Source organism: Hydrogenophaga atypica (genome assembly GCF_042665215.1).
Taxonomy (GTDB): domain Bacteria; phylum Pseudomonadota; class Gammaproteobacteria; order Burkholderiales; family Burkholderiaceae_C; genus Hydrogenophaga; species Hydrogenophaga defluvii_A.
Map to the genome: position 1 here is coordinate 1 of NZ_JBHTCA010000018.1, position 83042 is coordinate 83042.

Below are 83042 nucleotides of genomic sequence, written 5' to 3' on the forward strand. Positions count from 1 at the left end.
ATCGCGTGCTGGCAGCCAAGCCGCTTCGGGCTGCGCCCTTCGCAGCTTGGCTGCCAGCACCATCACATCACGTCAAAGCGGACAATCTACTTGCTACAAAACCGGACAGTTCTATTTGCTGCTGACACATACAGGTAACCGAGCACAGACCCCGCGTAGTGACTTGGCCCACCGTGGTGGGTCCAACCGCTCAGCCCCAACCCACAATTCCCAGTCTTAGAGCAAAGGCCTCACCTCGCGCGCCGCATCGTGCAGCAGGGGCAGCCAATGCCCTGCAATGGCTGCGGGGCTCAGGCGGGCGGCTGTGGTCACCACGTTGAGCGCTGCCACGGTCTGGCCCTGTTGATTGCGCAGCGGCACAGCCACAGCATGCACACCCATTTCGTGCTCTTCATGGGCTACACAATGGTCTTGCGCGCGCACCTGTGTGAGCAAAGCCCGAAAGGCCTTTGCATCGGTCAGCGTGTGTGGCGTCACACGGTACAAGCTGTGCTGTTTGAGCCATGCCGCCAATGCGCTCCGATCCATTGCCGCCAAGAGCACGCGCCCTGTGGATGTGGCGTGTGCGGGCAGGCGCGCACCCAAATGCAGCCCGTAGGCCAACACGCGCGGTGTGTTGACCTGGCGCGGCGGCGCACCCAGAGAACTGCCATAAAAGTCGGTGTCCTGAAGCGCCACACTGCGCGCCACGATGACCACCTCGCTGCCGTCCAGCACCACGGCTGAAAACGAGCCGCTGGTTTGTGCGGCCAGGCGGTTCAGCGTGGGCTGCAATGCGCGCGGCAACCGGGCAGACGCCAGGTAGCTGCCAGAAAACCGCAACACCTTGGGCGACAACCAGTAGTAGGAGCCGTCGGTTTCCAGGTAGCCGAGGTGCGCGAGCGTGAGCAAATGACGCCGGGCGGCCGCACGCGTGATGCCGGCACGCTGGGCGGCCAAGGTCGCGTTCAGGCGCTGGCGCTCGGTGTCAAAACTCTCCAGCACAGCCAGCCCCTTGGCCATGCCCTCTATGAAATCCGCTTTGGCGATGCCCATGGCGTACTTTCAGTCATTTGCGCGATCATCGCACATCACTTCTGCACAGCGCGCAATTCTGGACGCACTTGCCACACAACGTGGTGCATTGTTTCTACAGTCAGCTGCATCCCTTTCCTGTCAGGAGACATTGCATGCGAACCCAGGTTGCCATCATTGGCGCAGGCCCTTCGGGTCTTTTGCTCGGCCAGTTGCTGCACAAGGCCGGCATCGACGCTGTCATCATCGAACGCCAGAGTCCCGAGTACGTCCTCAGCCGCATCCGCGCAGGCGTGCTGGAGCAGGTCACGGTGGATGTGCTGGATGAAGTCGGCGTGGGTCAACGCATGCACCGCGAAGGCTTGGTGCACGGTGGCTTCGATCTGCTGTTCAAGGGCGAGCGCCACCGCATCGACATGAACCGGCTCACCGGTGGCAAAAACGTGATGGTCTATGGGCAGACCGAGGTCACCCACGACCTGATGGATGCCCGCTCAGCGGCAGGCTTGACCACTGTGTACGAAGCCAGCAACGTGGCGGTGCACGATTTCGACGCCGACCATCCACGGGTGACCTATGAGAAGGATGGCCAACAGCACGAACTGACATGCGATTTCATCGCTGGCTGTGACGGTTTCCATGGCGTGTGCCGCGCCAGCGTGCCACGCGGCGCCATCCGGGAGTTCGAGAAGGTCTACCCATTTGGCTGGCTGGGCATTCTCAGCGACACACCGCCGGTGCACCACGAACTGATCTACGTCAACAGCCCGCGCGGCTTTGCACTGTGCTCACAACGCAGCCACACACGCAGCCGCTACTACCTGCAGGTGCCGCTGACCGACAAGGTGGAAGACTGGAGCGACGAGGCCTTCTGGCAAGAATTGCGGCTGCGCCTGGACCCGGCTGCCCGCGAACACCTGGTGACAGGCCCCAGCATCGAAAAAAGTGTGGCGCCGCTGCGCAGTTTTGTCACCGAGCCGCTGCGTTTTGGGCGCATGTTTCTGGCGGGCGATGCCGGGCACATCGTCCCACCCACGGGTGCCAAAGGCCTGAACCTGGCGGCCACCGACGTGAAGTACCTCTCGCAAGCCTTCATCGAGTTCTATGCCGACCGGTCCGACGCCGGCATTGACAGCTATTCCGAGCGTTGCCTCAAACGCATCTGGCGTGCCGAACGGTTTTCGTGGTGGTTCACCAGCCTCATGCACCGCTTTCCAGGCGAAGGCGAGATTGCACAAAAATTTCAGGAGGCGGAACTGGATTACCTGATCCACAGTGAGGCAGGCGCGCGCACCATCGCCGAAAACTACGTGGGTCTGCCGCTCGATTTCGGGCGCTGATCAGGCCGGCCCCTGTCGCGTGGGCGCAAGGCCCGCGCACGGCGCATGCGGTAGATTCCTGCACAAACCAGGAGACATGCCGCATGACCCCCACCCCACCTGCACGCCCAGCCGCCAGCCCCAAACCCTTGCGCGGCCAGCGCGTGCTGAGCTTGGCGCTCAACCTGCCCGGCCCGGCCGCGCTGATGCGCTTGCACAGCATGGGCGCGCGCTGCACCAAACTGGAAGGGCCGGGTGGCGACCCGATGGCCCACTACAAGCCAGGCGCCTATGCCGACATGCACGCCGGCGTGAAACAGGTCAAGGCCGACCTCAAGACAGAAGCAGGCCAGAAAAAACTGCATGCGCTGCTGGCCCAGACCGACGTGTTGTTGACCTCTTTCCGCCCCTCCGCGCTGAACAAGCTCGGCCTGGGCTGGAAAACCCTGCACAAGGCCTACCCCGAGCTCAACCTGATTGCCATTGTGGGTGCGCCCGGCGCCCGCGCCGAAGAGCCGGGCCACGATCTGACCTACATGGCCGACAACGGCCTGGTCACCGGCCTGGACCTGCCCCCCAGCCTGTTTGCCGACATGGGCGGCGCGCTGATGGCCAGCGAGGCCACCCTGCAAGCGGTGTTGTTGCGCCAGGCCAAGGGCACCGGGGTGATGTTTGAGGTGGCGTTGAGCGAAGCCGCCCGCTGGCTCGCCCTGCCCCGCCATTGGGGCCTCACCTTACCGGAAGGCTCGGTGGGGGGCGCGCACGCGGGCTACCGCATCTACCCCTGCAAAGACGGCCGTGTGGCCGTCGCCGCACTGGAGCCGCACTTTGCGGCCGCCTTGTGCGAAGCCGCCCAGGTGCCCATCAAAGACCTGCGCACCCTGTTTCTGCCCGCCACCCACGCGGCCATCGCCGCTTTTCTGGCTGGGCAAACGCGCAAGCAACTCGACAAGTTGGCCGTGGCGCGGGACATCCCCCTGCACACCCTGCCCCGCTGAGCCGGGCGTGGCGCCGCGCGTTCAACGCTGGGACGCCAGCGCACGCTGGCGGTTGGCCAACACGGTATCGCGAACCGCTTGCGCCAGGCGCCCGCTGGTTTCGGAGCCAGAAAAACGTGCCTCGACCGCGTCCAGCGATTCGTCAAGTGGTGCGGCGGGATGCAGACGCGCGTCGTACAGGGCAATGGCTTCGCGCGCTTCCTGCACCGTCAGGCCGGTTTCATCGGCAATGCGCCCCATCGTGGCCCAGTACTCAATCTGACCGGCCACCGAACGGCGTTGCGGTTGGGCCGCCTCGCGAGCCTGTTGGACCAGGGAGGCAGGCAGCTTTACAGATGCAAACGGGCTGGACGTTGCAGACATGGACGGGCTCCTTTGTGGCGCACTTTGCGCCATATTGGCGCCAAACACAAATCCCGGGGCGTCAACTACCCACCAGGCTGTCCCGGCTCAATTGCCTGAAGTCGCTGGGCGACAGCCCGGTGTGCTCGCGGAACACGCGGCTGAAATGCGCGCTGTGGCTGAACCCCCAAGACAAGGCGATGTCGGTGAGGGTGCGCTGGGCCTGGGCGGGGTCTTTGAGGTCGCGCATGCAGCCGTGCAGGCGCCGGCGCAGGATGTAGTGGGCCAGGGTGTCGTCCTCGTCGCTGAAGGCCTTGTGCAGGTGGCGCTTGCTGCAGTTCAGGCCTTGGGCGATGCGGTCGATGGACAAATCCGGATCGCGCAGGCGCTGGCCCACAAAGTCGCGAATGCGGTCGCGAAAGGCCTCCATCTGGGTGGTGGCGTTCTCGCGCCCCGCCAGTTCCAGCAGGGACAGCCGCACCAGTTCCACAATCATCTCGCCCGCGCCACGGGCCGAGGCCTCGCTCATGCTGGGCAACTCCTGGTAGGTGTTGCGCATGGTCTCCAGCGCCACGCGGGCAATGCCCTGGGTGCCGCCCACGTGGCGGGCCATCAGTGGGTCCAGGCGCAGCCCGCGTTCGAGCAAATGCTCTTTGGGCAGCATCACGATCAGGTGCTCGACGCGCTCGGGGTTGGCGATTTCGTAGCTGCCGGTGGTGTCGTAAATGGCCCAGCCGCCGGGGCGCACAAAGGCCTGGCGGCCATCCTGTTCCACCGCAGCACTGCCCAGCCAGGGTGCCACAATTTTGAGGTAGCTGGTGTCGCTGGCGCGGGCCAGTTGCTGGCTGCGCAGCACCCGGTGGCGGTTGGCCTCCAGTTTGGTCATCACCACGTCGCCGGCCCGCGAGGACGCCATGTGGCCGTCGAAATCGGTGTCGCCGTACAGGTCGGACTCCAAGCCACCAAAGTGCGACCAGATCCAGTCGCGCCACACCGCGGCACGCTCCTTGGGCGCAGCGATGTCGGTGCTCATGGTCTGGATGTCACTCATCGGAGGCCTCGCGCGTGGGTCGGAACAGTTGACATTGATTATCAAACTGGGCGTCGTCCGACGCAGGGCAACGGCTTGAGGGAAAACCCGGACCGGCGTGCACATTTGGTCAAACAGGAAGTGCGCGCTGAATCAAGCCACCGTCAAAGGCCGGGCCTACGATGCGCCCACCAGCCCCGCCTGACAACAGAAGGAGACAGACCATGGCACAAGCCACACGCCGATTGATCATCAAAAGTGCCGCGACGACCGTGGGCGCCCTGTCCGTGGCACCCCATCTGCTGGCCCAGTCCGCGCCGGTTCGCATCGGCTATTCCATGTCGCGCACCGGCCCCTGGACGGGCGGCGCCCAGACCAGCCAGGAGCCGAACTACCTCCTGTGGGCGGAACAGCAAAACGCGGCGGGTGGCCTGGACGTGAAAGGCCAGCGCCGCCGCATCGAGCTGATCAGCAGCGACGACCGCAGCGACGTGGAAACCGTGGTCCGCACCTATGAAAAACTCATGGGCAGCGACAAGGTGGACCTGGTGCTGCCGCCCTGGGGCAGCAACGCCAACTTCGCGGTGGCCCCGCTGGCCAACCGTTTCCAGTACCCCTTCCTCGCGCCCACCGCGCTGTCGCGCAAGCTGGCCGAGATGAAGCTGCCCTACTTCTTCCTGCTGCTGCAGCAGCCCAAGCCCATGTGCGAGGCGCTGGTCGACATGCTCAAGGCCAGCGGCGCCAAGACCCTGGCCTGCATCTACGTGGACGACCTCTTCGGCCTGGAGAACTACGCGGCTCTCAAGGTGGCGCTGCAGGGCAGCGGCATCACCATGGTGGAAGACAAGAGCTACCCCGGCGGCGTGAAAGACCTCTCGCCCGTGCTGCGCTCCATGAAGGACAAGAACCCCGACGCGTTCGTGGGCTTCACTTACCCGCCCGATACCATTCTGGCCAGCCGCCAGGCCAAGGAAGTGGGCTTCAACCCAAAGTTCTTCTACGCCTCGGTGGGCACCGCCTTTCCGCTCTACAAGAACGTCATCACCGCCGCTGGCGCCGAAGGCGTGCTGGGCATGGGCTCATGGAACAGCAAAACCAGCCCCGGCGCCAAGGCCTACTTCGACGCGCACGTGGCCAGCCAGAAGAAGGAACCCGACCGCTGGGCCAGCGGCGCCGCCTGGGCCGGCCTGGAGATCCTCACCAACGCCGTCAAATCCGTCGGCCTGGACCGCAAGGCCATCCGCGACCACGTGGCCGGCAACACCCACAAGACCATCATCGGCGACATCAAGTTTGCCGGCAGCGAAAACGTGGGCACCCCGGGCACCGTGGGCCAGTGGCAGAACGGCGAGTTCGAGGTGGTGTGGCCCAAGGCCCGTGCAACGGCCGCGCTCAACCCCAACAAACCGGCCTGGAAGTGACTTAGCCCACCTCCGCGCCGCGCCTGCGGCGCGTCACCCCCTCAAGGGGGCCGCGCGAGCGGACCGGCAAAGCCGGCTCCGCCGTGCTCCCGGTTTTGACCTCTCGCTCCTCCATGTCCTTCTCTGCCTGGCTTGAACTCATCGCCTCGGGTCTCATCACCGGGGGCATCTACGCGCTGGTCGCGCTGGGGCTCAACCTCCAGTACGGGCTGATGCGCATCCTCAACATCGCACACGGCGAGTTCCTGATGGTGGGCGCTTTCCTCACCTGGATGGTGCAGACCTCGTTCGGTCTGTCGCCACTGTGGATGATCCCGGTCTCGTTTGTGCTGCTGATGGGCCTGGGCATCGCCATTCACTGGCTGTGTTTTCGCCGCCTCACCGCCACCTCGCCCAACCTGGATGTGTTCGAGGCGCGGGGCCTGATGGTCGCCTTTGGCCTCATGTTCCTGGTGCAGAACGTCATCTCCTACGTGTGGGGTGGCGACCTGCGCGGCTACGACTTCCTGACACAGCCGCTGCAGATTCCGCTGCCTGGCGGCGAGGCGCAGTTTGCGGTCAACAAACTGCTGGTGTTCGCGCTGGCCCTGCTGTTTGCCGGCGCGCTCATCGTGCTGCTGCGCCAGACGCTGCTGGGCAAGGGCGTGCGTGCGCTGATGCAGTCGCCCATCGGCGCGCAGCTGGTCGGCATTGACACCAAACGCCTGCACCCGCTCATGTTCGGCATCGGCCTGGGGCTGTCGGGCGTGGCGGGCTGCCTGCTGTCCATGGCCTACACCATCAGCCCCTCCATGGGCGAGCCCTACACCGTCACCGCCCTCATCGTCATCACGCTCGGCGGCTTTGGCAGCATGGGCGGTGCGCTGGCGGGCGGCCTGCTGCTGGGTGTCATCGAAGCCATGGGCATGCACTTCACCAACCCCTCGCTCAAGGCCTTGCTGAGCTACGTCGTCTTCATTGGCGTGTTGCTGCTGCGTCCCGAAGGGCTGTTCACGCGGAAATCCAGAAAAGCATGACCTCCAGACAGTTGTTGATCCGCGACCTGCTGGTCCTGTTCGGTCTCACCGGCTGGGCCGTGGCCCTGCCCGGCTTTGCCAGCGAGTTTGCCGTGTCCATGGCACTCACCTGCCTGATGTACATCGCCCTGTCGTCCAGCTGGGCGCTGTTCTGTGGCACGACGCGCTACCTCTCACTGGCCACCTCGGCCTTCTTTGGCCTGGGGGCCTACACCAGCGCCATCCTGCTGGAGTCCATGCCGTGGCCTCAGGTGATTGCCCTGGGGGCCTTGGTGGCGGCGGTGGTTGCTGTGGTCATGGGTGCGGCGGTGCTGCACCTGCGCGGCACCTATTTCGCCGTGCTCACCTTCGGCATGACGGAGCTGATCCGCCACGCCGTCAGCTATTTCGAAAAGTCGGTCACCGGCACCGTGGGCCGGGTGCTCATGGTGGTGCCCGAGCGCGAAACCATCTACTTCACCGTGCTGCTGCTGGCCGTCATCGCCGTGGCGCTGTCCATCTGGATACGGCGCACCCGCTTCGGCCTGGCGCTGCAAGGCATTGGTGCCGACGAGCAACGCGCACAGACCTTGGGCGTGAACACCCGCATGGTCAAGGTGGCCGGCTTCGCGCTCACGGCCGCCATTGCCGGCGCGGTGGGCGCGGCCATGAGCGTGCGCTGGACCTACATCGACCCGCACACCGTGTTCAACCCCTTCATCGGCTTCCAGACCGTGCTGATCGCGCTCATCGGCGGCGCCATGACGCTGTGGGGCCCGCTGATTGCCGCCATCGTCTTCAGCGTGTTGGCCGAAACCCTGCGCCTGCAGGTGCCGCAGCTCTACATGATGTCGCTGGGCCTGCTGCTCATCCTCTCGGTGCTGTACCTGCCGGGTGGCCTGGCGTCGCTGCGAGCCGACACCTTCAGGGGCTGGAAAAACGACAGCAAAGCCTGGTGGACGGACATCAGGGACGAGCTCAGCGGCGAGAAACAGCGCCGCAAAGACCGCGAGAAACAACGCCGGGAGCAGCGCCATGTTTATTGAAAAGCCCCCGCGCTCCGCCGCTGCGCGGGTCGCTGCCCCCCAAGGGGGCGCGGACGGGCTTGGGGCGGCCCGGCGCCCGTCCCTGCCGCAACCCCTGCTGGAGGCGCAAGAAGTGACGGTGCGCTTCGGCGGCCTGACCGCCGTGGACGCCGTGAGCGCCACCTTCATGCCAGGCGAGCTGGTCGGCATCATCGGCCCCAACGGTGCTGGCAAGACGACCTTCTTCAACGCCATTTCGGGTGTGACCCAACCCACCAGCGGCCGGCTGGCCGTTCTGGGCCAGCAGCTCGCCGGCCAAGGCCCGCACCGCTTTGCGCGCAACGGCCTGGCCCGCACTTTCCAGACGCCCCGCACGTTTGCCGACATGAGCGTGCGCGACAACATCGCGTTTGGCCTCAAGTTCGCCGGCAAGCGCCCGCGCAAGTACGTCTTCTGGGGTGAGGAAACGGGCGTGCCCTGGGTGCTGCGCACAGCCGACAGCATCCTCGGTCTCATTGGCCTGAATGCGCAGGCCGATGTGCCCGCCGCCGCCATCACCCCCAGCCAGCAGCGCCTGCTGGAGATTGGCATGGCACTGGCCACACGCCCGCGCATGCTCCTGCTCGACGAGGTGGCGGCCGGCCTGACCGAAAACGAGGTCGAGGAAATGGCCCGCCTCATCCGCCGTCTGCGCGACGAACTGGACCTGACCGTGGTGTGGATCGAACACGCCGTGACCACGCTGCTGCGCCACGTGGAGCGCGTCATCGTGCTGCACCAGGGCAAAAAGATTGCCGACGGCACACCGCGCGAGGTGGTGCGCAACCCCGAAGTGATCGAGGCGTACCTGGGCGACGAAATGAACGACGAGACCAGCAAAACCGAAGGGGCCGAAGCATGATGTGGCACCGCCCCCAAGCTTTCACCCTCGGCGGAGGCGAGCAGGCGCACCTCAAGGTGGACAAACTGAGCGCCGGCTACGGCCCCTTTCTGGTGCTGCGCGACATCACGCTGGACATCCGCCCAGGCCTGACGGTGGTGCTGGGCCCCAACGGCGCCGGCAAAACCACGCTGCTCAAGGCCTTGAATGGCCTCATCCCGCGTGGCGGCAATGTGGAGCTGAACGGCGAAGAGCTGCCCGAAAAAACCCACGAAATCGTGCAGGCCGGGGTGGCCCTGGTGCCCGAGGGGCGGCAGCTGTTTCCGCAGCTCACCGTGGTCGAAAACTTGGAACTGGGCGCCTGGCTGGTGCCCAAGGCACAACGCCCCCAGCGCATGGAGCAGGCCTTCAACGACTTTCCCAAACTGCGCGAACGCGCCACCCAACTGGCCGGCACCATGAGCGGTGGCGAACAGCAGATGGTGGCCGTGGCCCGCGCCATGATGTGCGCGCCCCGCCTGCTCATGCTGGATGAACCCTCGCTGGGCCTGGCGCCCAAGATGGTGGACGAGCTGCTGGGCATGGCCCGCCGCATTGCCGACGCCGGCACGACCGTGCTGATGGTGGAGCAAAACGTGAAAAAAGCGCTGGCCGTGGCCGACCGTGGCTACGTGCTGGAGCGCGGCAGCCTGGTGGCCAGCGGCCCCGCCAAGTTGCTGGCGCGCTCCACCGTCATCCGCGAAGCCTACCTGGGCGCCGACAAAGACACCGCCACCGGCACCACCAGCGCCGCCGACGCCGTGGCCCGGCGCAAAAAAGCCGTGGCCACCGCCTGAGCCTTCATTTCAAGCACACGCAAGGAGTAACCCATGTCCGATATGTCCATGCTCATCAATGGCCTCAAGGTGACGGCCGAAAAAGGCGCCACGTTTGAACGCCGCAACCCGCTGGATGGCAGCGTGGCCACCCGTGCACCCGCCGCATCGCCGGCCGACGCCGTGATGGCGGTGGAAGCCGCCGCCGAAGCCTTCAAGACCTGGAGCGAAACCGGCCCCGGCGAACGCCGCGCCCTGCTGCTCAAGGCGGCCGACGCGCTGGAGGCCAAAACACCCAAGTTCATCGAAGCCGTGGCCGCCGAAACCGGCGCCACCGGCATGTGGGCCGGCTTCAACGTCTTTCTGGCGGCCGGCATGATCCGCGAGGCCGCCGCCCTCACCACCCAGATCAACGGCGAGGTCATCCCGTCCGACGTGCCCGGCAGCCTGGCCATGGGCGTGCGCCAGCCGGCCGGTGTGGTGCTGGGCATCGCGCCGTGGAATGCGCCCGTCATTCTGGGTGTGCGTGCCATCTGCGTGCCCCTGGCCTGCGGCAACACCGTCATCTTCAAGGGCAGCGAAAACTGCCCCCGCACCCACCAGCTCATCGTCGAAGCGTTTGAAGACGCCGGTTTCCCCGCCGGGGTGGTGAACTACATCACCAACGCCCCGGCCGATGCCGGTGCCGTGGTCGAAGCTATCGTGGCCCACCCCGCCGTGCGCCGCGTCAACTTCACGGGTTCCACCAAGGTCGGCAAGATCATCGCCATGACCTGCGCCAAGTACCTCAAGCCCGTGGTGCTGGAGCTGGGCGGCAAGGCACCCCTGGTGGTGCTGGACGACGCCGACATCGAAGACGCCGTCAACGGCGCCGCCTTTGGCTGTTTTGCCAACAGCGGCCAGATCTGCATGAGCACCGAGCGCCTCATCGTGGACCAGAAAATTGCCGACGAATTTGTGAAGAAATTCACCGACAAGGCCAAAAACCTGCCCCTGGGCGACCCGCGCAAACCCGAACCCGTGGTGCTCGGCTCCGTCATCGGCCAGGGCACCGTGGACCACTGCAACGCGCTGATTGACGACGCGCTGACCAAAGGCGCCAAGCTGGTGTGCGGCGAAAAAGCCACCAGCACCCTCATGCCCGCCACCGTGCTGGACCACGTGACACCCGCCATGCGCATCTACCACGAAGAAACCTTCGGCCCCGTCAAGTGCATCGTGCGCGTGAAGAACACCGAAGAAGCCATCGCCTGCGCCAACGACAACGAGTACGGCCTCAGCGCCGCCGTGTTCGGCAAAGACATCGCCCGCGCATTCAATGTGGCCCGCAAAATCGACAGCGGCATCTGCCACGTCAACGGCCCCACCGTGCATGACGAGGCGCAAATGCCGTTTGGTGGCGTCAAGGGTTCGGGCATCGGCCGGTTTGGCGGCAAGGCCGGCATTGCCGAATTCACCGAACTGCGCTGGATCACGGTGCAGACGACGCCTAGGCACTACCCGTTCTGAGGTTTTGACTGCGGCTACCGGCCCCAGTCATTGCCAGCCGGAGCGAACTGCATGAACCAAGTGTCAAAAGCGTAGTTGGGTACGCCGGCTTCGGCGACGGCCTTGAACATTTCGGCCGACTTGTGGACCGTGCAGCCAGGTCCCGCAGATCCACAGTTCATCTTGGCGGCCGCTACCATCTCCCCGGTGGTGCCCCAAACCCCTGCCATGCTTAAACTGGTGTGGTTGACTTTCCTATCCGTTGGATTCGCCTGAGCCCCTTTTTGCAACAGCCCTGCATGCCTCCCACTTTCACGCCGTCCGCAAAGCTGCTGCAACTGCTACCCGAGGCGGTGGTGCAAACCGATGCGCTGTGGGAGATCACTTACCTGAATCCGGCGTGGACCACGCTCACCGGCCATTCGGTGGAAGCAGCGCTCGGCAGGTCTCTGCTTGAATTTGTGCATCCCGACGACATTGGCACCATGCGCTCGGGCATGCCGGTGTTCCGGTTGCGATTTGCCGACGCGGACTATCGCTGGGTGCGTCTGAAACTCCACCCGGAGACGGATGCGGCGTTGCGGGTGATCAGCCGCCAGGGTGTCCTGATCGAAATCACCGAGGTCACCGAGCAGGTGCTGGTGGAGATTCGCCAGCGCTTTTTGCGCTTGCTGGAAACCATTGATGGCGTCGTTTGGGAAGCTGAAATCGGCGTGGGCAATACTTTCCTGAGCCCGCAGGTCGAACGGTTGTTCGGTTACTCCGTGGAGGAGTGGCGGTCTGACCCGGGCTTTTGGCGGGCGCATGTGCATCCCGATGATCTGGCACAGGCCCTGCTTATCGATGATGCCGCCTACAACGCCACGCACAGCTATGCCTACGAGATGAGCTATCGGCTGATTGCAAAGTCCGGCAAGGTCGTGTGGGTGCGCGATCTGTGCCGCGCAGTGGTCGAGCCCGGGCGGCCGAACCGCATGATCGGCCTGATGATCGACGTCACCCAGCAGAAGAACACCGAACTCGAGTTGTTGCGCTCCGAAAACCGCTATTCGCTGGCGACGCGCGGATCCAATGACGGCATCTGGTACTGGGACTTGCGAACGGACGCCCTGCATGTTTCCGGGCGCTTTCACCAGATCGTCGGGCTGGGCAGCGGCGATCATGTGCACGACGGTGGCTGGAGCTTTCTGGAGCAGCTCATCGATCCCGAAGATCGCGTGCGCGTGCAGGCGGCCTACCGCAGGCACTTGTCGGGGAACAGCCCGAACTTTTCGGTGGATTTCCGCGCGTTCCACGCCGCTGGACGGCTGGTGTGGGTCAATTGGCGCGGGCTCGCCGAGTTTGAAGACGGCGTTGCGGTGCGCATGGCGGGCTCGTTGAGCGATCTGGCTGACCGTGGCAGTTCCTACGATGCGCTGACCAGTTTGCCCGGCCGGCCGTTGTTCCGCGATCGCCTCGCGAATCTCATGGCGCTCCACCAGAACGAAGCTGCGAACTGTGATGGCGTGCCATCACGCGATGGAGCCACCATGTTCGCGGTGCTGCTGCTGGATCTCAACGGGTTCAAGGCCGTCAATGACAACTACGGGCACCATGTGGGCGACCGGCTGTTGCAGCAGGTGGCGCGGCGGCTCGAATCCTGCGTGCGGGCGGTTGATCTGGTCGCCCGCATGAGTGGCGACGAGTTCAATGTGCTGTTGGAGTCCATTGATCCCGCTGAAGCCAGCAACCGCGCCCAACAGATCGCCTCCGCCCTCGCAGCGCCTTATGTGGTCGGCGAACACACCGTGATCAGTGGCGCGAGTATTGGACTGGTCAGCAGTGCATCCAGGCTGGCGACGGTGGACGACTACCTGCGTGCCGCAGACACCGCCATGTACCAGGCCAAAAGCCAGTCATTGGGCGTGTGCGTGTTTCAACCTACCTGTCGCTCCAGCGCCTGAATGTCAGTTCATGGTGCCGAGAGCGATCCGACGGCGCCTATCTGACGACCGACAGCAACAGCTAAGGCTTGTGTGACACCTGCCCAGCCGCACAGGCGGTCGAGCACCCGTACTGCTAAGGTATCGGCCATCCATCGCCCGCCCCACCCACGAAAGCCCCGCACCATGTCCCGCCTCTTCCCATCCCTCGTCCTCCTTCTCGCCGCCACCGCCGCCTGCTCCGCCAACACGGAGGAAATCGGCGCGGTGGACACGGTGTTCAAGCTCATCGGCCCGGACCACAAAATTGTGGTGGAGGCCTACGACGACCCGAGCGTACAGGGCGTCACCTGTTACATCTCGCGCGCCAAAACCGGTGGCGTGAAGGGGGCGCTGGGGTTGGCGGAGGACAAGTCGGAGGCGTCCATCGCCTGTCGTCAGGTGGGGCCCATCACGGTGCCCAAGCCCATCAAGGCGCAAGAGGAAATTTTCAGCGAGCGCACCAGCCTCATCTTCAAACGGCTGCGCATCGTGCGCATGGTGGACGCCAAGCGCCACGCGCTGGTGTACCTGACCTATTCCGACCGCGTGATCGAGGGTTCGCCGCAGAACTCGGTGACCGCCGTGGCGGTGGACCGGGCGACGCTGATTCCATTGCGCTGAGACAATCGGGCGATGGAAAACCTCGATCTGTACGTTTTGCGCACGCTGCGCGACTGGCGCCTGGCCGGCCAGCGCGCCATGCTGGTCACCGTGGTGCGCACCTGGGGCTCGTCGCCCCGCCCGGTGGGTTCCATCATGGCCTTGTCGGAGCAGGGGGCGGTGGTGGGTTCGGTGTCGGGCGGTTGTATTGAAGACGACCTGATCCACCGCTACACCCGCGCCTACCAAAGCGATGCGGCCGCCCGCGATGCCGAACCCCATGCCATTCCGGCCGGCGCGCCGCAGCAGGTGAAGTACGGCATCAGCGCCGACGAGGCCCACCGTTTTGGCCTGCCCTGCGGCGGCACGCTGGAGCTGTTGCTGGAATTTGACCCCGACGGCGGCACGTTACAGGCCATGGTGGCGCAACTGGAAGCCGGCGCGATGGTGCGCCGCACGGTGCGGCTGGCCGATGGCCAGTGCACGCTCGAAGCAGCCCAGGCGGGCGATGGCCTGCTGCTGGACGGCCAACAGCTGAGCAACACGTTTGGCCCCGAGTTCCGCATGCTGTTGATTGGTGCGGGCCAGCTCACCGAGTACCTGGCCACCATGGCGCTGTTCAGCGGCTTTTCGGTGACGGTGTGCGACCCACGCGAGGAGTACCGGGGCGCCTGGTCGGTGCCACGCGCCACGGTGTTGTCCGACATGCCCGACGACGTGGTCAAGGCCTTCCGGCCCGACCGGCGCAGCTGTGTGGTGGCCCTCACCCACGACCCCAAACTCGACGACCTGGCCTTGCTTGAAGCGCTGGAGACCGATGCCTTCTACATCGGCGCCATCGGTTCGCGGCGCAACAACGAAGCGCGGCACGAGCGCATGAAGCAACACTTCGATGTCAGCGACGAGACGCTGGCGCGCCTGCGTGGCCCCATCGGCATCTACATCGGCAGCAAAACGCCGCCCGAGATCGCGGTCAGTGTGATGGCCGAGATTCTGGCCGTCAAAAACGGGGTGCCCCTGCCACGCGACATGGCCGTGGCGGCGGCCAAATCGCGGCTGGACGACGCCACACCCGCGCTCACCGCGCCGGTGTGCGGCGTGCGCTGAGGCGCCGCCGGCCTTTTCGTTCAGCGCGGCAGCCGCAACTGGCTGCCACCTTCCAGGCGGAAGGCGGCCAGCACCTCGCTCAGGCGGCTGGTCTGCTCCATCATGCTGCTGGCGGCGGCGGCACTTTCTTCCACCAGCGCGGCGTTTTGCTGGGTCATCTGGTCAAGCTGGTTGATGGCGCTGTTGATCTGCTCGATGCCGTCGCTTTGTTCGGTGGTGGCGGCGCGGATCTCGCCAATGATGTCGCTCACCCGCTGCACGCTGCCCACAATTTCGGCCATGGTGCTGCCGGCCTGCTGCACCAGCTCGCTGCCGGCCTGCACCTTGGACACGCTGTTGCTGATGAGGTCTTTGATCTCGCGCGCGGCCTGCGCGCTGCGCTGGGCCAGGCTGCGCACTTCGCCGGCCACCACCGCAAAGCCGCGCCCTTGTTCGCCGGCGCGGGCGGCCTCCACTGCGGCGTTCAGGGCCAGGATGTTGGTCTGGAAGGCAATGCCGTCGATGACGCTGATGATGTCGGCAATGCGGCGGCTGCTCTGGTTGATCTCGTCCATGGTGGTGACCACATCGCCCTCCACCTGCCCCCCTTTGTGCGCCACGGCGGCGGCGCTGCTGGCCAGCTGGTTGGCCTGTTGTGCGGCGTCGGCACTTTGGCGCACGGTGGCGGTGAGTTCTTCCATGCTGCTGGCGGTTTCTTCCAGGCTGCTGGCGGCCGACTCGGTGCGGGCGCTCAGGTCGTGGTTGCCGCTGGCAATCTCGCTGCTGGCCGTGCCCAGGCCAGCCGACGCCTCGCGGATTTGCATCAGGCTGCCCACCCAGTGCTGGCGCACAGATTCAAGCGCTGACAGCACCCGGCCCACCTCGTCCTGGGTGCGCGGCACCAAGGGCTGCGTCAAATCGTTGCGGGCCAGATTTTCGGCGGCGGCCAGCGCTTGCTGCAGCGGCTGCGACACCATGCGGCGGATGGCAAACGCCACCAGGAACCCGGCACTCACCAAGCCGAGAAACACCACGCCCAGCAGCGTGAACACGCCTCGGCGTGCCAGCGCGGTGCTGTCGCTGTCGCGCTCGGCTTTGACGATGACCCAGTTCCAACGCGGGAAATAGGCCCATGAGAGGTTCACGTCGTTGTGGGGCAGGCCGACGGCCGGCAAGGTTTCGCTCTGGATTGAACCCTTTTTTTCGCCGGCCTTCACGGCCTCGCGCAGCTGGGCAAGCACCTTGTCTTCTGCGTCCAGCCGGGGCGCATTCGGCTGGCCAAACACCTGGCCGCTGTTCAGGTCCACCGCAAACATGCGGTTGTGTTCGCGCGCGAACAAGGCCATGGTGGCGCCGAGCGACGCGAACTGTGCGCTCATGTCGTGGCCAATGAAAAGAATGCCGATGGTGCGCCCGTTGGTCACCACCGGCTCGTATTTGGTCATGTAGTTTTTGCCAAACAACACCGCGCGCCCCACATAGGGCTTGCCTTCCAGCATCAGCGGGTAGGCGGGGTGTTTGCGGTCCAGCGTGGTGCCCACGGCTCGGCTGCCATCTTCCTTTTTGAGGCTGGTCGTCACACGCCGGAAGTCGTCGCCATCGCGCATGAACACCGTGGCAACGCCCCCGGTCTGGCGCTGGAACTGGTCCACCGCACTTTCGTTGCCGGCCATGTCCACGCCGCCCCACAGCAGCCGGGGTTTGTCACCGCCCTCTTCCAGGCTGAACATCACGGCGGGCAGCTGGTCGGCCAGAAGCGGGTAGGACTGCGTGGCCGACACCCTGCCGGCCTCGTCCACTTGCTCCATCATCGACGCCACCGCCGCGGTGCTGTCGCGCATTTCGCCCAAGGCACGTTCGCGCGAACTGATGAAGGTGAGCCAGCCCAGCAAAGCCACGGTGGCCAACAACAGCGTGGCCACACCGGCCAACAAAAGCAGCAAACGGGTGGACAGGCTGTTGCGCCATGTGCCTTTCCCGGCAGAAAAATTGATGGACATGCGGTCTCCTCGGTTCTTGTTGCCGGTGACGCTCCCGGCACATCGTGAACGAATGTATAGCAGATGCGCCATGCCGCTTTTGCCACGGCGTCGGCACGGTGACACGGCGGCTCAACGCGGCGTGCCCACCGACCTCAAACGCCGGCGTCGCTGGCTTGGCGTGGCGCCAGGCCGTGCACCCATTCGCGCCAGATGCCCACCAGCAGCGCCATCAGCACCGGCCCCACGAACAGGCCCACAAGGCCCATGGTGGTGACCCCGCCCACCAGGCCAAAAAAGGTGGGCAGAAAAGGCAGCTTGACCGGCCCGCCCACGAGGCGGGGGCGCAAGGTCTTGTCCACAATGAACAGCTCGATAGCGCCCCAGGCGAACAAGGCCAGCCCAGCCACGGCTTGCGCCGAACCCACGAGGTAGAGTGACACCAGGGTGAACGCCAGCGGTGCGCCACCGGGCACCATGGCCATGAAGCCGGTGATGACTCCCAGCAGCACGGGCGAAGGCACACCCGCCACCCAGTAAGCCACGCCCAACACCACGCCCTCGCCCACCGCAATCAGGCCCATGCCGGTGACGGTGGCGCTGACGGTGGCCGGCACCACCCGCGAAAAACGCTGCCAGCGCCCGGGCAGCAGGTGGTCGCCCACGCGGTCGAGTTGAGCGCCCAGGCGGATGCCGTCTTTGTAGACAAAAAACAGGGTGATCAGCATGAACAGCACCATCAGCAACAGCGAGGCGATGTCGCCACCGGCCGCCAGCAGCGTGCGAGAAATGTTGCCCACATGCTGCCCGCTGAGGAGCTGCACCCATTCGCCCAGCGCATGGGGTGCGCTCAGGTGTGCTTGCCAGTAGGCCGCCAGGGTGTCGCCCACCCAGGGCAGCGCGGCTATCCAGGCCGGCGCGGGGGCGCCCATGCGGTTGGCCTCCATCAGCCAGCGCACAAACACCGTGGCCTCGCGCACGGCAAAGTGCAGGGCCAGGCCCATGGGCACCACCAGCACCGCCAGCACCACCACCAGGGCCAGGCTGGCGGCCACCGTGGTGTTGCCTTTGCAGGCGCGCACCAAGCGGGCGTACAGCGGCCAACTGGCAAAACCGATGATCAGCGCGGCCAACACCGGCACCACAAAACCACGGAAGAAATAGACGCCGGCCAGCAGCAGCAACAACAGCAGGGCGCGGGCAGCGAAGGAGGCTTGCACAACAGGGGGCATGTGGGAATTCTGACACGCCACTGTGTCATCATTCACCGCACAGCCGTGGCTCGGCCACGGTGCTCGCCCTCAGCCTGGGCGTGGGCACCACCGTGCCCGATGAGGGTGGCTCGGCCAGCGCCTTTATACAGGCGGTCGATCAGCGGCTGTATGCGGCCAAGCAGAAGGGCCGCAACCGCGTGGAAACCGTGGGCTGACGCCAAGCCGTTGCACGCCTGCCCCCACCCGAGATCGCGGGGCAGCCCATCCGCTATCCTCCTTCAATGCATTCCCCTGCCCCCTCTATCGCCCGTGCCGCCGCCTGGATGGTCGGCTGGCTGACCCTGATGGTGGTGATCGCCGTCGCCGGGCGCGAGGCCACGCGCGAACTCTCGGTGTTCCAGATCATGCTGATGCGCTCGGTCATCGGCATGGCCATGCTCTGGCCGCTGGTGCACGCGGCGGGCGGGCTTGCCGCCGTCAAAACCATGCGGCTGCGTCAGCACACCGTGCGCAACGCGGTGCACTACGCCGCGCAGTACGGCTGGTTCGTGGCGCTGACGATGATCCCGCTGGCGCATGTGGTGTCCATCGAATTCACCATGCCCATCTGGTCGGCGGCACTGGCGGTCGCTTTTCTGGGCGAGCGCATGAGCGGCCTGAAATGGGTGGCTGTGCTGCTGGGGCTGGTGGGTGTGGCGGTCATCGTGCGCCCGGGTGGGGGCGAGGTGAGCCTCGGGCAGATGATTGCGCTGGCGGCGGCACTGGGTTTTGCGGTGTCGGTGGTGTTGGTGAAATCGCTCACCCGCACCGACGCTGCGGTGACCATCAGCTTCTGGATGCTGGTGGTGCAAAGCGCCATCGGACTTGTGCCCGCGTTGTGGGTGTGGCAATGGCCCTCGGCGCAGGTCTGGGGTTGGGTGGTGGTGATCGCGTTCTGCGGCACCTATTCGCACTACTGTTTTGCGCGCGCCATGCAACACGCCGACGCCACCGTTGTGGTGCCCATGGACTTTTTGCGCGTGCCCTTGACCGCGCTGGTGGGCTGGCTGATGTACGCGGAAGGGTTGGACCTGTTCACGGTGCTGGGCATTGCACTCATCCTGGCGGCCAATCTGCTGAACCTGGTGCGGTTGCCAGCGGGTGGGTGGCGGGTTGGGCGGAGGGTTTGAAGGGTTGATGCGTGTTGCCTGGGGGCGTCGTCTCGTGCTTGCGGGTGTGGCGGCAATGCGAAGGCGGCTGTCGGTATCGGGGCCTTGCTGGCGGTCAGCGACCTGACGGAAAGAACTGCTGCCGGCCAATACAAACCATCGGGACATTCCCTCAGGTGACCGCTTGAGGCTGGTTGCTGCCGGGAAGAGGAAGAGTTCAGACGGCGGCAGTGCACGCGAAGCAGACACGGTAGCGGACTCGCGACGTTGGTGGCCGTGGTTCGCGCCGTGACACGAGCAGGGCCGCCACGTTTGTTCAACTCTTTCAGCGGCATGTTGATCAACGCGCGGGTTGACCACACCTTTGATTGCTGGCGGTGCGTTGGCGATGAGGGTAGGTTCCTGGTAGCCGCGTATCTCCTGCACGGTCAGGATGGGGATGCCGTATTCCTCGTTGCCGAGCCGGAAGCTGAGGTATTCACCGGACTGCGCTTCTGACAATGCGGTGAGGTCTGACATGCAAAACTCCTTGAAGGTGGGTGAAGAGAATTAGCTGCCAGCTTTCAAGGCCTGTGGCTTGGGAAAGCAGTTGGGCTCGTCAATGCGGTCACTGAGTACGAACCCCGAATCACGCACCAGTCTGAAAGACTACTGCCATTGGCTGGATGCGCGTCGCGGACTTGCCTTCGCCGGTCACACCAGATGTCTATTCGGCAAACGCCGCGATGAGTGCGCCCATGTGAGGTGAGGCCCTGGCGCTGCGGCGGTAGGCCAGCACCACGTCGCTGGCCTGCAGTTGTTTTGGTGTCGGCAGCGTCTTCAAGCCCAGCGATGCAGCGTGTTTGTGGGCCGCAGAGGCCGGTGCGATGGTCAGCAGGTCGGCGCAGTCGGCGATCAGGTTCAGGTTGCTGTAAAAGGACATCGACGTGATCACGGGCACAGGTGGCGTGAGACCGGCACCCACAAACAGGTGGTCAAACACCTGCCGCGTGAAAGCCGATGGCTGCGGCAAGACCCAGGCCTGATCGACCAATTGGGTGAGCGGCAGTCGTTTCAGGTTGGCCAAGGGGTGGCGAACGCCGGCCACAAACACCAACCTGTCGCTGCCCACGCGCTGTAGATCGACGCCGGTGGGCAACTGCGAGAGTTCGTCGCGCATGGGCACACGGCCCACCACCGCGTCCAGCTGACCGTCGTCCAGGCGCTGCCACAGGCGCGCCAACGTGTCTTCATGCAGCGTCACGTGGATGTCCGGGCGCGCCGCGCGCAGCCGCGTCAGCGCTTTGGGCACCAGGCCATACATGGTCAGCGGCAACACACCGAGCCGCAGCAAGGCCACGTCGGGTGTCAGCGCAGCGCGCTGAGCCGCCAACAGCTCCTGGCGCGCCACCCGCATGCGTTGCAGTGCGGCCGCTCCGGCCGGGGTCAGGCCGCCACCTCGTTGGCCACGCTCGCCGCGCTGGACCAGTGCAACACCGAAAGCCCGCTCCAGGCTGCGCAACGCCTGGGTCACCGCTGGCTGCGTCACATGCAACTGCTGCGCGACCACACGCAAGGAAGCGCTGGCGGCGATGTGCTCCAGCATCAACAGATCGCGCAGACGCAGTTGCTCGATGCGGGGGGAAAGAACATCCATATAAAGACTTATCACTAAGTAGAAAAATGTGAATTTCGCTTATTTACCACAAGTCCTAGACTGGCCACATTCCCACCGCCCAGACAGGAGACAACACATGCAACGCCGCCACATCCTTCGCGCCGGAGCCTTCGGCCTGGCCCTCACATCCCCCTTGTCGCTGTTGGCGCAAGCGCCGTTTCCGACGCGCCCGGTCAAGCTGGTGGTGCCCTTTGCCGCCGGGGGCGGGCCTGACGTGCTGGCCCGTCGCGTGGCCGGGCGCCTGGGCCAGGCGCTGGGGCAGAGTGTGGTGGTGGAGAACATCGTCGGCGCTGGTGGCATCCTGGCCGCGCAGTCGGTGGCGCGCGCACCGGCAGACGGCTACGTGGTGATGCTGGGCGCCTCCACCCACATCACACAAAAGGCCATGCAGCCCAGCGTGCGTTTTGACCCGATCAAGGATTTCACCCACATCGGGCGCACGCTGACCAGCCCTCAGTTGCTGGTGGTGGCGGCCGATTCCCCCTACAAGACCCTGCAGGACCTGGTGGACGCGGCGCGCAAGGCGCCGGGCACGCTCAACTACGCATCGGGCGGCGTGGGCAGCGCGGCCCACCTGAGCGGCGCCGCACTGGGCCACGCGCTCGGCCTGGATGTGGTGCATGTGCCCTACAAGGGCTCGGTCGAGATCGTGCCCAGCATCATGCAAGGTGCCACCCATTTTGGCTTTCCGGTGGTGTCCACGGCCGTTGGGCTGTTGCAGCAGGGCAAGGTGCGGGCGTTGGCCACCACAGGCAGTGCCCGCCTGGCGGCCTTGCCCCAGGTGCCCACATTGAAGGAAGTCACTGGCAAAGACGAACTGATGCTCGATGCCTGGAGTGGCATCTGGGCGCCCGCAGGGCTGCCGGCTGCGGTGGCAGATGTGTGGTTCAAGGCGCTGCAGCAGGTCTATGCCGACCCCACGGTGCGCGCCGAACACGAGGCCGCAGGCACCTTGGTTGCACTGTCGTCGAGTCCGGCCGAGTTCACCCGTTTCATCGAAGCGGAAACGGTCAAATACCAGCAACTGGTCAAAGCCACTGGCTTGAGCAATCAGTAAAAAGGCGGCACCACATGTTCTTGCCACAGGCGCTTGCGGGTGTGCGGGTGATCGACTTCAGCCATGTGATTGCTGGGCCATTCGCCAGCTTTCATCTGGCCCAGATGGGCGCCGACGTGGTCAAGGTGGAAAAGCCCGGCGCTGGCGACGTGATGCGCCACGGCAGTGAGACGGCGGCACGGTCTTTCACCGCCTTCAACGCCGGCAAACAATTTCGCGACATCGACATCGCCACCGATGCGGGACGCGACGAGGTGCGGGCCTTGGTGCGCGACGCCGACATCCTGCTAGACAACTACCGCCCTGGCGTCCTGGCACGCCACGGGCTGGGCCACGAGGCCATGCGGGCACTCAACCCGCGGCTGATCTATTGCGCCATTTCCGGCTACGGCTACAGCAGCGACGCCCACCGCGAGCGCGGTGCCTACGACCACGTGGTGCAGGCGGCCACCGGCATGGCCATGATGGCCGGGGCCACCAACGACCCACCCATCAAGACCGGCTTTCCGGTCATTGACGCGGCCACCGGCATCATCGGTGCGCTGGCCATGGTGAGTGCGCTGCGCGAGCGCGACCGCGAAGGAGGCTCGGGCCGTGGCTGTTTTCTGGACATCAGCATGTGGGGCGCTTCGCTGCAACTGATGTACCCGTTTGCCTGCGAAGCCCTGAGCACGGGGCAGAACCCACCACGGGTGGGCAACCAGGCCTACTCGGGCAGCCCGGCGTCCGACATGTTTGCCTGCGCCGATGGCTGGATCGCGATCGGCGCCAACACACCGGCGCAGATTGGCAAGTTGGTGGCCGCGTTGGGCACGGACGCGCCTGCCTTGCAGTCGCTGCTGAGCGACACCGGCGGCGGGTTTGCGCGGTCGAGCAACCCGCAACAGTTCAAAAGCCTGTTGGGCGAGGCGCTGCGCAACCGCTGTGGCGCCGATCTGGAGCAGGTGCTCAACCAAGCTGGTGTGCCGGCGGCGAGAGTGCGCACGCTGGCGGAGTTTGCCCAAGAGGCGGTGCACAGTGGCCTGCTGCAACCGCAGACCTTGGGTGGAGACGAACTGGCCGCCGTACAAACACCGGGGCTGGGTTGGCAGGTACAGGTTTGAGACGCAACCACCCATCTCTCTTGTGGGCCACCGGATCGGTGTTGCTGGTCCTGATGGCCGTGTGGGCCATGCCTCGCTTCAACCTGTTCACCGAAGGCAGTGGCGAGCTGCTGGTGCTGCACCTGATCATCGAACTGTTTTCGGTGTTCGTGGCCTTGCTGGTGGTGGTGATGGCGTGGAACGTGTTCACGGACGAGAACCGCAGCACCTCGCGCACGCTGATTTTCGGCTTTTCAGTCGTGGCCGGCCTGGACTTGATGCATGCGGTGAGCTACCCCGGCATGCCCGATCTGCTTACGCCTTCGAGCACACCCAAGGCCATCTTCTTCTGGTTTCTGGCACGGGCCTTTGATCTCCTGACCTTTTGGCTGCTGGCCTTGGGCGTGCGCCTCCCGGGCCAGCGCTGGCATGCGCTGGCGGTTGCAGTCGGTGTACTGGCCGTGGTGTTTGCCTGGGGCACCTGGTGCCTCGATTGGTTCCCCACCACCTACGTGCCCGGTGAAGGTGCCACCACACTCAACGGCCAAATCGACCTGCTGCTGTTGGCGGGCTATTGGGCGGCGGCTTGGGTTTTTGTGCGTTCAACGCACAGCCTGCGCAACCGCTACCTGGCGTGGGCATGTTTTCTGATGGGGCTGGCGCAACTTTTGCTCAATGGTTTTGCCGATACCGGAGACGTGCTGCTGTTTTTCGGCCATGTCTTAAAAATCGCGGCATTTGCACTGATATTCAAGGGGACCTTCTGGTTGGGGCTGCGTGCACCCTACAACTTGTTGCAGCAATCCGAACAACAGCTGCGCAGCAAACAGACCGAGCTGGACACCCTGCTCTCGCGCATTCCGGCGGGACTGGCCCGCATCGATGTCGCGGGGCGCTATGTCTACGTCAACCAGCGGTTGGCACAGCGGCTGGGGCAGCCGGTCGAGCACATCGTTGGTCGCCCCTTTGGTGAGGTGATCCGGCCCGAACGCAACGCCACGGTCGGCCAGCACCTCAGCTTGGCCCTGTCCGGTCAGCCCACAGGGTATGAGGGGCAGACCTACCTGGTGAATGGCGAGCCCAACCACGCAACGGTCTGGATGGCGCCGGAGCACGATTCCGCTGGCCAGGTGGTGGGCGTCATCGCCGTGGTGCTGGACGTGACGGAGCAACGCCGCCTGCAACAAGACTTGGCCCATTCGATGCACGAGATCGCCGAGTTGAAAGCTGCCCTGGACGCCCATGCCATCGTGGCCATCACCAACGCGCAAGGCATCATCACCAGCGTCAACGACAAGTTCTGCGAAATCTCCCAGTACCGCCGAGACGAGGTATTGGGCCAGTCGCACCGCATCATCAATTCGGGGCACCACAGCGAAGCTTTTTTTCGGGACCTGTGGCAAACCATCTCCAGCGGCAATGTGTGGACAGGCGAAATCTGCAACCGCGCCAAGAACGGCTCGCTGTATTGGGTACACACGACCATCGTGCCGTTTGTGGGCAAAGACGGCCTGGCGGAGCAGTACATCGCCATCCGTGCGGACATCACCAAGCGCAAGCAGGCTGAGCAGGATGCGCAACGCATGGCGCTGCATGACGCGCTGACCGATCTGCCCAACCGCCGTTTGATGGCCGAACGTGTGTCGCAGGCCATTGCCCATGCTGTGCGCGACAAACATGTCAGCGCCCTGCTGCTGCTGGACCTGGACCATTTCAAAGAAGTCAACGACACCTTGGGGCACGCCCAGGGGGACGAGTTGTTGCGTGCCGTGGCGAACCGTTTGCGCGCTTCGGTTCGACAGACCGATACCGTGGCGCGCCTGGGTGGCGACGAGTTTGTGGTGCTGCTCACCGACATTGCGCCCGACATGGCAGCGGCCACGGCGGCGGCCAGCGATTGGGCTGAAAAAATGCGAGCCCAACTGGCGCGCCCCTACGAACTGCACGGCGAGCCCGTCATTGCCACGCCCAGCGTGGGTGTGGTGCTGTTTGGCAGCGCAACAGACGATCCGGAGGAAATGCTCAAACAGGCCGACATGGCCTTGTACAAGGCCAAGGCCGGCGGTCGCAACCAGGTGTGCTTCTTCGATCCGTCGCTGCAAGCGGAGGTCAACAGCCGCACCAGCCTGCTGCGCGATTTGCGCGCGGCGGTGGAGCTGGACCAATTGCGCCTGCTGTACCAACCGGTGGTTGATCGCGCACGCCGGGTGCTGGGGGTGGAGGCCCTGGTGCGCTGGCAACATCCAGAACGGGGGCTGGTGTCGCCTGCGGCCTTCATTCCGCTGGCTGAGCAGAGCGGCATCATTCTCCAGATCGGCGAGTGGGTGCTGGACACCGCCTGTGCGCAGTTGAGCGCCTGGGCAGACGACCCGGTGCGCAAGGCATGGACCATCGCGGTCAATGTCTGCGCTCGCCAGTTCAACGAAGCCACGTTTGTGGCCACGGTCGAGGCCGCGCTGGCCCGCGCCGGCGCCAACCCCGCACACCTGCGGCTGGAAATCACAGAAAGCATGTTGCAGTCCGACCTGGACAGCACCATCACCAAGATGCGGCAGCTCAACGACCGAGGGGTGCGCTTTTCGCTCGACGACTTCGGCACAGGCTATTCCTCGTTGAGCTACCTCAAGCTGCTGCCGTTGGACCAGTTCAAGATCGACAAGTCCTTTGTCGACGACATCCTGAACAACCGCAAAGACCTCGCCGTTGCCAAAACCATTCTGGGGCTGGCCTCCAACCTGGGCCTGGGGGTGGTGGCTGAAGGCGTGGAGAGCGCCGCGCAGTACGAGTTGCTGGCGACCTACGGCTGCGAAGCGTTTCAGGGCTATCTGTTCTGCAAACCCGTGCCGGTGGAGGCGCTGCCTCGCCAAAGCTCCATCTGACACATGGCGTCGGCGCCAGCCGAACAGCCGCAGCACCTAGCCGATCCACCGGAACCCGCTCTTTTGAGGTCCCCCACCATGCGCATCAACCTGCCCGTCACCCCCACCGAATACCCGTTTCCCAAGGGCAAAACGCTGGTGTCCACCACCGACACCCAGGGCCGGATTTTGTACTGCAATCCGATGTTCATCGAGGTCAGCGGTTTCACCAAGGAGGAACTGCTTGGCCAGCCGCACAACCTGATTCGCCACCCCGACATGCCGGAAGAGGCCTTTCGCGACATGTGGACGACGATCTCGGCGGGGCTACCTTGGTCCGCTCCGGTGAAAAACCGGCGCAAGAACGGCGACCACTATTGGGTCATGGCCAACGCCACGCCTTTGATGGAAAACGGGCGGCCGGTGGGCTACATGTCGGTGCGCACCGAGGCCACACGGGAGCAGATTCAACAGGCCGAGGCTTTGTACGCCACCATGCGTGCCGAGAAACAGGCCGGCAAACCGGTTCACCGACTGAAAGGCGGACGCCTTGTCAAAGCCACCCTGGGCGGACGATTGTCTGAAGGATTGCGCCTGGGGTTGGCTGCCAAGTTCTTGCTCGCGTTGTTGGTCATGTCGGTGGGCGGGCCATTGCTTGAGGCCGCCCTGCCGACCGCCATGCCTCTGAGAGGCATGGCCCTGATTGCGCTGGACGTGCTGTTGCTGATGGGTGTCTGGCGCTATCTGGTGGGCTCCGTGCTGCGGCCCCTGAACGAGCTGGTGGGCACGGCCAACCGCATGGCGGCGGGCGATCTGACCCAATCGCAGGAGGTCACCCGAAGCGACCAGCTCGGCGCCCTGCAAAAGGCGCTAGGGCAACTCAATGTGAACCTGCAATCCATTGTGCGAGACGCACGCGACCAAAGCCTGGAGATGCAGCAGGCCACGCAGGAAATTGTGGCAGGCAACATGGATTTGTCACAGCGCACGGAATCGCAGGCCAGCAGCCTGGAGCAGACGGCTGCATCCATGGAGGAGATCACCAGCACCGTGCGCAACACGGCCGACTCTGCGGGCCAAGCCGAGCGGCTGGCTCAAGATGCCAGCAGGGTGGCCGAACGCAGCCGCGATGTGGTCAATGGCGTGGGCGTGACCATGCGCGACATCCAGGCCTCGTCAGCCCGAATCAGCGACATCACGCAGGTCATCGACAGCATCGCGTTTCAGACCAACATCCTGGCACTCAACGCGGCGGTGGAAGCAGCGCGCGCGGGCGAGCAGGGCCGGGGTTTTGCGGTGGTTGCGTCTGAAGTACGCTCGCTGGCGCAGCGTACCTCTACGGCAGCCAAGGAGATCAAGCACCTCATCGATGCATCGGTGCAGAAGGTAGCCGAGGGACACCAACGCACGGAAAGTGCACAAAAGACAATGCAGGACGTAGTGGCAGGTGTGCAGGGTGTTTCCACGCTGGTGAGCGAGATCAGCAACGCCTCGCGCGAGCAGCTCAACGGCATAGCGCAGATCAATTCGGCCGTGGGTCAACTCGACAGCATCACACAGCAAAACGCAGCTCTGGTTGAGCAGGTGGCGGCATCGGCGCAGTCACTCGATTGCCTGGCTCGAAACACGACTGACACAGTCAGCGTGTTCCGCATCGACAACGCTCCCAGCGTTCGACACGACGCGGTGAGTCTGCGGCGCAGTCACAAGGTGGCTAACCCAGATATGCCACTTTTAGAGCGCGAATGAATGCAGAGCGCTTCTCACGAAGCTCATTCGACAGCAAGTCTAACCAGCGCCTCGCGCTCTGGCGGCGAAGATCACAGCTGACATAGCCGCTCTCACGAGCAAAACAACAGGGCTCAACTCTCGAAAATCAAGCGGACTGGACAGCCGTCGGGTCGCGTCTGACGTTTGGGATGTACTACCTTTCAGACTGGCCATATCGCCGAACTGACTTTGGAAGTCAGTGACCGGTAGGTCGCCTACAACGTGAATACGTCTTTGACAGCCGAAGGGCAGGAAACGCTGCACAACCGACGGTGGACCTGAAACACTGAACGGCTTGAGTGTCTGAAGCGGCCACTGCAGTTTGCTGCAGCTACCAATCGCTCCCGGCCTGAGTGGGGTTGGCCAAGAAGTCGTCTCAGACCGTGCCTCATACCCTCTGGCCGCTGGTGGCAACGCCGTGGGCAAGGCAGCCGAAATGCAGGCTACCGCGCCTTTGGCTTGCCCTTCACGCCCGCCCTGGGTGGCAAGCCTGTGTGCTGCGTCAGCAGGCGCCCCTTCACAGGCGCAGGCGCGGCCGCTTTCCCGCTGGGCGTGGAGTTCTTGCGTCGTGCGCTCTGGTAGCCGCCGTCGGTGAGCGGCTGAAAGGTGGGGATGAGGTGGTGTTTGCCGTTGCCGATGAGGTCGGCGCGGCCCATGGCCTTGAGGGCTTCGCGCAGCACGGGCCAGTTGTTGGAGTCGTGGTAACGCAGGAAGGCCTTGTGCAGGCGACGGCGTTTTTCGCCGCGCACGATGTCCACACGCTCGGCCCGGTCGTCGCGGTGAATGCCCTTGAGCGGGTTGAGGTCGGTGTGGTACATGGCCGTGGCGGTGGCCATGGGGCTGGGATAGAAGGTTTGTACCTGGTCGGCGCGGAAACCGTTTTTCTTGAGCCAGATGGCGAGGTTCATCATGTCCTCGTCGCTGGTGCCGGGGTGGGCGGCGATGAAGTACGGGATGAGGAACTGCTTCTTGCCAGCCTCTTCGGTGTACTTCTCGAACATCTGCTTGAACTTGTCGTAGCTGCCGATGCCGGGCTTCATCATCTTGGAAAGCGGCCCACTTTCGGTGTGCTCGGGCGCGATCTTGAGGTAGCCGCCCACGTGGTGTTGCACCAGTTCTTTCACGTACTCGGGGCTCTTGACCGCCAGGTCGTAGCGCAGGCCAGAGCCGATCAGGATTTTCTTGATGCCCTTGAGCGCACGCGCACGGCGGTAGATCTTGATGAGCGGATCGTGGTTGGTGGTGAGGTTCTGGCAAATGCCGGGGTAGACACAGCTGGGCTTGCGGCAGGCGGCCTCGATGTCGGGGCTTTTGCAACCCAGGCGGTACATGTTGGCGGTGGGGCCGCCCAGGTCGGAGATGGTGCCGGTGAAGCCCTTGACCTTGTCGCGGATGTCCTCGACCTCTTTGATGATGGATTCTTCGCTGCGGCTCTGGATGATGCGGCCTTCGTGCTCGGTGATGGAGCAGAAGGTACAGCCGCCAAAACAGCCGCGCATGATGTTCACGCTGAAGCGGATCATCTCCCAGGCGGGGATTTTGGTCGCGCCGTCGTGGCCGCCGTGCTCGTCGGCGTAGGCGGGGTGCGGGCTGCGAGCGTAAGGCAGGTCGAAGACGTGGTCCATCTCGGCCGTGGTCAGCGGGATGGGCGGCGGGTTGATCCACACGTCGCGTGCGGTGGTGCCTTCGCCGTGGGCCTGTACCAACGCGCGGGCGTTGCCGGGGTTGGCTTCCACGTGCAGCACGCGGTTGGCGTGGGCGTAGAGCACCTTGTCGCTTTTCACCTGCTCGTAGCTGGGCAGGCGGATGACGGTGCGCTCGCGCGGGGTTTTGTGGCGAGGCTGGAAGACCAGGGGCTGGATGGCGGGGTTGGGCTGGCTCGCGGCATCGCCCTCCTCTTTCACACAGGTCTGACCCTTGGCCTGCGCCTGCTCGGCGGTGGTCTGGTAGGGGTTGATGTGTTCGTCCACGCGGCCGGGCTGGTCCACCTCGGAGGAATCGATCTCGAACCAGCCTTCAGGCGTTGACTGGCGCACAAAGGCGGTGCCGCGCACGTCGGTGATGTTGTCCACCGGCTCGCGTGCGGCCAGGCGGTGCGCCACCTCCACCAAGGCGCGCTCGGCGTTGCCGTAGAGCAGCAGATCGCATTTGCTGTCCACCACAATGGAGCGGCGCACCTTGTCGCTCCAGTAGTCGTAATGGGCAATGCGGCGCAGGCTGCCTTCGATGCCACCCAGAATGATGGGCACGTCTTTGTGGGCCTCGCGGCAGCGCTGGCTGTAGACGATGGCGGCGCGGTCAGGGCGTTTGCCACCCACGTCGCCGGGAGTGTAGGCGTCGTCGCTGCGGATCTTGCGGTCGGCCGTGTAGCGGTTGATCATGGAATCCATGTTCCCCGCCGTCACGCCCCAGAACAGGTTGGGCTTGCCCAGCGCCTTGAAGGGTTCAGCGCTTTGCCAGTCGGGCTGGGCAATGATGCCGACGCGAAAACCCTGCGCCTCCAGCACCCGGCCCACCACCGCCATGCCGAAGCTCGGGTGGTCCACGTAGGCGTCGCCCGTCACCAAAATGATGTCGCACGAATCCCAGCCCAGGCGCTCCATCTCGGCGCGGCTCATGGGCAGGAAAGGCGCGTTGCCAAAGCGTTTGGCCCAGTACGGGCGGTAGCTGGTGATGGGCTTGGCGGCGCGCGCGAAAAAGGAAACGTCGACGGGGGCGTTCATGTAAGACCTGGGGGATAACCCGCAATTTTAAGTGGGCCGGGTGTTTTTGCGGGCACTGTCACCTGTTGGCCTGCCACAGAACAAGGGCATGCCTATGATTTTGGAACAACGATCAGGAGACACCATGCCCGATTTCAAGACCCTCACCATCACCAAAGACCAGCGTAACCCGCGCATTGCCCGTCTGCTGCTCAACCGCCCCGAGCGGCTGAACGCCATCACCGACGACACGCCGCGCGACATCCGCGCCGCCGTGGAGTGGGCCAACGCCGATGACGAGGTGCATGTGATCGTGGTGAGCGGCGCAGGCAAGGGTTTTTGTGGCGGCTACGACCTGGCCGACACCGCCCAGAGCCACATCGAGCACCCCTGCCAGCAGGAGAAAACCCCCTGGGACCCGATGGTCGACTACGCCTACATGAAGCGCAACACGGAGGACTTCATGAGCCTGTGGCGCAGCCCCAAGCCCACCATTGCGCAGGTGCATGGTGCGGCCGTGGCTGGCGGCAGCGACATCGCCCTGTGCTGCGATCTGCTGGTGATGGCCGAGGACGCGCGCATTGGCTACATGCCCACCCGCGTGTGGGGCTGCCCCACCACCGCCATGTGGAGCTTTCGCCTGGGGCCGGCGCGGGCCAAGCAACTTATGTTTACCGGCGACGTGCTCAGTGGCCGCCAAGCCGCCGAATGGGGCCTGGCCAACCTGGCCGTGCCAGCCGAGCAGCTGGACGCCGAGACCTTCAAGCTGGCCGAGCGCATCGCCGGCGTGCCACGTGGCCACCTGGCCATGCACAAGATGGTGCTCAACCAGACCATGCTGACCGCTGGCCTGGAGCAGACGCAGATGATGGCGACGGTGTTTGATGGCATCACCCGCCACAACCCCGAAGGCCTGTGGTTCCGCCGCTATGCGCAGACCGAAGGCTTCAAGGCGGCGGTGCAGTGGCGCGACAGCGGCCGCCCCATCCCCGAGGGCGACGAGGCACGTGCGCTGGTGCGCGACATGGATGCCCGGCCCCCTTCCTCCTGACCGACGGCCAGGCATGTCGCAGGCAGCCCACACCTCAGCGATTTCCGGCCCAGCGGGGGTGGGGGATATTTGTGAAAAATTGTTATGCTGGTGCCTGACGTTTGACGCAGCTTCCCTTGAGTCCGCCCTGCCCCACCGCCACGCCAAAGCCCCCTTCGGGTTGGGTGAACGTGCGCCGCTGACAGACACAGGCCATGCCGACCGACGCTCCCACCGATCTGCTGGCCCGTCTGTTTCCGGTGTTGTTGGCGTTTCTGTGTGCCCACACAACCTTGGAATGCCGCGCGCGGTTCACCGAGTCGTTGCGCACGAACGATCCAGACCGCTGGCAGTGGTTGACCGGCGCCGCGCTGGCCTTCGGTACCGGCGTGTGGTCTCTGCACATCCACGGACTGTCGCTCTTGCCGCAAGGCGGGCCCGTGCACTACCACACCGGCCTGTTGCTGATGGCCTGGCTGTTGGGCGTGGCGGTGGCCGCCGTAGGCGTGTGGGCATCGGTCGCGCTGCGCCCCGCGCCTTGGGCGATGGCCATCGGTGCTCTGGCATTGGGGCTCGCGGTGGTGTTGAGTGAATCCCTCTCGCTGCGGGCAGCCGCGTTCGAACCAGCCTTGCGGTGGGCCCCCTCCGAGCTGGCCACCCTGGGTGCCTTGGTGGCTTTGTGTGGACTGGCTGCCCAGGCGCTGGGCGCATGGCAACCGGCAGCGCCTGGCCTGCACATGACCCTCCGTCTGTTGGCCTCGCTGTTGCTGGCGTTCGGGCTGTGGGTAGGCGATGGGCGACTGCAAGGCATACACGCCGCCGAGATGGCCCATGCGACCAGCACTGCCCAAGGACTGGCACTGAGTTCGCTCGGCTTGCTGGCACGCCTGGGCACCCTGATCTTGCTGCTGATGACGCTGGTGCTGGCCAGGCGCGAGGCCTTGTTGCGCGCCTCGCTGGTGCAGGCACGCGGCGACGTGGCGCGCGAGTCGCTGACAGACCCGTTGACCCGGTTGCCCAACCGGCAGGCGTTTGAGTTGCGCTTGAAGGAAACCGGTCTGGCCAGCGAACGTGACGGCGCCGGCATGGCATTGATGTTCATTGATCTGGACGGGTTCAAGCCCATCAACGAGTCCTTCGGCCACCAAAGCGGTGACTGGCTGCTCAACACCGTGGGGCAACGCCTGCGCGAACTCGCTCGAGGCCACGAATTCGTCGCCCGCTGGGGCGCCGACCAATTCTTGCTGCTGTTGCCCGGCCTGTGCGCCCGCGAGCCATTGGCAGAAAGAGCGCGCACGGTGCTCAAGGCCATCGCCCAGCCCATGGACGTGCTGGGCCGCGAGTTGCCGGTCCAGGCCTCCATTGGCGTGGCCATCTTCCCCGATGACGGCGCCGCCGCCCTGATGGTGGCCCATGCCGACGCTGCCACCCACGCAGCCAAGGCGGCTGGCGGGGGCACTTTCTGTTTTTTCGAACCGCACATGTTGCACGACTCGCGCGAGCAGATGGAGTTGCTGCGCGACCTGCGCCGCGCCATTGAGGAGCAAGCGCTTGAACTGTACTTTCAGCCCAAGATTCACGCACCCAGCGGGCAGATCACCGGCGCTGAGGCCTTGATCCGCTGGAACCACCCCAGCAAGGGCTTGATCAGTCCGGGGGCTTTTATCCCCGTGGCCGAACGTTTTGGCCTGATTGGTGCCATCGGCGACTGGGTGATCGATCAGGCCTGTCGCCAGATCCACACATGGCGCGAAGGTGGGCTGCGCATGCGGGTGGCCATCAACCTGTCGGTACACCAGTTGCGCCAGGACGATCTGGCCGACCGCATCGATGCCGCGCTCAAGCGCCACGCGGTCAACCCCACGCTGCTCACCTGCGAAATCACCGAATCGGTGGCCATGGAGAACAACGCCAGCAGCAAGGCCTTTTTTGACAAGCTCGAACAGGTGGGGGTGCACATCTCCATTGACGATTTCGGCACCGGTTATTCCAGCCTGTCCTACCTGCGCCAGTTGCCGGCCGAAGAGCTCAAGATCGATGCCGCCTTCGTCAAAGACCTGGAGTTCAGCAACGACGCCCGCACCGTGGTGGACGCGGTGGTCAAGCTCGGCCAGGCGCTGGGCCTCAAGGTGGTGGCCGAGGGGGTGGAGACCGACATCCAGCGCGACATCCTGCGGCAGCTGGGTTGCAACGAGCTGCAGGGTTTTCTGTTTGCCAAACCCATGGCCGCGAACCGCCTGTTCCTGTGGGCCATGAGCGACGACGGCCCCACACACACGGATTTCCGTCAATCGCTGTTTGGCGACACGCGCATCGACGACGACCTCGCCGGTGATGCGCCTGCGCGTTAGCCGCCAGCGTCAGGCAAAGGCGTGCCGCAAGGCCCGGGCTGCGTCGTTGTGGGCCTGCTGAGCCTCGGGGATGGCACGCCCCATCTTGATGAACTCGTGCACCACGCCACGGTAGATCTCCAGGTCCACCGGCACGCCGGCCAGACGCAGCTTGTCGGCATACATCACGCCTTCGTCCACCAGCGGGTCGCATTCGGCCAAGCCTATCCAGGCGGGCGCAACGCCCTCCAGGTCGTCGGCATACAGCGGGGCAAAACGCCAGTCGTCCCGGTCGGCAGGCGTGCGCACGTACTGGTTGAAGAAGTAGGTGATGTGCGGTTCTTCCAGCACGAAGCCGTGCGCAAAGGTTTTGTGCGAGGGCGTGTCCTGGTGGCCGGTGGTGCCAGGGTAGAACAGCAGTTGCAGGGCCAGCGGCAAACCGGCGTCGCGCGCTTCCATGGCGCACACGGCGGCCAGCGTGCCGCCAGCGCTGTCGCCCCCCACAGCCAGGCGTGTGGTGTCCAGGCCCAAGGCGCTGCCCTGCCCTGCCAGCCACTGGAGCGTGTCCCACGCATCGTTGGCTGCGGTGGGGAACTTGTGTTCGGGCGCCAGCCGGTAGTCCAGCGACACCACCGCACAGTGGGCCAGGTGGGCCAGGTGGCGGCACAGGCTGTCGTGGGTGGCCACACTGCCGATGGTGAAGCCACCGCCGTGGGTGTAGAGCAGCACCGGCAAGGCATCGTGTGAGGGCGCGACCAGGCGCGCGGGCAACACGGCGCCATCGCGGGCGGGCACCTGCAGGGCCTCCTCGCGCGCCATCTTGTGTGGCGCCAAGTCCAGCACGCCCGCGCCGGCTTCGTAGTGGGCACGCGCCTGTTGTGGGGTCAGGGCGTGCATGGGCGTGTTGCCCAGGCGGGCCATGCGGTCGATCACGCCACGCATCAGCGGAGTCAGCAGCGCGCGCGGGTTGTGGGGGTGGTTCATGGCGGCAATGTTAGCTGTCGCCTGCCCGTCAAGAGAGGCCGTGGCGGCCGCTTATAGTGGCGCCAAACAACGGAGACCTCCCATGGCCAACATCCTCTACATCACCAACATCCAGATCGACTTCGGCGCCATCCAGTTGCTGCCGGCCGAGTGCAGCCGCTCGGGCATCACCCGTCCGCTCATCGTCACCGACGCCGGTGTCAAGGCCGTGGGCATTCTGCACAAGGCGCTTGATGCGCTGCCCGGCGTGCCCACCGCCGTGTTCGACCAAACGCCCTCCAACCCCACCGAAGCGGCCGTGCGCGCCGCCGCCGAGGTCTACCGCGCCCACGGCTGCGACGGCCTGATTGCGCTGGGCGGTGGCAGCGCCATCGACTGCGCCAAGGGGGTGGCCATCGCCGTGGCGCACGAAGGCCCGCTCAAAACCTACGCCACCATCGAAGGCGGCTCGCCCAAGATCACCGACCGCGTGCCCCCGCTGATCGCCGTGCCCACCACCGCCGGCACCGGCAGCGAGGTGGCGCGTGGCGCCATCCTCATCGTGGACGATGGCCGCAAGCTGGGCTTCCATAGCTGGCACCTGGTGCCCAAAACCGCCCTGCTCGACCCCGAACTCACACTGGGCTTGCCGCCCATGCTGACGGCCGCCACGGGCATGGACGCCATCGCCCACAACATGGAAACCTTCATGGCGCCCGCCTTCAACCCGCCGGCCGACGGCATTGCGCGGGAGGGCTTGCGCCGGGGTTGGGCCCACATCGAAGCGGCCACACGCGACGGCAGCAACCGCGAGGCCCGCATGAACATGATGGTGTCCAGCATGCACGGCGCCATGGCATTCCAGAAAGGCCTGGGCTGCGTGCACTCTCTGAGCCACAGCCTGGGCGGCGTCAACCCGCGCTTGCACCACGGCACACTCAACGCGATGTTTTTGCCGGCGGTGGTGCGCTTCAATGGCTCGGCCGAGACGGTACAAAAAGAAGACCGCCTGAATCGCATGGCCCAGGCCATGGGCTTGACATCGGGCAGTGACATCCCGGCCGCCATCGCCGACATGAACGCGCGCCTGGGCCTGCCCAGTGGCCTGCGCGCCATGGGTGTGACCGACGACCTGTTTGACAAGGTGATTGAAGGCGCGCTGGCCGACCACTGCCACAAAACGAATCCCCGGATTGCCAGCGCCGAGGCATACCGCACCATGTTGCAAGAAGCCATGTGAGTGGCATGAACCGACCCACACTGGAGGCTGTATGAACCCACTCGCTCCTGCCCTGATGTTGAGCATGGCCACGCTGGCAGCGTCGGCAGCCTGGGCCATTGATGCCCGAGAGCGCGGCTTGATCAGCAACGGCATGGCCGAGGGCGAGGTGGTGTTCCGCATTGGCAAGCCCGATCACGAGGCCTTCATCCGCAACCAGCGGGGGCTGCCGGAGGAAAAGTCCTGGACCTACTTCCCCCACCCCCGCGACCCGCAAACCCTGACCACCATCACCTTCCGCGCGGGCGTGGTGGTCAACGTTGAACGCAAGATCGCGCGTTGAGGCGGCCAGGCGCCTCAGTCCTGCGCGTCCACGGCCTGGGATCTGGGTGCCGCGCCCACATGCCGCTCGCCCCGCGCCTCGGCCAGTTCCACCTGGCGCTGGCGTTCGGCCAGCCGGGCCTTTTCTTCGGGCGTGCGCTGGTTGTGGCAGTGGGGGCAGCTCACGCCCAAAACGAAGTGGGGTGAGGCCTTGTCTTCCGGCCCGAGCGGCCAGCGGCAGGAGCGGCAAAGTTCGTAGGGGCCGGGCTTGAGGCCGTGGCCCACGCTCACGCGCTCGTCGAACACAAAACACTCGCCGTCCCAGGTGCTCTGCTCTGGCGGCACCTCTTCCAGGTACTTGAGGATGCCGCCTTCCAGGTGATAAACCTCGTCAAAGCCCTTCATCTTCATCAAGGCGGTGGATTTTTCGCAGCGGATGCCACCGGTGCAGAACATGGCCACCTTGGGTTTTTTGGCGCCCTGCAGCGCAGGCTGCGCGTCGATCCAGGCCGGCAGCTCGGTGAACGTCTTGATGTCGGGGTTGATGGCACCCTTGAACGTGCCGATTTTGACCTCGTAGTCGTTGCGGGTGTCGATGAGCACCACATCGGGGTCGGCCAGCAAGGCATTCCAGTCCTGCGGCTTGACGTACTGGCCCACGGTTTTGTTGGGGTCGAGTTCGGGCACGCGCAGAGTCACGATTTCTTTCTTGAGCCGCACCTTCATGCGCAGGAACGGCGGTTTGCTGGACCACGATTCCTTGTGCGTCAGACTGGACAGACCCGGCATGGCGCGCAGGTGCGCCAGCACCGCCCGCACCCCAGCTTCAGGGCCGGCGATGGTGCCGTTGACGCCTTCGCGCGCCAGCAGCAAGGTGCCTTTGACGGCGTTGTCGTCGCAGCAGCGCTGCAGTGGCTCGCGTTGGGCCACAAAATCCGGCAGGTCGACAAACTTGTAAAGGGCGGCGGTCAGAAAGGCATCCATGGCCCCAATTATCCCAGCGTCGCCCCAGGGCGACGCCCGTCACAGTGCGGAGACTTGACCCAGATCAGGCCGCAACAGCCATTCAGCAAACTCGTCGGCCAGTTGCTGGGCGGCCGAAACGGCGCCGTTCCAGGCCTTCATGCGGCCAGGCAGGTCGTGGCTGTAGGTGCTGAAGTCGTTGCGGTCTGGCAGCTTGCCGTTGGGCAGGCGCCGCACCCACTCGGGGTCGGGGGCGAGCACCAGCATGTGGTCGAGGAAGTGGCTGGCGCGGTGGCGCCACTTCCAGGGTTTGTCGAGCCAACCAGGCACCACCTGCTTCTGAAAATGGGGGTACAACACAACGCCTGGCTGGGTGCCGTAGTCCAGGTGCAGGTGGTAGTCGGTGATGCCGCCGTCCCAATAGGCGCCGGGGGGCGCACCGGCAATCTGGGGCACGGCCCGCAGCACAAACGGTATGGAGCAGCTGGCCTGCAGCGCGTCCATGAAGTTGGCCTCGCTCAGCGCCAGGTGGCGGGTGCGGTAATCGTGCGTCGCAAACGGCAGCGCGGCAGGCGCACCTGCTTGTGGGCTTGAGAACACCACCCGCTCCAGCCAGACGCCCATAGCCCGGCGATGCACCGCATTGGTGAGCATGGCGCCGAGGTAGCCGAGCGGTGCGCGCAGGCCCGCCTCGCGACGCATGAGGTGGCGGCCACGCGATGTGACGATGTGCAGGCGGTAACGTGGGTGCTTGAGCACCTCGTGTACCCGCCCACCGTAAAACGCCTTCAGGCTCTCACCAAAACGCTCGCTGATGAGTTCGGGCGGCGGGCGCTTCTGTCCCGGCGGCAGCTCGTAGTGCTGGGCGATGTAGTCGCGGCTCAGGCGGTTGAACGCCGCCACCGGGTCGTCGAGGCAAGCCGTGGCCATGCGCCAGGCGCCGATGGAGGCACCGATCAGATCGATGGGCTGCGCGCTGCGCGCCAACCAGTCGCCAAATAAAAACCGGTCCAGTGGCCCCAGCACCAGGCCCTTGGGGCCACCGGCGGCGGCCGGGATGGCACGCACATCGGCTGGCGACAAGCCATTGCGCTGCAGGTGGGCACGTGCTGCTGCCCCGGCATACAAACGCAGGGCGCGTGTGCGGCTCAGGAGGCCTCCAGTTCGCGCAGTGGCGGCACGTCTTCCGTGACCAGCACGTCATGGTCCAGCCCCATGGCCAGGCCCAGGGCATCGGGGTAGGTGTGGATGAGGCGGTCGGCATCGCCAGGCGTGCCATGGATGCAGGCCCGCCAGACGGCCAGATGCACCAGCGCGGCCAGGGGTTCTGGCTGCGGTGCTTCCAGAGGTGACACCTGCTGGGCCAGCGCATCCACCAGCCGCTGCGGAAAGTGCCAGCGGCGCGCCAGCTCGGCGCCCGCTTCGGCGTGGCTAAAGCCCAGCACCTGCCGCTCCATCGCAGCGCGGCGCGGGTCCAGCAAGTCCAGCTCGCGGTCGATCTCGGTCATGGCTTCGGGTAGGCCGGCGTGCAGCACCAGCTCGCCAATGCCGTGCAGCAGCCCGGCGGTGAAGGCCAGGTTTTCGTCCATGCGCAAGGGGTATGCGATGTAGCGCGCCAAGGTGGCAGCCACCAGGCTGTGGTGCCAGTAGCGGTCGAGGTTGAGCGTGCCCACGGCATGAAAGCAGTCGTTCAGCGCGGTGTTGATGACCAGCGCACGCACCTTGTTGAGGCCCAGCACCATGAGGGCGTCGCGCGAGGTGGACACCGGCCGCAACAGGCGGAAAAACGCCGAATTGGCGCGCTGCAGCACTTTGGCGGCCATCACCGGATCGCGGTCGATGTCGCGCGCGACGGCCACGATGTCCACATCGTCCTGCCCGAAAGTGGCGATCAGTCGCGCCGCCACCTCGGGCGCCGATGGCAGCGCCTGAGGTTGCTTGAACAGCGCTTGCAGCCGGTTGTCTGGGACGGACATGGCGTCAGCTGAGGAAGGCCGAGAGTTCGCCGGCAGACGTCCAGTCCGCCGGGTCTTTGTCCAGCACCTGCTCCAGATCGAGGCCCAGCAGCATGGCGACCACGTCGGGGAAGGTTTTGGTCAGGCCTTCGCGGTCCATGTTGATTTCCTGGCAGCGTGCGCGCCACGACGCCATGTGCACGACGCCGGCCATCGGCTCATGGAGATCACCTTCAAAAGGCAGCAACTGGTGCTGCAGGGCGCGCACGATGGCTTCGGGGAAATCCCATTTTTTGGCAAAACCGGCGCTCACGTCGGCGTAGGTGTAGCCCAGGTGGGCGCGTTCGGCCTCGGCGCGGTGCAGGTCCAGCGGCGCCACGCTGAAGTCGATCTTGGCCACCACGTCAGGCATGCCGATGTGCATCACCAGGTCGCCCACCGCGTGCACCAGGCCGGCGGTGAAGGCCGCACCGTCGTGCAGACGCAAACCCGGCGCCAGGGCGCGGCAGGCCTTGGCGGTATTTAGGCTGTAGCGCCAGAACTGCTCGAGATTGACACCCGGCACGGCTTTGAAACTGCTGGACAGCGCCACCGCCGTCACCAGGGTGCGAACGTGCGAAAAACCCAGGATGCCCACCGCGTCTTCCACGCTGCTGATCTGCCGCGTGACGTTGAAGAAGGCCGAGTTGGCCAGCTTGAGCATGCGCGCCGTCAGCGCCGGATCGGTGGCCACCAGTTGGCTGATCTTGCGCGGGCTGGGGTCGTCCGCGTCCAGTTCGGACAAGACTTCGGACACGACCTTGGGGATGCTGGGCAGCGCGTTTGCCTTGGCCAGCAGGGCTTGGAGTTCCATGGACGTCGGAGGAGGACAGGAGGAGGTTTTTCAGTATAGGCGCAGCCGGCCGGGCCGACACAGGTATGTGCCCGCCGTCAGCGTTTGAGTCCCTGCAATTTGGCGAAGGCCGAGGCCATGGCGCCGCCCTGTGGCAAGGCATCGCGCCCACGCTGCACCTGTTGGCCGCGCCCTGCCCCTTCAAAACGGTTGTCGCGCGGGCCGTCCTTGCGGGTGGGTGCGGCGTCCAGTTTCATGGACAGGCCGATGCGCTTGCGCGCCACGTCCACTTCCATCACCTTGACCTTGACGATGTCGCCGGTCTTGACCACCTCGCGCGCATCGTTCACGAACTTGTGGCTCAACTGGCTCACGTGCACCAGGCCATCCTGGTGCACGCCCAGGTCGATGAAGGCGCCGAACTGGGCCACGTTGCTCACCGTGCCTTCCAGCACCATGCCTTCGACCAGGTCCTTGATGTCTTCCACACCGTCGTTGAAACGCGCCACCTTGAAATCGGGGCGCGGATCGCGGCCCGGCTTTTCCAGCTCGCCCAGGATGTCCTTGACGGTGATGACGCCAAACTTCTCGTTGGCGAACAGCTCGGGCTTGAGCGTCTTGAGCATGTCGGCGCGGCCCATCAGTTCGGCCACGGGTTTGCCGGTCTTTTCGATGATGGCTTCCACCACGGGGTAGGTTTCGGGGTGCACGCCCGTCATGTCCAGCGGGTTGTCGCCGCCACGGATGCGCAAGAAACCAGCCGACTGCTCAAAGGTCTTGGCGCCCAACCCGCTCACGTCCATCAACTGCTTGCGGCTCTTGAAGGCGCCGTTGGCTTCGCGCCAGCGCACCACCGCCTTGGCCACGCTGCCCGAGAGACCCGACACGCGGGTGAGCAGCGGCACGCTGGCGGTGTTCAGGTCCACGCCCACGCCGTTCACGCAGTCTTCCACCACGGCTTCCAGCGTGCGCGCCAGCTCGCTCTGGTTCACATCGTGCTGGTACTGGCCCACGCCGATGCTCTTGGGGTCGATCTTGACCAATTCGGCCAGCGGGTCCTGCAGGCGGCGCGCGATGGACGCAGCACCGCGCAGGCTCACGTCCACATCGGGCATTTCCTGCGATGCGAATTCGCTCGCGGAATAGACCGAGGCGCCCGCTTCACTGACCACCACCTTCTCAATCACCCGCTCGGCTTTGGCCATCAGCTTGATCAGCTCGCCAGCCAGCTTGTCGGTCTCGCGGCTGGCGGTGCCGTTGCCAATCGCAATCAGGTTGACGCCGTGTTTGTCGCACAGGCGGGCCAAGGTGTGCAACGAGCCGTCCCAGTCGCGGCGTGGCTCGTGCGGGTAGACCGTGGACGTGTCCACCAGCTTGCCCGTGGCATCGACCACCGCCACCTTGACGCCGGTGCGGATGCCGGGGTCCAGACCCATGACCACACGCGGGCCGGCGGGCGCGGCCAGCAGCAGGTCGCGCAGGTTGTCGGCGAACACCTTGATGGCCACCTTCTCAGCCTCTTCGCGCAGGCGGGCGAACAGGTCACGCTCGGTCGACAGACTCAATTTGACGCGCCATGTCCAGGCCACGCACTTGCGCAGCAGGTCATCGGCGGGACGCCCTTTGTGGCCCCAGCCCAGGTGCAAGGCAATCTTGCCCTCGGCGATGCTGGGTTTGCCGGTTTCGGGCACTTCAGGCAGAACCAGCTTGGCGTCCAGCAACTCCAGCGCGCGGCCACGGAACACCGCCAGCGCGCGGTGCGAAGGCACACGGCCGATGGGTTCGTCGTAATCAAAGTAGTCGCGGAACTTGGCGATTTCGGGGTCGTTTTCGTTTTTGCCGGCAGCCAGTTTGCTGGTGAACAAACCTTCGGCCCACAGCCACTCGCGCAGCTTCTGCACCAGCGCGGCGTCCTCGGCCCAGCGTTCGGAGAGGATGTCGCGCACGCCATCCAGCACGGCGGCGGCGGTGGTGAAGTCGGCCCCTTCGATCTTGCCGGCCGGCACCAGAAAGGCCTGTGCCTCGGCAGTGGGGTCCAGCGACGGGTCGGCAAACAGCTTTTCGGCCAGCGGTTCAATGCCAGCTTCGCGGGCGATCATGCCCTTGGTGCGGCGCTTGGGCTTGTAGGGCAGGTAGAGGTCTTCCAGTTCTTGTTTGGTCGGCGCGGCCTCGATGGCGGCGCGCAATTCGGGCGTCAGCTTGCCCTGCTCGGCAATGCTTTTGAGCACCGCCTCGCGGCGGTCTTCCAATTCGCGAAGGTAGCTCAGACGGGCTTCGAGTTCACGCAACTGGATGTCGTCGAGGCCATCGGTGACCTCCTTGCGGTAGCGGGCGATGAAGGGCACCGTGGCCCCACCGTCCAGCAGTTCCACGGCGGCCAGCACCTGACGGGGCTGGACTTTGATCTCCTGCGCGATCTGCGCGATGATTTTTTGCATGTCGAAAAACGGTGGACCGGTCGCGCGCCGGCCTCTGGCTGTCTGGAAAGTGGGGGAGTTTGCCACAGGGCAAATCCGCCACCGCCTGGGTTAGACTGGCCTCACCCGTTGTTGCAACCGTTGCACTCACGCGCAGCAGAAGAAGCATCCATGCCATCGCCCAGTGTCGTCGACGAAGCCGTGCGAGTCTTGGCCCAGGCGGTCCCGCCTTCGGCCCAAATTTGGCTGTTCGGCTCGCAAGCGCGCGGGGATGCCAAGGAAGATTCCGACCTTGATTTTCTGGTCATCGAACAGGAAGTGACCAATCGGGCCTCTGAAATGGTTCGACTGCGGCGGGTTTTGCGCCCGCTGCGGATTGCGGCCGATGTGCTTGTCTACTCGCGTGATGAGGTGCAACGCTGGCGCAATGAGCCCGGCACCGCGCTTTACTGGGCTCTCAAAGAGGGACAAGTGGTTCATGGCTGAACCTCCCCAATCGGTCGCCAGAATGCTGCTCACCGCAGCCCGTCAAGACCAGCTCGCGGCACAACTGTTGTCTTCCAACGCGGCCATCGGGGATGGGGTCGTCGGTTTTCACGCCCAACAAGCCGTCGAAAAAGCGCTGAAGGCTGTGCTCAGCGTGCACTTGATCGAGTTCAGGCGCACACACGACTTGCTGGTGTTGCTTGATCTGTTGCTAGACCACGGGATCACCCTCCCGCCCGACGCCGATTGGCTGGACGAACTCAACCCGTATGCAGTGGAGGCACGTTACGGCGCGCTCGCTCCCTTCGGCTTGGACCGCCAACACACCATGTCGGCCATGGCCAGCACACTGACCTGGGCGGAACAGGTGCTGGCGGCCCAAGACGGGGCTATTGGTTAACGACGCCGTCGGCGGCAGGTGCTCGCTTCCAAATGAAGGGCGCTGAAGTTGGCAGGAAGGTGATGTGTACAAACTGGCCAACCGTTTGATCAGCCTTCCGGACTCACCAAGGGAAATACCAACCTGTCCACCTGGAGCGTGCCAACCTGCCAAGGGCTGTGATACCGAAATCCAAACCGCTCATACACGGAGCGCAGTTTCGGCCTCCCGCTGACGCAATCCAGACGAACGTCACGCAGGCCGTTTGCTCTGGCCAACTTGCATGCGAAAGCCAACAAGTGTTGAGCCATGTCCCGACCACGGGCGCGTGGATGTACCGCCACTTTGTGCAAAAAAGCAGACCGTCCGTCCGTCACCTCGGGCCAGAACACGGGGTCGCACGTTTCATAACGGAACACCCCGATGGGACGGCCTGCATCATGAGCCAGCCAGTAGCGCCCGTCCCTCACGTCCGTCTCGATGGCCTGCGCGCTCACACTGTTCACGTGCCACAGCATCTGACCTTTCTGGATCAGGTCTTGAGCGGCTGCCACCAAGATGCCTGCCACCACTTCTGTGTCGGCAGAACCGGCCTGTGTCACATCCAGAACACTCATAAAACCCTCCCGTTTTGGTCATCTTACGTAGCCGGCGTCCTTGGCCACATGGCAACGCCAAGGGCTCTGTGCACCGAGCTGGCGCGCCAACCCCTCCTGGATCGGGGTGGCAGGGTGCCCTGTGCAGCGAAGTAAAGGCGGAGGGCGCGCAGCGCCCGGGGGACATGAGCGGAACAGGGCACCCTACCGCCCCGATCCCGCCAAGGAAGCAGGCATGAAAAAGGCCGCACATGGCGGCCTCTGTCGAACGAAGCGGGAGAAAACTCAACCCGCCAACAACTTCCAGGTATCGATCACCGAATCTGGGTTCAGCGAAATGGAGGAAATGCCCTCATCGCGCAGCCACTGGGCAAAGTCGGGGTGGTCGCTGGGGCCTTGGCCGCAGATGCCCACGTATTTGCCTTCGGCCTTGCAGGCACCGATGGCCATGGACAGCAATGCCTTGACGGCTGGGTCGCGCTCGTCGAAGTCGTGCGCCAGCAATTCCAGACCCGAATCGCGGTCCAACCCCAGGGTGAGCTGGGTCAGGTCGTTGGAGCCGATGGAGAAACCGTCGAAGTAGGACAGGAACTGCTTGGCGAGCACAGCGTTGCTGGGGATCTCGCACATCATGATGAGCTTGAGATCGTTCTCGCCCCGCTTGAGTCCGTGTTTGGACAGCAGGTTGACCACACGCTCGGCCTGGCCCAGGGTGCGCACAAAAGGCACCATCACCTGCACGTTGGTCAGGCCCATGTCTTCGCGGACACGCTTCAAGGCCTCGCACTCCATGGCAAAGGCCTCGCCGAAGTCTTCGCTGATGTAACGCGCCGCACCACGGAAGCCCAGCATGGGGTTTTCTTCCTCGGGCTCGTAGCGGCTACCGCCCACCAGCTTGCGGTACTCGTTGCTCTTGAAGTCCGACAGGCGCACGATCACCGGCTTGGGCCAGAAGGCGGCGGCGATGGTGGCCACCCCTTCGGCCACCTTGTCCACATAAAAAGCGCGCGGCGAAGCGTGACCACGGGCCACCGACTCCACCGCCTTTTTCAGATCGGCGTCGATCTGTGGGTAGTCCAGGATGGCCTTGGGGTGCACGCCGATGTTGTTGTTGATGATGAACTCCAGGCGCGCCAGGCCCACGCCGCCATTGGGCAACTGCGCGAAGTCGAACGCCAGTTGGGGGTTGCCCACGTTCATCATGATCTTGACGTCGATCTCGGGCATGGTGCCGCGCTGGACTTCGGTCACTTCGGTTTCGAGCAAGCCGTCGTAGATGTGGCCGGTGTCGCCCTCGGCACAGCTCACCGTCACGAGCGTGCCGTCCTTCAGGTGGTCGGTGGCGTCACCGCAGCCCACCACGGCCGGGATGCCCAGCTCACGCGCGATGATGGCGGCGTGGCAGGTGCGCCCGCCCCGGTTGGTGACGATGGCGCTGGCGCGCTTCATCACCGGCTCCCAGTTGGGGTCGGTCATGTCGGTGACGAGCACGTCGCCGGGCTGCACTTTGTCCATCTCGCTGATGTTGTGCACCAGGCGCACCGGGCCGGTGCCCACCTTTTGCCCGATGGCACGGCCGCTGGCCAACACGCTGCCTTTGCCCTTGAGCTTGTAGCGGTACTCGACCTGGTTGCCTGCCTGGCTTTTCACCGTTTCCGGGCGGGCCTGCAGAATGTAGAGCTGGCCGTCGGTGCCGTCTTTGCCCCATTCGATGTCCATGGGGCGGCCGTAGTGCTCCTCGATCACCAGCGCGTACTTCGCCAGTTGCTCCACCTCGGCGTTGGTCAGGCTGTAGCGGTTGCGCTGCTCAACGGGCACGTCCACGGTCTTGACCAGCTTGCCGCTCTGCGCCTTTTCTTCCGGTGTGCTGAACACCATCTCGATCAGCTTGCTGCCCAGGTTGCGGCGGATCACGGCCTGCTTGCCGGCCTTGAGCATGGGTTTGTGGACGTAGAACTCGTCGGGGTTGACGGCGCCCTGCACCACGGTTTCGCCCAACCCGTAGCTGGACGTGATGAACACGACCTCTTCAAAACCACTTTCGGTGTCGATCGTGAACATCACGCCGGCCGCGCCCAGGTCGGAGCGCACCATGCGCTGCACGCCGGCGCTCAGCGCCACCTCGGCGTGCGCAAAACCTTTGTGCACGCGGTAGCTGATGGCGCGGTCGTTGTAGAGCGAGGCAAACACCTCCTTCATCTTGTGCAGCACGTCTTCGATGCCATGCACGTTGAGGAAGGTTTCCTGCTGGCCGGCAAAGCTGGCGTCGGGCAGGTCTTCGGCGGTGGCCGACGAGCGCACGGCAAACGAGGCCTCGGCGTTGCCGGCCGAGAGCTTGGCAAATTCGGCACGGATGGCGGCTTCGAGGTCGGCCGGGAACGGTTGGGCTTCCACCATGGCGCGGATTTCAGCGCCCACCTTGGCCAGCTCACGCACGTCCTCGGTGTCCAGCTTGTCGAGCTGGGCGTTGATGCGGTCGGCCAGACCGTTGAACTTGAGGAATTCACGGAAGGCATGTGCCGTGGTGGCAAAGCCGGTGGGTACCCGCACGCCCTGCGGCAGCTGCGAGATCATTTCGCCCAAGCTGGCGTTTTTGCCGCCAACGACCTCGACATCGGTCATTCTCAATTGCTCGAAGGGCACCACCAAGGCGGTTGCGCTGAAGCGTTCAGACATAAAAGACTCCACTCAAGTTAAAAAACCGGGGGTCTGTACCGCACCACACTTGCGTGTTGGCCTGTTGTGTTCTTCTGGGCGGGCGCCGCACACACCATCGCTGACGCGATAATCCACTGATTGTAGGTGGGCGGCGGGTGACAGCCGGCCGCCGCGCCGCACAGAACCGCCCTCAGCAAACCGCCACATGCCCCATCGCACCGCCTTTTTCATCTCCGACGGGACCGGCATCACCGCCGAAACCTTTGGCAACGCCATCCTGGCGCAGTTCGAGGCCAAACACCGCCGGGTGCGCCTGCCCTTTGTGGACGACGCCGACAAGGCCCATCAGGCGGTGCGCCAGATCAACCACGTGGCCCAGGTGGAGGGCAAACGTCCCTTGGTCTTCCTCACCGTGGTGAACATGGAAGTGCTGGAAGTGATCAAGACGCACTGCCACGGCATGATCATGGACATGTTCGGCACCTTTGTGGAACCGCTGGAAGCCGAGCTGGGCATCAAAAGCAACCACCGCGTGGGCCGCTTCTCGGACGCATCCAAAAGCCAGGCCTACCACGACCGGATCGAGGCCATCAACTACTCGCTGGCCCACGACGACGGCCAAAGCCACGCCGACCTCGAAGGCTCGGATGTCATCCTGGTCGGGGTGAGCCGCAGCGGCAAAACGCCCACCAGCCTCTACCTGGCCATGCAATACGGGGTCAAGGCGTCCAACTACCCGCTGATTCCCGAAGACTTCGAGCGGCGCCAGCTGCCGCCGGCCCTGGTGCCGCACCGCAAAAAGCTGTTCGGTCTGACCATCGACCCCATGCGGCTGAGCGAAATCCGCAACGAGCGCCGGCCGAACTCGCGTTACGCCAGCCTGGAAAACTGCCGCCACGAGGTGAACGAGGCTGAGAGCATGATGCGCCGCGCCGGGGTGCGCTGGTTGTCCACCACCACAAAATCCATCGAAGAAATCGCGACCACCATCCTGCAGGAGGTGAGGCCCGAGCGACTGGAATACTGAGTCGCCCATGCACCGCACCATTTTCACGACGCCGGTCGTCAACACATTCCTGCGTGTCTTTTCAGTGGCGTTCTTGCGCCTGAGCGGTTGGCGGATCGAGGGAGCCTTGCCCACCCACGCCACCAAAGCGGTGTTGATCGCCGCGCCCCACACCAGCAACTGGGACCTGCCCTACACCCTGATGGTGGCGTTTGCCTTGCGCCTGAACGTGTACTGGATGGGCAAACAAAGCATCTTCAAGCCGCCGTTTCGTGGGGTGATGCGCTGGCTGGGTGGCATCCCGGTCAACCGTGAGCAGTCCAGCAACCTGGTGGCCGCATCCGTGGCCGCCATCCAGGCGGCCGATGGGCCGCTGCAACTCATCGTTCCCCCAGAAGGCACGCGGAGCAAAACCCGCTACTGGAAAACCGGCTTCTATCACATCGCCGTGGGCGCCCAGGTGCCCATCGTGATGGCCTACATGGACTACCACGACAAGCGCAGTGGCCTGGGTCCGGTGTTCGAGCCCACAGGCGATGTGCAAGCCGATTTGGCGGCCATCAAAGCGTTTTATGCGCCGTTCAAGGGCAAAAACGCCACCCAGTTTGAGGCGGACTGAGGTGGGTTCGGGATGCTCCGCATCGAATATAAATTCGAATAATAAAAACCAAGACAAATATTTCAAACTGAAATATAATACGGGCTTGCTGAGGCCTCAAACCCCAGCTTCAGGGCCAGCAGCCATTGGGCGAGCCGGCCCTGTCATGTGCCCAACCCGAATGGTGGGGCACATTCTCAGCGTGGTTTTGAATGACACCACGCCTCTCTCAGTGCCGCCACACACATCCGGCGGCACACTCTCTCTGAAAGGCTCATCATGAGCAGCAAACTGTACGTGGGCAACCTGCCCTACACCATCGACGACCAAGCCCTGCGCCACAACTTCTCTGCCTACGGCAGCGTGGGCTCGGCCACCGTGATGATGGACCGCGATTCCGGTCGCTCCAAGGGTTTCGGCTTTGTCGAAATGGGTTCCGCCGAAGAAGCCCAGGCAGCGATTGCCGGCCTGAACGGCATGTCCGTCGGTGGCCGCTCCATCGTTGTCAACGTGTCGCGCCCCAAAGAGTCGAACTCCGGTGGCGGCTACCGCGACCGCGAACCGCGCCGCTCTTACTGAGCCGCCTGACAGGCCGCTGCAGCCTCGCGCTGCAGGCAAGGCCCGTCACTTCAAGAGCCGCCTTCTGGGCGGCTTTTTGCTGTCCAGAATCTCCAGGTTCAAGCCGCGCGCAGCGCGGCCTTCAGCGTCACACCCACATCTGGCCGTTCGGCGAAGGGGTCGGTGGGATTGCGTGCTTGCAACACGTCTTCCATTCGGGTCTGCACATTGCCCAGCGCGTGGGGGTGGCTGAAGATGTAGAACTGGTCCGCTTCCAGGGCAGCAAACACCTTTTGCGCCACCTGTGCGGCCGTCACCTTGCCACTGTTGACCGCCTTGCCGGTCATGGCCTGGTTGACCATCTGACTGGCGGTGGGCTTCTCGCCGGCCATGTCCTGCGGGCGGTTGCGGTCGCTCTGGTGAATGCCAGTCGCCACAAAATACGGGCACAACACGCTGGCACCGATCTGGTCGGTCACCAGGCGCAAGTCTTGGTACAGCGTTTCGCTCAGTGCCACCACGGCGTGTTTGCTGACGTTGTAGACGCCCATGTTGGGCGGGGTGAGCAAGCCCGCCATGCTGGCGGTGTTGACGATGTGGCCGCGCCACGTGGGGTCGGCCTTGGCGGCGGCCAACATCATGGGCGTGAACAAGCGCACCCCATGGATGACACCCCAGAGGTTGACGCCGAGCACCCATTCCCAGTCTTTTACCGAGTTTTCCCAGATCAAGCCGCCCGAGCCCACACCCGCGTTGTTGAACACCAAGTGCGGTGCGCCAAACCGTGCCAGCACCGCTTCAGCCAGAACCGTCATCTGCTCAGCGCAGGAAACATCCACCCGCTGCGCCAGCACCTGGGCGCCGGTGGCTTCCAACTCGGCCTGCGCAGCGTCCAGCGCGTCCTTCTGCACATCCAGCAGCACCAGGTGCATGCCTCGGCTGGCGGCAATGCGCGCCACCTCCAGGCCAAAGCCCGAACCCGCGCCGGTGATGATCGCCGTCCTGCCCTTGAATTCCGTGATCATGTGTGCTCCTCTCTGGTGGGTGGTCGCAGCATCTCGATGTGTGGGATGCCGTCTTCGATGTAAGGCTCGCCCTCGCGGACAAAACCGTGTTGTTCGTAAAACGCCTGCAGCCGCGCTTGTGCGCCGATGCGTATGGGCTGCGGGCCCCAGTGCGCTTGCAGGGCGCGCACCGCCTCGCGCATGAGCACGTGGCCCAGCCCGCCGGCGCGGGCCTGGGATGCGGTGATCACGCGGCCAATGCTCGCTTCGGCGTACTTGACCCCGGGGCCAAAACACCGCGCGTAGGCCACCAGCTCACCTTTAGCTTCGCCCATCTTGCCAGTGTGGCCCATGAGGTGCATGGCCTGCGCGTCGCTGTTGTCCATGTCCAGGAACACGCAGTTCTGCTCGACCACAAACACCTCGCTGCGCAACCGCAGCACCGCGTACAGCTCGGCAACGCTCAGCGCGTCAAAGGCCTGGAAACGCCAAACCAAGCTCATGCCACGGCGCGCATCACGTACCCCGCCCGCGGGAAATGCACGTGCACCGTGCCGGCGCGTTCGTCCACACGGCGCAGCGTGAGCTGGGTGCGGGTGGCGGCCACCAGTTCGCCTTCGGTCACCTCAAGGCCAAAACTTTCGGCCGCGATGCCGACACGGCTGCCCAGGTCGATGCCATGGTCGTTCTGGAAATGGTCGTCCGGGTGGACGGCTGGGGTGCTGGCCTTGGCCACCGCAATGGCGTCGGTGGCGCTCATTTTTTCGGGCGCACCATGGCCCAGCGCCGCCATGCGGTCCACCCAGTCCAGCACCACCGGGGTGGCCTGGAAGATGTCAGCCACAGCGGGCGTGCGGTGTCGTGTGAACCACAGCGGGTGGTAGACGGCGAAGTCGGCCACGCAGGGCGCGTCGCCCAACAGAAAATCGTTCTGCTCCAGCATGTGAGCGATGCGACGCAGGTAGCTCTTGTAGGCGCCGGTGGCGTCGGCCGGGCGCAGGCGGGTCATGCCTTGCGACATGGCCCCCCGGTCGGCCGCAAAGGCCTTGACCGCTTCGGGCGGTGCGCCTTCCCACATGCTGGCAGCACCCTTGGGCTGCAGGCTGTAGGCCATGGCGGCCCAGAACAGCGTGCTGTCGGCCCATTGCGCCACGATGCGCGCCACGCCCTTTTCCGCCGCCGGGTACAGCGAAGGCAAGGGCTGGCGGTGTTCCAGCACGTCGCAGATCAGCGCGGTGTCGCAGTAGATGTCGGCGCCTATCTGCAGGAAAGGCGTGCGCCGATAACCGCCGGTGAGCGCCAGCACATCGGGCTTGGGCATCACCATGGGGATGTGCACCGACTTCCATGCCAGCTTCTTGGCGCCCAGGATAAGGCGCACTTTTTCGGAGAACGGCGAGGCCGGGTAGTGGTGCAGGATCAGGTCGGACATGGCGCGTCTCCTTCGATGGCGTTTAGGGCCTGTTCACACTATTTTTCCGAGTGCGAACGGGGTGAAAACAGCGCCAATCTAGGCGCGCGACGACGGCCAGACTGGGCGTCTGGCCTAGGAGTGCAACGACGAGTGGCGCTGTTTTCACCCCGTTCCCTTCGGGTTGCGGCCAAAAAGGCCATGCGCGGCGTTGCGAAGCCTTGCCGGGGGCATACCCCGGCGGCGTTTCGCGCCTTGCGCATGGCCTTTTTGACTCGCAACGCATCTCGGAAAAATAGTGTGAACAGGCCCTAGATCAGCTTGACGAGTTGCTTGCCGAAGTTCTTGCCCTTGAGCAGGCCCAGGAAAGCCTCGGGCGCGCTCTCGATGCCCTGGGCCACGCTCTCGCGCGGGCGCAGCTTGCCCGTGCCCACCAGCGTGCCCAGCTCTTTCAATGCTTCCGGCCACACCTCCATGTGCTCGCTCACGATGAAGCCTTGCACCTTCATGCGGTTGACCAGGATCAGCGCCGGGTTCTGCAGCGGCAGCGGTGCACCGTCGTAGCCGGCGATCATGCCGCACACCGCAATGCGCGCAAAGGCATTGGCGCGCAGCAGCACAGCGTCAAGGATGTGGCCGCCGACGTTCTCGAAGTAGCCGTCGATGCCGTTCGGGCAGGCGGCCTTGAGCGCCTGGCTCATGCTCTTGAGGTCGGGGTGGGCGCGGTGGTCGATGGCGGCGTCAAAACCCAGCTCGTCGGTGAGGTACCTGCATTTGTCGGGGCCACCGGCGATGCCCACAACGCGGCAGCCACGTGCTTTGGCCAAGGCACCAAATGCGCTGCCCACTGCGCCACTGGCGGCGCTCACCACCATGGTTTCACCGGCTTTCGGTTCGATGATCTTGACCAGGCCGTACCAGGCCGTCACGCCGGGCATGCCCACCGCACCCAGGTGGTGGCTCAGCGGCACGTGCGTGGTGTCCACCTTGCGCAGCGCGCCGGGATCGGCGGCGTTGACCACGCTGTACTGCTGCCAGCCGCCCATGCCCACCACCAGGTCGCCCGGCTGGTACTTGGGGTGGCGCGACTCGACCACCTCGCCGGCGGTGCCGCCGATCATCACCTCGCCCAGGGGTTGCGAGGCAGCGTAGCTTTTGCTGTCGTTCATGCGGCCGCGCATGTAGGGGTCCAGGCTCAGGAAGTGGTGGCGCACCAGCACCTGGCCGTCCTGCAGCGCGGGCGTGTCGGTGGTGACGGCTTTGAAGTTGCCAACAGTGGCTTCGCCCACAGGGCGGTTGTCGAGCAGGATCTGGGTATTCTGGGTCATGGTGGTCCTCGGTGGAAAAGGGCTCAGTCGGTCGGCACTTGCGAAACGGGCGCTGCGTGGGCGCCCCAGCCGGGCACGTACTTGAAGGTGCCGGTGGCGTGGCTGCAGGCCACACCCTCGGCGTCGAATATGGTGGCCTCGGTGAAGGCCATGCTTTTGGTGCGGTGGATCAGGCGGCCTTCGGCCCGCAGCGGCGCCTTGGCAGCGCGCATGAAACTCGTTTTCATCTCGATGGTAATGGCACCCAAACCGTCAGTGGCGCTGCGCGCCGCCGCCGCCATGGTCACGTCGTGAAGTGTCATCAACACGCCGCCATGCACCACCGCAAACGCATTGAGATGCTCAGGCTTGGGTGCCAGCGTGATCTCGGAGCGCCCATTCTCGAACACCTGCAGTTCGCAGCCCAACAATTCAATGAACGGAATGCTGGTGCCAAAGGGAATCGGCATGCTCAGCCCCCAATCAGAGCCGACATACCGCCATCCACCGCCATGTGCTGGCCAGTGATGTGTTTGCCAGCATCGCTGGCAAACAGCAACGTCAGGCCCTTGAGGCCTTCATCGTCGCCCAGGCGGCCCAGCGGCGTGCCTTCTACCAGCTTCGGCCCAATCACTTCAAGCAAGCCATTGGCCATCTTGCTTGGGAAAAAGCCCGGGCAAATGGTGTTGACGCGGATGCCGTAGCGACCCCATTCGCCGGCTAGGGCACGTGTGAAATTGAGCACAGCGCCCTTGGACGTGTTGTACGCGATGGTCTGCATTTCCACCGGGTTGCCGCCCAGGCCTGCGATGCTGGCGAGGTTGATGATGCTGCCACTTTTTCGCCCGATCATGCTGCGTTTGCCCACGGCCTGGCTGAGCAGGAAATAGCCCCGGATGTTGAGGTTCATCACCTTGTCCCAGGCCTCGATCGGGTGGTCTTCGGCGGGCGCCCCCCAGGAGGCGCCAGCGTTGTTGACCAGGATGTCGATGTCGCCCATGCGCTCCAGGGTTTCGTCGGTGAGGCGCTGAATGTCGGCCTCCTTGGCGCAGTCGGCGGCGATCCAGCGGGCGTCGATGCCCTGGTCCTGCAGCGTGGCCACGGCCTGCTCCAGGTCGGCCGCCTTGCGCGAGGTCAGCATGATGCGGGCGCCGGCCTCGCCCAGGGCCTGGGCCATTTGCAAGCCGAGGCCGCGCGAGCCGCCGGTCACCAGCGCGGTCTTGCCGCTGAGGTCGAACAGTTGTTGAACCGTGCGTGTCATGTCATGTCTCCGTCAGATGTCAAAAATTCAGAAGGCCGCCTCGGGCAGGTCGGCGCAGGTGGGGTCGCGGTTTTCCACCACCGGCAGCCAGCCGGCGATCTTGGGCAGCTCGTAGTGGAAGAAATAGCGGGTGGCGGCCAGGCGGCCCAAGGTGGTGGGCTGCGTCTGGGCGGCATCGTGGTTCAACGCGGCCAAGGCCACATCGAGCCAAATCCACGCCATCACCGTGTGCCCAAAGGCCTGCATGTAGGGCACGGCGTTGGCCAAAGCCTCGGCGGGGTTGCCGGTGGCCCAGGCCGCTTTGGTGGCGGCGCCCACGCGTTGCAGCGCCGCAGCCAGCGCGTTGGCGTGGGCCGCCAGCGCGGCTTGCTGGATGGCGCGCTGCACGGTGTCGTTGATGCGCGCGGCCAGCAGTTGCAGGCCTCGGCCGTTGTCCATCAGCACCTTGCGGCCCAGCAGATCGGTCGCCTGGATGCCGTGGGTGCCCTCGTGGATCATGTTCAAGCGGTTGTCGCGCCAGTACTGTTCGACCGGGAAGTCGCGCGTGTAGCCGTAGCCGCCATGCACCTGGATGGCCAGGCTGTTGGCCTCCAGGCACCATTCGCTGGGCCAGCTTTTGGCGATGGGCGTGAGCACCTCCAGCAGCAGCCGCGCCTCGTCGGCGGCCTCGAGCGTGCCGGTATGCTGCTCGTCCACCAGGCGGGCGCAGTACAGCTCCAGCGCCAGCGCGCCTTCGCAATACGCTTTTTGCGCCAGCAACATGCGCTTGACGTCGGCGTGTTCGATGATGCGAATTTGGGGTGCCGACGCGTCTTTGCCTGCGGGGCCCACGGCCCTGCCCTGCGGTCGGTTCTTGGCGTAATCCAGGCTGGCGTGGTAGCCGGCCAAACCCAGCATGGTGGCGGCCATGCCCACGCCGATGCGGGCTTCGTTCATCATGTGGAACATGCAGTGCAAGCCCTTGCCCGGCTGGCCCACCAGGTAGCCCACGGCACCGGCTTGGCCGTTCACGGGAAACTTGCCTTCGCCGAAATTGAGCAAGGTGTTGGTGGTGCCGCGCCAGCCACACTTGTGGTTGAGGCCCGCCAGCGCCACGTCGTTGCGTTCGCCGGTGAGTTGGCCGTTCACATCGACCAGCTTTTTGGGCACGATGAACAGGCTGATGCCACGCGTACCGGGAACCAGCTTGCCGTTGTCGTCCGGTATCTTGGCCAACACCAGGTGAACGATGTTCTCTGTCAGCTCGTGCTCGCCAGCCGAAATCCACATCTTGTTGCCAGTCAGGCGATAGCGCGGTCCCAGCGGATCGGTTTCAAACCCATCGCCGTCGGGCACGGCACGGGTCATCACGTCGCTGAGGGACGAGCCCGCCTGCGGCTCGCTCAGGCACATGGTGCCCGACCAGCGGCCCGAAAACTCGTTGAGCGCGAACACGCGCTTCTGCAGCTCGGTGCCATGTTGCATGAGCAGGTTGGCGTTGCCGGTGGTCAACATGCCACTGCCGATGCTGACCGAGGCCATGGCAAAAAAGGCGTTGCCCGAGGCCTCCACCGTGTAGGGCAACTGCATGCCACCGATGGCGTAATCCTGCGCGGCGCTGAGCATGCCGCTGTCGGCGTAGGCTTTTTGGGCGTCGTGGGTGGCTTGGGGCAGGATGACCTTGTCGCCATCAAAGTGCGGCTCCTGGGTGTCCACCAGGCGGTTGAAGGGTGCGTACTTGTCGCGGGCGATGCGTTCGCAGGTGTTGAGCACGGCATCGAAGGTGTCGCGCGAGTGGTCGGCAAACCGCTCGCGGGACGACAGCGACTCGACACCGAGCCACTGGTAGAGCAAAAAATCAAGGGTGGGACGCAGACTCATGGGGCTCCTCGACCGGGGGAGCGCCCACTGTAATGCGCTCAGGCGCGTGGGCTTGACCCCTGCATGACAGCAGCACGGGTTTTCAGGGTTTCCACGGGGCGCTCGCCGAAGCGGCGCTGGTATTGCGCAGCGAAGTGGCCCATGTGCAAAAACCCGTGATCGGCCGCCACCTGGGTCACGGCCACCCTGCTTCAACATTCGGCATGACTGCGCCCACCGAGTCGGTGGTTTTCTCGACGGTCGTACGCCAAATCCAGAGTCCGCGCCTTGAGAGAAAAGCGACTTTTTAGGCATCCGAAACGGATGCAGAATAGGACTCTGTTCGACCGTAGTCAAAAGAGAAACAGGTAGCAAATGGGTTCAAACTCTCGAAAAATTGCTCGCGCCGTTGTTGTAGGACTGGCGCTGGCAGGCTTGTCAGCATGTGTAGCAACTGCGCCAAGGGTGCAGTATGTGCAGCGAGCGCAAAATGCGATAGCCGTAGCCAACTATGAAGGTGCTTACAGGGCACTAGAAGATGGTTTTCTGGATCCGGACCCAGAGGTGAAGGGCGCCAGCATCCAGTTGTATCGTTCGAATCCGAAATTGCGTGACGCTGCAATAGCCAGCTTCTCTGGTGATGAACTTGCAACAGCATTCAACGTATACCGTGAGAACACGGCAGTTGCGTTGCTAAGAAATCGGCTACGACTGTTCGCACAAGTTGCCAGTCCCGAGGAGCTGACAACGGCATACGGCAACTTTGAAACTGTAGAAAAAAATCACAAGGAAATAGCAGCTGATAAAAAGAAAAAAGCCGAGGACGACGAACGGTCGGCAAGGGAAACACAAGCGCGAGAAACGGCAATGCTCATAAAGGCAGTTGAAACTGCCAGGCAGGCTGCGACCTTTCATTGCGCAGATCGGTTGGCATGCGAGAAGTCGTTCGCATTGACACAGGTGTTTATAACAACCCACTCAGATATGAAGATACAGATGGCCAACGACACCATCATCCAAACATACAACCCAACAGACACCTTTGCCATGGGAGCATCAGCAGTAAAGATGCCCAGAAGCGGCACTTCTGCCGACATACTGCTGACCATTACTTGCAAAGGAAAAGCAACAACAGAACAAAAAATTTGCATGGAGAAAAGCGCGACGATGTACCGGGCCTTCCCCACATTTATGAAGGCAAACTTTGTTCAGTAGTAGCTGCTACTCGAAAAAAAAGCCCAGGCCGACATGAGGCCTGGGCTTTATCGCTTCTGCTCGACGTCAGTGCATCACAGCACTTCAAACACACCCGCCGCGCCCATGCCACCGCCGATACACATGGTCACGCACACGCGCTTGGCGCCACGGCGCTTGCCTTCAATGAGGGCGTGGCCGGTCAGGCGCTGGCCCGACACACCATAGGGGTGGCCCACAGCGATGGCGCCGCCGTTGACGTTGAGGCGGTCAGCCGGGATGCCCAGCTTGTCGCGGCAATACAGCACCTGCACCGCAAAGGCTTCGTTCAGCTCCCACAGGTCGATGTCGTTCACCGTGAGGCCCAGCTTCTTCAGCACCTTCGGCACCGCGAACACCGGGCCGATGCCCATTTCGTCGGGCTCGCAGCCGGCCACCGCAAAGCCCAGGAAGCGGCCCAGGGGCTTCAAGCCACGTTGGCTCACCAGCTTCTCGTCCATCAGCACGCAGGCGCCAGCGCCATCAGAGAATTGGCTGGCGTTGCCGGCCGACACCAGGCCGCCGGGCAGTGCCGAGCGCAGGCCATGGATGCCTTCAAACGTCGTGCCAGCGCGGATGCCTTCGTCGTTCTCCACCGTGACCTTTTTGGTCGTCAGGCCCATGACCTTGTCGGCCACGCCGGCGATCACGGTGATGGGGGCGATCTCGTCCTTGAACAGGCCGGCCTCCAATGCGGCAGTGGCCTTTTGCTGGCTGGCAGCGCCGTACTGGTCCATCGCCTCGCGGCCGATGTTGTAACGCTTGGCCACCTGTTCGGCGGTCTGCAGCATGTTCCAGTAGATTTCGGGCTTTTTCTTGGCTAGCATCAGGTCTTGCAGCATGTGCTGGTTCATTTCCTGCTGCACGCAGGAGATGCTCTCCACGCCGCCGGCCACGAACAAGTCGCCTTCCCCGGCGATGATGCGCTGAGCCGCCAGCGCGATGGTTTGCAGGCCCGACGAGCAGAAGCGGTTGACCGTCATGCCCGAGACGGACACCGGGCAGTCGGCCATCAGCGCGATCTGGCGCGCGATGTTGGCGCCGGTGGCGCCTTCGGGCGTGGCGCAGCCCATGATGACGTCTTCAACCTCGCCGGCCTCGATGCCGGCGCGGGCGATGGCGTGTTGCACAGCATGGCCACCCAAAGTGGCGCCGTGGGTCATATTGAAAGCGCCCTTCCAGCTTTTGGTCAGCGGCGTGCGGGCGGTGGAAACGATCAGTGCGGAAGTCATGGCAATGTCCTTGTCTCGTGTGTGCGGTGCATCAGTTGAAGGTCTTGCCTTCGGCCGCCAGGCGGGCCAGCAGCGGCGCGGGTTGCCAGAACGCAGCGTCGTCCAGCGGGTTCTGCGCAAAACGTTTCATGGCCTGGGTCACGTTGAACAGACCCACCTCATCCGCGTACTTCAGCGGGCCGCCACGGTGCACCGGGAAGCCGTAGCCGAAGATGTAAACCACGTCGATGTCGCTGGCCTTGTTGGCAATGCCCTCTTCCAGGATGTGGGCGGCCTCGTTGACCAGCGAGAACACCAGGCGCTGCACGATTTCCTCATCGCTCACCTTGCGCGCGGTGATGCCCAGGGCCTTGCGGTGCTCCTCGATCATCTGGATGACCTCGGCGTTGGGGATGGCATCGCGCTTGCCCGGCACGTAGTCGTACCAGCCGGCGCCGGTCTTCTGGCCGTAGCGGCCTTTTTCGCACAGCAGGTCGGCGGTCTTGCTGTACTTCATGTCGGGGTGTTCGATGGCGCGGCGCTTGCGGATGGCCCAGCCAATGTCGTTGCCGGCCAGGTCGCCCATGCGGAAGGGGCCCATGGCGAAGCCGAACTTCTCGATCGCCTTGTCCACCTGCTCGGGGGTGCAGCCTTCGTCCAGCAGGAAGCCGCCTTGACGCACGTACTGCTCGACCATGCGGTTGCCGATGAAGCCATCGCACACGCCGGACACCACCGCCGTTTTTTTGATCTTCTTGGCCACGCTCATCACGGTGGCCAGCACGTCCTTGGCGGTGGCGTCACCACGCACCACCTCCAGCAGCTTCATCACGTTGGCTGGGCTGAAGAAGTGCAGGCCCACCACGTCTTGCGGGCGCTTGGTGAAGTTCGCGATTTTGTTAACGTCCAGCGTGGACGTGTTGGAGGCCAGGATGGCGCCGGGTTTCATCACCGCGTCCAGCGCCTCGAACACCTTTTGTTTGACGCCGATTTCCTCGAACACGGCTTCGATCACCAGGTCCGCGTCCTTGAGGTCGGCGTAGTCGAGTGTGGTGCTCAGCAAGGCCATGCGCTGCTCGTACTTGTCCTGCTTGAGCTTGCCCTTCTTGACCTGGGCCTCGTAGTTCTTGCGGATGGTGGCGATGCCCCGGTCCAGCGCCTCCTGCTTCATCTCCAGCATCTTGACCGGGATGCCCGCGTTGAGGAAGTTCATCGAGATGCCGCCGCCCATGGTGCCAGCACCGATCACGGCCACCGACTGGATGTTGCGCTTGGGCGTGTCTTCCGGCACGTCGGGGATTTTGCTGGCGGCGCGCTCGGCCACGAACAGGTGGCGCAGCGCGCGGCATTCAGATGTCCACATCAGGTTGATGAAGATCTCGCGCTCAAACGCCATGCCGTCCGCGAACTTCTTTTTGGTGGCGGCTTCCACCGCATCCACACACTTGGCGGGCGCGGGGAAGTTTTTGCTCATGCCCTTGACCATGTTGCGCGCGAACTGGAAGTAAGCATCGCCTTGCGGGTGTTTGGCCGGCAGGTTGCGCACCAGGGGCAGCGGACGCACGTCGGCCACGCTGCGGGCAAAGGCCAGGGCTTCGTCCATCAGCGACTCGGCCGAGGCGGCCAGCTTGTCGAACAGCTTCTGCCCCGGCACCTGGGCCAGCATCTCGCTGTTGACGGCTTCACCGCTGACGATCATGTTGAGTGCGGCCTCCACGCCCAGCACGCGCGGCAGGCGCTGCGTGCCACCGGCGCCGGGGATCAGGCCCAGCTTCACTTCCGGCAAGGCCACCTTGCAGCCGGGGGCGGCCACGCGGTAGTGCGCGCCCAGGGCCAGCTCCAAGCCACCGCCCATGCACACGCTGTGGATGGCAGCGACGATGGGCTTGGCGAAGTTCTCCAGCGCCAGGATGACGCTCAGCAGGTTCGGGTCTTGCAGTGCCTTGGGGCTGCCAAATTCACGGATGTCGGCACCGCCCGAGAAGGCCTTGCCTGCGCCCGTCAACACCACCGCGCGGATGGCGGCATCGGCGTTGGCCTGCTCCAGCGCGGCCACGATGCCCTGCCGTGTGCTCAAGCCCAGCCCGTTGACGGGCGGGTTGTCCAGCGTGATGACGGCCACGTCGCCGTGGCTCTGGTAATGCGCGGTCATGAAGTCTCCTTGGGTTGACGAAATTTCAAAAAAAGAACGACCGTTCGTTTTTTGGCGATTGTAGGGATTTTGTGCGGCGCGCCAAAGTCAGGGTGTCGCCTGCTTGTCTGGTTCAGACCTCCAACCATTCCTGCACCACGGCAGGTGAGGCCAGTAGCTGGGCGGGCGAGCCATCGAACACGAGCCGCCCGTGCCCCATCACGGCCACGCGGTCGGCCACGGCCAGGCTGAGGTCCAGCTTCTGCTCGATCAGCAGCACCGCCATCCCCTGGGTGCTCAACGCACGCAACAACGCGTCCACCTGCGTCACCACCTGTGGGGCCAGGCCCTCGGTGGGCTCGTCGACGATCAAGAGCTGAGGGGCACCCATGAGCGCACGACAGAGGCTGAGCATCTGCTGCTCACCACCCGACAGCACGCCAGCGGCCACATCCCAGCGGGCCGCCAGTGCAGGGAAACTGTCGTACACCCATTCCTGCGTCCAGCACACGGGGCGGGTCGAGCGCGGCTGCAGGCCCAGTGTCAGGTTCTGGGCCACCGTCAGGCGCGGGAACACATCGCGGCTCTCTGGCACATAGGCCACGCCCAGACGGGCGATGGCATGGGGTGGCAGGCCCAGCAGTTCGTGCCCCAGCCAGCGCACGCTGCCGCGCGCCGGCACCAGACCCATCAGCGCCCGCGCCAGTGTGCTGCGGCCCGATCCGTTGCGCCCGAGCACCGCCAGGATGCTGCCTGCAGCCAGCTCGAAGTCGACCCCTTGCAGCACCCGGCTCTGGCCATAACCCGCGAGCAAACCGCTCACAGCGAGGGCATCGGTCATGCGTCGCTTCCTTGCGACTGGCCCAGGTAGGCCCGCTGCACCGACGGGTTGGCGCGTATCGCCTGCGGCGTGTCGCAAGCCAGCAGTTCGCCCTGCACCAGCACCGCGATGCGATCGGCCAACTCGAACACCACGCCCATGTCGTGCTCCACCATCAACAACGTCTTGCCCTCGGTCAACTCGCGCAGCAAGGGCACGAAACGGGCGGTTTCGCTGCGGCTCATGCCGGCCGTGGGTTCGTCCAGCAAGAGCACCTCCGCCTCACTGGTCAGTGCCATGCCAATGTCCAGGGTACGTTGTTCCGCGTAACTGAGTTCGGCTGCGATGTCGGCGGCGCGCTCTGCCAGGCCCAGGCGTTCCAGCCACGCATCCACACGGGCGTTGAGGGTGCGCTGGTGGTCGAGCATTCGCCAGAAACGGTAGCCCTGACCATCGGGCCAGCTGGCTGCACAGCGCAGGTGGTCGCGCACTGTCAGCTGGCCAAACAGCTGGCTGATCTGGAAGCTGCGCGCCAACCCCAGCTGGTGTCGCTTGTGCACCGACCAGCTGGTGATGGCTTGGCCCCGCAAACGTATGTGGCCCGCACTGGGCCGCACCAAGCCGCTGATGGCGTTGAACAGCGTGGATTTGCCGGCGCCGTTGGGGCCGATCACGGCCAACCGTTCGCCCGCCCGCACCTGCAGGTTCAGGTCGCGCAGCACCTCGGTGGCGCCAAAACGCTGGTGCAGACCGGCGACCTCCAACACCGGTGCGCTCATGGTCGATGGCCTTCGTGTGGACGTGCCCACCAGCACACCATCAAACCGGTCAAGAACAGACCAGTCGATAGCACCCATGGCACAGGCGATCGGGTGTCCAGGGCCAGACCGGCCACCAGCCGCACCGGCCCCAACGTGTCGTGCTGCGGCCACTGGTAAGCCATCTCCACCAACGCGACGGCACTGGCCGAGGCCACGACCATTCCCAACCAACGCGAGGTGGTGCGTCCACCGGGGCGCCAGCCACCACGAGCGAAGGCCTGCCGGGCCGCCAGCACCAAGCCACCCAAGCCCTGCGGCGCCCACACCACGCCCAGCATGAACCCCAGGCCCGTGTACAGCAGCCAAGCCGGTGTGAGACCCGACAAGCCCACCATCACCGCCACCATCAGCACGCCGCCCAGCACCGGCCCGAGCAAAGTGGCGCCGCCCAGCAAGGTGAACAGCAGCAGGCTGCCCGAGCGGTGGATGCTGAACACCTCCGGCGTGACAATTTCCTGGTGCAGCGCCACCAGCGCTCCCGACACACCGGCCAAAAAAGCCGCGAACACGAAGGCCATGAGGCGCAGGCGTTGGGGGTCGTAACCCAGCATGGGCACACGAAGCGGGTTGTCGCGCACCGCATTGAGCAGACGGCCCACGGTGGTCCGCGTGAAGGCCCACACCAGGGCCAGCCCAAAGGCGGTGTGGACCGCGATCAGCAGGTACAGGTGCGCGGGCTGGCCCAGATCCCAGCCTCCCCAGCGCGGACCAGCCGCACGGTTGCCCGACAAGCCGGACTCACCGCCCGACCACGCGGGCCACATCAGGGCCAATGCCCAGGTGAGTTCGCCCAAGCCCAAGGTGATCATGGCGAAGGGCGTGCCGGGTCGGCGCGTGGACAACCATCCCAGCGGCAAGGCCAGCACGGCCGTGCCCACCCCTGCCAGCAATGGCAGCAGCGCCACGGGCAGCGGCCAACCGTGCGCCGCCAGCGCCTGCAAGGTGTGCATGCACAAATAGGCACCCGCCCCGGTGTAGACCGCATGCCCGAAACTCAACAAGCCGCCCTGCCCCCACAGCACATGAAAGCTCAGGCAAGCCAACACCGCGATGCCCATTTGCGACGCCAGGCCCAGGGCATGCCGGCTCTCCCACGCCAGTGGCAGGCACAGCAACAAGAGCGCCCACATGGGCCACGCCCAGGCCCAGTTGAAACGGTGGGAGGACGCCATGACTCAGCTCTCGCGCTGGCCCATCAGGCCCCGGGGGTGCAGCGCCAGCATGCCCACCAGCATGGCGTAAGGCAGCAAGGGGGCCAGCTGGCTCAAACGCACACCGCCCAACGGAAGGTCCAGCGCCACAGCGGCGGTTTGCAGCAGGCCCATCAGCAATGAGGCCCAGAACGCCCCCCACAAGGAGCCCAGCCCCCCCACCACGGCCACCACAAACACGATGGAGCCGACCGTGGCGGCCATGCCGGGCTCGGTGACAAAAGCGTTGCCGCCCAACACGCCGGCCAACGCCGCCAGGCCAGCGCCGCAAGCGAACACACCCATGAACACACGGGGCACGTTGTGGCCCAGCGCCTGCGCCATCTTTGGGTGGCTGAGTGCCGCCTGCACCACCAGCCCGCCCCGGCTCAGGCGCAACCACAGCGCCAGCGCGCCCAGCACCAGCAGGGCCACCCCCATGCTGAAGGCGCGGTAGGCTGGAAACCGCACATTCCACAGCGTGAACACGCTGCCCGAAAGCGCTGCGGGCACGCGGTAGTCCACCGGCCCCCTACCCCACACCAGCTGCACCACCTCCAGCAGCACGTAACTCAGGCCAAAGGTGACCAACAGTTCGGCCACATGGCCATGGGCCGCCACGCGCTGCAGCACCTGAGCGTAGAACATGGCGGCCAGTGCGCCCACCAGCAGGGGTGAGACGAGCAAGGCCCACCAGAACCCCCACGCTGCCGACAGGCTGTGTGCGAGGTAGGCGCCCAACATGTAGAAGCTGCCGTGGGCAAAGTTGAGCACCCCCATGAGGCTGAAGATCAGCGTCAAGCCGGCGCTGAGCATGAACAGCAGCAAGCCGTAGCTCAAGCCGTTGAGCAGGGACAGGACCAGCAGCTCCATGTCAGGGCCGAGGCATGTTGCAGCGCACGGGTTGGGACAACACCCGCGCGTCAACGTACTGCAAGGGAGCGAAGGTGTGGCCCGTGCCCTCAGCGCCCACGGGGTAGCGCGCATCCACCGGCTGCCAGCGGGAGATGAACTGGCCCAGCTGGAGCTGGTGGTCTTCGCCGCGCATGGTTGCCGTTCCGCCGAGCACGGGGAACGTCATGCCGTCCAGCACATCGGCCACGCGACGGGTGTCGGTGCTGCCGGCGCGCGCCATCGCGGCACCCAACATCTGGATGCCGGTCTGGGTGGCGTAGACAACGAAATCCGTCTTGTAGCGGCGTCGAAAATCCGCCGCCAGGCGGCCCATCTCGCCCTCAGGGTTGTTGTGGTGCAAGGCCACTTGGTACACCGGCATGGACTGCCCCCCTTTCGCCAACACCTGCGGGGCACCCGGCAAAGCGGCGTAGTACGTGAACAGCGGCAGCTGGGCTTTGGCGTCTTGCAAGGCCTGCACCAGGTAGACAAAGTCTTCACCCCAGTTGCCGGTGACCACAGCCTGCGCGCCTGAGGCCATCAACCGCTGCACCTGTGGCTTGAAATCGCGCAACTGGAAAGCCGGGTGCAGCTCCTCACCCACCACCTGCACCGAAGGCAGCCGCTCCGCCACCGCCTCTTTGAAGTGGCGGCTCAGTTGTTGGCCATGGGCGTAATCCTGGTTCACCAGATAGACCTTTTGCAGTTCGGGGTGGCCCGCCAAAAAGTCGACCAGCGCGGCCACCTTCATGGTGGTGTCGGCTTCGATGCGGAAATGCCAGTAGGTGCAGCGCTCGCCCGTGAGAGCGGGATCGGTCGCCGCGTAGTTGAGCAGCAGGACCGGGGCATCAGGGCGGCGTGCGTTGTGGCGGGCAATCGCATCGGCGAGCACATGGGTCACCCCGGAGCCGTTGCCTTGCACCACGTAGCGAAAGCCCTGATCGATGGCGGCCTTCAATGCGTTCAGGCTTTCCTGCGGCGACCCCTTGTTGTCGAAAGGCGCCACCACAAAACGCACACCGGCCGGGTTCTTCGCACCACTCTGGCGCTCGGCCACAAACTGCCAGCTCTGCAGGCTGTTGCGACCGACATCGGCCATGGGGCCCGACAGCGGGTCGATGAACGCAATCCGCACCGTCTGCCCGTGCTGCGCCAGGGCCGGCCCACACACGCAGGCCAGCGCCAGCGAAGCGATCAGCCCACGCCAGTTCACCGGTCGATCCTCAGAGCCCTGGCAGCTTGTAGCCCTTGAGCTGTTCGCGCAGCGTCATCTTTTGCATCTTGCCAGTGGCGCCCAGCGGAATCGCATCCACAAACACCACGTCGTCAGGCACCTGCCACTTGGCGATCTTGCCGTCGTAGAAGGCCAGCAGCTCCTCGCGGGTGAGCGTCGCACCGGGCTTTTTCATCACCACCACAATCGGGCGCTCGTCCCACTTGGGGTGGGGCATGCCGATGCAGGCGGCCATGGCCACGCCGGGGTGGGCCATGGCGATGTTTTCCACGTCGATGGAGCTGATCCATTCGCCGCCGGACTTGATCACGTCCTTGCTGCGGTCGGTGATCTGCATGAAACCGTCGGCGTCGATGGTGGCCACGTCGCCGGTGGGGAACCAGCCCTTGCCAGCGGCGTCGTAGCGCAGCGGGTCGCCGCCCTCGCCTTTGAAGTAGCTCGCAATGATCCACGGGCCACGCACCAGCAGGTCGCCGTAGGCCTTGCCGTCCCAGGGCAATTCCTCACCGGCCTCGTTGACGATTTTCATGTCCACGCCGAACACCGCGCGGCCCTGCTTGAGGCGCACCTTAGTCTGTTCTTCAGGCGGCAGGGCCAACTGGGCGTTCTTCAAGGTGCACACGGTGCCCAGCGGCGACATCTCGGTCATGCCCCAGGCGTGCAGCACGTCCACGCCGTAGTCGTCGTTGAAGGCCTTGATCATGGCCGGCGGGCATGCGGACCCACCGATCACCGTGCGCTTGACGGTGCTGAACTTCAAACCGTTGGCCTGCATGTGGCCCAGCAGCATTTGCCACACGGTGGGCACACCAGCGGCCATGGTCACCTTTTCGGCTTCCAGCAGTTCGTAGATGGACTTGCCGTCCATGGCCGGGCCGGGAAACACCAGTTTGCAACCCGTGGCCGCCGCCGAATACGGGATGCCCCAGGCGTTGACGTGGAACATGGGCACCACCGGCAGCACGCTGTCGCGCGAGCTGAGGTTGAGCGAATCGGGCAGCGCGCCGCCAAACGCGTGCAGGATGGTGGAGCGGTGCGAATACAGCGCGGCTTTGGGGTTGCCCGTGGTGCCGCTGGTGTAGCACATGCTCGATGCACTGTTTTCATCCAGCTCGGGCCACGTGTAGCTGTCGCCCTGGGCGCTCACCCAGGCCTCGTAGCCAACCAGGCCGGGGATGCCGCTGTCGGCAGGCAGCTTGTCGGCTTCGCACAACGCAATCCAGTGTTTGACACCAGGGCAACGCCCCGCCACGGCCTGTACCAAGGGCAAGAAGGTCATGTCAAAACACAGGGCTCGGTCGTCGGCGTGGTTGATGATCCAGGCCAGTTGGTCGGGGTGCAAGCGCGGGTTCAGGGTGTGCAGCACACGCCCGGTGCCGCTGACGCCGAAGTACAGCTCCAGGTGGCGGTAACCGTTCCAGGCCAGCGTGGCCACGCGGTCGCCAAACGCCAGGTGCAGGCCATCCAAGGCATTGGCCACTTGCCGCGAACGCCGGGCGATGCCCGCCCAGGTGGTGCGGTGGATGTCGCCTTCAACCCGGCGCGACACAATTTCACCGCTGCCATGGTGGCGTTCGGCGTGGACGATCAAGGTGGAAATCAGCAGCGCTTGGCTTTGCATTTGTCCCAGCATGGGGGGCTCCTTCTTTGTAGGTGGTGGTCCTTTGTGGGCCGAATCATGCCTCATCTGCCGAGCCCACCGGGCACCTGGGGCGCCACAAGGCCGCGCTGCCACCGGGTTCAAGTCAAGCGCGCGACAATCCGAACATGACGCTTGCCACCGCCTCCGACGCCCCCACCCGCTGGAACGCCCGTTTTGCCCACCTGGGCGACGCGTTCGGCACCCCGTTGGCTCCCCGGCCCCTGCCGGCGCCTTACTGGGTGGGTCAAAACCTGCCGCTGGCACGGCAGTTGGGCCTGAGCAATGAATGGATGGCCTCGAACGACGCGTTGGCCGTCTTCAGTGGCAACCGGGTGCCCGAGGGCAGCGCGCCCATGGCCACGGTGTACAGCGGTCACCAGTTCGGCGTCTGGGCCGGCCAGCTCGGCGATGGCCGCGCCCTGTTGCTGGGCGAGTGGGACACGCCACTGGGCCCGCAGGAAGTCCAGCTCAAAGGCGCGGGTCTCACGCCCTACTCCCGCATGGGCGATGGCCGGGCGGTGCTGCGCAGCTCCATCCGCGAGTACCTGTGCAGCGAGGCCATGCACGCCCTGGGTGTGCCCACCACGCGGGCGCTGTGCATCACGGGTTCTGACGCGCCCGTTCGCCGTGAAACCGTCGAAACCGCCGCCGTGGTGACCCGCGTGGCGCCCAGCTTCATCCGGTTTGGGCATTTCGAGCACTTCAGCCACCACGACCAGCACGCCGAGCTGCGCCTCCTGGCCGACTTCGTGATCGAACATTTCTACCCCGAATGTGCGCAGGTGCCGGGCAACCCGTACGCGGCGCTGTTGCAGGCGGTGAGTGAGCGCACGGCGGTGTTGCTGTCGCACTGGCAGGCGGTCGGCTTTTGCCACGGTGTGATGAACACCGACAACATGAGCATCCTGGGCCTGACCATCGACTACGGGCCCTTCCAGTTCCTTGATGCCTATGTGCCCGGTCACATCTGCAACCACTCCGACAGCGCCGGGCGCTACGCCTTCAGCCGCCAGCCCAACATCGCCTACTGGAACCTCTTCTGCCTCGGCCAGGCCCTGCTGCCGCTGATGGACGACCAACAGCAGGCACTGGACGCACTTGAGTCCTACAAGACGGTGTATCCCGACCAGCTGTTCGCGCGCCTGGGCGCCAAGCTGGGCCTGTTGGAGGTGGACGATGGTGACCGCGCCCTGTGCGAAGACCTGCTGCGCCTGCTGGCCCAAGGCCGGGTGGACCACACCATCTTCTGGCGCCGGCTCTCGCACGCAGTGGCCAGCGGCGACCGCGAACCGGTGCGTGACCTGTTTGTGGACCGCGACGCAGCCGACGGCTGGCTCGCCCGGTACCGTGAGCGCATCGCAAGCCAGGGCGCCGAACCAACCGGGCGGCACATGCTCCAAACCAATCCCAAATTCGTGCTGCGCAACCACTTGGGTGAATTGGCCATACGCGCAGCGCAAACCAAAGACTTTTCCCAGGTGGCCCAGCTGTTGTCGCTGCTGCAGTCGCCCTTCGACGAACACCCAGACGTCGAATCCCACGCCGACTTCCCCCCCGACTGGGCCAACCAGATCGAAATCAGCTGTTCTTCCTGAACCATCCCCGGAGGCCACCATGAGCGCCAAAATCCACAAAACCGACGACGAATGGCGCGAGTTGCTGCGCAAAAAAGGCGCCGAGCCGCTGGCCTTTGAAGTGACCCGCCACGCCGCCACCGAACGCGCTTTCACCGGCAAGTACGAACACGTGTGGGCCGACGGCAGCTACCACTGCATCTGTTGTGGCGCCAAGCTGTTCGAGGCCGACGCCAAGTTCGATTCCGGCTGTGGCTGGCCCAGCTTCAGTGAAGCCCTGCCCGGCGCCATCACCGAGAAAGTGGACCGCAGCCACGGCATGATGCGGGTGGAAACCGTGTGCAGCCAGTGCGACGCCCACCTGGGCCATGTGTTCGAAGACGGCCCGGCGCCCACCGGCCTGCGCTACTGCATGAACTCGGCCTCGCTCGAACACAAGCCCAAGTGAGGTCTTCCCCCCAAGCCCGATAATCCCCCCATGCGTTTCCTGATCGATTTTTTCCCCATCCTGCTGTTCGTCGGTGCCTACAAGCTGCAAGACATCTATGTGGCCACCGCCGTGCTGATGGCCGCCACCGTGGTGCAGACCGGCTTCATCTACGCGCTGGACCGCCGGCTGCAGACCTTGCACAAGGTCACGCTGGCGCTGGTGCTGGTGTTTGGCATGCTCACGCTGTTCCTGCAGGACGAGCGCTTCATCAAGTGGAAGCCCACAGTGCTGTATGGCAGCATGGCCCTGGTGCTGGCCGTGGCGTTGTGGGGCTGGGGCAAAAACTTCCTGCAGATGCTGCTGGGCAGCCAGTTGCAGTTGCCCAAGCCAGTGTGGAACAAACTCACGGTGGCCTGGGTCGGCTACTTCGCCTTCATGGCAGCCATCAACGCTTATGTGGCCGCCTATTTTTCCACCGAAGACTGGGTCAACTTCAAGCTCTGGGGCTATGTGTTCCCGCTGGTCTTCATTGTTGGCCAGGGCCTTTACATCGCGCGTTACCTGAGCGCCGCCGAAGAAACCGCTGCCAAACCGCCCCATGACTGAACCCACCGCCCCCGGCCTGGCTGTCACCGCCCAGGCCATCGCCGCGCGGCTGCGCGACACCCTGGCGCCTTCGGTCCTGGAAGTGATCGATGAAAGTGCCGCCCACATGGGCCACGCCGGCAGCAACGGCACCGGTTTTGGCACCCACTTTCGGGTGCGGGTTGCCGCGCCGGCCTTTACCGGGCAGACACGCGTGACCTGCCACCGCCTTGTGTATGATGCGCTGCGCCCGTTTCTGGACGCTGGGCTGCATGCCCTGGCCATCGAAATCGTGCCCACATCTTCAGCCGCATGATCCGTCGGGCGCCCCACTTTTTATTGTTCCCCAGGCACGTTTGCCACAACTCCCCCTGACCATGAAATCCACGCTCACCACTTTGGCCACCGGCCTCGTGCTGGCCTTCGCCGCACCCGCATTCGCGCAAAACCTCGCCATCGTCAACGGCAAGCCCGTGCCCAGCTCGCGTGTGGACGTGCTGCTGGAGCAGGTGGCCCGCTCCGGCCGCCCGGTGGACGACGCCCTGAAGGCGCAGGTCAAAGAAGAAATCATTGCGCGCGAGATCTTCATGCAGGAAGCCGAAAAGCGCGGCCTCAAGGCCAGCAAGGAATACAAGGCACAGATGGAGCTGGCCGCGCAAACCATCCTGATCCGCGAGCTGTTTGCCGACTTCCAGAAAAAGAACCCGGTGACCGATGCGGAAATCAAGGCCGAATACGACAAGTTCGCCGCCGCCAACGCCGGTCAGGAATACCGCGCCCGCCACATCCTGGTGGAAAAAGAAGACGAGGCCAAGGCCATCATCGCGTCGCTGCAAAAGGGTGGCAGCTTTGAAGACATCGCCAAGAAGCAGTCCAAGGATCCGGGATCGGGCGCCAACGGTGGCGACCTGGACTGGGCCAATGCCGCCAGCTACGTGCCCGAGTTCTCGGAAGCCATGACCCAACTGAAAAAGGGCGAATTGACCGCCACCCCGGTCAAGAGCCAGTTTGGCTACCACGTGATTCGCCTGGACGACACCCGTGCCGCCCAACTGCCGCCGCTGGACGAACTGCGCCCACAAATCGCGCAACAAATGGCGCAGCAGCGCCTGGGAGAGTTCCAGGAAGGCCTGCGCAAAAAGGCCAAGGTGCAGTAAGCGCGTCGGCACGGGGCGCACCACAAGGCCCCGCCCCCTACAAAAAAGCCCGTGTGGATCAGATCCACACGGGCTTTTTGTCATCCCAAGGCGGCGCTCAGGCCTTTTGGGCTTTTTCGTAATTGGCGATGCCGTCCAGGATTTCCTTGTGGGCAGCGTCGCGGCCTTCCCAGCCCTGCACCTTGACCCACTTGCCGGGTTCCAGGTCCTTGTAGTGCTCGAAGAAGTGCTCGATGGTCTTCAGGCGCATCGGGTTCAGGTCTTCCGGCTGTTGCCACTGGGTGTAGAGCGACAGGATTTTGTCCACCGGCACGGCCAACACCTTGCCGTCTTCACCGGCTTCATCGGTCATCTTCAGGATGCCGATGGCACGGCACGGCACGACCACACCAGGAATCAGCGGCACGGGGGTGATGACCAGCACGTCCACCGGGTCGCCATCGCCGGAGATGGTCTTGGGCACATAACCGTAGTTGGTCGGGTAGTGCATGGCGGTGCTCATGAAACGGTCAACGAAGATGGCGCCAGTTTCCTTGTCGACCTCGTACTTGATTGGGTCGGCGTTCATCGGGATTTCGATGATGACGTTGAAGGCTTCGGGCACCTTGCTGCCCGGGGTGACGTTGTCGAGGGACATAAAAAGTCTCTGATGGGTTTTGGGAACACGGAAATCTGAGCCGCAGGCGACCAGCTTCGCCCGGGATTAACCCTGATTTTACCGACACGAAGCTGACTTGCTGCGCCGCAACACTGTCAAGCAGTGTGGTTTGCCGCTAAATTCGGTGCGTTGGCCAATCGCCCTGCCCTGTGCCCCCGGCACGGAACGGACGCGAGGAAGCAACGCAGCGGGGGTGATCCTCAAAGCGTTGCCCCCTCCAAGTCAAATCGAGCAGGAGATTCTTCTTATGGTTGGTCAATCCGCGCTGATTTTTGCGCTTGTGTGCGCGTTGGTGGCTGTGGTCTACGGTTTGTGGTCACGCAGCTGGATTCTTTCTCAGGACGCGGGCAACGCCCGCATGCAGGAAATTGCGGGCGCCATCCAGGCCGGCGCCGCCGCCTACCTGGCCCGGCAATACAAAACGATTGGCATCGTGGGTGTGGTGCTGGCGGTGCTGATTGGCGTTTTCCTGGACGGTCAGACCGCCGTGGGCTTTGTGCTCGGCGCGGTTTTGTCGGGCGCCTGTGGCTTCATCGGCATGAACATCTCTGTGCGCGCCAACGTGCGCACCGCCCAGGCCGCCACGCGCGGCATCGGCCCGGCGCTGGACGTGGCCTTTCGCGGTGGCGCCATCACCGGCATGCTGGTGGTGGGCTTGGGCCTGTTTGGTGTGGCCGGTTTCTTCTGGTTTCTGGTCGGCAATGGCAACCTCAACCCGGCGTCCAACCTGGCCAAGATGCTCAACCCGCTGATCGGCTTCGCCTTTGGTTCCTCGCTCATTTCCATCTTTGCGCGCCTGGGCGGCGGCATCTTCACCAAGGGCGCCGACGTGGGCGCCGACCTGGTGGGCAAGGTGGAGGCCGGCATCCCTGAGGACGACCCGCGTAACCCGGCGGTGATTGCCGACAACGTGGGCGACAACGTGGGCGACTGCGCCGGCATGGCGGCCGACCTGTTCGAGACCTACGCGGTGACATTGATCGCGACCATGGTGCTCGGCGCCTTGATGGTGGCCGCCGCGCCCATGCAGGCCGTGCTCTACCCGCTGGTGCTGGGCGGCGTGTCCATCATCGCGTCCATCATCGGCTGCTTTGTGGTCAAGGCCACGCCGGGCATGAAAAACGTGATGCCGGCGCTCTACAAGGGTTTGGCGGTGGCTGGCGTGTTGTCGCTGATCGCCTTCTACTTTGTCACCATCACGGTGATGCCAGCCGACGCCCTGGGCGCCGGCACACACATGAAGCTGTTTGGCGCCTGCGCTGTCGGCCTCATCCTGACCGCCGCGCTGGTGTGGATCACCGAGTTCTACACCGGCACGCAGTACAAGCCGGTGCAACACATCGCACAAGCCTCCACCACGGGCCACGGCACCAACATCATTGCCGGCCTGGGGGTTTCCATGCGCTCCACCGCCTGGCCGGTGGTGTTTGTGTGTATCGCCATCCTGGTGAGCTACCAGTTGGCAGGTCTGTACGGCATCGCCATCGCCGCCACGGCCATGCTGAGCATGGCCGGCATTGTGGTGGCGCTCGACGCCTACGGCCCCATCACCGACAACGCCGGCGGCATCGCTGAAATGGCCGAACTGCCCAGCAGCGTGCGCGACATCACCGACCCGCTGGACGCCGTGGGCAACACCACGAAGGCCGTGACCAAGGGCTACGCCATCGGTTCGGCGGGGCTGGCGTCGCTGGTGCTGTTCGCCGACTACACCCACAAGCTGGAAACCTACGGCCACAAAATCAGCTTCGATCTGAGCGATCCCATGGTCATCGTCGGCCTGTTCATTGGCGGCCTGATTCCCTACCTGTTTGGCGCCATGGCCATGGAAGCGGTGGGCCGCGCGGCTGGCTCGGTGGTGGTGGAGGTGCGCCGCCAGTTCCGCGAGATCAAGGGCATCATGGAAGGCACCGCCAAGCCCGAATACGGCGTGGCCGTGGACATGCTAACCAAGGCCGCCATCAAGGAAATGATGATCCCGTCGCTGTTGCCGGTGGTGGTGCCGATCGCGGTCGGCCTGCTGCTCGGCCCCAAGGCCCTGGGCGGCCTGCTCATGGGCACCATCGTCACCGGCCTGTTTGTGGCCATTTCCATGTGCACCGGTGGCGGTGCCTGGGACAACGCCAAGAAGTACATTGAAGACGGCCACCACGGCGGCAAGGGCAGCGAGGCGCACAAGGCCGCCGTCACGGGTGACACCGTGGGCGACCCCTACAAAGACACCGCCGGCCCCGCCGTCAACCCGCTGATCAAGATCATCAACATCGTGGCCTTGCTCATCGTTCCGCTGCTGACGGTCTGAGCCTCCCCCTGACCCTGGCGGGCGACCCGGCGCTATCGGGTCGCCCGTTTTTTTGTGGGGAGAAGGTCAAAGAAGCCCTAACATTGCCGGCTGACCAGAACCCCTCCACCCTCGTTTGAGCAGCCCTCACACTGTGCACAGCCCCACCCTGCTGATCGTGACCGCCCTCCTCATGGCCATCATGTGTGCCGTGATGTTTGCCGTCTGGCGCTTCAACCGCAACATTCCCGGCCTCCAGGCCTGGACCTTGTCCTACCTGTTCGGTTTTGGCGTGGCGGCCCTGCTGCTGGGGCGAGACAGTGGCACCGAAGGCCTTCACAGCGCGCTGCCGGTGGTCAGCACCTTCGTCTGCATATTTGCCACCGCCTATTGCAGCCTGGCCGGCGCCCGCGCCTTCGTCGGGCAGGCACCCCTTCCCATGGCCGTGCCGGTGGCGGGGGCGCTGCTGACGGGGGGCATTGCCTTCTATTTCACCGTCCTCCAGCCCAACGTGGGCCTGCGCGTGTTGCTCGGAAGCACCATTTCTGGCGCGCTGTACCTGGCCAGCGCCCGCACCTTCAAACAAAACGGCATCGGTGTGCTGCCTGCGCGGCGCTTGATCTCGCTGGCCTACGGCTTGCACGGTGCGTTCCTGCTGCTGCGCCCCTGGTTGTTCAAGCTCGGCAGCACGGTGGACGGCGCACCCGACATCGCCTCGCAGCTCTCGCACTTCATCATCCTGGAGTCCACCGTGGCGCTGATCCTGATGGCTTTTGGCACCCTGATGCTGGTCAACGAACACGTGACGCAGGAACTGCGCCGGGTGGCCGAAAAGGACTTTCTCACCGGCGTCTTCAACCGCCGAGCCTTTCTGTCGCTGCTGGAGAAGGCCGGCAGTCTGGCCCACCGCACGCAGTCGGCCTTGCCGGTTCTGCTCGTTGACCTGGACCACTTCAAGCAGATCAACGACCGGCACGGACACAAGGTCGGCGATCTGGCGCTGCGGCATTTTGTGGCCGTGACCGAGGGCTGCCTGCGCAAACACGACGTGATGGGCCGCATGGGGGGTGAGGAGTTCGCCATTTTTCTGCCCCACACCCAACGCGAGGATGCACAGCGGGTGTCAGAGCGCCTGCGCTCGCTGGTGGCCGCCCAGCCGCTGATGACCGACAAAGGGCCGGTGGGCCTGACCGTGAGCATCGGACTGGTCATGTGCCACCCGGGTGAAGCGCCCGAAAACGCGCTCCACCGCGCCGATCAGGCCATGTACCAAGCCAAACAGGCCGGGCGCAACCGCGTGGTTTCGTTGCAGGCGGCCAGCGCCTGAGCCCGCCTTCAAGCACCACCTGCGCCACATGCATACCCCGCCCCGCCACCCGGTGCCCACGGTCCGCCGCCTGCGGGTGGACCTGGACACGCCCTTGCCCCGCCATTGGTGCGATGGGGATGCGTTGCAAAGCGCCTTTTTCAACGCCTTGTCGATGAGCTTTCCTTTTGGCGAGCAGTTTTTCATCGACGCGGTGCGTGCCGGTGTCGCCGCCTTGCCAGCCGATCAGGCCAAGGCCTTGCAAGCCGAAGTCCAGGGTTTTTTGGGCCAGGAGGCCACCCACCGCCACCTGCACACGCGCTTCAACCGCCACCTCCAGGCGCAGGGTTTGCACAACGCCTGGGAGGCACGCGCGCAAGCAAGGGTGCGTCAACTGCAAGGGCTCGATACCCGCCATGCCTTGGCCATCACCGCAGCCAACGAACATTTCACCGCCCTCTTTGCCGATTGGGTGCTGAGCCACCCGACCCTGTTCACCCATACCGAGCCACGACTGAAAGCCTTGTGGCAATGGCACAGCGCCGAAGAACTGGAGCACAAGTCCACCGCCTTCGATGTGTACCGCGCGTTGGGAGGAAACGAGCGCTGGCGCAGGCGCTGGATGCGTCGGGTGACGGTGTTTTTTCTCAGCGATGTGGCGCGCCAGACCCTGCTCAACTTGCATCGGGATGGGCAACTGTGGCGCTGGCGCACGTTGCGCAGCGGCTGGCGCTTGCTGTTGGGCCAACACGGCTTGCTGCGCCTGGGCTGGCGCCCGTGGTGCGCCTACTTCCGCGCCGATTTTCACCCCGACCACCAGACCACCCCGCGCGCAGACGCCTGGCTGCGCGACCACGGCGACTGGTTTGAGACCGTGGGGCAGTCCGCAACAGGCACCCCCTGACGCGTCTGCCGCGCACCCACTTCGGGCGCCGCACCGTATAAACCTCGGGTAAACCATGAGGCGATTGGGTTTCTCAAATTTGTATGATGACCCTATGACCCGACAAAATATCGCTCGCCCATGAACCTGAGCGGCGCCGCCATCGAACCCTTGCAAGCGCCCGAGCGCCTGACCGACAAGCTGGCAGGTCTGCTCATGCAGCGCATCGAATCGGGTGAACTTGCGCCCGACGAGCGCCTGCCGACCGAGCAGAAGCTGTCGGAGCAATACGGCGTGTCCCGCACCGTGGTGCGCGAAGCCGTGAGTCGGCTCAAATCAGTGGGCATGTTGACGTCGCGCCAAGGCGCCGGCGTGTTTGTGGCGCCCCGCACCCAGGCACGCGCCCTCGCCTTCGACCCCACCGTGTTGCATTCCATGGAAGCCGTGCTGCACGTGGTGGAGGTGCGCCGGGGGCTGGAGGCCGACGTGGCCGCCCTGGCGGCCGCTCGCATCACCCCCGACAAGGCCCGTGCCATCGGCGCGGCACTGGCCACGCTCGAAGCCTGCCCGCCCCACGGCGCCGAAGGTGTGGAGGCCGATCTCGAATTCCACCGCAGCATCGCGCGCGCCACCGACAACCCGCAGTTCGAACGCCTGCTGGGTTTTCTGGAGCAGTACCAGCGCGACGCCATGCGTGTGACCCGCACCAATGAAGCCATGGACAGCGAGTACATGGTGCAGGTGCGCGAAGAACACCGCGCCATCGCCGCCGCCGTGATGCGCGGCGACGTGCCCGCCGCCCGCGAGGCGGCCATGCGCCACATGAGCAACGCCGCACACCGCATCGAACACGCTGCACCGCCCATACGGCGGGCACTGGATGCGCTGCTGGCCCAACCCCAAGACAAGGACAACACATGACTTCCCCCTCCGCGCCCACACTGGGCGTGATCGGCCTCGGCTCCATGGGCATGGGCGCTGCACTCTCGGCGCTGCGCAACGGCGTGCCCACCTGGGGCTGCGATCCCCGCGCGGAAGCCCGCGCCGCCTTCGAGCAGGCCGGTGGCCGCGCCGTCGCCAGCGCTGCTGAACTGGCGCCGCATTGCGACGTGGTGCTGGTGCTGGTGGTCAACGCCGCACAAACCGAAGACGTCTTGTTTGGCGCACAGGGCATCGCGCCGCTGCTGAAAAAAGGCGCAGTGGTCGTGACGTCTGCCACGGTGGACCCGGCCCTGCCGCCCCAATGGGAAGCGCGCCTGGCCGAGCACGGTGTATTCCTGATCGACGGCCCGGTGTCGGGTGGCGCCAAGAAGGCCGCTGCGGGCCAGATGACGGTGATGGCATCCGGCAAGCCCGAAGCCTTTGCCGCTGCGGGCGAGCTGCTGAACGCCTTTGCGGGCAAGGTCTACCGCCTGGGCGATGCGGCCGGTGTGGGGTCCACCGTGAAGATGGTCAACCAGCACCTGGCCGGTGTGCACATCGCCACCGCCTGCGAGGCCATGGCGCTCGGCATCAAGGCCGGTGCCGACCCACGCCAGCTCTACGAGGTGATCTGCAACAGCGCTGGCATGAGCTGGATGTTCGAGAACCGCGTGCCCCACATTCTGGATGGCGACTACACGCCGCTGTCGGCCGTCAACATCTTCGTGAAGGACTTAGGGATCGTGCTGGACGCTGCGCGCGCGCTCAAATTCCCGCTGCCCCTGGCCGCCACCGCGCACCAGCTCTACCTGTCGACCGCCGCCATGGGCCTGGGCGGTGAAGACGACTCGGCCGTGGTCAAGTACTACGCCCAACTGGCCGGGCTGGAATTGCCCACGGCGAAGGAAGCAGCATGATCCTGGGCGTCATCGCAGACGATTTCACCGGCGCCACCGACGTCGCCAGCATGCTGGTGCGTGCCGGCATGCGCACGGTGCAGGTGCTGGGTGTGCCCGAGGGCGATCTGCCCGAGGCCGATGCGGTGGTCATCGCGCTCAAGACCCGCACCATCGCCCCCGCCGACGCGGTGGCCCAGAGTCTGGCCGCGCTCAAGGCCTTGCAGGCCGGCGGCGCACGGCAGATCTACTTCAAATACTGCTCCACCTTCGACTCCACCGCCGAAGGCAACATCGGCCCCGTCACCGACGCGCTGATGAATGCCCTGGGCACCGACTTCACGATCGCCTGCCCGGCCTTCCCCGAAAACGGCCGCACCGTTTTCCGTGGCCACCTGTTTGTGGGCGACCAGTTGCTCAGCGACTCGGGCATGCGCAACCACCCGCTCACGCCCATGACGGACGCCAACCTGGTGCGCGTGCTGCAGGCCCAGACCGCCCACAAAGTGGGTTTGCTGCGCTACGACCACCTCGGTAATGCGGCCAGCGCAGGCGAACGCGTCGCGGCCTTGCGTGCTGAAGGCGTGCGTATCGCCGTAGCAGACGCGGTGAACAACAGCGACCTTCTGACCGTAGGCGAGACCTGCGCTGAGCTGCCGCTGCTGACAGCCGGATCCGGCGTGGCCCTGGGCCTGCCACCAGCCTACGCGCGGCGCGGCTGGTTCACGCCCAGCGACAGCGCAGCCATGCTGGACAGCGTGAGCGGCCCTGCTGCCGTGCTCTCCGGCTCTTGCTCCGAAGCCACCAATGCCCAGGTGGCCGTGTGGCGTGCCACTGGCCGCACAGCCTTGCACATCGACCCGCTGGCGCTCCACCAAGGCACACAAACCGCCACAGGCGTGCTGGCCCAAGCCCGTGCGGCGCTGGCGCAAGGCCCGGTGCTGGTCTACGCCACCGCTGCGCCCGAGAGCGTGAAAGCCGTGCAAGCCGCACTCGGCGTGTTGGCCGCCGGTGAGTTGGTGGAACATGCTCTGGCGCACATCGCGCAAGGTCTTGTCGCTGCTGGTGTGCGCCGCCTGGTGGTGGCCGGTGGTGAAACATCGGGCGCCGTGGTGCAGGCCTTGCAGGTGGCACAACTGCGCATCGGTGCGCCCATCTGCCCCGGCGTGCCCTGGACCCAGGCCGCCCTGCCCGGCAACGGCGAGCCCATGCTGCTCGCGCTCAAGTCTGGCAACTTCGGTGGCCCCGACTTTTTTGCGCAGGCCCTGCAACAAGCGGGGGTGGCCTTGTGAGCCCAGCCATGGTGCCGCCAGCCCAGGCCCGCGTGCGGGCCGAGATCGTGCGCGTGGGCGCCTCGCTGTTCCAGCGTGGCTACGTGCATTCCACGGCCGGCAACATCAGCGTGCGCCTGGGCGCTGACGAAGGCGGTGGTTTCCTCATCACCCCCACCGACGCCTGTCTGGGCTTCCTGGACGCCGAACAACTGGCCTGGGTGAGCGACAGCGGCGAACAGCTTGGCGGCGCGCGTGCCAGCAAAACCCTGCAACTGCACCGCCGCATCTACGCCGCCGCGCCCGAGGCGCGGTGTGTGCTGCACACCCACTCCACCCATCTGGTGGCGCTCACCCTGCAAGGCGTGTGGCGCGAGGACGACATCCTGCCGCCCATCACCCCCTACCAGGTGATGAAGGTGGGCCATGTGCCACTGATTCCCTACGACGTGCCCGGCTCGGCCTCGGCGGCCGACGCGGTCGCCGCCACCATCCAACAGGCCGAGCGTCCCATCCGCGCCGTGATCCTGGAGCGCCTCGGCCCCACGGTGTGGCACACCAACCCGTCCAGTGCCATGGCGCTGCTGGAGGAGCTGGAAGAAACGGCCCGGCTGTGGCTGCTCTCGGAACGCCGTCCGACGCCCCTGACCGACACCCAGATCAACGACCTGCGCGCCCAGTTCAACGCGCCCTGGTAACCCAAAAACAAGCCATGCCACGCTTTGCCGCCAACCTTTCAATGATGTACACCGAGGTGCCCTTCCTCGACCGTTTTGCGGCCGCCGCCCAAGACGGTTTCGAGGCGGTGGAGTACCTCTTTCCCTACGAACACACCCCCGCCGAGATTGCTCAGCGCCTGCAAGCGCACGGCCTGACCCAAGCCCTGTTCAACCTGCCCCCTGGCGACTGGGCGGCCGGCGAACGCGGCATGGCCTGCCTGCCCGGGCGCGAAGCCGAATTCGCGGCCTCGGTGGACACCGCCATCGCCTACGCCCAGGCCACCGGCTGCAAAAAACTGCACGCCATGGCCGGCCTGATGCCCGCCGGTGCCGACACGCAGGCGATGCGCGCCACCTACGTGGCCAACCTGCGTTGGGCAGCGGCCAAGCTGGCGCCGCTGGGCATCACCCTGCTCATCGAGCCCATCAACAGCCGCGACATGCCCGGCTACTTCCTCAACTGGCAGCAGCAGGCGCACGACGTGCTGGCCGAGGTGGGCGCACCCAACCTGAAGGTGCAGATGGACTTCTACCACTGCCAGATCATGGAAGGTGACCTCACCCGCCGCCTCGAAAAACACTGGGCCGGCGTGGGCCACATCCAGATTGCCGGTGTGCCCGAGCGCCACGAGCCCGACAGCGGCGAGGTCAACTTCCCGCACCTGTTCGATCACCTCGACCAACTGGGCTACGGCGGTTTCATTGGCTGCGAGTACCGCCCCAAGGCGGGCACCAGCGCCGGTCTGGGCTGGCTGCGCGCCTACCTGGCTTCCAAGAAAACGTCTCAGAAAGACCGCACATGAAAGTCCTCATCACCGGCGGCGCCGGCTTCCTGGGCTCGCGCCTGGCGCACACCCTGCTGCAGCGCGGCAGCTTGGCCGGCCAGCCCATCACGCAGCTCATGCTCGCCGATCTGGTGGCGCCACGCGACACCACACTCACCGGCGACGCCCGCGTGCGCACCCACACCGGCGACCTGCTGGCACAAATCCCAGCGCTGATGGCCGAGCCGTGGGACGCCATCTTCCACCTCGCGTCGGCCGTGTCGGGCGAGTGCGAAGCCAACTTCGACCTCGGTCTGCACGCCAACCTCGACACCACCCGCCGACTGCTCGACGCCTGCCGCGCGCAAGCCGAAGCCGGCCAGGGCGTGGCGCGCTTCTTCTTCTCCAGCTCGGTGGCCGTGTTCGGCAGCGACCCTGCCCTGCCCTTGCCCGACGTGGTGCACGACAACACCCTGCCCACGCCACAGTCCAGCTACGGCATCCACAAATTTGTGTGCGAACAGCTGGTGGCCGACTACACCCGAAAAGGCTTCATCGACGGCCGCGCGGCGCGGCTCATGACCGTTTCGGTGCGCCCTGGCCGCCCCAATGGTGCGGCCTCCGGCTTTCTCTCCGGGCTGTTCCGTGAGCCTCTGGCTGGACAAGCCAGCAACAACCCCGTGGCACTGGATTCGCAGGTGGCCCTCTCCTCGCCCGCCAACACCGTAGCCGGCATTGTGGCCGTGATGGAAGCCAGCCGCGAGGCGTTTGGCGGCCGCACTGCGATCAACCTGCCTGCCCTCACGGTCAGCGTGCGCGAGATGCTGTTGGCCCTGGAAGATCTGGCCGGCCCTGCGGCCATGGCCCTCATCACCCACCGCCCCGACGAGGCCGTGGCGCGCATCGTTTCGGCCTGGCCGGCACGTTTTGAAAGCCAGCGCACCGCCCGCCTCGGCCTGAAGGCCGATGCCGACTTTGCCAGCGTGTTGCGCCAGTACGTGGCCGACAACCCGGCTGCCGTGACCCTGCCCGCCGCGCGTGCGCGACTGGGCCTGGCCTGAAGCTTCACACAAAGCTTTTACATTTCCCGTTCCCGTTCCCGTTCCCAACCACAAGGAGACCTCCCCATGAAAGCTCTGATCAAACCCCTGGCCCTGGCCGCGTTGCTCGCCGCCACCGGCGCACAAGCACAAACCGTGCTGAAAATCGGGTACGCCACCTCGCAGGCCTCGCACTACGGCGTGGGTTCCACCGTGTTCTGCGAAGAAATGGAAAAGGGCACACAAGGCCGCTACAAGTGCCAGCAGTTCCCCAACTCCGCACTGGGCGGTGAACGCGAGCAGATCGAGGCCGTGCAGCTGGGCACCCAGGACATCGTGAACACCTCCACCGGCCCGCTGGGCAACTTCGTGCCCGAAGTCAAGATCGTGGACATTCCGTTCTTGTTCCGTGACTACGACCACGCCCGCAAGGTGATGGATGGCCCCATCGGCCAGGACCTGCAGAAGAAGATGGAAGCCAAGGGCCTGATCAACCTGGCCTGGACCGAAAACGGTTTCCGCCACATGACCAACAGCAAGCGCGCCATCAACCAGGCGACCGATGCCAACGGTCTGAAGATGCGCACCATGGAGAACAAGGTGCACATGGACGGCTACAAGACCTTCGGCATCCTGCCCACCCCGATGCCCTTCCCTGAGCTGTTCACCGCGCTGCAGCAAGGCACGGTCGATGGCCAGGAGAACCCGATCCCCGTCATCCTGTCGTCCAAGTTCTCGCAAGTGCAAAAGCACCTGTCGCTGACCGGCCACGTGTACTCGCCCGCCGCGTTGATCATCTCTCCTGCCGTGTGGAACAAGCTGTCTGCTGCCGACAAGAAGGTGTTTTCCGACGCCGCCAAAAAGGGCGCTGCTGCTCAGCGCAAAAAGGTCAACGACGACGAGAACAACGGCATTGCCCAACTGGAAAAAGAAGGCATGCAGGTGGTCAAACAAGTCAACGGTGACAGCTTCCGCAAGGCCGTGGCTCCGGCCTACGCGGGTTACGCCAAAGAGTTTGGCGCCGACAAGATTGCCGCCATCCAAGCGGTGAAGTGATCCCCCCGCGCCGGCGCTAAGGCGCCGTCACCCCCCAGGGGGCGACACCTGCGGGCCGGCGGAGCCGGACCCGCAGTGTCCTTGGTTTGAAGCCCCCTAACGCGTTGCCTGATTGGCAATAGCTGGAAATCTGCCATGAAAAAAATGTTTCTCAGGCTGGACCGCGTGCTCACCGGTGCCTGCCTGTCCCTCGCCTGCGTGCTGCTGGCCGTCATTGCCTCCCTTGGCATGTGGCAGGTGACCAGCCGTTTTGTGCTCTCCCAGCCCTCCACCTGGACGGAAGAGTCCATGCGCCGTCTGCTGATCTGGATGGTCATGCTGGGCGTTGTCGCCGCTTTCCGCCAAGGCGCCCTGGTCTCGGTCGATCTGATGCTGCGCCTGTCCAAGGGCGCCTGGCGCAACACCGTGCGCACCATCATCACCAGCGTCAACCTCGCCTTCCTCAGCGTGGTGCTGTACTTCGGCATTGACCTCGTCTGGCGCGTGCGCTTTCAGACCTTCGCCAGCATGGAACTCTCCATGGGCTGGGGCTATGCCGCGCTGCCCGTGGGCGCCTTCCTGGGCCTGGTGGCCGTCATCGCCCACCACCTCGACCCACACGACGACGAGTTGAGCACCGCGCAGTAACCCAGAACAACAAGAACACGGAAGCCACACCATGTCCCTCACCCTGCTCATCACCATGCTGCTGGGCTTTGCCTTCAGCATCTCCATCGCCGTCTCCATCGGCGGCTCGGCCATACTGGGC

At 64.8% G+C, this 83042-nt stretch carries 74 protein-coding genes and 1 pseudogene; 43 read left to right on the top strand and 32 right to left on the bottom strand.

Going from position 1 to position 83042, the window contains the following annotated elements:
* Positions 1–216: 216 nt before the first annotated feature.
* The gene (locus ACFQPB_RS17610; RefSeq protein WP_382203886.1) at positions 217–1035 is read right to left on the bottom strand and encodes an IclR family transcriptional regulator domain-containing protein; all 819 of its coding nucleotides are present in this window, start codon (positions 1033–1035) and stop codon (positions 217–219) included.
* 134 nt (positions 1036–1169) lie between these two features.
* Here ACFQPB_RS17610 and pobA point away from each other — a divergent pair, with 134 nt between their 5' ends.
* Both pobA and ACFQPB_RS17620 read left to right on the top strand, forming a co-directional pair.
* Entirely contained in the window at positions 1170–2354 is a 1185-nt protein-coding gene (gene pobA / locus ACFQPB_RS17615) for a 4-hydroxybenzoate 3-monooxygenase (protein WP_382226077.1), read from the top strand.
* A gap of 83 nt (positions 2355–2437) precedes the next feature.
* Positions 2438–3331 (top strand): CoA transferase, encoded by an 894-nt coding sequence (locus tag ACFQPB_RS17620; RefSeq protein ID WP_382226080.1) that lies wholly within the window; start codon positions 2438–2440, stop codon positions 3329–3331.
* A 21-nt stretch (positions 3332–3352) separates the two neighbouring features.
* Here ACFQPB_RS17620 and ACFQPB_RS17625 read toward each other — a convergent pair whose 3' ends face one another.
* Positions 3353–3694 (bottom strand): TA system antitoxin ParD family protein, encoded by a 342-nt coding sequence (locus tag ACFQPB_RS17625; protein WP_382226083.1) that lies wholly within the window; start codon positions 3692–3694, stop codon positions 3353–3355.
* A 61-nt stretch (positions 3695–3755) separates the two neighbouring features.
* Positions 3756–4724 (bottom strand): AraC-like ligand-binding domain-containing protein, encoded by a 969-nt coding sequence (locus tag ACFQPB_RS17630; protein ID WP_382226086.1) that lies wholly within the window; start codon positions 4722–4724, stop codon positions 3756–3758.
* Positions 4725–4927: 203 nt separating this feature from the next.
* Between ACFQPB_RS17630 and ACFQPB_RS17635 the strand changes: the two genes are divergently transcribed.
* From ACFQPB_RS17635 to ACFQPB_RS17675, 9 genes are all read left to right on the top strand, one after another.
* Positions 4928–6124 carry an amino acid ABC transporter substrate-binding protein gene (locus ACFQPB_RS17635; protein ID WP_382226089.1) on the top strand — a complete coding sequence of 399 codons (1197 nt, stop codon included), beginning with the start codon at positions 4928–4930 and terminating at the stop codon, positions 6122–6124.
* A gap of 113 nt (positions 6125–6237) precedes the next feature.
* Positions 6238–7140 (top strand): branched-chain amino acid ABC transporter permease, encoded by a 903-nt coding sequence (locus tag ACFQPB_RS17640; RefSeq protein ID WP_382226092.1) that lies wholly within the window; start codon positions 6238–6240, stop codon positions 7138–7140.
* On the top strand, positions 7137–8165 hold the full coding sequence (locus tag ACFQPB_RS17645; protein WP_382226095.1) for a branched-chain amino acid ABC transporter permease: 1029 nt from the start codon (positions 7137–7139) through the stop codon (positions 8163–8165). Before ACFQPB_RS17640 ends, ACFQPB_RS17645 begins: the two co-directional genes overlap by 4 nt.
* Before the next feature lie 82 nt (positions 8166–8247).
* Positions 8248–9045: an ABC transporter ATP-binding protein gene (locus tag ACFQPB_RS17650; protein ID WP_382226248.1), complete on the top strand. Its 798-nt coding sequence runs from the start codon at positions 8248–8250 to the stop codon at positions 9043–9045.
* Positions 9042–9860 carry an ABC transporter ATP-binding protein gene (locus ACFQPB_RS17655; protein WP_382226098.1) on the top strand — a complete coding sequence of 273 codons (819 nt, stop codon included), beginning with the start codon at positions 9042–9044 and terminating at the stop codon, positions 9858–9860. Before ACFQPB_RS17650 ends, ACFQPB_RS17655 begins: the two co-directional genes overlap by 4 nt.
* 33 nt (positions 9861–9893) lie before the next feature.
* A complete protein-coding gene (locus ACFQPB_RS17660; RefSeq protein WP_382226101.1) occupies positions 9894–11348 on the top strand; it encodes an aldehyde dehydrogenase in 1455 nt (484 codons plus the stop codon).
* 278 nt (positions 11349–11626) lie between these two features.
* A complete protein-coding gene (locus ACFQPB_RS17665) occupies positions 11627–13270 on the top strand; it encodes a PAS domain-containing protein (RefSeq protein WP_382226104.1) in 1644 nt (547 codons plus the stop codon).
* Positions 13271–13435: 165 nt separating this feature from the next.
* A complete protein-coding gene (locus ACFQPB_RS17670) occupies positions 13436–13912 on the top strand; it encodes a CreA family protein (protein ID WP_382226107.1) in 477 nt (158 codons plus the stop codon).
* A gap of 12 nt (positions 13913–13924) precedes the next feature.
* The gene (locus ACFQPB_RS17675) at positions 13925–14998 is read left to right on the top strand and encodes an XdhC family protein (RefSeq protein WP_382226109.1); all 1074 of its coding nucleotides are present in this window, start codon (positions 13925–13927) and stop codon (positions 14996–14998) included.
* Between the two features lie 20 nt (positions 14999–15018).
* Here ACFQPB_RS17675 and ACFQPB_RS17680 read toward each other — a convergent pair whose 3' ends face one another.
* Both ACFQPB_RS17680 and ACFQPB_RS17685 read right to left on the bottom strand, forming a co-directional pair.
* Complete coding sequence (locus ACFQPB_RS17680; protein WP_382226111.1) at positions 15019–16977, bottom strand: methyl-accepting chemotaxis protein; 1959 nt, start codon at positions 16975–16977, stop codon at positions 15019–15021.
* A 134-nt stretch (positions 16978–17111) separates the two neighbouring features.
* Complete coding sequence (locus tag ACFQPB_RS17685) at positions 17112–18188, bottom strand: AI-2E family transporter (protein WP_382226113.1); 1077 nt, start codon at positions 18186–18188, stop codon at positions 17112–17114.
* Between the two features lie 20 nt (positions 18189–18208).
* Here ACFQPB_RS17685 and ACFQPB_RS17690 point away from each other — a divergent pair, with 20 nt between their 5' ends.
* A complete protein-coding gene (locus ACFQPB_RS17690) occupies positions 18209–18385 on the top strand; it encodes a diguanylate cyclase domain-containing protein (protein WP_382226251.1) in 177 nt (58 codons plus the stop codon).
* Between the two features lie 66 nt (positions 18386–18451).
* On the top strand, positions 18452–19339 hold the full coding sequence (locus tag ACFQPB_RS17695) for a DMT family transporter (protein WP_382226116.1): 888 nt from the start codon (positions 18452–18454) through the stop codon (positions 19337–19339).
* A 324-nt stretch (positions 19340–19663) separates the two neighbouring features.
* On the opposite strand, the pseudogene ACFQPB_RS17700 reads toward ACFQPB_RS17695, so the two are convergent.
* Both ACFQPB_RS17700 and ACFQPB_RS17705 read right to left on the bottom strand, forming a co-directional pair.
* A pseudogene (locus ACFQPB_RS17700) lies at positions 19664–19837 on the bottom strand (chemotaxis protein CheW); the annotation flags it as partial.
* 187 nt (positions 19838–20024) lie between these two features.
* Positions 20025–20954 (bottom strand): LysR family transcriptional regulator, encoded by a 930-nt coding sequence (locus ACFQPB_RS17705; protein ID WP_382226119.1) that lies wholly within the window; start codon positions 20952–20954, stop codon positions 20025–20027.
* 97 nt (positions 20955–21051) lie between these two features.
* On the opposite strand from ACFQPB_RS17705, the gene ACFQPB_RS17710 reads away from it, so the two are divergent.
* The 4 genes from ACFQPB_RS17710 to ACFQPB_RS17725 all read left to right on the top strand — a co-directional run bounded on the left by ACFQPB_RS17710 (position 21052) and on the right by ACFQPB_RS17725 (position 27721).
* Positions 21052–22032 carry a Bug family tripartite tricarboxylate transporter substrate binding protein gene (locus ACFQPB_RS17710; RefSeq protein WP_382226123.1) on the top strand — a complete coding sequence of 327 codons (981 nt, stop codon included), beginning with the start codon at positions 21052–21054 and terminating at the stop codon, positions 22030–22032.
* Between the two features lie 14 nt (positions 22033–22046).
* Positions 22047–23135 (top strand): CoA transferase, encoded by a 1089-nt coding sequence (locus tag ACFQPB_RS17715; protein WP_382226126.1) that lies wholly within the window; start codon positions 22047–22049, stop codon positions 23133–23135.
* Positions 23132–25993: a bifunctional diguanylate cyclase/phosphodiesterase gene (locus ACFQPB_RS17720; protein WP_382226128.1), complete on the top strand. Its 2862-nt coding sequence runs from the start codon at positions 23132–23134 to the stop codon at positions 25991–25993. Before ACFQPB_RS17715 ends, ACFQPB_RS17720 begins: the two co-directional genes overlap by 4 nt.
* A 78-nt stretch (positions 25994–26071) precedes the next feature.
* On the top strand, positions 26072–27721 hold the full coding sequence (locus ACFQPB_RS17725) for a methyl-accepting chemotaxis protein (protein WP_382226130.1): 1650 nt from the start codon (positions 26072–26074) through the stop codon (positions 27719–27721).
* 464 nt (positions 27722–28185) lie between these two features.
* Here ACFQPB_RS17725 and ACFQPB_RS17730 read toward each other — a convergent pair whose 3' ends face one another.
* A complete protein-coding gene (locus tag ACFQPB_RS17730; protein WP_382226132.1) occupies positions 28186–30465 on the bottom strand; it encodes a YgiQ family radical SAM protein in 2280 nt (759 codons plus the stop codon).
* 124 nt (positions 30466–30589) lie between these two features.
* On the opposite strand from ACFQPB_RS17730, the gene ACFQPB_RS17735 reads away from it, so the two are divergent.
* Positions 30590–31495, top strand: coding sequence for a crotonase/enoyl-CoA hydratase family protein (locus ACFQPB_RS17735; RefSeq protein WP_382226135.1), 906 nt, complete (start codon positions 30590–30592; stop codon positions 31493–31495).
* A gap of 194 nt (positions 31496–31689) precedes the next feature.
* A complete protein-coding gene (locus tag ACFQPB_RS17740) occupies positions 31690–33825 on the top strand; it encodes a putative bifunctional diguanylate cyclase/phosphodiesterase (RefSeq protein ID WP_382226138.1) in 2136 nt (711 codons plus the stop codon).
* A gap of 9 nt (positions 33826–33834) precedes the next feature.
* Here ACFQPB_RS17740 and ACFQPB_RS17745 read toward each other — a convergent pair whose 3' ends face one another.
* Positions 33835–34788: an alpha/beta hydrolase gene (locus tag ACFQPB_RS17745; RefSeq protein WP_382226140.1), complete on the bottom strand. Its 954-nt coding sequence runs from the start codon at positions 34786–34788 to the stop codon at positions 33835–33837.
* Positions 34789–34870: 82 nt separating this feature from the next.
* Here ACFQPB_RS17745 and ACFQPB_RS17750 point away from each other — a divergent pair, with 82 nt between their 5' ends.
* On the top strand, positions 34871–36007 hold the full coding sequence (locus ACFQPB_RS17750; RefSeq protein ID WP_382226143.1) for an iron-containing alcohol dehydrogenase: 1137 nt from the start codon (positions 34871–34873) through the stop codon (positions 36005–36007).
* A 31-nt stretch (positions 36008–36038) separates the two neighbouring features.
* Positions 36039–36329 (top strand): hypothetical protein, encoded by a 291-nt coding sequence (locus ACFQPB_RS17755; protein WP_382203841.1) that lies wholly within the window; start codon positions 36039–36041, stop codon positions 36327–36329.
* A 14-nt stretch (positions 36330–36343) separates the two neighbouring features.
* Here ACFQPB_RS17755 and trhO read toward each other — a convergent pair whose 3' ends face one another.
* From trhO to ACFQPB_RS17780, 5 genes are all read right to left on the bottom strand, one after another.
* Positions 36344–37291 carry an oxygen-dependent tRNA uridine(34) hydroxylase TrhO gene (gene trhO / locus ACFQPB_RS17760; protein WP_382226146.1) on the bottom strand — a complete coding sequence of 316 codons (948 nt, stop codon included), beginning with the start codon at positions 37289–37291 and terminating at the stop codon, positions 36344–36346.
* A gap of 39 nt (positions 37292–37330) precedes the next feature.
* The gene (locus ACFQPB_RS17765; RefSeq protein ID WP_382226254.1) at positions 37331–38422 is read right to left on the bottom strand and encodes a patatin-like phospholipase family protein; all 1092 of its coding nucleotides are present in this window, start codon (positions 38420–38422) and stop codon (positions 37331–37333) included.
* Positions 38419–39246 (bottom strand): HDOD domain-containing protein, encoded by an 828-nt coding sequence (locus ACFQPB_RS17770; RefSeq protein WP_382226149.1) that lies wholly within the window; start codon positions 39244–39246, stop codon positions 38419–38421. Before ACFQPB_RS17770 ends, ACFQPB_RS17765 begins: the two co-directional genes overlap by 4 nt.
* A 4-nt stretch (positions 39247–39250) precedes the next feature.
* A complete protein-coding gene (locus ACFQPB_RS17775; RefSeq protein ID WP_382203831.1) occupies positions 39251–40078 on the bottom strand; it encodes an HDOD domain-containing protein in 828 nt (275 codons plus the stop codon).
* Positions 40079–40155: 77 nt separating this feature from the next.
* The gene (locus tag ACFQPB_RS17780; protein ID WP_382226152.1) at positions 40156–42495 is read right to left on the bottom strand and encodes a Tex family protein; all 2340 of its coding nucleotides are present in this window, start codon (positions 42493–42495) and stop codon (positions 40156–40158) included.
* Between the two features lie 150 nt (positions 42496–42645).
* Here ACFQPB_RS17780 and ACFQPB_RS17785 point away from each other — a divergent pair, with 150 nt between their 5' ends.
* Positions 42646–42960, top strand: coding sequence for a nucleotidyltransferase domain-containing protein (locus ACFQPB_RS17785; RefSeq protein WP_382226155.1), 315 nt, complete (start codon positions 42646–42648; stop codon positions 42958–42960).
* Entirely contained in the window at positions 42953–43360 is a 408-nt protein-coding gene (locus ACFQPB_RS17790; RefSeq protein WP_382226158.1) for a HEPN domain-containing protein, read from the top strand. Before ACFQPB_RS17785 ends, ACFQPB_RS17790 begins: the two co-directional genes overlap by 8 nt.
* Before the next feature lie 89 nt (positions 43361–43449).
* On the opposite strand, the gene ACFQPB_RS17795 is transcribed toward ACFQPB_RS17790, so the two are convergent.
* The gene (locus ACFQPB_RS17795) at positions 43450–43956 is read right to left on the bottom strand and encodes a GNAT family N-acetyltransferase (protein ID WP_382226161.1); all 507 of its coding nucleotides are present in this window, start codon (positions 43954–43956) and stop codon (positions 43450–43452) included.
* A gap of 264 nt (positions 43957–44220) precedes the next feature.
* Positions 44221–46611: a phosphoenolpyruvate synthase gene (gene ppsA / locus ACFQPB_RS17800; RefSeq protein WP_382226164.1), complete on the bottom strand. Its 2391-nt coding sequence runs from the start codon at positions 46609–46611 to the stop codon at positions 44221–44223.
* Between the two features lie 187 nt (positions 46612–46798).
* Between ppsA and ppsR the strand changes: the two genes are divergently transcribed.
* The 3 genes from ppsR to ACFQPB_RS17815 all read left to right on the top strand — a co-directional run bounded on the left by ppsR (position 46799) and on the right by ACFQPB_RS17815 (position 48776).
* Positions 46799–47620: a posphoenolpyruvate synthetase regulatory kinase/phosphorylase PpsR gene (gene ppsR, locus ACFQPB_RS17805; RefSeq protein WP_382226167.1), complete on the top strand. Its 822-nt coding sequence runs from the start codon at positions 46799–46801 to the stop codon at positions 47618–47620.
* Positions 47621–47627: 7 nt separating this feature from the next.
* Positions 47628–48218: a lysophospholipid acyltransferase family protein gene (locus ACFQPB_RS17810; protein WP_382226170.1), complete on the top strand. Its 591-nt coding sequence runs from the start codon at positions 47628–47630 to the stop codon at positions 48216–48218.
* A 258-nt stretch (positions 48219–48476) separates the two neighbouring features.
* Positions 48477–48776 carry an RNA recognition motif domain-containing protein gene (locus ACFQPB_RS17815; RefSeq protein ID WP_382226173.1) on the top strand — a complete coding sequence of 100 codons (300 nt, stop codon included), beginning with the start codon at positions 48477–48479 and terminating at the stop codon, positions 48774–48776.
* Positions 48777–48874: 98 nt separating this feature from the next.
* On the opposite strand, the gene ACFQPB_RS17820 is transcribed toward ACFQPB_RS17815, so the two are convergent.
* The 7 genes from ACFQPB_RS17820 to ACFQPB_RS17850 all read right to left on the bottom strand — a co-directional run bounded on the left by ACFQPB_RS17820 (position 48875) and on the right by ACFQPB_RS17850 (position 55598).
* The gene (locus ACFQPB_RS17820; RefSeq protein ID WP_382226176.1) at positions 48875–49780 is read right to left on the bottom strand and encodes an SDR family oxidoreductase; all 906 of its coding nucleotides are present in this window, start codon (positions 49778–49780) and stop codon (positions 48875–48877) included.
* Positions 49777–50262: a GNAT family N-acetyltransferase gene (locus tag ACFQPB_RS17825; RefSeq protein WP_382226178.1), complete on the bottom strand. Its 486-nt coding sequence runs from the start codon at positions 50260–50262 to the stop codon at positions 49777–49779. The genes ACFQPB_RS17820 and ACFQPB_RS17825 overlap by 4 nt, the downstream gene beginning before the upstream one ends.
* Positions 50259–51191, bottom strand: a complete 933-nt coding sequence (locus tag ACFQPB_RS17830; protein WP_382226181.1) for a glutathione S-transferase family protein — start codon at positions 51189–51191, stop codon at positions 50259–50261. Before ACFQPB_RS17830 ends, ACFQPB_RS17825 begins: the two co-directional genes overlap by 4 nt.
* Positions 51192–51481: 290 nt before the next feature.
* Positions 51482–52498, bottom strand: a complete 1017-nt coding sequence (locus ACFQPB_RS17835; protein WP_382226185.1) for an NADP-dependent oxidoreductase — start codon at positions 52496–52498, stop codon at positions 51482–51484.
* Positions 52499–52521: 23 nt separating this feature from the next.
* The gene (locus ACFQPB_RS17840; protein WP_382226188.1) at positions 52522–52947 is read right to left on the bottom strand and encodes a PaaI family thioesterase; all 426 of its coding nucleotides are present in this window, start codon (positions 52945–52947) and stop codon (positions 52522–52524) included.
* A gap of 2 nt (positions 52948–52949) precedes the next feature.
* The gene (locus ACFQPB_RS17845; protein ID WP_382226191.1) at positions 52950–53738 is read right to left on the bottom strand and encodes an SDR family oxidoreductase; all 789 of its coding nucleotides are present in this window, start codon (positions 53736–53738) and stop codon (positions 52950–52952) included.
* 27 nt (positions 53739–53765) lie between these two features.
* On the bottom strand, positions 53766–55598 hold the full coding sequence (locus ACFQPB_RS17850; RefSeq protein WP_382226194.1) for an acyl-CoA dehydrogenase: 1833 nt from the start codon (positions 55596–55598) through the stop codon (positions 53766–53768).
* A gap of 354 nt (positions 55599–55952) precedes the next feature.
* On the opposite strand from ACFQPB_RS17850, the gene ACFQPB_RS17855 reads away from it, so the two are divergent.
* The gene (locus ACFQPB_RS17855; RefSeq protein ID WP_382226196.1) at positions 55953–56792 is read left to right on the top strand and encodes a hypothetical protein; all 840 of its coding nucleotides are present in this window, start codon (positions 55953–55955) and stop codon (positions 56790–56792) included.
* A gap of 74 nt (positions 56793–56866) precedes the next feature.
* Here the strand turns inward: ACFQPB_RS17855 and ACFQPB_RS17860 are convergent, their stop codons facing one another.
* From ACFQPB_RS17860 to ACFQPB_RS17895, 8 genes are all read right to left on the bottom strand, one after another.
* The gene (locus tag ACFQPB_RS17860) at positions 56867–58042 is read right to left on the bottom strand and encodes an acetyl-CoA C-acyltransferase (protein WP_382226199.1); all 1176 of its coding nucleotides are present in this window, start codon (positions 58040–58042) and stop codon (positions 56867–56869) included.
* A gap of 31 nt (positions 58043–58073) precedes the next feature.
* Positions 58074–60173, bottom strand: coding sequence for a 3-hydroxyacyl-CoA dehydrogenase NAD-binding domain-containing protein (locus ACFQPB_RS17865; RefSeq protein WP_382226202.1), 2100 nt, complete (start codon positions 60171–60173; stop codon positions 58074–58076).
* A gap of 112 nt (positions 60174–60285) precedes the next feature.
* Positions 60286–60993 (bottom strand): ABC transporter ATP-binding protein, encoded by a 708-nt coding sequence (locus ACFQPB_RS17870; RefSeq protein WP_382226204.1) that lies wholly within the window; start codon positions 60991–60993, stop codon positions 60286–60288.
* Positions 60990–61751 carry an ABC transporter ATP-binding protein gene (locus ACFQPB_RS17875; RefSeq protein ID WP_382226207.1) on the bottom strand — a complete coding sequence of 254 codons (762 nt, stop codon included), beginning with the start codon at positions 61749–61751 and terminating at the stop codon, positions 60990–60992. The genes ACFQPB_RS17870 and ACFQPB_RS17875 overlap by 4 nt, the downstream gene beginning before the upstream one ends.
* Positions 61748–62965 carry a branched-chain amino acid ABC transporter permease gene (locus ACFQPB_RS17880; RefSeq protein ID WP_382226210.1) on the bottom strand — a complete coding sequence of 406 codons (1218 nt, stop codon included), beginning with the start codon at positions 62963–62965 and terminating at the stop codon, positions 61748–61750. The genes ACFQPB_RS17875 and ACFQPB_RS17880 overlap by 4 nt, the downstream gene beginning before the upstream one ends.
* A gap of 3 nt (positions 62966–62968) precedes the next feature.
* The gene (locus ACFQPB_RS17885) at positions 62969–63856 is read right to left on the bottom strand and encodes a branched-chain amino acid ABC transporter permease (RefSeq protein ID WP_382226213.1); all 888 of its coding nucleotides are present in this window, start codon (positions 63854–63856) and stop codon (positions 62969–62971) included.
* Position 63857: 1 nt separating this feature from the next.
* Complete coding sequence (locus ACFQPB_RS17890; protein ID WP_382226215.1) at positions 63858–65090, bottom strand: branched-chain amino acid ABC transporter substrate-binding protein; 1233 nt, start codon at positions 65088–65090, stop codon at positions 63858–63860.
* A 10-nt stretch (positions 65091–65100) separates the two neighbouring features.
* Entirely contained in the window at positions 65101–66744 is a 1644-nt protein-coding gene (locus ACFQPB_RS17895) for a 3-(methylthio)propionyl-CoA ligase (RefSeq protein WP_382226217.1), read from the bottom strand.
* A 134-nt stretch (positions 66745–66878) separates the two neighbouring features.
* Here ACFQPB_RS17895 and ACFQPB_RS17900 point away from each other — a divergent pair, with 134 nt between their 5' ends.
* The 5 genes from ACFQPB_RS17900 (at position 66879) to ACFQPB_RS17920 (ending at position 70499) form a co-directional block, all read left to right on the top strand.
* The gene (locus ACFQPB_RS17900; protein ID WP_382226220.1) at positions 66879–68348 is read left to right on the top strand and encodes a protein adenylyltransferase SelO; all 1470 of its coding nucleotides are present in this window, start codon (positions 66879–66881) and stop codon (positions 68346–68348) included.
* A gap of 19 nt (positions 68349–68367) precedes the next feature.
* Positions 68368–68775 (top strand): peptide-methionine (R)-S-oxide reductase MsrB, encoded by a 408-nt coding sequence (gene msrB, locus ACFQPB_RS17905; protein ID WP_382203774.1) that lies wholly within the window; start codon positions 68368–68370, stop codon positions 68773–68775.
* A 30-nt stretch (positions 68776–68805) separates the two neighbouring features.
* The gene (locus ACFQPB_RS17910; protein ID WP_382226221.1) at positions 68806–69363 is read left to right on the top strand and encodes a septation protein A; all 558 of its coding nucleotides are present in this window, start codon (positions 68806–68808) and stop codon (positions 69361–69363) included.
* Complete coding sequence (locus ACFQPB_RS17915) at positions 69356–69658, top strand: BolA family protein (protein WP_382226224.1); 303 nt, start codon at positions 69356–69358, stop codon at positions 69656–69658. The genes ACFQPB_RS17910 and ACFQPB_RS17915 overlap by 8 nt, the downstream gene beginning before the upstream one ends.
* 61 nt (positions 69659–69719) lie before the next feature.
* Complete coding sequence (locus ACFQPB_RS17920) at positions 69720–70499, top strand: peptidylprolyl isomerase (protein WP_382203769.1); 780 nt, start codon at positions 69720–69722, stop codon at positions 70497–70499.
* A gap of 97 nt (positions 70500–70596) precedes the next feature.
* Here ACFQPB_RS17920 and ppa read toward each other — a convergent pair whose 3' ends face one another.
* Complete coding sequence (gene ppa, locus ACFQPB_RS17925; RefSeq protein WP_382226227.1) at positions 70597–71136, bottom strand: inorganic diphosphatase; 540 nt, start codon at positions 71134–71136, stop codon at positions 70597–70599.
* A gap of 268 nt (positions 71137–71404) precedes the next feature.
* Between ppa and ACFQPB_RS17930 the strand changes: the two genes are divergently transcribed.
* From ACFQPB_RS17930 to ACFQPB_RS17980, 11 genes are all read left to right on the top strand, one after another.
* Positions 71405–73459, top strand: a complete 2055-nt coding sequence (locus ACFQPB_RS17930; protein WP_382203765.1) for a sodium-translocating pyrophosphatase — start codon at positions 71405–71407, stop codon at positions 73457–73459.
* 133 nt (positions 73460–73592) lie between these two features.
* Positions 73593–74765, top strand: a complete 1173-nt coding sequence (locus ACFQPB_RS17935; RefSeq protein WP_382226229.1) for a GGDEF domain-containing protein — start codon at positions 73593–73595, stop codon at positions 74763–74765.
* Positions 74766–74793: 28 nt separating this feature from the next.
* Positions 74794–75648, top strand: a complete 855-nt coding sequence (locus ACFQPB_RS17940) for a metal-dependent hydrolase (protein WP_382226232.1) — start codon at positions 74794–74796, stop codon at positions 75646–75648.
* Positions 75649–75768: 120 nt separating this feature from the next.
* Entirely contained in the window at positions 75769–76548 is a 780-nt protein-coding gene (locus tag ACFQPB_RS17945; RefSeq protein WP_382203759.1) for a FadR/GntR family transcriptional regulator, read from the top strand.
* Positions 76545–77465: an L-threonate dehydrogenase gene (gene ltnD / locus ACFQPB_RS17950; RefSeq protein ID WP_382203757.1), complete on the top strand. Its 921-nt coding sequence runs from the start codon at positions 76545–76547 to the stop codon at positions 77463–77465. Before ACFQPB_RS17945 ends, ltnD begins: the two co-directional genes overlap by 4 nt.
* Positions 77462–78736 (top strand): 3-oxo-tetronate kinase, encoded by a 1275-nt coding sequence (otnK, locus tag ACFQPB_RS17955; RefSeq protein WP_382226234.1) that lies wholly within the window; start codon positions 77462–77464, stop codon positions 78734–78736. The genes ltnD and otnK overlap by 4 nt, the downstream gene beginning before the upstream one ends.
* Positions 78737–78744: 8 nt before the next feature.
* Positions 78745–79413 carry a class II aldolase/adducin family protein gene (locus ACFQPB_RS17960; RefSeq protein WP_382226236.1) on the top strand — a complete coding sequence of 223 codons (669 nt, stop codon included), beginning with the start codon at positions 78745–78747 and terminating at the stop codon, positions 79411–79413.
* A 14-nt stretch (positions 79414–79427) separates the two neighbouring features.
* Positions 79428–80237, top strand: a complete 810-nt coding sequence (gene otnI, locus ACFQPB_RS17965; protein WP_382226238.1) for a 2-oxo-tetronate isomerase — start codon at positions 79428–79430, stop codon at positions 80235–80237.
* A complete protein-coding gene (gene denD, locus ACFQPB_RS17970) occupies positions 80234–81259 on the top strand; it encodes a D-erythronate dehydrogenase (RefSeq protein WP_382226241.1) in 1026 nt (341 codons plus the stop codon). Before otnI ends, denD begins: the two co-directional genes overlap by 4 nt.
* 66 nt (positions 81260–81325) lie before the next feature.
* Positions 81326–82294, top strand: coding sequence for a TRAP transporter substrate-binding protein (locus tag ACFQPB_RS17975; RefSeq protein ID WP_382226243.1), 969 nt, complete (start codon positions 81326–81328; stop codon positions 82292–82294).
* 135 nt (positions 82295–82429) lie between these two features.
* On the top strand, positions 82430–82921 hold the full coding sequence (locus tag ACFQPB_RS17980; protein WP_382226245.1) for a TRAP transporter small permease: 492 nt from the start codon (positions 82430–82432) through the stop codon (positions 82919–82921).
* Positions 82922–83042 lie beyond the last annotated feature (121 nt).

Coding starts and splice junctions, on each gene's coding strand:
- ACFQPB_RS17610 (WP_382203886.1), bottom strand. CDS start 1,035: ATGGGCATCGCCAAAGCGGATTTCATAGAGGGCATGGCCAAGGGGCTG.
- pobA (WP_382226077.1), top strand. CDS start 1,170: ATGCGAACCCAGGTTGCCATCATTGGCGCAGGCCCTTCGGGTCTTTTG.
- ACFQPB_RS17620 (WP_382226080.1), top strand. CDS start 2,438: ATGACCCCCACCCCACCTGCACGCCCAGCCGCCAGCCCCAAACCCTTG.
- ACFQPB_RS17625 (WP_382226083.1), bottom strand. CDS start 3,694: ATGTCTGCAACGTCCAGCCCGTTTGCATCTGTAAAGCTGCCTGCCTCC.
- ACFQPB_RS17630 (WP_382226086.1), bottom strand. CDS start 4,724: ATGAGTGACATCCAGACCATGAGCACCGACATCGCTGCGCCCAAGGAG.
- ACFQPB_RS17635 (WP_382226089.1), top strand. CDS start 4,928: ATGGCACAAGCCACACGCCGATTGATCATCAAAAGTGCCGCGACGACC.
- ACFQPB_RS17640 (WP_382226092.1), top strand. CDS start 6,238: ATGTCCTTCTCTGCCTGGCTTGAACTCATCGCCTCGGGTCTCATCACC.
- ACFQPB_RS17645 (WP_382226095.1), top strand. CDS start 7,137: ATGACCTCCAGACAGTTGTTGATCCGCGACCTGCTGGTCCTGTTCGGT.
- ACFQPB_RS17655 (WP_382226098.1), top strand. CDS start 9,042: ATGATGTGGCACCGCCCCCAAGCTTTCACCCTCGGCGGAGGCGAGCAG.
- ACFQPB_RS17660 (WP_382226101.1), top strand. CDS start 9,894: ATGTCCGATATGTCCATGCTCATCAATGGCCTCAAGGTGACGGCCGAA.
- ACFQPB_RS17665 (WP_382226104.1), top strand. CDS start 11,627: ATGCCTCCCACTTTCACGCCGTCCGCAAAGCTGCTGCAACTGCTACCC.
- ACFQPB_RS17670 (WP_382226107.1), top strand. CDS start 13,436: ATGTCCCGCCTCTTCCCATCCCTCGTCCTCCTTCTCGCCGCCACCGCC.
- ACFQPB_RS17675 (WP_382226109.1), top strand. CDS start 13,925: ATGGAAAACCTCGATCTGTACGTTTTGCGCACGCTGCGCGACTGGCGC.
- ACFQPB_RS17680 (WP_382226111.1), bottom strand. CDS start 16,977: ATGTCCATCAATTTTTCTGCCGGGAAAGGCACATGGCGCAACAGCCTG.
- ACFQPB_RS17685 (WP_382226113.1), bottom strand. CDS start 18,188: ATGCCCCCTGTTGTGCAAGCCTCCTTCGCTGCCCGCGCCCTGCTGTTG.
- ACFQPB_RS17695 (WP_382226116.1), top strand. CDS start 18,452: ATGCATTCCCCTGCCCCCTCTATCGCCCGTGCCGCCGCCTGGATGGTC.
- ACFQPB_RS17705 (WP_382226119.1), bottom strand. CDS start 20,954: ATGGATGTTCTTTCCCCCCGCATCGAGCAACTGCGTCTGCGCGATCTG.
- ACFQPB_RS17710 (WP_382226123.1), top strand. CDS start 21,052: ATGCAACGCCGCCACATCCTTCGCGCCGGAGCCTTCGGCCTGGCCCTC.
- ACFQPB_RS17715 (WP_382226126.1), top strand. CDS start 22,047: ATGTTCTTGCCACAGGCGCTTGCGGGTGTGCGGGTGATCGACTTCAGC.
- ACFQPB_RS17725 (WP_382226130.1), top strand. CDS start 26,072: ATGCGCATCAACCTGCCCGTCACCCCCACCGAATACCCGTTTCCCAAG.
- ACFQPB_RS17730 (WP_382226132.1), bottom strand. CDS start 30,465: ATGAACGCCCCCGTCGACGTTTCCTTTTTCGCGCGCGCCGCCAAGCCC.
- ACFQPB_RS17735 (WP_382226135.1), top strand. CDS start 30,590: ATGCCCGATTTCAAGACCCTCACCATCACCAAAGACCAGCGTAACCCG.
- ACFQPB_RS17740 (WP_382226138.1), top strand. CDS start 31,690: ATGCCGACCGACGCTCCCACCGATCTGCTGGCCCGTCTGTTTCCGGTG.
- ACFQPB_RS17745 (WP_382226140.1), bottom strand. CDS start 34,788: ATGAACCACCCCCACAACCCGCGCGCGCTGCTGACTCCGCTGATGCGT.
- ACFQPB_RS17750 (WP_382226143.1), top strand. CDS start 34,871: ATGGCCAACATCCTCTACATCACCAACATCCAGATCGACTTCGGCGCC.
- ACFQPB_RS17755 (WP_382203841.1), top strand. CDS start 36,039: ATGAACCCACTCGCTCCTGCCCTGATGTTGAGCATGGCCACGCTGGCA.
- trhO (WP_382226146.1), bottom strand. CDS start 37,291: ATGGATGCCTTTCTGACCGCCGCCCTTTACAAGTTTGTCGACCTGCCG.
- ACFQPB_RS17770 (WP_382226149.1), bottom strand. CDS start 39,246: ATGTCCGTCCCAGACAACCGGCTGCAAGCGCTGTTCAAGCAACCTCAG.
- ACFQPB_RS17775 (WP_382203831.1), bottom strand. CDS start 40,078: ATGGAACTCCAAGCCCTGCTGGCCAAGGCAAACGCGCTGCCCAGCATC.
- ACFQPB_RS17780 (WP_382226152.1), bottom strand. CDS start 42,495: ATGCAAAAAATCATCGCGCAGATCGCGCAGGAGATCAAAGTCCAGCCC.
- ACFQPB_RS17785 (WP_382226155.1), top strand. CDS start 42,646: ATGCCATCGCCCAGTGTCGTCGACGAAGCCGTGCGAGTCTTGGCCCAG.
- ACFQPB_RS17790 (WP_382226158.1), top strand. CDS start 42,953: ATGGCTGAACCTCCCCAATCGGTCGCCAGAATGCTGCTCACCGCAGCC.
- ACFQPB_RS17795 (WP_382226161.1), bottom strand. CDS start 43,956: ATGAGTGTTCTGGATGTGACACAGGCCGGTTCTGCCGACACAGAAGTG.
- ppsA (WP_382226164.1), bottom strand. CDS start 46,611: ATGTCTGAACGCTTCAGCGCAACCGCCTTGGTGGTGCCCTTCGAGCAA.
- ppsR (WP_382226167.1), top strand. CDS start 46,799: ATGCCCCATCGCACCGCCTTTTTCATCTCCGACGGGACCGGCATCACC.
- ACFQPB_RS17810 (WP_382226170.1), top strand. CDS start 47,628: ATGCACCGCACCATTTTCACGACGCCGGTCGTCAACACATTCCTGCGT.
- ACFQPB_RS17815 (WP_382226173.1), top strand. CDS start 48,477: ATGAGCAGCAAACTGTACGTGGGCAACCTGCCCTACACCATCGACGAC.
- ACFQPB_RS17820 (WP_382226176.1), bottom strand. CDS start 49,780: ATGATCACGGAATTCAAGGGCAGGACGGCGATCATCACCGGCGCGGGT.
- ACFQPB_RS17825 (WP_382226178.1), bottom strand. CDS start 50,262: ATGAGCTTGGTTTGGCGTTTCCAGGCCTTTGACGCGCTGAGCGTTGCC.
- ACFQPB_RS17830 (WP_382226181.1), bottom strand. CDS start 51,191: ATGTCCGACCTGATCCTGCACCACTACCCGGCCTCGCCGTTCTCCGAA.
- ACFQPB_RS17835 (WP_382226185.1), bottom strand. CDS start 52,498: ATGACCCAGAATACCCAGATCCTGCTCGACAACCGCCCTGTGGGCGAA.
- ACFQPB_RS17840 (WP_382226188.1), bottom strand. CDS start 52,947: ATGCCGATTCCCTTTGGCACCAGCATTCCGTTCATTGAATTGTTGGGC.
- ACFQPB_RS17845 (WP_382226191.1), bottom strand. CDS start 53,738: ATGACACGCACGGTTCAACAACTGTTCGACCTCAGCGGCAAGACCGCG.
- ACFQPB_RS17850 (WP_382226194.1), bottom strand. CDS start 55,598: ATGAGTCTGCGTCCCACCCTTGATTTTTTGCTCTACCAGTGGCTCGGT.
- ACFQPB_RS17855 (WP_382226196.1), top strand. CDS start 55,953: ATGGGTTCAAACTCTCGAAAAATTGCTCGCGCCGTTGTTGTAGGACTG.
- ACFQPB_RS17860 (WP_382226199.1), bottom strand. CDS start 58,042: ATGACTTCCGCACTGATCGTTTCCACCGCCCGCACGCCGCTGACCAAA.
- ACFQPB_RS17865 (WP_382226202.1), bottom strand. CDS start 60,173: ATGACCGCGCATTACCAGAGCCACGGCGACGTGGCCGTCATCACGCTG.
- ACFQPB_RS17870 (WP_382226204.1), bottom strand. CDS start 60,993: ATGACCGATGCCCTCGCTGTGAGCGGTTTGCTCGCGGGTTATGGCCAG.
- ACFQPB_RS17875 (WP_382226207.1), bottom strand. CDS start 61,751: ATGAGCGCACCGGTGTTGGAGGTCGCCGGTCTGCACCAGCGTTTTGGC.
- ACFQPB_RS17880 (WP_382226210.1), bottom strand. CDS start 62,965: ATGGCGTCCTCCCACCGTTTCAACTGGGCCTGGGCGTGGCCCATGTGG.
- ACFQPB_RS17885 (WP_382226213.1), bottom strand. CDS start 63,856: ATGGAGCTGCTGGTCCTGTCCCTGCTCAACGGCTTGAGCTACGGCTTG.
- ACFQPB_RS17895 (WP_382226217.1), bottom strand. CDS start 66,744: ATGCTGGGACAAATGCAAAGCCAAGCGCTGCTGATTTCCACCTTGATC.
- ACFQPB_RS17900 (WP_382226220.1), top strand. CDS start 66,879: ATGACGCTTGCCACCGCCTCCGACGCCCCCACCCGCTGGAACGCCCGT.
- msrB (WP_382203774.1), top strand. CDS start 68,368: ATGAGCGCCAAAATCCACAAAACCGACGACGAATGGCGCGAGTTGCTG.
- ACFQPB_RS17910 (WP_382226221.1), top strand. CDS start 68,806: ATGCGTTTCCTGATCGATTTTTTCCCCATCCTGCTGTTCGTCGGTGCC.
- ACFQPB_RS17915 (WP_382226224.1), top strand. CDS start 69,356: ATGACTGAACCCACCGCCCCCGGCCTGGCTGTCACCGCCCAGGCCATC.
- ACFQPB_RS17920 (WP_382203769.1), top strand. CDS start 69,720: ATGAAATCCACGCTCACCACTTTGGCCACCGGCCTCGTGCTGGCCTTC.
- ppa (WP_382226227.1), bottom strand. CDS start 71,136: ATGTCCCTCGACAACGTCACCCCGGGCAGCAAGGTGCCCGAAGCCTTC.
- ACFQPB_RS17930 (WP_382203765.1), top strand. CDS start 71,405: ATGGTTGGTCAATCCGCGCTGATTTTTGCGCTTGTGTGCGCGTTGGTG.
- ACFQPB_RS17940 (WP_382226232.1), top strand. CDS start 74,794: ATGCATACCCCGCCCCGCCACCCGGTGCCCACGGTCCGCCGCCTGCGG.
- ACFQPB_RS17945 (WP_382203759.1), top strand. CDS start 75,769: ATGAACCTGAGCGGCGCCGCCATCGAACCCTTGCAAGCGCCCGAGCGC.
- ltnD (WP_382203757.1), top strand. CDS start 76,545: ATGACTTCCCCCTCCGCGCCCACACTGGGCGTGATCGGCCTCGGCTCC.
- otnK (WP_382226234.1), top strand. CDS start 77,462: ATGATCCTGGGCGTCATCGCAGACGATTTCACCGGCGCCACCGACGTC.
- ACFQPB_RS17960 (WP_382226236.1), top strand. CDS start 78,745: ATGGTGCCGCCAGCCCAGGCCCGCGTGCGGGCCGAGATCGTGCGCGTG.
- otnI (WP_382226238.1), top strand. CDS start 79,428: ATGCCACGCTTTGCCGCCAACCTTTCAATGATGTACACCGAGGTGCCC.
- denD (WP_382226241.1), top strand. CDS start 80,234: ATGAAAGTCCTCATCACCGGCGGCGCCGGCTTCCTGGGCTCGCGCCTG.
- ACFQPB_RS17975 (WP_382226243.1), top strand. CDS start 81,326: ATGAAAGCTCTGATCAAACCCCTGGCCCTGGCCGCGTTGCTCGCCGCC.
- ACFQPB_RS17980 (WP_382226245.1), top strand. CDS start 82,430: ATGAAAAAAATGTTTCTCAGGCTGGACCGCGTGCTCACCGGTGCCTGC.